Genomic DNA, 113476 nt, shown 5'->3' with positions numbered 1-113476 from the left:
GCGGAGCTGCTGGCTCGCTCCGCGATCGGCCGGGTGGTCGTGCTGGGCTCGTCCGGTGCGCCCCCGCCGGGGCAGTCCGTGGTGACGCGGGATCACGTACGCCCGCAGTGGCAGGACGGCGAGCTGGTCCTGACCCTGATGCCGGCGGTGGGGGGTGTCCTGGTCCCGTTCGAGGTCCCGGACCCTACGCCGTGCTGCGCGGACCACTGAGGTCGAGAACGAAGTCCGCCCAGGCGGTGGGGGAGAGGGCGAGCTGCGGGCCGCGGGTGTTCTTGGAGTCACGGACATGGACGGCGCCGGGGCAGGCGGCGACCTCGACGCAGTCGCCCTCACTGCCGCTGCTGTACGTCGACTTGCGCCAGGCGAGGGCCACTTCGACGCAGTCGTCGCCCTCCGAGCCGCTGTAGCTGCTCTTGAACCAGGTGAGTTCGGTCGTGTTGCTGTTCATAGTGCCCCTCGCATCTGCTGGAGCAGGCTCACCGTGTCCTCTGGGGTGAGTGCCTGTGAGCGCATCTTGGCATAGCGCTGCTGGAGCACGCTGATCGCTTGGCGGTCACTGATCAGGTGACCGGTCTTCTGGCCCTCCGCGTAGGCCAACCACTCGTGCTCGGCGGTTTCGAGCAAGTGCATGGGACCGTCGAGGCCCGCGTGCACGGGCTGGCGGAGCGGCATCAGCTGGATCTCGACGTTCCAGTGCCGGTCGTTCACGTCGAGCAGATGGCCGATCAGCTCTCTCGTCACGTCCTCGCCGCCCGTGTGCCGCTCCAGGACGGCCTGTTCGACGATGAAGCTGAATGCCGTGGGTCGCTCCCGGCTCGTGCTGAGCAGTTCCTGTCGGGCGAAGCGCGCGGCCACGCGCTGTTCGACCAGCTCGTCGGTCGGCCGTAGGGGCACGCTCCACATCACCGCTCGCGCGTACGCCTCCGTCTGCAACAAGCCTGGAATCACCCGGCACTCGTACGTGCAGAGGGCGATCGCCTGCTCCTCCAGGTCCGCCCATCTCCGGAACCAGGACGCCAGGCCCGGCTGCCGCGTCGCGTACTTCGCCGCCGCCCGCAGTACCCCGAACGCGTCCAGCACCTCCTCCGCCCGCTCCACGTACACCCGTGGCGGCAGGCGTCGGCCCTGCTCGATCGAGGCGACCGTCGCCGGCTGGTACCGCACCAGCGGTGCGAACTCCTCCTGCGTCAGCCCCGCCCGCTTGCGGAACGCCTTGTGGACGAGGCCGAACGTCTTCAGACTGTCCGACGGTTCGGGCTCGTTCGCCGTGCTGTTGGTCATGAGGCAATCGTCACGGAAAGTCACTCCGACTGTCCACGGAGTGAACTCGTACGGGGTGGGACGTACGGGTGTCGGACCTGGTCGACGACCCCGCCACCCGGGACCTTTGACCCATGCAAGGAGAAACCGGGGTCCAAGTACCCGTCACCGTACGTACGTTCACCCAGCTCTTCAGCTGCACCCCGCGAGGGGCCCGTCTGGCGAGGCGTCTGGCCGCGAACAGGATGGACCTGTGGGGGTACGCGTACGACAGCGGGGCGAGTGAGTCGGTGGCCCTGGTCGTCGCCGAACTCGCGGCCAACGCGGTGCGGCACGGCCGGGTCAGGGGCCGTGACTTCCGCGTACGGCTGCTGATGCGGGCCGGCGAGGACACCGTACGGGTGGAGGTGGCCGACGGGGTGACCGAGCGCCTGCCCGCACCGAGGGAGTCGCCCGGCGCGGACGACGAGGGCGGCCGGGGCCTGTTGCTCGTCACCGCGCTGGCCGACCGGTGGGGAACGGACCTCTGTACGGGAGGCACGCACAAGGTCGTGTGGGCGGAGATCCGGGTGCCGGGCCGCTGAGGAAAGCCGACTGGTGGCCTGCGGTCTCAAGTCCCACTTCCGGTCAGGCCGTCTCCCGTTCCGCCGCCGAAGGCTCGGGCGCGGGCGGCAGCTCTGTGGCCAGGGCAAGGCTCCGGACCTGCGGTGACAGCAGCGCCCCGGCCGCCGCCAGCACGACCAGGGCCGCGCAGCACGCCAGCGCCTCGCGGATGCCCAGCGCGCCGGCGACCGGACCGGCCGCGAGCAGCCCCAGCGGGGCGAAGCCCAGGGCGCCGAACCAGCCGTACGAACTGACGCGGGACAGGGCCTCCTCGGGGATCTCCCGCTGGAGTGCGGTGGACCAGAGCACCGCGCCGACCGCCGTGGTGACGCCCGAGCAGCACATCGCGGCGGCGGTCGCCCAGGGCGGGGCGGACGCGGCGAGCAGCGCGATCGGCAGCGCGGCCGGGAACGTGGCCAGCACCGCCAGCCGTACGGGCCGCTCCACCCGGACCCGTACCGCGAGACCCGCGCCGGCGACGGTGCCCAGGGCCTGGGCCGCCACGATCAGCGACCAGGCCCGCGCGCCGCCCAGGTGCTCCTGCGCCACCAGCGGGCCCAGGACGCCGATGGTCGCGTTGAGGCCGGCGACCACCACGGCGGAGTGGGCGACGACGACCCACAGCCACTGCCGGGAGGTGAACTCCCGCCAGCCCTCCTTCAGGTCCTCCCACCCCGACGACGCCTTCGCCCGGCGTCGCGCGGAGACCCGCAGCCGGGCGGTGAGGACCGCGCTGACGACGAAGGACGCGGCGTTGACGGCCAGCGCCCAGCCGGCCCCGAGCCATGCCACGACGACGCCGGAGAGGGACAGGCCGAGCAGGAGGGAGGTGTTGGTGCAGACCCGCAGCAGCCCGTTGGCCCGCTGGAGCCTGTCCGGCGGGACGACCAGCGGCACCAGCCCGTCCATCGCCGGTGAGAACAGCGCGGTCGCGGTGCCCGCCACCACCGCCAGTGCGCACAGGGCGGTCAGCGGGGCGTGCCCGGACAGCACCAGAGCGGCCAGCCCGGCGTAGGCGGCGGCGCCGACGGCGTCGGCGGTCACCATCAGCCGCGCCCGGGGCAGCCGGTCCGCGATCACCCCGCCCAGCAGGACGAACACCAGCTGGGGCAGCGCCTGGCAGGCCAGCACCAGCGACAGCCGGCCCGGGGTCGCGCCGGGCAGCGCCAGCACGGCGAAACCGAGGGCCACGCGGGCGAAGCCGTTGCCCAGGACGGAGACGGTCCGGGCGGAGGCGAGCAGCAGGAACCGCGGTTCGTTCCGGAGGGCGCGCTGAGGCGACGGGGCACGGTGAGGCGATACGGCAGACACGGCGCCGCACTCTACGCGGCACGGCGCGCGGCACGCACGGAGCAGGCAGCGCCGGGCCGGGCCGGCCGGGGCAGGGCCCGGCCGGTGAACAGCCGATCGGCAGCGATCAGCCCGGCGACCCGGTCGTCGCGCGTCGGCCCTCCCGGGTCCCGGGTCCGGGCCGCCGGTCCACGGGACCCGGTCCACGGGCGGCGGGGACGCCCGGCCCGCCCACCAGACGGTGCCACCGCCGTCAGACGCTCTGCGCGGTCGAGGTCGAGGTCAAGGCCGAGGTCGAGGTCGTGGCCGTGGCCGCAGGACGGCGTCGTACGGCTGCCGCCGCCCAGCACAGGAGCAGCCACACCCCCGCCACGGCGCACACCGCGCCCCAGCCCCCACGGCTGTAGGCGGGTCCGGCCACAGCGGAGACGAGGGCGCCGCCGGCGAAGGCGGAGACGACGTACGCGGTGTTCGCGGTCGCCGGGACCGAGGTGGTGGTCAGGACCAGCGTCTGGTTGGCGATCTGGGAGGCCACCAGAGCGGCATGGACCATGACGGCGGCCGCGCACAGCGCCACCATCGTGTGCCCGCCCAGCCAGAACAACAGCACGGACACGGCCGCGAGCAGGTACGAGACGGTGACGACCTTGGCCGCGCCGAAGCGGTCCACCAGCCCGCCCGCGAGCGGGGCCATCGCGCTCGCCGTCAGGCCGAACAGGCCGAACAGACCGGCCGTCGCGGTGGACAGACCGTACGAGGAGTTCGTCAGCAGGAGGGCGAGGGAGGTCCACACGGCGCTCCAGGCTCCGTACATGCCGGCCTGCCGGACACAGGCGCGCCACAGATCGGGGGAGCGGCGCACCAGGCCGGGCATCGCGGCGAGTCCCGCGAACAGCGGACCCTTGCGGCGGCGCCGTTCGACGGGCAGCACGAACGAGGTGATGACACCCATCAGCGCCGTCAGCGCCGCCGCGCCCGCGAACACCGCCCGCCAGCCGAAGGCCTGGCCGAGCACGCCGCCCAGGACCCGGGCCGCGACGATGCCCATGAACAGGCCCGCGACCACGGCGGCGACGTGCCGGGCCCGGTGGTGGGCAGGGGCGCGCTCGGCCACGAGCGGCACGAGCAGCTGCGGTACGACGGTGACCGCCGAGGCGACGAGCACCGCCGCGGCGAGCATGTGCGTTCCGCCGGACACGGCGCCCACGAGCAGCGCGGCGGCGGTGACCAGCGACAGGACGCCCACCATCCGGCGCCGGCTGAAGCTGTCGCCGAGGGGTGCGAAGAAGAGGAGGCCGAGCGCGTAGCCGAGCTGGGCGACGGAGGCGATCCACGCGACACCCGAGGCCGTGGAGCCGAAGTCCCGGGCGATGAGGGGAAGCAGCGACGCCGCGAGGTAGACGTTGGCGACGGTGACGGCGGTGCACAGGGCGATCAGGGGCAGGAACAGACGCGAGACAGGGCCGGCCGTCTCCCGGCTGACGGCCCGAGTCTCCTGTACGGGGGCGGCTGACGGCATCACTGAGGTGGCTCCTTGTGTATCAACTAACCAGTTGGTTGCAATGGCGAGTATGGAGTCACCTGCGGAAACATGTCAACCAACTAGTTGGTTGTGAGATGTGGGGCTAGTCTGTCCCCATGGCAGCAAAGGACCCCGAGGCCACCAAGGCCCGGATCTTCGAGGCGGCGACCGCCGAATTCGCCGACTACGGCATCGCGGGCGCCCGGGTGGACCGGATCGCGGCATCGGCCAAGGCCAACAAGCAGTTGATCTACGCGTACTTCGGCAACAAGGCCGAACTGTTCGCGCACGTTCTGGAGCGGTCCATGGTCGACCTCGCGGCCTCCGTCCCCGTCGACCCCGACGACATCGAGGGCTGGATGGACCGGCTGATGGACTACCACGCCGCGCACCCCGAACTGCTGCGCCTGCTCTTCTGGGAGGGCCTGGAGTACGGCACCTCCGAGCTGCCCCACGAGGAGCAGCGCCAGGAGCACTACTCCCGCAAGGTCGCCGCGCTGCGCGACGGCCAGGAGCGGGGCGTGGTCGGCAGCGCGATCCCGGCCCCCGACCTGCTGTTCCTGCTGGTCGCGATGGCCAACTGGGCGTCCTTCGTGCCGCAGATGGCCCGCATCCTCGTCGGAGGCGAGGACGCCGACGCCCAGCGGTTGCGCGACTCCATGAAGGAAGCGGCACGCAGGCTCATCGCCCGCTGAAGTCCTGAAGCGCCTGCGGTCCCGCGGCGGACGGGCCATGTCGTTCAGCCGCAGGCGTTCCCGACGTGTTCGTGCCGGTCGTGCCGGTCGTGCCGGTTGCCGCGGCGAGCAGGACGGCGATCGGCAGGACCAGGGTCCAGGGCGCGGGCCGGCCGGTGGCGAAGGCTGTCACCGGCTCGACCGCCGACGGTCCGGCCGAACTCACCCGGCGCCGCGTCGGGCACGTCCACCTGGAGGGACCGGCCGTCACCGTTGTACGGGTGGACGCTCACCTCGTCGACGATCGAGCCGACCGACCGGCCGGGGTCCGGGCAGACGCCGGGCGGGCACGGCGGCCGTCCTCTCCGGCTGGACGGGGATCGTGGTGCGGGTGGACGACTTCCGACCCCCGCCCGGCCGGTGGCGGTGTCAGCCGCCGCTCTCCGAGAACGCGGTCTCCGAGAACACGAAGGAGAACTCCGCCGGTCGCGCCCGCAGTTGGTACTGCGGCAGCGCGCCCGGGCCGCAGGACTGTGAGCCGATGCCCTGCTGGCCGTGGTCGAGGTTGACCCAGACCGTGTCGCCGGGCGTCAGGTCCGTCAGATGGTCCGCCGCGTCCAGCTGCTCGCTCGTCCAGCGGCGGGCCGTGAACCAGAACGCACCCCCGCCCTCGGCGCGCAGCGCAGGGAAGCCCGGCCCCCGGCCGATCTCCGCCCAGCGGACGCCGGAGCGGGCGCCGTTCTCCTGCGGGCGGACGTACGGCGTCTGCAGGTCGTCCACCGTGGACTCCCAACGGCCCAGCATCGCGGCCGTGCCGGTGTCCGGGTACGCCTCGCCCGGACCACCGCCGTGCCACCTCACCCGGTCGCCGTCGAACAGCCCCAGGCGGACGCCGAGCCGGGGCAGCGGCACCTGCCAGTCGCCCTCCGGCGTCACCGACACGGCCAGCTTCAGCCTCGTCCCGTCGGAGGTCCACCGGTAGACCGTGCGCAGAGCCAGGTCCGACGCGGCCGGCGCCACCCGGGTGCGTACCGTCAGGGCGTCCTCGGACAACTCCACGGCTTCCAGGCGGTGTTGCATCCGGTGCAGGCCGAGCTTGCGCCACAGCACGCCGTAGCGGATGTCGGGCTGCCAGGCCGCGCCGAAGTCGTTGTCGGTCGGGGCCCGCCACACGTCCAGCTTCAGGCCGGTGACGTCGATCCCCCCGACGGTCGCCAACTCACCCGTGCGGGCGGTGAACACGGCCGGTCCGAGCGCAATGCCTCCCCGGCCGTCGGGAACGGGACGACGGCGGGCCGTGACACCGATCAACTGACGTGGCGCACGCCATAGTTGGATCCATGCCACCACATGCCCCTTCGGTCCCCAGGGCGTGTCCCCGGCGAGTACCGCCCGGACCGTCCACCTGGTCTCCGTCTCGTGCACGTCCACCGGGGGCTCGGGCAGCTCCACGTCGGCGGAGTCGCCCGGCGCGAGCGCGGGCACGGTCAGGGTGCCGGTTCCCACCTTCTCGCCGTCGACGTCGTACGACCACTCGAAGGCCAGCGCCGACAGGTCCGCGAAGTCGTACCGGTTGGTGATCCGGACCACGCCGTCGACGCCGTCGCCCTCCATGCGGACCGGCTCGACGACCTTCTTGTACTCCAGGAGTCCGGGGGAGGGCGTGCGGTCCGGGAAGACCAGTCCGTCGCAGACGAAGTTCCCGTCGTGCAGCTCCTCGCCGAAGTCACCGCCGTACGCGAAGCCGTACCGCTCGTCCTCGATGCCGTGGTCGATCCACTCCCAGACGAAGCCGCCCTGGATCCGGTCGTGCGTCTCGAAGAGCCTCTGATAGTCGGCGAGTCCGCCCGGTCCGTTGCCCATGGCGTGCGCGTACTCGCACTGGATGAAGGGGAGTTCGCGCCGTTTGAGCGGGCCGCCGTCCTGGCCTCGGCCGATCCGGTCGACCTCCGCGTGGTCCGCGTACATCCGCGAGTACACGTCCGTGTCACGGCAGTTCCGGTCGCCCTCGTAGTGGATGAGCCGCGAGCCGTCCCGGCCGCGGATCCACTCGGCCATGGCGGTGAGGCCGCGGCCGGTGCCCGCCTCGTTGCCCAGCGACCAGATGACGATCGAGGGATGGTTCTTGTCGCGCTCGACCATCCGGGCCGCCCGGTCCAGGAGCGCCGGGGTCCAGCGGTCGTCGTCCACCGGGTTGTCGCGCCAGTCCTGCTCGGTGAAGCCGTGGGTCTCCAGGTCGCACTCGTCGACGACCCACAGCCCGTACTCGTCGCACAGGTCGAGGAAGGCCGGGTGCGGCGGGTAGTGCGAGGTGCGCACCGCGTTCACGTTGTGCCGCTTCATCAGCAGCACGTCCTCGCGCATGGTCTCCAGGTCCAGCGCGCGGCCGTGCTCGGGGTGCCACTCGTGCCGGTTGACGCCCTTGAAGAGGACCGCCCGGCCGTTGACCTTGATCAGGCCGTCCTCCAGCACGACCGTACGGAACCCGATGCGCAGCGGGACCCGCTCGCCGGGCGTGACCAGCACGGCGTCGTACAGGTACGGCGTCTCGGCGGTCCAGGGCCGCACCGGCACGGTGATGACCTGTCCGGTCTCGACATCGATGTCCAGGCCCGGCACGAGGACGCGGCCGTCGACGTCGGAGTCGACGCGCAGGCTCCCGGTGCCCTCGCGGTGGTCGTAGGAGGCGTGCACGAAGAAGTCGAGCGCACTGCCCGCGGGCCGGTGCAGCAGCGTGACGTCCCGGAAGATGCCGGGCAGCCACCACTGGTCCTGGTCCTCCAGGTACGAGCCCGCCGACCACTGGTGGACCCGCACGGCCAGCACGTTCCCGGTGGGCCGCAGCAGGTGCCCGACCGCGAACTCGTGCGGCAGCCGCGAGCCCTTGAACTCCCCGATGTCCGTGCCGTTCAGCCACACCCGGGCGCAGGACTCGACCCCGTCGAAGCGCAGGACGGCGCCCCCGGCCCCCTTGGCATCCGAGACATCGGGCCAGTCGTCCGGCAGGTCGAAGTACCGCAGATGGTCTCCGGTCGGGTTCTCCGTAGGCACCCTCGGCGGGTCCACCGGGAAGGGATAGAGATGGTTGGTGTAGATCGGCGCACCGAACTCCCTGTCACCGTTGCCCTGGAGGACCCAGTGCCCGGGCACCGCCACCTCCGCCCAGTCCCCGCAGTCGTACCCCCGCTCGGCGAAGGAGTCGTCCTCGGCGTCGGCCGTCGCCGACAACCGGAACCGCCAACTGCCGTTCAGGGAGAGGGAGGCGGCGTCGGAGGACGCGTACCACGCCCGGGGCGGCAACACGCCGCTCCCGGGCGAGACGTCCTCGACGTACGCGACGGACGGGGACGGGTACGCGACGGCCGGGGACGTGAAATCGGGCGGGGTGGTGCGGAAAGACATCGTTCTCCTAGATCAGCCCTTGATGCCGGTCTGCGCGACCCCCTGCACCAGCCAGCGCTGGAGGAACAGGAACACGAGCACCAGGGGCAGGATGGAAATGGCGGTGGCCATGAAGATCAGATGGAAGTTGACCGTCTGGTTCGTCATGTACGAGGAGAGCGCGACCTGCACGGTCCACGCCTCCTGGTCCTGGCCGATGACCAGGGGCCACAGGAAGGCGTTCCAGCCGCTGATGAAGGTGATGGTCGCGATGGCGGCGAAGAAGTTCAGCGAGTTGGGCACGACGATGCGCCAGTACGCACCCCAGTACCCGAGCCCGTCCACCCGCGCCGCCTCCTCCAGTTCTTTGGGGAACCCCAGGAAGTACTGCCGGAACAGGAAGCAGGTGAAACCACTGAAGAGGCCCGGAACGATGAGACCTTGCATACTCGACACCCAGCCGAGCGACGAGACCAGCACGAAGCTCGGTACGAAGGTGACGGCGGCCGGCACCATCAGGGTCACCAGGACCGCGTAGAAGATCCTGTCGGCGTGCTTGTACGGGATGCGGGCCAGGCCGTAGCCCGCGAGCGAACAGACCAGCAGGGTGCCGAGGGTGTGCAGGACCCCGACGACCGCCGAGTTCGCGAGGGACCGGCCGAACGGCACGGTCGTGTCGTCGAACAGCTCGGTGAGATTTCCCCACTGGATGTCGGCGGGGAACCACTGCCAGTCCTCGCCGGTGATCTCGGCGTCCGTGGACAGGGCGTTGCGGACGATCAGGTAGAAGGGGACGAGGAAGAGCAGCGCGCAGACGGCGGTGGCGAAGTAGAGGCCGGCGGAGCCGAGCACACCACGCCGGGTACGGGGCGGGTTCACGGTCGTCATCCGGAGTCGTCCCTCCTGCCGAAGCCCAGGAACCTGCCCTGGAGCAGGGTCACCATGCAGATCAGCAGCGTCAGGACGACCGCGCCCGCGCTGCCCGCTCCGTAGTCCTGGTCGTCGCCCAGAGCCGTGTAGTACAGCTCGACGAGCGGCGGGCGGCCCCAGGTCGTCTTCGCGAGCAGGTTGAAGAACTCGTCGAAGGCCTGGTAGGCGGCCACGAGCAGCAGCAGGACCACGGCGGTCGAGGTGGCCCGCAACTGGGGCAGGGTGATGTGGCGGAAGGTCTGCCAGCCGGGCCTGGCACCGTCGATGGCGGCGGCCTCGTAGAGCTCCGGCGGGATGTTCTGCAGGGCCGCCAGGAACAGGATCATGTAGAAGCCGGCCTGCAGCCACAGCCGGACGGACACGACGACCAGCCAGTACCAGGGCGGGTTCGGGTCGGCCAGCCAGGCGGTGTTCGCGACGCCGAACCAGCCGAGGACGGTGTTCATCAGACCGAAGCGGACCCCGCTGAAGACGGACATCTTCCAGATCAGCGAGGCGGCGACGAAGCTGCACGCCGTCGGGAGGAAGAAGACCGACCGGAAGAACGCCTTCAGGAAGCGCAGCCGGTGCACCATCAGGGCGAGGCCCAGCGACAGCGCCCAGGTGACCGGCACGATGATCGCGGCGAAGACGGTGAAGGTGACGAGCGAACCGGTGAAGTCGCCGTTCGTCAGCATCAGCCGGTAGTTGTCGAAGCCGACGAACGTGTCGGGGGTGACCGTGTAGCGCGCCTCGAAGAAGCTGAGCCACAGACTCCAGCCGATGGGGACGTAGACGAAGATCACCAGGCCGGCGAGAAACGGCCCGGTGAAGATCCAGAAGCTGAGCGTGCTGCCCCGTACGCCCTTGCGCGGCCCGGCCTCGGCGGCCTCGGCCGGCGAGGGGCGGGTGGCGTCACGTGTCGTGGTGGTCGACATGGCGCTGCCTGTCCGCCGGCTTATCCGAACAGCTTCTTGAGTTCGCGGTCGACCTTCACGTCCGCCGCGTCGAGGGCCTTCTCCGGATCCATGCCCTTGCGGACCGCGTTGGCGACCACTTCCTCCAGCGCCGTGATCATCGCCTGCGTCCAGGAGATGTTGTCGAAGCGTCCGTAGTCGGTGAAGAGCTTGACGCCCTCGGCGGGCAGACCCGACTTGAGCTTGGTGGCGGACGCGGCGATCGAGGTGCGCGGGGGTATGTGGAAGCCGTAACCGAGCGCCCAGTCCTCCTGGTACTTCTTCCGGTCGATCCACAGCCACTTCACGTATTCCTTGGCCAGATCCACGTTCTTGCCCTTGGCGTTGACGAACATCGACCAACCGCCGTTGTAGACAGCGGGTCTGGCGCCGGAGGCCGCCGGGGGGAAGGGGAAGACGCCGAGGTCGTCGCCGAGGGCCTTCTGCATCACGGGCATGGCCCACATGCCGCACCACTGGATCGCGGTGAGTCCCTGGACCAGGGCCGAGGGGTCCCAGTAGTCGGCGGGGGCGTCCAGGAGCAGGTGGCCGCTGGTGAACATCTTGCGGTACGTCTTCAGCGCCGCCGCCACGTCGTCGGTGTGGTACGCGATCTCGTTCCTGTCGTTCAGCTGGTCGGCGCCGGCCGCCCAGACCAGGGCGTAGTTCGTCGACACCATGTTGTTGCCGAGGAACAGGCCCTTCACCTTGTCGGTGGTGAGCTTGTCCGCCGCCTCGGCCAGCTCGTCGAGGGTCTGCGGTACCCCGAGACCGGCCTTCTCCAGCAGCGACCTGCGGTAGAAGAAGAACTGCGGGTCGTCGATCATGCGGACGCCGTAGACCTTGCCGTCGACGGTGTGGGACGTGATGTCCGCCGGATTGAAGTCGTCCTTGACCGGGGCGAGGATGTCGTCCAGCGGCGCCACCTGGCCGCTCCTGATCAACTGGAGCTGGGGGTGGAACTCGAAGACGTCCGGGGCGTTGTCGGTGAGCAGCGACGAGAACAGCTTGCTCTCGAAGTTGGTGCCGGTGATCCACTGGGTGCTCACGCGGGCCCCGTCGTAGGCCTTGGCGTACCGCTTGACGGCCTCCTGGGTGCCGGCCTCCCCGTACGCGTGGAAGTACTGCACGAGCCCCTTGCCGGAACTGCCGCCGCCCTCACGGCCGGTGTTGCCGCCGCAGGCGGCCAGCGGGCCGAGGGCGGCGAGGCCCGCGGTGGCCCGCAGTACGGAGCGACGATCCCAGTTGCTGCTGCTCGGTGCCGACATCCTGACGTCCTTGTCTCGAAGGTGGCTGCGGCTCGACATCCCTGTGCGGTGCGGGACGTTAACCTTCGGGTAATGCTTCGGCAAGGGGTTGGACGAAGCCTGCGCGAAGCGTTGCGCGCCGTTAGGAATGCCGGACGCAAAGGTGTGCGGGCCATGCATCAAGGGGCCGGACGCCTTTGATCCACAAGGTTCGGATCAAGCGTGGCGTGGTGCGTCGTTGCGGATGCACATGGTTGTTCCGCCGGCCTGTCACCGGCCTGTCGCCGGGCCGCTCCGGCGCCCGTCGTCACGAAGACGGTGCTGTACGGCCTCTCGCCGGGACGGGGCGCCGCGTGGCGGCGGTCCTGCCGCCCGGGAGTCTCGGGCCCACCGAGTCGAGGGCCCCTTCGAGCGCGAACGTCGCCGCGCCCAGGCAGACCGGGTCCGTGGGAATGGGGGACAGGACGATGTCGGTGCCGGCCAGTGGCCGCTTGAGCGCACGCCGGGCCACGGCCTCGCGCACCTCGTGCAGCAGCGGCTCGCCGAGCGTGGCCGCGACCCAGCTGCTGAGCACGATCACCTCGGGGTCGAGGAGGTTCACCAGGTCGGCGACGGCGGCGCCGAGACAGCGCGCGGTGTCCCGGAGCACCTTCATGGCCACCGGGTCCTGTGCGGCGACCGCCCGTGCGAGGGCGTCGATCGTCGCCGTCTGGTCCTCGGGGTGCAGCAGCGGACTGCCGGGATCCGACTCCCGCAGGTTCAGCATGATTCCGGGCGCGCCGACGTACGTCTCCACGCATCCGCGGTTGCCGCAGTGGCAGGGCCGCCCGTCCAGCACGAGTGTGGTGTGCCCCCACTCGCCGGCGCTGTTGCTGACCCCCCGGTGCAGCCCGCCGCCCAGGACGAGCCCGGCGCCGACCCCCGTGCCGAGGTTCACCACCACGGCGTCCCCGCGCCCGCGCGCGGCCCCGAACCACAGCTCGGCGACCGCGCAGGCGCGCAGCGGGTTGTCCAGGTACAGCGGAAACGCGATGTGCTCGGCGAGGAGGCCGAGCAACGGCACGTCGTGCCAGTCCCAGTTGGGCGCGTACTCCGAGACCCCGGCCTCCCGGTCCACCTGCCCCGGCACGCTGACGCCGACCCCGAGCACCCGTGCGGCCTCGACCCCGGCCTGCGCGACCACCGACCCGACGGCCGAGGCGACCTGGCCGACGACCTGTTCCGGGCGGATCTCACCGGGGCGCATGTCCTCGTCGGCCCGGGCCAGCACGGTCAGCGCGAGGTCGAACAGCTCGACGCGCACGTACGTCTCCGCGATGTCGACGCCGATCAGGGCGCCCCCCGACGTGTCGACGGCCACGAGTCCCCGCGGGCGCCCGCCCGCGGAGTCCTCGAAGCCGACCTCCGTCAGCATCCCGAGGCCGAGCAGCTCACCGACGAGCGTGGCGACCGTGGCGAGACTCAGCCCGGTCGCGGCGGCCAGCTCCTGCCGGGACGTGGGCGAGCGGGCGATGATCTGGCGCAGCACCCCGTAGCGGTTCGCGGTACGGATGTCGCGCGATGTGCGCTTCACCAGAGCGTGCCCCCTCGATCCTCCGGGCCGGTCCAGGTCGCTCCGGGCCGGTCCGGGCAAGTCCGGGCCGTGGCGGAGCCGACGACGACCCCGGCGCGGCGCCAGGCTATGACCGCGGTGCGCTTTCGACAAGGGCTTGGGAAAAGGGTTGCGCGAAGCCCTCCCCGTACGCCGAGGCGGGGGTGGCCGCGCACCGCGGAGGCGGGGATCACGGCTGCGACGGCCGCCCCAGCACCTCGCTCACGAACGTGTTCCGGAACGTGCCCGTCGGGTCGAGTTCCTCCGCGAGAGCCGTGAACGCGCCGATCCGCGGATAGCGGGCACGCAGCGCCCCCGTCGGCACCGCGAACACCTTCCCCCAGTGCGGCCGCGCGTCGAAGGGCGCCAGTGCCTCCTCGATCCGCCGCACCACCGGCAGCACGGCTCCCGCGTCGTCCACCCAGGTGAAGTGGAACGCCACGGTGTCCCGCCCGTACGACGGGCTCAGCCACTGACGGTCGGCGGCCACCGTGCGCACCTCGCAGATCTGCAGCACCGGCGCGATCGTCTCCCGTATCGCGTCGAGAGCCGCCAGGGCGTCGACGGCGTACGGGCGCGGGAGCAGGTACTCCGACTGGATCTCGGAGCCGCTGCTCGGGGTGAACTCGGGACGGAAGTGCGGCAGCCGCTCGTGCCAGGGCCCCGGCACCCCGAACTGCTGGGTGCAGTTCACGGCGGGCATCCCCGGTACCGGATGCACCGCCTCGGTGGCGGGCTCGGCCCACGGGAAGCCGTCCCACGGCGCGTCGGTACGCCGCTTGACCCACGCGTGCACGAACTCCGACCGCCGCCAGTCGGTGAACAGGCTGACGCTGTACGCCGATGCCGAGACCCTCCCGAAGTCCAGGCCGGCGAACGGCAGCCGGCCGAACACCTGCTGGGCGACCTCGAAGGCCGGCTCCAGGTCGAGGGTGAGCGCGGTGACCACACCGAGCGCGCCCAGCGAGGTCACGGCCCCGTCGAAGCGGGCGTCGTCACGGCCGACCGTCAGGGCCGACCCGTCGGCGAGGACCAGCTCGACCTCCCGTACGGGGGACGCCAGCGAGCCGTTCGCGTTGCCGGAGCCGTGGGTACCGGTCGCCACCGAGCCCGCGACGGAGATGTGCGGCAGCGAGGCCATGTTGGGCAGCGCGAGCCCTCGCGCGTGCACCGCCCGCGCCAGCTCCGCGTACCGCACCCCGCCCGCCACCCGGACCGTACGGGCCGCCGTGTCCACCTCGACCGACGGCGGCAGCGCGGTCAGCGAGAGCAGCACGCCCCCGTCGCCCGGGTCGGCCATCAGGTTGAACGAGTGCCCGCTGCCGAGCACCCGCACGCGCCGGCTGCGTGCGATCAGCGCCTGGAGCGCGCCGGGCGAGTCCGGCCGCTCCAGCTCCTTCACGGAGTACGTGACGTTCCCCGCCCAGTTCGTCAGTCCCTCGGCCATCCCTCGCCCCTCCCGTCGGTGCCGTGCCCAGGAAGGACGGCCACAGCTGGAACCTACCCGGACCTGATCAGGGGCCCCGGCCCCGCCCCCGGCGGAGGCGGGGCATACCGTGAGGAGTCGAACACGGTCGCCGGGAGCGAGGAGGACGGGATGGGCAGCCGAACCGCGCTGGTCGAGGATCTGATGGAAAGGTTCCCGCACGTACCGCGGGAGGCCGTCCTCAAGGAGGACCTCCTCCGCGGGGGCGTGGCCTTCGACGACTCCGCGCTCAGCGACAACGAGGGCGGCGACGTCAAGCCGAAGTCGTACTTCATCTTCTCCTTCGACCACGGCACCCTGCCCGAGCTGGGCGAGGCCGCCCTGCGCCGCCCGCCCGAGGAGATCATCCTCACCGGCGGCCCGTACGACCTGCGGCGGACCGTGGTCTCCGTACGCGTCAACCCGTCCTCGCCGTACCGGGTCGCCGCGGGCCCGGACGGCCTGCTCGGGCTGTACCTCGACGGGAGGCGGATCTCGGACGTCGGGGTGCCGCCGATGCCGGAGTACTACCGGCACAAGCTCTCCAACGGGAAGTCCGTCATGGAGGTGGCCCCGACGATCCAGTGGGGCTACCTGATCTACCTCACGGTCTTCCGGGTCTGCCAGTACTTCGGCGCCAAGGAGGAGTGCCAGTACTGCGACATCAACCACAACTGGCGCCAGCACAAGGCGGCCGGCCGGCCGTACACCGGAGTGAAGGACGTCGACGAGGTCCTGGAAGCGCTGGAGATCATCGACCGGTACGACACGGCGAAGACGTCCACCGCGTACACGCTGACCGGCGGCGCGATCACCTCCAAGCTGCAGGGCCGCGACGAGGCCGACTTCTACGGCATGTACGCCAAGGCCATCGAGGAGCACTTCCCGGGCCGGTGGATCGGCAAGGTCGTCGCCCAGGCGCTGCCCCGCGACGACGTGCAGCGGTTCAAGGACTACGGCGTGCAGATCTACCACCCCAACTACGAGGTGTGGGACCGCCGGCTCTTCGAGCTGTACTGCCCCGGCAAGGAGCGCTACGTGGGCCGCGAAGAGTGGCACAGGCGCATCCTCGACTCCGCGGAGGTCTTCGGCGCGCGCAACGTCATCCCCAACTTCGTCGCGGGGGTCGAGATGGCCGAGCCCTTCGGATTCACCACGGTCGACGAGGCGATCGCGTCCACGACGGAAGGGCTGCGGTTCTTCATGTCGCAGGGCATCACGCCCCGCTTCACCACCTGGTGCCCCGAGCCGACGACTCCGCTGGGCAAGGCCAACCCGCAGGGCGCGCCGCTGGAGTACCACATCCGGCTGCTGGAGGCCTACCGGTCGACGATGGAGGACTTCGGGCTCTCCTCGCCGCCCGGGTACGGCCCGCCCGGACCGGGCAACGCGGTCTTCTCGGTGAGCTCGTTCATGGACAGCCTCCCGGCGAACGAGGAGCCGGGGAAGGAAGAGGAGGGCACGGGGAAGGTCTCCGTGGGCTGAGGGACCCGGCGGGCCTGGTGGGCTCGGTGGGTCCGGCGGGGCACGCGACAGGCGGTAACCGGATTTGGCGGTGCCGCTTGTCAGTTGTGCGGAGCTCGTGAAAAGCTCGCCCCGTCGCGAGACATCCCCCGCAACTCCCGTACTCAAAAGGTGAGTTGACCCCCCTTGTGGATGCAGGTGAAGCTCCCGCCCATGCCAGACCTGCCGACCCCTCAGGACGCCGCCGAAGCCAGTTTGTTCTCGGAGTGCTGGGACGCGGTTCTTTCCTACGCCGACCTCTGCACCGCCGGCTCCGCCGACGCACGCCCGCTGGCCTCCCAGGCCTTCTCCCGCGGCATACGCGAAGCGCGTGCCGCGGAGGCCGGGACGGGTGGCAAGCACTTCGGCCGCCGGGCGCGCGCGCCCCGGCTGCCCCGGATACCGCTCCTGCTGACCGCCGTGCGCCGGACGGCCGCCGACTGGGAGGCCCAGGGGCAGGGCGGCCGCCTCGACCCCGACCTGCGCCTGTGGCTCAACTCCGACCACGCCGAACGCTTCTGCGGTCCGCCCCTGCACCGGCCGCTGGCGCTGCGTGGACTGCGGGACATGCAGGAACCGGACGCCGCGCTGCTCTGGCTGGCCGAGGTCGAGGCCATGCCGGCGCCCGCCGTGGCCCGCCGGCTCGGCCTCGATCCGGCGGGCGTCGCCGAGGAGCTGCAGCAGGTGCGCGGGGTGTTCCGCGACCGCTGCCACCGCAACCACCTCGACACCCCGCTCTCCGAGGAGTGCCGCAGCTACGCGCGGCTGCTCGACGCGGTCACCCGGTCGCCCGCCGCCGACGTGCCCGAGGACCTGTCGCGGCATCTGGCGCGCTGTGTCGAGTGCGCGGAGGCCGCCGCCTGTCTCAAGCACGCCGGGGGCGGGCTGCCCGGGGCGCTCGCGGGCGGGGTGATCGGCTGGGGCGGGCTCGCCTACCTGGAGCGCCGGCGCCGGGCCGTCGAGTCGGGGCTCAGCCGCAGCGCCGCCGACGACCCGGACGACCCGGCCGGCCGGCCGGAGGAGGGCGGCGGCCGGGCCCGTGTCGGGCGCGCCGGACTGCTGGCCGCCGCGGCCGGGGTCTCGCTGCTGGCGCTCGCCGTCACGCTGGTGCCCTTCGGCCCGGACGACGGCTCCGAGGGCTCCGACGTCACCACGGAGGCGGGACGGCAGCCCGTGGGGCAACAGGTGCCCTCGTTCGACGCCCTGCCGTCCGGGTCCGGGCCCAAGGCCGGGTCGGTGGGCGGATCGACCTCGTCCACGTCGAGCCCGCGGACCCCCGCATCCGGTGCGGACACCGGCTCCCGGTCGCAGAAGGAGGCCCAGGGCGACGCCTCGTCCTCCGCCGAGCAGGACGGGGCGCCCCGGCCCGACCCCAGCGAACCCGCCGTCTGCCACGCCAGGTACGACCTGGTCAGCGAGTGGCCCGACGGGTTCCAGGCCACCGTCACCGTCAGGTCCGACTACGCCCTCGACACCTGGCTCGTCGGCTGGACCTTCCGCGACGGCCAGAAGGTGACCCAGATGTGGGACGGGGACTTCGCCCAGAAGGGCTCCCGCCTGACCGCGAGCGCCGCCGACTACAACAAGTCCGTCGCCGCGGGCGGCTCACTCGCCGTGGGCTTCCTGGCCTCGTGGCGCGACGCGAACTCGACACCGGTGGACTTCACGCTCAACGGACGCAGCTGTACGCATTCGGGCTGAGCCGCCGAGGCGGGCCCGGAAAACTGGTTGGCCCGGGCGGGGCGGCGGGCTAGGGTCTGGTTGTCCGCGCGGTGGGTCCGCCCCGCCGCCGATGCCGTGCCGACGCGATCAGGAGGTGTGAACGATGACTGTCTCTGTGGTGGGCGCTGCCCGCATCCGGAAGTTCATCAAATCCACCTCCGTGGTCTCCGGCTGACCTCTCCTTTCCTCCCGCGCCAGTGAGCGCGGTGCCGGGGCCACCCTTCGAAGGGTCACCCCTTGTCTTTCTCACCCTCTCTCTCTTCTCCGGCTTCTTCGGCTCATCCGCTCGCGCCCTACGGCTGGGACGATGCGTGGGCCGCCGCGTTCGCCCCGCACCTCGAGCGCGGGCTCGTGCCGGGACGGGTCGTACGGGTCGACCGCGGGCAGTGCGATGTCGTCACCGTCGACGGGCCCGTGCGGGTCGACACCGAGTTCGTCACGCCGAACGACCCGCTCCGGGTCATCTGCACCGGTGACTGGGCCGTCGTCGACCCGGGCGGGGACCCCCGCTATGTGCGGGAGTACCTGCCGCGCCGTACCGCCTTCGTGCGGTCGACCTCGTCCAAGAGGTCGGAGGGGCAGATCCTCGCCGCCAACGTGGACTTCGCGATCATCGCGGTGTCCCTGGCGGTGGAACTCGAACTCGGCCGCATCGAGCGGTTCCTGGCACTGGCCTGGGAGTCCGGGGCGCAGCCCCTGGTCGTACTGACCAAGGCCGACCTGGTGCCGGACGCGACGGGCCTCGGCCATCTCGTGCAGGACGTGGAGACCGCGGCGCCGGGCGTCCAGGTGCTGCCGGTCAGCGCCACGGACGGAGCCGGTCTCGACGTGCTCGGCGCCCTCGTGTCGGGCGGTACGTCCGTGCTGCTCGGTCAGTCGGGCGCGGGCAAGTCGACGCTCGCGAACGCGCTGCTCGGCGAGGACGTGATGGCCGTGCAGGCGGCACGCGACGTCGACGGCAAGGGCCGGCACACGACCACGACCCGCAACCTGCTCGTGCTGCCCGGCGGCGGCGTCCTGATCGACACCCCCGGCCTGCGCGGTGTCGGGCTCTTCGACGCCGGCAGCGGAGTCGGACAGGTGTTCGCGGAGATCGAGGAACTGGCCCGCGGGTGCCGGTTCCTGGACTGCGCGCACGTGGCCGAACCGGGCTGCGCGGTGCTGGCCGCGCTGGACTCGGGCGTGCTTGCGGAGCGGCGGCTCGAGAGCTACCGCAAGCTCCTGCGCGAGAACCAGCGGATCATGGCCAAGACCGACGCGCGCGCCCGCTCCGAGCTGCGCAAGGAGTGGAAGCGCCGGGGAGCCGAGGGGCGGGCCGCGATGGAGGCCAAGCGCGGTACCCGGGCCTGGCGCTGAGTTCCCGGGGGTGGGGGTGGGCCGACCGGCTCCGCCCTCCCCCCCCGGCTCCGTTCCCGCCCCCGCCCGGTCGCAGGCGCCGGCAGCGCCGCGTCCGAAATCCGCCAGCCCGCCGGCCGGTGGCGGCGCAGACTGGAGGGGTGATCGACGAGGAGACCGGATACGGAGCCGTACGCAGCCGGGACGCCCGGTTCGACGGGGCGTTCTTCTTCGCCGTGCGGACGACCGGGATCTACTGCCGGCCGAGCTGCCCCGCGGTGACCCCGAAACGCGAGAACGTGCGGTACTACGCCACCGCGGCGGCCGCGCAGGGCTCCGGCTTCCGGGCCTGCCGCAGGTGCCGCCCGGACGCCGCGCCGGGGTCCGCCGAATGGAACGTGCGCGCCGACGTCGTGGGGCGCGCGATGCGGATGATCGGCGACGGCGTCGTGGACCGCGAGGGTGTCGCCGGACTCGCCGTCCGGCTCGGCTACAGCGCCCGCCAGGTGCAGCGGCAGCTCACCGCCGAACTGGGCGCAGGACCGGTGGCCCTCGCCCGCGCCCAGCGCGCCCACACCGCACGCGTCCTGCTGCAGACCACCGCGCTGCCGGTCACCGAGATCGCGTTCGCGGCCGGATTCGCGAGCGTGCGGCAGTTCAACGACACGATCCGGACCGTGTACGCGACCACGCCGACCGGGCTGCGCGCCACCGCGCACCGCAGTGGCGCGCACCGCAGTGGCGCGCACCGGGGAGGTGCGACGCGTGGCCGTGCCGACCGGGGTGACGCGTGCCCCTCGGCCACCCCGTCGGCGGGCATCACGCTGCGCCTCGCCCATCGCGGCCCCTACCAGGCCGCCGCCGTCTTCGACCTGCTCGGCGCCGGGGCCGTCCCGGGCGTCGAGGAGGTGACGGGCGCCCCCGGGTCCCGTACCTACCGCCGGACCCTGCGGCTGCCGTACGGCACGGGGACCGCCGCCGTCGGGGAGCGGCCGGCGGGCGCGTCCGCGCACGGCAGCGGCTGGCTCGACGCCCGCCTGCACCTCACCGACCTGCGGGACCTGACCACCGCCGTGCAGCGGCTGCGCCGCCTCTTCGACCTCGACGCCGATCCGTACGCGGTGGACGAGCGGCTCGGCGCGGACCCGCGGCTCGCCCCACTGGTCCGCGCCAGGCCGGGGCTGCGTTCGCCCGGTGCCGCCGATCCGGAGGAGCTGGCCGTCCGCGCACTCGTCGGACGGGACGGGGCGGCGCGGCTCGCGCGGACGTACGGGAAGGCGCTGGACCGGCCCAGCGGGACGCTCACGCACGTCTTTCCCGCACCGGTCCTGCTCGCGGAGTCCCTCGCGGAGTCCGGTGGCCCGGTGGGCGCCCTCGCCGCCGCCCTCGCGGACGGGAGTCTGCGGCTCGACCCCGGTGCCGACCGGGAGGTGGCGCGGGCCGCGTTGCTCGCCCTGCCCGGCCTGGACGCAGGTGCCGTGGCCGTCATCCGCACCCGCGCGCTCGGCGACCCCGATGTGGCCCCGCCCGGCGCACCCGTTCCCGACGCCTGGCGTCCGTGGCGTTCCTACGCCGTACAGCACCTGGCAGCGGCCCGGCCGAAGCCATGACCACAGCCATGACCGGAACCACGATCAGAGCCACAGCCGGAAGGCGAGGACAAGTGACCACGTACTACACCTCCTTCGACAGTCCCGTCGGTGAACTCCTCCTCACCGCCGACGGGACGGGGACGCTCGACTCCCTCTCCGTGCCCGGCCAGAAGGGCGGGCGCACGGTCGGGCCCGGGTGGCGGTGCGCGCCGGAACTCTTCAAGGAGGCCGAACGACAGCTGGCCGCCTATTTCGCGAACGAACTCAAGGAGTTCGACCTGGAGTTGCGGACGAACGGCACCGAGTTCCGGGAGCGGGTCTGGAACGCCCTCGACGCCGTTCCCTACGGGACGACCACCACGTACGGCGAGATCGCCGCGCGGATCGGCGCCTCGCGCGTCGCCGTGCGGGCCGTCGGCGGGGCGATCGGCGCCAATCCGCTGCTGATCGTCCGCCCGTGCCACCGCGTGATCGGCGCGGACGGATCCCTCACCGGGTACGCGGGCGGACTGGAACGCAAGATCCGGCTCCTCGCCCTCGAAGGCCGGGCCCCGTCTACTCCTCCAGCCCCCAGCTGTGGATCCGCCGGGGATGGACGCGGATCAGTTCCTCGCTGAAGAGCGGACCCAACTCGTGCGGTCCGGTCAGCAGTTCGGCCTCCCCGCGGATGTCCACCCCGCGCACCCTCCAGGGACGGACGCTGACGATGTCGTCGATCACGAGGGCGACCTTCGGGTTCTTCTGGAGGTTCCGCCACTTCTTGGTGGTCCCCATGGCATAGCCGCCGATGAGGAGCGTCCCGTCGTCCTGCGGATGGAAGCCGACGGGGTTCGCCTGCGGCTGGCCGTGCTGGTCGACGGTGGCGAGGCGCCCCAGCCGCTGGGATTTTAGGTACGCCCGTTCGACTTCACTGAATGCGGTCATGACTGCAGCCAAACACGGTTCTCACGCCCTCCGCACCGGATCCTGACCCCAGGTCCCAGGACCTGCCCCCAGGATCGTTCGGCGGAAGGCGGCAACACATGGTCGAGGTCGGACGAAGAGACGCCGGCCGGGTCCTGGCCGGCGTGGCCGGTGCCCCGGCCCTCACCCTCACGGGCACGGCCGCGACCCACGCAGGGCCCGAGCGCCCAGGCCCACGGGCCGCCCCCGCGTACTGGACCGGCACCCGGGAGGCCGCCGCCTCCGGCACCGCCGCCCTGCTCCCCGACGCGTCGATCCGCGACGCCGTGCACACGAGCGCCGGCGGTACGGCCGTCCGCGTACGGGTCTCCAACCGGCTCGGCACCCTGCCGCCGGTGCTCGGCGCGGCCACCGTGGCCAGGCAGGAGCCGAACGCGCCCAGGAGCCCGAACGCCCTGTCCGGCACGATGCGCACGCTCGCCTTCGGCGGCCGTAGGAAGATCACCGTGCCGGCCGGCGAGGACGTCGTCAGCGACGCCGTCCCCCTGCGCGTCCCCGCCGCCGCGAACCTCCTCGTCACCCTCCGCACCCCCGGCGGCTCCGGGCCCGCGACCTGTCACCGCGACGCGCTGCAGACCGGTTTCGTCGCCCTGGACGGCCGTCGTGCCGCGGAGCCGAGCGGCGGGGCGTACAGGGCCACGACCGGTTCCTGGTACTACGTGACCGGTGTCGACGTACGCCGTCCGGCGGCCGAGAGGGGCGCGGGCGCCGGTGTCCGAACGCCGCGGGCGCCTGGTCAGCCCCGGATCACCGCGCCCAGCCACGCGCCCGCGATCAGCAGGCAGGCGAACAGCTCCACCAGCACGCTCGTGCCGCCCAGGCGCATCACCGACCGCACCGACGCCACCGCCTCCCCGTGCCCGCCGAGCCGCAGCCGCTCGGCGAGGTAGGCGCCACCGAGGTACCCGGGTATCGCGCCGAGCACCGGAACGACGAAGAAGCCGAGCAGCGCCCCGACCCCCGCGCACACCGCCGTCCGGGGGGTGGCGCCGCTCGAACGCAGTCTGCGCGGCGGCAGCCGCCAGCGGATCACCCGGGCGACGAGGAGGGTGGCGGTGGCGGCCACCAGCACGCCCCAGGAGAGCGGGCGGGGCTCCTCGAACGCCCACCACAGGACCGCGGCCCACACGAGCCACGAGCCCGGCGCGCCGGGCACCAGCACTCCGGCCAGGCCGAGCAGCAGCACCACGCCGACCAGCAGGAGTTCCCACGCTCCCATCTGTCCAGGGTGCCGGAGGACGGGCCCGACCGCAGATCAGTCCCGCGGGCCGCGGGCCACCCAGCCCTTCTCGTACGTGTGCCAGCCGAGCTGGAGCCGGGTCGTCACGCCCGTCAGCTCCATCAGCCGCTTCACCCGGCGCTGCACGGTCCGCAGGCCCAGGTCGAGCTGTTTGGCGACGCTCGCGTCGGTCAGTCCGGCGAGGAGCAGGGAGAGGATCTCGAGGTCGGTGCCGTCGGGTCCGTCCCGCTCCTCCTCGACGACCGCGTCCGGGCCACCCGGCGTGCCGAGGCGCAGCGGCAGGGCGTCCCGCCACACCGACTCGAACAGGCCCGACAGCGATTCGAGCAGGCCGCTCGCGTGCACGACGAGGGCGGCGGGCTCCAGGGTCCGCGAGGTCGTCAGCGGCACCATGGCGAGCGTCCGGTCGGCGACGACCAGCTTGGTCGGCACGGTGTCCACGACCCGTACCCGCTCGTCACGGCCGAGCGCCGCGGAGAGTTCGCTGATGCCGCCCGGCAGGTCCAGGACCGGGCGTTCGACCACCACGCGGTAGCGGACGCCCCGGCCGGCGGCCTGCTCCTCCGCCTCGTTGTCCGTCCCGGACACGACGACGGGATCGCCGGTGACCAGGGCGCACACCTCCTCGCTCGCCCCGAGCTGGAGCTGCAGGAACCGCTGGGCCACCGCGGCGGCGCCGGTCACCACCTCGACCAGGTCGTGCGCGGCGGGCTCGACGGCCTGCGCGCGGTACTCCTCGGCGAGCAGCGCGGCCGTCAGCTCCGCCTGGTCCAGTTCGTGGCGCCGCTGGGTCAGGAGCGCGCCGAGCGCGACCCCGGGCGGGGCGGCGACCCACCGGCCGGGCCGTGCCGACGACTGCGCCGCGAGTCCGTGCCGCTCCAGTCCGCGCAGGGCCCGCTCGGTGTCGTGCTCGCCGAGTGCGAGCCGCCGCGCGAGATCGGGCACGTCGGCGGCGCCCACGGACACCAGTGCCCGGTACGCCGACTCGTGCGTGTCGTCCAGCCCCAGCGCTGTCAGACCTGTCGCTGCCAGCATGCGGCGACCCCCTCCCCGGAAGACCGGCCGTGGCGGAAAACGGCCACGGCGTAAAACCGCCTCGGCACATCATCGCCGTTCGGTCCGGGTCTCTGCCAAGGTGGCGCCGGGGCGTGCGACGTCGCGGGGCCGGCGGGGACCGGTCAGGACCGGCCAATCCGCCTTGTTCGCCCGCCCGCGCGGATGAACGGGGCGACGGGTGGAACCCGCCCCGTGAACCGGCCGGGACGCCGTAGGGCCGGCCGGCCAGAGCGTGACGTGGGCCCGTGCGTACGCCGGAGCCCCGTCGCACCGGCGCCGCCGGGCGGTTCTCCCGTGGGGGGTGGGATCGCCCGGCGGTCCTGTCCGGCCGGTTTTTCCCGATGCCCCGTTTCCGGCGGCCTTCAACGGTGACAATCAGGGACATGAGCCAGCAGGGGGAGAGGCCGACCGGTCATCAGGACGACTGGTGGGGACAGCTGTACGACGACTCCACGGGAGACACGGGCCCCGCACCGGCCCCCGACTCCCTGGACGACCGCTTCGTCTCGGCGACGCACACACTGGACACACCCCAGGACCCCACCACGGTCCCCCCACCCCGTCAGGTGCGCGACCAGCCCTCACGGCCCGCACGGGACGTGCATCCCGCCGGGTCGCCCGCGCCGGAGCCGGGCTCCGGGTCCGGGTCCCGTCAGGGGCGCGGGGAACTGCGCGGGCAACCCCCACGGCCCGCACCGGACGTACATCCCCCCGGGCCCCCGTCCGACCTCCCGCCCTGGTGGCCCCCGACCGGCCCCCCGCCGACGGCGGTGCCCCCGCAGCCACGGGCCGCCGACCCCCGGGGCCCGGCGCCTGCGGACCCGCCCTCCGACCCCCTGCGCCGCAGCGGACTCCAACGGCAGCGCGCCCCCTGGGAGCCCCCGCTCCCCGGGCCCCCCGCGGACACCACGCTCACCGACCGCCCCGCGGCGGGCCCCGCGGCCGGGCTCGCGATCAGCCCCGCCGACGGGCCCGCCCAGGACGGGCCCGCCCAGGACGGGCCCGCCCAGGACGGGCCCCGTGTCCCCACACCCCTCGACCACGTCGGCTCGGGCCCGCCCACCTACGCCCCCGAGCCCACCGCCCTGCCCCCGGCGGACCCGGACGCCCTCGACGACCTCGTCGCCGACACCGTGCTGGACGGGGCCTCGTACGGCACGAGCACCCTCCGAGCCGTCTCGGTACGCGGCGACTCGGCCCGCTACCGGGGCGAACCCCGCAGGGACTCCCTCCTCACCGCCCGCTTCGGCTCCGGCGACACCGCCCTCGTCCTGGTCGCCATGGCGACCGGCGCCCGCGCCACCCCCGACGCCCACCGCGCCGCGGCCGAGGCGTGCCGGTGGATCGGCCGCGCCGTCGGCCGCAGCCACGCCCGGCTGGCCGAGGACATCAGGGCCGCCCGCCGCGGCGACCTGAAGTCGGGCCTGCACCGCCTCACCGACCGCAGCCTCGGCAGACTGCGGGCCGGCGCCGCCGAACAGGGCGTGGAACCGGAGGAGTACACCGCGAGCCTGCGCTGCCTCCTGCTCCCCGCCGACCCCGAGTGCCGTACGCGCGTCTTCTTCGGCGTCGGCGCGGGCGGCCTGTTCCGGCTGCGGGACGGCGAGTGGCAGGACATCGAGCCGCGTGTCGCCGAGACCACCGGCGAGGCCGTCGTCGGCTTCGGATCGCTGCCGCACGAGACCCCCGACGGCGACCGGCTCACCATGGACCTGAACATCACCACGCCCCCCAGCCCGTACGAGCCCGCCCCCGAGCCGTCGCCCCGCGACCCCTTCCGCTTCCGGGCCTCCGTCGCCCGCCCGGGTGACGCGCTCCTCCTGTGCAGCAGCGGACTCGCCGAACCCCTGCGCGGCGAGCCACGTCTGGTCGAACACCTCACCGCACGCTGGTCGGCGGGACCGGCGGGCGGCCCGCCCGGCCTCGCCGCCTTCCTCGCGGACACCACGGTCCGGGTCAAGGGTTACGCCGACGACCGGACCGCCGCCGTCGTCTGGGAGGCGTAACCGCGTCCGCTGTGAGCAGATGGGACCTGAGGGAATCCCGTGACAGCGAACGACGGGGAACGACAGCGAACGACAGCAAGGGGCGCGTGACTCATGGCCAAGCAGAACGTCGCCGAGCAGTTCGTCGACATCCTCGTCCGCGCGGGCGTCGAGCGCATGTACGGGGTGGTCGGCGACAGCCTCAACCCGGTGGTCGACGCCATCCGCCGCAGCCCCGCCATCGACTGGATCCACGTCCGGCACGAGGAGACGGCGGCCTTCGCGGCGGGCGCCGAGGCCCAGATCACCGGCAGGCTCGGCTCCTGCGCGGGCTCCTGCGGCCCGGGCAACCTGCACCTCATCAACGGCCTGTACGACGCCCACCGCTCCATGGCCCCCGTGCTCGCCCTCGCCTCGCACATCCCGTCCAGCGAGATCGGCCTCGGGTTCTTCCAGGAGACCCATCCCGAGCAGCTGTTCCGCGAGTGCAGCCACTACAGCGAGATGATCTCCAGCCCGAAGCAGATGCCCCGGCTGCTGCAGACCGCCATCCAGCACGCGGTCGGCCAGGGCGGCGTGAGCGTGGTGACGCTGCCGGGCGACATCGCCGACGAGCCCGCCCCGGACAAGGCCGCCGAGACCGCGCTCGTCACCTCCCGCCCCACCGTGCGCCCGGGCGACACCGAGATCGACCGGCTCGCCGCGATGATCGACGAGGCCGACAAGGTCACCCTCTTCTGCGGCAGCGGCACCGCGGGCGCGCACGCCGAGGTCATGGCGTTCGCCGAGAAGATCAAGTCCCCGGTCGGGCACGCCCTGCGCGGCAAGGAGTGGATCCAGTACGACAACCCGTACGACGTCGGCATGAGCGGACTCCTCGGGTACGGCGCCGCCTACGAGGCCACCCACGAGTGCGACCTGCTGATCCTGCTCGGCACCGACTTCCCGTACAACGCCTTCCTCCCCGACGACGTCAAGATCGCACAGGTCGACGTGCGGCCCGAACGCCTCGGCCGGCGCTCCAGGCTGGACCTCGCGGTGTGGGGCGACGTGAAGGAGACCCTGCGCTGTCTCACCCCGAAGGTGAGCCCCAAGAGCAACCGCCGCTTCCTGGACAAGATGCTCAAGAAGCACGCCGACGCGCTCGAAGGCGTGGTCAAGGCCTATACGCGCAAGGTCGACAAGCACGTCCCGATCCACCCGGAGTACGTCGCCTCCGTGCTCGACGAACTCGCCGACGACGACGCCGTGTTCACGGTCGACACCGGTATGTGCAACGTGTGGGCGGCCCGCTACATCTCACCGAACGGCCGCCGCCGCATCATCGGTTCCTTCTCCCACGGCTCCATGGCGAACGCCCTGCCGCAGGCCATCGGCGCCCAGTTCACCGACCGCGGCCGGCAGGTCGTCTCGATGTCGGGCGACGGCGGATTCTCCATGCTGATGGGCGACTTCCTCACCCTCGTCCAGTACGACCTGCCGGTGAAGGTCGTCCTCTTCAACAACTCCTCGCTCGGCATGGTCGAACTGGAGATGCTGGTCGCGGGGCTGCCCTCGTACGGGACGGGCAACAAGAACCCCGACTTCGCCGCCGTCGCCCGAGCCTGCGGTGCCTACGGCGTACGCGTGGAGAAGCCCAAGCAGCTCGCGGGCGCCCTCAAGGACGCCTTCCGGCACAAGGGCCCGGCGCTCGTCGACGTCGTCACCGACCCGAACGCCCTGTCCATCCCGCCGAAGATCAGCAAGGAGATGGTCACCGGCTTCGCCCTGTCGGCGTCGAAGATCGTCCTCGACGGGGGAGTGGGCCGCATGGTCCAGATGGCCCGCTCCAACATCCGGAACGTGCCCCGGCCGTAGACCGGTGCGGGGCCGTCAGTCGGCGGGCACCCAGCGGCGCTCGGAGCCCTCCGAGCCGTACCAGTAGCGCGGCAGGCCCTTGATGGAGCTCGTGCGGAACGGGCTGCCGTGGTCGTCGATGCGGACCGTGCCGGTGCGGCCCTCGGAGGACCAGTCGAGTTCGAGGTACCAGGAGCAGTCGCAGGTCTCCGTCCGCGCGGTGACCAGCAGCATCTCCGGGTCCGCGGCGGACACCCGGTAGGGCATGCGGACCGCCGGGATCGGCGTGCCGCTGTCGTTGCCGGGGACCGAGTGGGCGATCGGACGGTCCTTGTCCAGGTCGACGGCGAAGGAACGCGGCGTCATCGAGCCGCCGCAGCCCTGTTCCATGGCGTAGACGGTGCCGACGACGGGCGCGGCGCGGCCGGCCACCCGGACCCGCAGCGCGGTCAGGACGACGGCGGTGGAGGTCCGGCCCTGCACCGAGATCTCCACGTTGGTGTCCCGCCCGTGCACGGCACCCTGGGTCGCGGCCCAGGTCCCGGCGTCCTGCGGGGCGGGCGGCGGCGGAACCTGCGTGGGCTCCTTGCGGATGACGTAGTCGTGGCCGCAGCCGGACTGCCAGGCCTGCGAGTTCGCCGTCCAGGTGAGCGGTACGCCGACGGATCCGCCGCCGTTCGCCTTCGCGTTCTTCGAACTCCCGGAGTTCCCCTCGGTCCCCCTGTTCGTCGTGCCCTTCGAGGGCGCGCCGCCCGCGCCGGGGGACCCGGACACCCCGCCGGCGGCGTCACCGGCCGAGGACGAGGGGCCGGTCCGGCCGGGGGACGGGCTCGTCGACGGGCGGTGCCGTGTGTCCGGCGCCCCCGTCGTCGGGGACGGGCCGACGCTCCGGGAGGCGTCGTCGGACGACCCGCCGGCGGAGAGGGCCGACAGGCCGCCCAGGGTGATGATCAGCGCGGAGGCCGCGGCGACGGTGACGGTCAGCCGCCGGCGGTACCAGGTGGGCCGGCCGACTCCCGAACCGGCGTCGGACACGAGCCCGGCCGGAGGGCTCGGAACGGACGGGACCGCGGGGCCCGGTGCGGACGCGGCCCCGGCTGTCTCACCGTCGGGCTCCGCCTCGTCCGGTGCGGCCATCTCGGCCGTGGCGGGCGCCGGGTTGTCCGGCGGGGCCGCCGCCTGTGTACGAGGCCGCTGACGGGCCGCGACCGCCAGGATCCAGCGGCGGTGGAGTTCGAGCCGCTCGGCCGGTGTCGCCCCGCACAGCACGGCGAACCGTTCCACGGGGGCGAAGTCGACCGGTACCGCGTCACCGGCGCAGTAGCGGTGCAGCGTCGAGGTGTTCATGTTCACCCGGCGTGCCAGCGCGCCGTAACTGCGGTCCGTCCGTGCCTTCAGACGTCTCAGCAGTTCCGCGAACTCCTCGACGTCGTCGTCCCGAGTCGACACCGTTCCCCCGTACCCGTCGTCGCCCAGCCTCCTGGGCCGTGTCCCGTCCTGGAAGAGCATCCCAGGCACTCCATGTACCTGCACGTCAGGAGGGATGGGATGGTTCCACCGTCGTGGAAACGCCGCCGTCTGTTGCGCAGGGGCCGAGTGACGGCTGATGCTTCTGGTGTCGCACCGACCGCCGCCGGACCGACCAGCCGGCGGCAGCCCACGACGGGCCCTCGCGGCGGCACCCGACCACCCACGCACATGCGCCCGGCTTCGCCGTGCACGCAGTACGCACAACAGGGGGACGACATTCCGATGACCGATCCAACGACCAGCCGCACCCGGACCGTGGCGCTCACCGCACTCGCCGCCTCGGCCCTCGCCGTGGGTACGGCGCTCGCCGGCCCGGCCGGCGCCTCGGTGAGTACTTCGGCGAACACCTCGGTGAGCACTTCGGCGAACACCTCGGCGAAGGCCACGACCACCGTCACGGCGAAAGCTCCGGCGCCCAGGTTCCTGTCGGCCTCCCAGCTGCCCCCGCACGCCACGTCCGCCTGGACCGCGGGGAAGGTCACGCCCGGGGTCCCCGACGAACTGGTGTTCTGCCTGCAGGACGCGCTGCCCGGCTACGACTCCTCGTACCGGGATTTCCGGACCGACCTGGAGACCAACGCCCAGCAGCTCACCGTCGTCGTCGGCAGTAACGCCAAGGCCGGCGCCCTCGCCGCGCGGCTGAACAAGGAGATCAAGGCCTGCGCGGCCAGGGCCGAGCAGGGCGACCCCGAGATCGAGGCCACGTACAAGGACTACGGCGCGCTGCCCGTCGAGGAGGGTGCCCGGGTCCACGGGCTGCACACCAGTGCCTCCTGGGGAGCCACCGACATCAGCCTCTACTCGGTCGGCCGGGACGGCCGCACCGTGACCGTCGTCAGGTGGGCGCAGATGGGCGGCTTCTCCGACGCGCCCGTGAAGGCCTTCAAGAAGACGACGACCACCGCGGTCGGCAAACTCCGCTGACTGCCCCACAGAGCCGGGGCCGCCCTCACGCCACGGGGGTCGAGAGGGCGGTTCCCACCATGCCCAGCAGCACGACCAGCACCACGACCAGTACGACAACGGGGAGTACGAAGCAATGACCAGCACCACCATCACGCGCACGCCGGGCCGCCGCGCCGCTCTTGTCGCCGGCCTCGTCGCCGTGACCGCCCTGCCGCTCGCGATCACGGCCTCGGCCTCGGCCGAGGCCACGGGGGGTTCCGCCAAGGCCACCGTGTCCCGGTCGGTCAGCGGGCAGCCGACGGACTCGGTGACCCGGATCGCCGACTTCTACGGGGCGTACATCGACGCGCAGAGCGACCCGGACACCGGCGGGAAGCTGGTGACCGAGCTCCGTAAGTACTACGTGCGGGCCGACTACCTCGAAAAGCTCGAGGCCTGGGAGGAGAAGAACCACGCGGACGGTGTCCTGCGGGCCCAGAACGTGCCGCAGAAGTGGACGGTCAGGGACAACGGCACGACGGACTACACGGAGGCGGTCGTGACGCAGACCTGGGGAGACGGGACCACGACGAAACTCGTCGTCGACATGACCCGTGACCACAAGATCATCCACATCGGCGCCAAGGGAATCGCCGGCAAGGGGATCGGCGGCAAGTAAGCGCTTCAGGCGCGCGGTTGCCGTTGTCCGGGTCGGCGGGTCGGCCCTGCGACCGGCGGATCAGGTCTGCGGCCGGTCGGATCAACCCCGCGGCCGGTTCTCGACCGGCTTGTGTACGACCGGCTTGTGTACGGCCGGTGCGGCAGGCGGGTGTCGGCGGACGGGGCGAGCGCCGGCACTCGCCCCGCCGACCGGGCACCGCGGGCTCCGGGGGGTGCGCCACGGCCGGTTCGCCGCCGCCCCGCGGGGCGGTTGTCCCGGGCCCGCATCCGTGGTCGCGGGGCGCGGAGGGGGGAACCGGCCGGGGTCGCACCGGCCGTTCCCGACGGTCCGCCGCGCGGCACCGGTCCGCCGACGTACGCCGCGCCGGTCCCGCACACCGGAGGCCGCACACCGGAGGCCGCCGCCCGCGAGGCCTTCCGTGCGGTCGCGCAGAGGTGTACCCGTCCCTGGACGGACCGCCTCCGGCACAGGCCACCGGCACATCCATGACCCACGCTTGAGGATCCGGCATGACTGCCGCCGTCAAGGGCGGGGCATGCATCCCCGTGAACGTGTTCGAGCAGGAGGGGTACCGACAGCACGGCGGGGGCCATGAACAGGTATGCGCGAGGGGGCGGTCCCGCTTTATCCGGGGCCTCCTCGGCGGAAACGACGAAGAAGGCCACGGCCGTGGAGGCCACGGCGAGGACCATGCCCGACCAGCAGGACTCCTCGCACCTGAGGCGCCGGCTGCGGCGCTGCGACCTGCGGGCGGTGCCCGAGGTCCGCAGGGCGGTGCGGGACCTGCTCGCCCAGTGGGGGCGGCCCGGCAGGTCCGAGACCGCGGAACTGCTGACGAGCGAGATCGTGACCAACGCGCTCGTCCACACCGATCAGGAAGCGCTGGTGACGGCGACCGTGGGCCCGCGCGGACTGCGCGTGGAGGTACGGGACTTCGAGGCCCGCAAGCCGCGGCTGCGGGTGCCCGACGTACGGGACGGCACGCACGGCAGGGGTCTGGTCCTGGTGCAGTCGCTGGCGGACGCCTGGGGCGTCCGCGTGCACGGTGTGGGGAAGGCGGTGTGGTTCGAACTGGACGGGGGCACGGCATGAATCGCCGCGCCCCCGTCCACAGCCGGGCCGTCGTGCGGCCCGGGTCCCGCTCAGCCGAACTGCTGCTCCAGGTCCTTCAGCTTGCGCTCGAGCGAGTCGAGCCGCGGAAGGGCCATTGTGTCGTCCTCCGCGGTGAGGTCGACCGTCGCCGGCTCACCGCTGCGGCGGACGGGCTGCAACGAGGGTCGGGCGGCGCGCTGGGGCAGTTCCGGCGTTGATATGGCAGGCTCCGCGGCGGACTGCGGGGCCGCCTGGGCCGCCTGGAGTTCCGCCTGACGGCCACCGCGGCCGATCATGCCGCGGTGGCCGCGGGTGATCGCCTTGATGCGGGCACGGTCGAGCTTCTCCTGGTCGCGGCGACGCAGCCGGTTCTGCTCCTTGTCCCGCTTGTCCTCGCGGACTTCCTCGACCGCCTCGTCCAGGCTGCGCACGTTCTCGAGGAGCATCAGCGACCAGGCGGCGTACGTCTCACGCGGGGCACGCAGCCACCGTACGATCCGGATCTGCGGCAGCGGGCGGGGCACCAGGCCCTGCTCGCGCAGCGCGGCACGGCGGGTCTGCTTCAGCGCGCGGTCGAACAGGACTGCGGCCGACAGGGACATGCCGGCGAAGAAGTGCGGAGCGCCCGCGTGGCCCATGCCCCGGGGAGCGTGCACCCAGTTGAACCAGGCGGCGGCCGCCGCGAACGTCCACACGAGTATCCGGGAGCCGAGCGCGGCGTCACCGTGGCTGGCCTCGCGCACCGCGAGGACGGAGCAGAACATGGCCGCGCCGTCCAGGCCGAACGGCACCAGGTACTGCCAGCCGCCGGACAGGTTCAGATTCTGCTCGCCGAAGCCGACCAGGCCGTGGAAGGAGAGGGCGGCGGCGACCGCGGCGCAGCAGAACAGCAGTACGTAGGAGGCGGTGCCGTAGACGGCCTCCTTGCGCCTGCGGCGCTCTTCCGTGCGCTCCCACGAGTCTTCGGCGTGGGTCTTCTCCCCGGCGCGCTTGCCACGCGCGAGCACCGCAACCGCCGCCAGCAGGCCCAGGAGCAGCACGGCGCCGGGTAGCAGCCAGTTCAGCGATATGTCGGTCAGTCTCATCTGGGGTCCCTTGCATTGGGATAGGGCGTAACGCCCGTCATAGTGGCCCAATCCCGTGGGTCCTCAGGGGGTTTCGGAGCAAGAGGCCGCCAAGAGAGTGCAAGGGGATGCGAGTGGGCGGCATTCTCCTCGAACTGCCGCTTGAGGAGCGAGAGTTGAGTGCGATTTACATTACCCTTACGGGTGGTTCCACGGAAAGTTCTTGCGGCGGGTGAGGGTTTTGTGAAGCAGTCGTAACCTGGGCGGCCGCTTCCGTGGTCAAGGCGCCCGGTCCGACATCGAGTTGATCTTACGTGATGTTCGCAGGACGCCTGGAGCGGGGCTCAGGCCGCCGAGGGCCGGGCCGCCGCCGAGGCCGCCTCGGCCGTCAGCTTCGCGATGCGGGTGGCCTCGGAGTTGCGGGGGCAGTTGGCGCAGGTGTCCTCGGCGTCGAGGGTGTAGTAGAAGCAGCAGCTGGCCCGGTCGCGGGTCGGCAGGCACTCGCCGTTCGAACCGGTCACCTCGCGGAAGCCGGCCGTGCCGACGTACGGACGGGTGGCGCCGGGGAACAGCCGTTCCAGTTCGGCCGTGGCGCGCTCCTGCTCACCCATGAGACCGGCTACGTGGTGGAGGCTCTCGACGACCTCGTCGGTCACCATGGCCCACAGGGCACGGCCCCGGCGCCGCGTCCGCGGACCGAATCCGTCCAGGACCGGTTCGAGGTGCTCGGCCACGGCGGCCCGTACCTCCGCGCGCAGGGCCTCTTCGTCCGGGACGACGCGGGCGCCGGGCAGTACGGCCGCCGGGTCGTCGGGCAGGCAGGCGAACTCGCCCACCCGTACCGCGATACGGCCGGGCATGCGTTCGAAGGTCACGTTCCGCACGGGGAAGCGGGGGACGCGGCGCAGCACGAACCACGGCACCGTGATCAGCAGACAGGCCGGCCAGGCGTACCGGTGCAGTCCGAAGCCGGCGATCACGTCCGGGCGGCCACGGCGGCCGTGGTCGGCCAGCACCTGCTCGTCGTCCCAGGCGAGGAAGGCGTCGAGGTCGGCCCCCGCCTCCGCGAGCCTCGCGACCGCGAACCGCCCGTCGCCCGTCGGGGCCGGTTCGCCCGGGGCGAGCTCCGTCACTCCCAGGGCCGGGAACACCGCGGTCATCCGCGTGTACGCCTCGGTGAGGGGTGAGTACGGAGCCGCGTGCGCGAGGGTACGGGGCGCGGTCGCGGCCGGGGCGGGAGCGGACATGCGGGACCCCGTTTCGTGATCATCGACCAGGTAAGGCTTACCTTACCGGATAGGGTCGAGGTTTACCCTGTTCTGTCGGCCCCCGCCGAACACCATTCGAATTTCCCCCACCAGTACCGCCCACCCCGCCAGGAGGCTCCCGTGAGGCACCCCGATGCACACGAGGACGCACACGAGACGCATGCCCCGGCCGGGGCCGCGGCGCGGTCGTACCAGCAGTCGTACCAAGGGGAGGCGCGTCCCGAGGCCGCTCGTCCCGAGGCTGCTCGCCGCGCGGAGGCCGGTCCGGGGACGGGCGCTCCGCGGGTGCCCGCGCAGGCGCGGTCCGGCTCCGAGGCCGGCGGCCGGGCGGCCGGGGCGGGACGTACCGGGGCCCCGCGTGACGGCGACGTCCCCGAGACCGCGACCTCCTCGGTCCCTGTTCCCGCCGCCCCCGCCCCTCCCGCCGTGCCCGCGGCCCGTGGCGAGCACACCCATGGCGAGACGCCGATTCCCCGGCCGCGGGTGACGCGGGAAGGGGTACGGGAGCAGCGGACGCCCGGTGCCTCCGAAGGTCCCGGCGGTTCCGGCGGCCTCGGTGATCCTGGTGGCACCGGCGGTCCTGGTGACACCGGCGGTCCCGACGTTTCCGGTGGACGGGCGGCGCCGTACGGGCTGCGGGTGTCCGAAGCCCGTACTCCGCACCCCGCCACCCCCGCCTCCCTGTCCGGATCGGCCTTCGCCGCCGCGGCCCCCCGGCCCGTGATCCAGCGGGCCTCCGTGCGCGGCCAGGTCCTCGACGCCCTCCGGTCCGCCCTCGTCGCGGGCGACCTCGCCCCCGGTGAGGTCTACTCCGCCCCGGCACTCGGCGAACGTTTCGGCGTCTCGGCGACCCCCGTGCGCGAGGCCATGCAGCAACTCGCGATCGAGGGCGCGGTGGAGGTCGTGCCCAACCGCGGCTTCCGGGTCATACGGCGCGGGGCCCGCGAACTGGCCGAGCTCGCCGAGATCCGGGGCCTCGTGGAGATGCCGGTGATGCTGCGGCTGACCCGTACGGTGGCCGCCCCCTGCTGGGCGGAACTGCGCCCGCTCGCCGAGGCGACCGTGGCGGCGGCGTCCACCGGCGACCACGCGCGCTACGCCGAGTCGGACCGCGTCTTCCACGCCGCGGTCCTCGCCCTCTCGGGCAACCGCCAGCTGGTGCAGCTCGCGGACGACCTGCACCGCCGGGCCCAGTGGCCCCTGGCCGGCGCCCCCACCCGCCGCCCCCGCGCCGACCTCGTGGCGGACGCCGCCCAGCACGCGGCCCTCCTCGACGCCCTGGCCGCCGAGGACGTCGCCACCGCCCAGTCGGTCGTGCGGAAACACTTCGCAACCGGCTGACCGGTCCCGCACCGCCTGACCGTCCCGCACGGGCCGGCCACCGCCCCGCTTCCGGCGGCCGGCCGCGTCTCCGAGGTGCAAGCCGCTTCCGTGAACCTCAAGGCGTCTCTCAAGCCGCTTCCGTGAACCTCAAGGCGTCCCTCAAGCCGTCGCCGCCGGCGGGACCAGCTGGTCCGCCAGCCAGGTCGGTACGCCGCCGAGGAGCCGGAACAGGCGTCCCGCTTCCGCCCGGAGGCGGGACGCCTCCGGTTCCGTCTCCGCGTCGGCCAGGGACGCCAGCGCCGGGGCCGTACCGACCAGGTAGCCCAACTCCTCCCGGATCCGCAGGGATTCGGCGAAGCCGTGCCGGGCCTCCGCCAACTCGCCCTCCCGCAGCGCGAGCCCGGCCAGATGGCGCCACGTGAAGGAGAGGAGCAGCGGATCGTCGTGCGCGGTGGCGCCGGCGTGGGCGCGGCGGTAGGCGGCACGCGCCGACTGCGGGGAGTGCGCCAGGTTCTCCGCGAGCAGCCCCCGCCGGAAGTCGAGCAGCGCCCGTCCCCGCGCACCCGGCGCGATCAGGGCCGCGGCCCGCCCGAGCGCGGCCCGCGCCTCGTCGGCGCGGTCCCGCACCGCGAGCAGCGTGGACGCGTACGCGAGCTGCCCCCGCTCGCACGCGGCCGCCCCCCGCTCGTCGTCGCTCCGGGCCAGTGCCTCCGCCGTGCGCAGCGCGTCCTCCGCCTCCGCCCACCCCTGCTCGGTGTAGAGGCACCGCTCGACGAGGAGCGAGGCCCGCTGCAGGGCGGCGGCCGCCGTGCGCGGTTCGAGGAGCGCCGCCGCGTCGGCCCAGCAGGCGCGTGAGCGCAACCGCCATACCGCGGTCTGGAGGGGATCGTCTCCTGAAGTCGTTCCGTGACCAGACATGGCGGAATGCGCCACGTTGCCCTCCCCGAGCACGCCATTGAGCTGTTGAGTGGTGGCGGCATCTCAGCACGAATCATCGCGCCCGGCCAAGGGGGTAGGTGAAGGATTTCACAAAGTCGTGGGAGAGATCATGGGACAGATCGTGGGATAGGTCGTGGGACAGGTAGGGGAATAGGTAGTGGGGCGGATCGTGGGACAGAGGCGTCACCCGGTGCCGGTCCGGGCGGCCGGCCGCACCTGGACACCAGGGACGACGTCCCGCGCGGGCCCGTGACCTCAGCTCATCCGCAGCGCCAGGAAGAAGTCCAGCTTGTCCTCGAGCCGGGACAGATCCCGGCCCGTCAACTGCTCGATGCGCCCGATCCGATAGCGCAGCGTGTTGACGTGCAGGTGCAGCCGGGCCGCGCAACGGGTCCAGGAGCCGTCGCAGTCGAGGAACGCCTCCAGCGTCGGGATCAGCTCGGCGCGGTGCCGGCGGTCGTACTCGCGGAGCGGGTCCAGGAGCCGGGCCGTGAAGGCGCGGCGCACGTCGTCCGGCACGAACGGCAGCAGCAGTACGTGGGACGCCAGCTCCTGGTGGCCTGCCGCGCACACCCGCCCGGGCCGGGCCGCGGCCACCCGGCGTGCGTGCCGGGCCTCCTCCAGCGCACCGCGCAGCCCCTCCGCCGAGTGCACGGCCGCGCTGACGCCGAGCGTGAGCCGCCCGTCGCCGTCGAGCCCCGCCGACAGCGGCTCGCGCACGGCCTCCAGGATCACGTCGGCGAGCAGCCCGGTCTCCGAACCGTCGTGCTCGGAGGAGACGGCGGGCAGGGGGACGAGCGCGACGGCCTCGTCACCGATGTGGGCGACCGCGATCCGGTCGGACGGTTCGGGTCCCGACGACAGCGGGTCGATCAGGATCTCCTCCAGCACCGCCTGCGCCACCGGACCCCCCGCGAGTCCTCCCGCGCCTGCCCCGGTCCCTGCTCCCGCCGGCCCTCCCGCAGGTCCCGCGGACCCCTCGGACCGTCTCGCGCCGCTGCCCGTCCCGGCCCGGGCGGCGGAAGGCCCACCTCCCGTCTCGTCCCATTCGACGCGGGCGACCACGACCTGCCAGTGCGGGGCCGCGCCGAGCCCCGGCAGCAGCACGGGCGCCGCGACCCGCAGCCGCGCCGCGATCTCGGTGGGCGCGGCCCCGGCCTGCACCAGTTCCAGGACCTCCTGTGCGACCCTGCGCCGCACGGTGCGCGCCGCGTCCCGGCGCTCCCGCTCCACGGCGATCAACTGCGTCACGCCCTCCAGCAGGTCCAGCCGTTCCGACGGCCAGTCCCCGGCGTCCGCCTCGACCGCCAGCAGCCACTCCGACAGCACGGTCTCGCGCACATCGCGCGCGCCCGCCGCACCGCCGCGGCCGCCGCCGCGCACCGGGAAGAGCGAGTACGTCGTCGGGCCGACCGCCACCCGGTACGGTCCGCGGCGGCCCGAGCGGACCCCCGCCAGGTGCTCGCCGGCCAGCGCCGCGCGGACCCCCGCGGGCAGCGGCGCCTCCGTGAGGTGCGAGCCCGCGATGAGGCGTCCGGCGGGGGAGAGTACCCAGGCGCGCAGGTCCAGGTCGGAGCCGAGCAGGTCCAGGACCACGTCCGGGCCGCCGCCCGCGGGCCCCGAGGTCATCATCCGGCGGTGCCGGTCCACCACGGCCGCCAGGTCCCCGGCCCGCTCGCCGGAGACCTGCCGTACGACGTGCTCGGTGATCGTCGCGAAGGCCACCGACTCGTTGACGGCGAACAGCGGCAGCCGGTGCCTGGCGCAGGCCGTCACCAGGTCGTCGGGGATCGCGCCCAGCTCGGCCTCACCCGCGGCCAGCGCCGTGACCCCGGCGCCCGCGAGGATCCGTACGAACGGTTCGGAGTCGCCCGCGCCGCGGCGCCAGGCGAGGCCCGTGAGCACCAGCTCGCCGCCCGAGAGGTACCGGCTCGGGTCCCGCAGGTCCGTGGTCATCACACCCCGCACGGTGCGGTCCAGCTCGTCCTGGCCGCCGAGCAGCCGCAGGCCCAGCGCGTCCGTGTCCAGCAGTGCGCGCAGCCGCATCTCGTCGCCGCCGTTCTGTCTCGAAATCCGTGGTGGATGGGGAACCGATGGAGGGGGTGGAACCGATGAAGGGGAGAAGGGGGAACCGATGGAGGAGAGAGGGAAGGAACCGATGAAGAGGAGGAACCGATGAAGGGGGGAGGCCGATTCCGGCCGGTGGCCGGCGCGCAGCGGACTGCGTCCGGCGTTTCCGAGGGAAAGCCAAGAGGTTACTGATGGCCTCCGTTCATACGAATCTACAAGATGCGCGCCCTGGCCAGCCAACTCCTTCATGGTTTCGGTGACTGACTCCATTGGCGGAACGCGCTGTGTACTGGCTCCCATCCACGTGAACACCTCATGAACGAGCCGGGCCCGCCGCACACGATCTGGCTTGATCAGCATGCTCCACGAGACGAAGAAGAGAGCCGGTCATGGACTTCCTTCGCCCCGCCAGCTGGGAGGAGGCGCTCGCCGCGAAGGCAGCGCATCCCACCGCTGTGCCGATTGCGGGCGGCACCGACGTGATGGTCGAGATCAACTTCGACCACCGCCGCCCCGAGTACCTGCTGGACCTGAACCGGATCGGCGAGCTGGGCGACTGGGAGGTCGGCGAGGAGTCGGTCCGTCTGGGCGCCTCGGTCCCGTACACGGCGATCATGGACAACCTGCGCGGCGAACTGCCCGGTCTGGCCCTGGCCTCCCACACCGTGGCCTCCCCGCAGATCCGCAACCGCGGCGGGGTCGGCGGCAATCTCGGCACCGCCTCCCCGGCCGGCGACGCCCACCCCGCCCTGCTCGCGGCGGGTGCCGAGGTCGAGGCCGAGTCCGTCCGGGGCTCACGGCTCATCCCGATCGACGACTTCTACACCGGGGTGAAGCGCAACGCGCTCGCCCCCGACGAGCTGATCCGCGCCGTCCACATCAAGAAGGCGGACGGCCCGCAGCAGTACTCGAAGGTCGGCACCCGCAACGCCATGGTGATCGCGGTGTGCGCCTTCGGCCTGGCCCTGCACCCCGGCACCCGTACGGTCCGCACCGGCATCGGTTCCGCCGCGCCCACACCCGTACGGGCCAGGGCGGCCGAGGAGTTCCTGAACGCGGCGCTCGAAGAGGGCGGCTTCTGGGACAACCGCAAGATCATCACGCCGTCGGTGGCCAAGCAGTTCGCCGAGCTGTGCTCCGGTGCCTGCAACCCCATCGACGACGTCCGGGGCACGGCGAGCTACCGCCGCCACGCGGTCGGCGTCATGGCCCGCCGCACGCTGACCTGGACCTGGGAGTCGTACCGCGGCCCCGACAGCACCGCACAGCAGAAGGGCAGGGCCGCGTAATGCGTGTCAGTTTCACGGTCAACGGCCGTCCGCAGGAGGCCGACGACGTATGGGAGGGCGAGTCCCTGCTGTACGTGCTGCGGGAACGCATGGGCCTGCCGGGCTCGAAGAACGCCTGCGAACAGGGGGAGTGCGGTTCCTGCACGGTCCGCCTCGACGACGTGCCGGTCTGTTCGTGTCTGGTCGCCGCCGGCCAGGTCGAAGGGCGTGACGTCGTCACGGTCGAGGGCCTCGCGGACTTCGCCAAGCAGCGCGCGGAGCACGGGGGTTGCGCCTCCGCGGCTCCCGGTTCCTGCGGTACGCCCTTGGACGCGGCCAGACAGTGGGAGGCCCGTCCCGCGGACTCGCGGACCGGCGAGGGCACCGAACTCGCCCCCGTCCAGCAGGCGTTCATCGACGCCGGAGCCGTCCAGTGCGGCTTCTGCACCCCGGGCCTGCTGGTCGCGGCCGACGAGATGCTGGAACGCAACCCGACCCCGACCGACGCGGACATCCGCGAGGCGCTCTCGGGCAACCTCTGCCGCTGCACCGGCTACGAGAAGATCATGGACGCGGTCCGCCTGGCGGCCGCCCGGCAGGGAGAGGCGGTCCGACGATGACCACCCGCACCGCTCCCCTCGGCACCCCCACCAAGGTCACCCAGGGTTCGGGGGCCAGGGGCGGCATCGGCGAGTCCACCCTCCGTCCGGACGGCACCCTCAAGGTCACCGGTGAGTTCGCGTACTCGTCCGACATGTGGCACGAGGACATGCTGTGGGGCCAGATCCTGCGCTCCACGGTCGCGCACGCGCAGATCCTCTCCATCGACACCGGCGAGGCCCTCGCGACGCCCGGTGTGTACGCCGTCCTGACGTACGACGACCTGCCGACCGCCGTGAGGAACTACGGCCTGGAGATCCAGGACACCCCGGTACTCGCCCACGGCCGCGTACGCCACCACGGCGAGCCCGTCGCGATCGTGGCCGCCGACCACCCGGAGACCGCCCGCCGGGCCGCCGCCAAGATCAAGGTGGAGTACCGGGAACTGCCCGTCGTCACGGACGAGGCCTCGGCGACCGCGCCGGACGCCCCGCTGATCCACGAGGACCGGGACGACCACCACATCGGTCACGTCGCGCACCCGAACATCGTCCACCGCCAGCCGATCGTCCGCGGTGACGTGGAGGCGGCCCGTCGGCGCGCCGACCACATCGTCGAGGGCGAGTACACCTTCGGCATGCAGGACCAGGCGTTCCTGGGCCCCGAGTCGGGTCTCGCCGTGCCCGCGGAGGACGGCGGCGTCGACCTGTACGTCGCCACCCAGTGGCTGCACTCCGACCTGCGCCAGATCGCCCCGGTGCTCGGCCTGCCCGAGGACAAGGTCCGGATGACGCTCTCCGGGGTCGGCGGCGCGTTCGGCGGCCGCGAGGACCTGTCGATGCAGATCCACGCCTGTCTGCTGGCGCTGCGCACGGGCAAGCCCGTCAAGATCGTCTACAACAGGTTCGAGTCCTTCTTCGGCCATGTCCACCGCCACCCCGCGAAGCTGCACTACGAGCACGGGGCGACGAAGGACGGCAGGCTGACCCATCTGAAGTGCCGGATCGTCCTCGACGGCGGCGCGTACGCCTCCGCGTCCCCGGCGGTCGTCGGCAACGCGGCGTCCCTGGCAGTCGGCCCGTACGTGCTCGACGACGTCGACATCGAGGCCGTCGCGCTCTATTCCAACAACCCGCCCTGCGGGGCGATGCGCGGCTTCGGCGCGGTCCAGGCGTGCTTCGCCTACGAGGCGCAGATGGACAAGCTCGCCGACGCGGTGGGCATGGACCGGGTCGAGTTCCGGCAGCTCAACGCCATGTCGCAGGGCACGGTCATGCCGACCGGCCAGAGCGTCGACTCGCCCGCCCCGGTCGCCGAACTCCTGCGCCGCGTCAAGGCGATGCCGATGCCGCCGCAGCAGCAGTGGCTCGCGGCCGGTGAGCAGGCGGACGTCCGCCAGCTGCCCGGCGGTCTCTCCAACACCACCCACGGCGAAGGCGTCGTACGCGGTGTCGGCTACGCGGTCGGCATCAAGAACGTCGGCTTCTCCGAGGGCTTCGACGACTACTCGACCGCCAAGGTCCGCATGGAGGTCGTCGGCGGCGAACCCGTCGCGACCGTCCACACCGCGATGGCCGAGGTCGGCCAGGGCGGTGTCACCGTCCACGCGCAGATCGCCCGCACCGAGCTGGGCGTCGCCCAGGTGACGATCCAGCCGGCCGACACGCAGGTGGGGTCGGCCGGTTCGACCTCCGCGTCCCGTCAGACGTACGTCACCGGCGGCGCCGTGAAGAACGCGTGCGAGCTGGTGCGCGAGAAGGTCCTGGAGATCGGCCGCCGCAGGTTCGGCACGTACCACCCGGCCTGGGCCACCGCCGAACTGCTCCTGGAGGGCGGCAAGGTCGTCACCGACGCCGGCGAGGTGCTGGCCGACCTGGTGGACGTGCTGGAGGACGAGGCCGTCGAGGTCGAGGAGGAGTGGCGGCACCGGCCGACCGAGGCCTTCGACCTGCGCACCGGACAGGGCGACGGCCACGTCCAGTACTCGTTCGCCGCCCACCGCGCGGTCGTCGAGGTGGACACCGAACTGGGTCTGGTGAAGGTCGTCGAACTGGCCTGCGCGCAGGACGTCGGCAAGGCGCTCAACCCGCTGTCCGTCATCGGCCAGATCCAGGGCGGTACGACCCAGGGACTCGGCATCGCGGTCATGGAGGAGATCATCGTCGACCCGAAGACGGCGAAGGTCAGGAACCCCTCCTTCACCGACTACCTCATCCCCACGATCCTCGACACGCCGACCATCCCCGTCGACGTGCTCGAACTCGCCGACGACCACGCGCCGTACGGGCTCCGCGGTGTCGGCGAGGCCCCGACCCTGTCGTCGACCCCGGCCGTCCTCGCGGCGATCCGTGCCGCGACGGGCCTGGAACTCAACCGGACACCGGTCCGTCCGGAGCACCTGACCGGTACGGCGTAGGCAGGCCGCCGCCACTGTGCCCGCCTGTCCGCAGGGCGGAACGGGTGGGCACAGTGGCGGCACCCCGGCACCGGGCACCCGTGCATCACGGCACCCGCAGCCGGTTCAAGCACAGCACCGCGTCTCGCCTCGGGCCGTCCCCCGGGTCGTGCACCTTCCCAAAACCCGCGCCGCCACGGCGGTACCCGCGGGTGCCCCTATGAACCTTGGGAGAAGGCACCATGGCCCAGCAGTCACTGGAGCCCAGGACCACCGCCGACGACGCGGGTGAAGGAACCCGCGTCCCGGCCGGCCGGTCCTGGCTCGACCGCTACTTCCACATATCCCTCCGAGGCAGCACGGTCGCGCGTGAGGTGCGCGGCGGCATCACCACCTTCATGGCGATGGCGTACATCCTCCTCCTCAACCCCCTCATCCTGTCCGGCAAGGACGCGGCGGGGAACACCCTCGGCCAGCAGGCGCTGATCACCGCGACGGCGTTCGCGGCGGCCTTCACCACGCTCCTGATGGGCTTCTTCGGCAAGGTGCCGCTCGCCCTCGCCGCGGGACTGTCCGTCTCGGGAGTCCTCGCCTCGCAGGTCGCGCCCCAGATGACCTGGCCGCAGGCCATGGGCATGTGCGTGATGTACGGCGTGGTCATCATGCTCCTGGTCGTCACCGGGCTACGCGAGATGATCATGAACGCGATCCCGCTGGCGCTGAAGCACGCGATCACCATGGGCATCGGCCTGTTCGTCGCCCTCATCGGGCTGGTGAAAGCGGGCTTCGTCCACCAGGGCGAGGCGACCCCGGTCTCCCTCGGCGCGACGGGCGAGCTGGCCGGCTGGCCGGTGCTGCTCTTCGCCGTCACGCTGCTCGCCATCTTCATGCTCCAGGCACGCGGCGTCCCCGGCGCGATCCTGATCGGCATCGTCGGCGGCACCGTACTCGCCGTCGTCCTCAACGCGACCGGCGTCATCGACCCCGGGCAGTGGGCCGCCGGCGCACCCGAGTGGCACGGCAGCGCGGTGTCGATGCCGGACTTCTCGGTCTTCGGGGCTGTCGAGTTCGGCGGCTGGGGCGAGGTCGGCGCGATGACGGTCGGCATGATCGTCTTCACGCTCGTCCTCGCCGGGTTCTTCGACGCGATGGCCACCATCATCGGCGTCGGCACCGAGGCCGGGCTGGCCGACGACAAGGGCCGGATGCCGGGCCTGTCCAGGGCGCTGTTCATCGACGGCGCGGGCGGGGCGATCGGCGGCGTCTCGGGCGCCTCCGGCCAGACGGTGTTCGTGGAGTCCGCGACCGGGGTCGGGGAGGGCGCCCGGACGGGCCTGTCCTCGGTCGTCACCGGTCTGTTCTTCGCGGCCTGCCTCTTCTTCACCCCGCTGACGGCGCTCGTCCCCGGCGAGGTGGCGGCGGCGGCGCTGGTCGTCATCGGCGCCATGATGATGACGAACGCCCGCCATGTGGACTGGGCCGACCGCGCCACCGCGATCCCGGTCTTCCTGACCGCCGTGATCATGCCGTTCACGTACTCCATCACGGCGGGGGTCGCGGCCGGGGTTGTCAGCTACGTCGCCATCAAGATCGCGCAGGGCCGGGCGCGGGAGATCGGGCCGTTCATGTGGGTCCTGACGGCGGTCTTCCTCGTCTTCTTCGCCCTGAACCCGATAGAGAGCTGGCTGGGCATCCACTAGCCGCACCTCGGCACAGGCGCCCCGTCAGGGGCGCGGGGAACTGCGCGAGCAACCACGACGCACCCGCACATGCATCCGCAGAGGAGACCGAACGATGCTGGACATCGCCGAAGACCTGCAGCACTGGGTCGCGGAGGGCCGCGACTTCGCCGTGGCCACCGTGGTGGCGGTCGGCGGCAGCGCCCCCCGCCGCCCGGGCGCCGCCCTGGCCGTGGACGCCGCCGGCACGGCGATCGGCTCGGTCTCCGGCGGCTGCGTGGAAGGCGCGGTCTACGACCTGTGCCGACAGGCGCTGGAGGACGGGGAGCCGGTCCTCGAACGCTTCGGGTACAGCGACGAGGACGCCTTCGCGGTGGGCCTGACGTGCGGCGGGATCATCGACATCCTGGTGACCCCGGTGCACGCCTCCTCACCCGTCCGCGAGGTGTTCGCGTCGGCACTGTCCGCCGCCGCGCGCGGGGAGGCGGCGGCCCTGGCGCGCGTCGTCTCCGGACCGGCGGACCTGCTCGGCCGCGCCCTCCTCGTACGCCCGGCCGGCTCCGGCGGACCTGGCGGACCCGGTGGTCCGGGCGGCCCCGACCGCCCCGGCGGCCCGTACGAGGGCGGGTTCGGGGCGCATCCCGAGCTGGACCGTACGGTGGTGGAGGAGGCGCGGGCCTTCCTGGACGCGGGGCGCACCGGCACCCTGGAGATCGGGGAGCGGGGCTCCCGTTGCGGAGCACCGCTCACGGTGCTGGTCGAGTCCTCGGTTCCGCCGCCCCGGATGATCGTCTTCGGCGCGATCGACTTCGCCTCCGCCCTGGTCCGCGTCGGCACGTTCCTGAACTACCGCGTGACGGTGTGCGACGCGCGTCCCGTCTTCGCGACGGCCGCGCGCTTCCCGGAGGCGGACGAGATCGTCGTCGAGTGGCCGCACACCTACCTGGAGCGCACGGAGGTCGACGCCCGCACGGTCCTATGCGTGCTGACGCACGACGCCAAGTTCGACGTGCCGCTCCTCGGACTCGCACTGCGGCTGCCGGTCGCCTACGTCGGGGCGATGGGCTCCCGCCGCACACACCTCGACCGCAACGAACGCCTGCGGGCCGTGGGCGTCACCGACAGGGAGCTGGCGCGGCTGCGGTCGCCCATCGGCCTCGACCTCGGTGCCCGTACGCCTGAGGAGACGGCCCTGTCCATCGCCGCGGAGATCGTCGCGAACCGGCGGGGTGGCAGCGGGGTGTCGCTGACCGGGGCGCACACGCCGATCCACCACGACGCGTCGCCGGTGCCGACGCGCCGCATCGGATCAGTGGCCTGACGCCGGCCGGCCTCCTGGTTCCTCTGGTCCGGCGCACGGTGCACGGCGTATGGCGCACGGGGAGGGGCGAGGGGCGTCAGAGGTGGGCGAGGAGCCGTTCCAGCGGGCGTGGTGTCCGGTCGAGGTCCAGGCCGGCGACGAGCTCGCGGGCGTACTGGGCCTTGCGGCCGGCGTGGGTGCCCATGAAGCGGTGCAGGTGCTGCTCCACGGTCCACCCCCGCTGAGCGGGCTGGTTCTGGAAGGTACGGAACGCGCGCAACTCACCCTGTTCCTCCACCACTTGCTGGATGACGTCGGCGCCCAGCGACCTGATCAGCTCGTCCTCCAGGTCCGCGTCGCACAGGTAGAACCCGAGCGACTCCAGCTTGTCGGCGGTGAGGTCGGAGCCGACCCCGGCCCGTTCCAGCGCACGCCGGAAGAACCTCTCCTCGCCGACGTCGCACAGGCCGGCCAGCCGGGCGTCGAGCCCCTGGGGGCCGCACAGATCGACGAACCGCCCGATGCTCATCGCGCCCCCGAGCGGCACCACCGCGACGCCTTCCCCGTCGAGGTCCCGGCCGTGCCGGGCGGCCAGTGCCTCGACGGCCACCTGGTCGCTGCCGCCCTCGACGAGCACGACCGTACGCAGTCCGGCGCCGTCCGCCAGTTTCCGGGCCCTGATGCCCGCCGCCGACGCCCCCGCACCGCCGGCCGCCCACTCGACGACTGCCTGACGAAACCGCCCCATGTCGTTCATGGGCCCCAGTCTCGCAACCACGGGCGGCCCCGATCCACAGACTTTTCGCCTTCAAGTACCTCTGCCACGGCGCGATCGGCCCGTACCGGACGGCGGTGCACGAGGCGGCAGCGGCCGGGGAGTTCACCCCGGACCCGGCGGAGATCGCCTGGTGCGGCCGGCTGACCGAGGCGGAGTTCCGGCGGGCGCTGTGGCAGTGGCCGTTCGTCCCGGACAGCCGGGAGGCGTTCACGAAGTACACGGAGCTGCCGGGGGTCTTCGCACGCGGCCACGACGGAGGCTCCTCGAGCCGGGGGCCTTCTGGCCGGGTGCGGCCTTTCGGCCGGACGCGGGCCAAAGGGCACACCTCCTCATGGACGTGCCCTGCCGGTCATGGGCGTGCCCTGCCAGCCATCGGCGTGCTGCCCTGCCGGGGAGGCAGGCGTCCTCTCAAGGACGCGCCAGCAGCCGGTTCACGGCTCGGCCGAACATCAGCCGGCCCGCCCGGCCCAGCAGCGGGTCGACGATCCGCGGCAGTCCCCGCACCCGCACCTCCTCCCGCCACATCACCTGCGAACCGTCCCCCCGCGCCGTCCGCACCTCGATCTCGGCCCACCCGAGGACGAGGTGTCCGCGTTTGACGAGACGGCACAGGCCGGGGGCGCCGTCCCGGGGCGGCCGCCAGACGACGACCTCCATACGGTCGTCGAACGCCAGCCGGCCCACCCCGGTCCGGGCCACGAAGACGGTGCCGGCCCCGCGCGGCGGCGGCGTGAGGACCCGGATCCGCGTCAGCGGCACCACGTCCGCGTGCCGCTCCCACACGGTGAGCCGCCGCCACGCCTCGTCGGCACGCAGCGCGGTGTCCCGGAACACAAGAAAGAGAGCCACCCCGGAATCGTAGGCACACGGCGGCGGCGACGCCCCGCAGCCCCGCGCTCCCGGACGGCCCGGACCTGGGTCCCCCGGTATGCCACATTTATCATTTATCCGTTTTAGTAGGTTTCGTACACTCTTATGGCGGTGACTCGGGCAGCACACCGGACTCAGAAGGAGGGTGCTGAAGGATGATCACGCAGGAGCAGATCCCGGCCGTACTGGAACACCCCGTGTTCGATGCCGAGGGCAGCAAGATCGGAGATGCGAACCACGTCTTCTTCGACGACGCGACCGGCCGCCCGGAATGGGTCAGCATCAAGACCGGCTTCTTCGGCACCAGCGAGTCGTTCGTGCCGATCCGCGACGCGGTCATGGTCGAGGACCATCTGGAGGTGCCCTACTCCAAGGGCAAGGTCAAGGACGCGCCGAACGTCGACGTCGACAGCGGCGGCCACCTGTCCGAGTCGGAGGAGGTCCGGCTGTACGAGTACTACGGCATGGCCTGGGACGACGCCTGGCAGCAGGCCAATCAGCCCGGTGAGAAGGGGTGGGCCCGGTCCGAGACCGGCACCACGGGGGTGGCCGGGACCAGAAGCATGGAAGCCGGCACGGCCGCCATGGGGACGGGTACGGACCGGGGCGCGGACATGCGGGGAACCGAGGACGGGGCGATGACCCGGTCCGAGGAGCACATGCACGTCGGCGCCGAGCGGTACGAGACGGGGCGGGCGCGGCTGCGCAAGTACGTGGTGACGGAGGAGGTCCAGCAGACGGTCCCGCTGCGCCACGAAGAGGTACGCCTCGAACGGGAGCCGATCACCGACGCGAACCGCGGCGACGCCATGGCCGGCCCGGAGATCTCCGAGGCCGAACACGAGGTCACCCTGCACGCCGAACGCCCGGTGGTGCAGACCGAGACGGTTCCGGTGGAACGGGTGCGGCTGAGCACCGAGGAGGTCGCGGAGGAGGAGACCGTCACCGGCGAGGTCCGCAAGGAACGGATCGCGGCGGAGGGCGTGGAGGACGACGAAGGTGGCCGCCCTCGCCCGTGACCGTGCGGTACCGCGGCAACGCGGCAATCCGGCATGCGACGGCCCGCCCCGAACGGGGCGGGCCGTCGCATGCCGGATTGCCGGAGAGCGATGAGTTCGGCGCGGGGGCGGAGTCACCACCCGCGAACCATCCGCCGTGCTCTCCGGAGGAACACATGACAGCCAAGGCATTGCCGCCCGTCGTCGACACCGGGGCGTGGCAGCGCCATCTCGACGACCTGCGCGCCAGGGAGAAGGCCGCGACCCGGGAACTGGACGCGATCGCCGCCCAGCGCCGCCGACTGCCGATGACCGAGATGCCCGACTACACCCTTGAGGGTGAGGAGGGGCAGGTCCGGCTGGCCGACGTCTTCGGCGGCAACTCCCAGCTGATCGTCTACAACCACATGTGGTTCCCCGGCAAGGAGTGGCAGTGCCCGGGCTGCACGGGGTTCACGGCGCAGTTCACCCGCCTGGAGTTCCTGGAGGACTACGACGCCAGGTTCGTCGTCGTCACCCAGGGCCCGATCGACCAGGCCTTCGCGTACAAGCGGCGGACCGGGAACAGGATGGCCTGGTACTCCACCGCGAACAGCCCGTTCGGCACCGACGTGGGTGCGCCGCCCGGCGGCGGATTCGCGGTCAACGTCTTCCTCCGCGACGGCGACACCGTCTACCGCACCTGGCACACCGACGGCCGGGGCACCGAGCAGCTCAGCCACACCTTCGCGCTCATCGATCTCCTGCCGTACGGACGGCAGGAGGACTGGCAGGACTCGCCCGAGGGCTGGCCCCGGTCACCCACCTACAGCCGATGGATCAGCTCCGAGGCCGTCGCGGCACGCTACGGCCCCGGTCCGGACGCCTGACCTTCCGGGGCACGGGGCTGGATGACGCGGCAGGTACGGGCGGAAGGGCTGCCGCGGCGCTGCGACGGTGAGGTTTCGGCCCGACCCGGGTCCGGGTGGGGGCACCGCTTCCGGCGGTGCCCCCACCTCGCGGTCGTCCCGCGGCGTCGGACGGTGCAGCGGACATTCGCACGCATCACCTCGTCAGGCGACGCAGATCCCTGGCACGGCCTGCTTGCGAAACAGGTGCGGGGTGGCGACGAGGCCGGCCGGGTAGAGCTCGCGCGTGCGGCGCACCGCGGGTGCGCAGGCGGTCGGCGTCTTCGTCACCGACCCGGCGGACAACGACCAGGGACGCGAGCGGACAGGGGCCGTGGAGCATGCCGCGACGCTGAACATGCCGGGAGCCCGGGAGCCCGGGAGCCCGGGAGCCCGGGAGCCTGGAAGGCCGCCTCTCCCGGCCGGGCCGCGCCGGGCTGCTCCTGCGCCTGTCAGGTGGCGTTTCCCGCCGGGGTCCGGGCGGCATCGGGGGCCGGGACGGTGCCTGCGTCCTCGGCGACCGCGGTCTTCGCCGGTGTCCCGATCCCCAGCTTCTCCAGGATCTTCTTCTCGATCTCGTTGGCGAGGTCGGGGTTGTCCTTGAGGAAGTTGCGCGCGTTCTCCTTGCCCTGGCCGAGCTGGTCGCCCTCGTACGTGTACCAGGCGCCGGCCTTGCGCACGAAGCCGTTCTCCACGCCCATGTCGATCAGGCCGCCCTCGCGGCTGATGCCCTGGCCGTAGAGGATGTCGAACTCGGCCTGCTTGAAGGGCGGGGCCACCTTGTTCTTGACGACCTTGACGCGGGTGCGGTTGCCGACCGCGTCGGTGCCGTCCTTCAGGGTCTCGATGCGGCGGATGTCCAGGCGCACCGAGGCGTAGAACTTCAGCGCCCGGCCACCGGTCGTGGTCTCCGGCGAGCCGAACATCACGCCGATCTTCTCGCGGAGCTGGTTGATGAAGATCGCGGTGGTCTTCGACTGGCTGAGCGCGCCCGTGATCTTGCGGAGCGCCTGGCTCATCAGACGGGCCTGCAGACCCATGTGGGAGTCGCCCATCTCGCCCTCGATCTCCGCGCGCGGCACCAGGGCCGCGACGGAGTCGATCACGATCAAATCGATCGCGCCGGAGCGGATCAGGATGTCCACGATCTCCAGTGCCTGCTCACCGTTGTCCGGCTGGGACAGGATGAGGTTGTCGGTATCGACGCCGAGCTTCTTGGCGTACTCGGGGTCGAGGGCGTGCTCGGCATCGACGAAGGCCACCTGGCCGCCGGCCTTCTGCGCGTTCGCCACCGCGTGCAGGGTCAGGGTCGTCTTGCCGGAGGACTCCGGACCGTACACCTCCACCACCCGGCCGCGCGGCAGACCGCCGACGCCGAGGGCGACGTCCAGGGCGGTCGATCCGGTGGGGATCACCTCGATGGGCTCGTTCGGCCGCTCACCCAGACGCATCACCGCGCCCCTGCCGAATTTCCGCTCGATCTGTGCGAGCGCGGTGTCCAGCGCCTTTTCGCGGTCGGTACCTGCCATGAGCTTTCACCCGGTCCGATTGAGTGGCGCGCCGCACGTCGGAGGACGTGAGCGTCTACTGCCGACAACGGACGTCTCGGAGATCCCAGTAAACGAACATCCGATCGATTTTCGTGTCCGGTGAAAGGTACCAAACGGAGGGAAGCGGGGCGGGCCGCACACCGGACCGCTCCGAACGCGGACCGCTCCGCCGCCCGATTCCCCTCACTGAACCGCGCCGCCGTCGAACGGCGTACGCATCACGTGGAGTGCGTGGCCAGCCTTGAACCGGCCATGGAAGGGCCTGACCCGGCAGCAGTTCCACGCCTCCATCGTCGCGGCCTGGAGGAAGTGCCCAACAAGATCAGGTTCGGCAATGCCGTCGCATGGGCCCTGAACATCGGCCGGATCGAACTCGGCCGGGTCACCGGCTGGTGCCGTGACCGCGAACGTTCGCGGTGTCGGCGGCCGTGCCGTCGGCCCGCCGGTGTGGCGGTGGGAGTTCAGCCCACCTCGTCGCGGACGGCGGAGTCGAGGTCGGTGGCGGTCAGGTGGAAGGTGTCGGCCGTCTCCGTCGCGTCCATGTGGAACGGCGCGTACCGCTGGTAGTCCATCTCGGCCATCTCGCGGGCGATCGGCACGATCAGCCCGGCCGTACGCGTCACGGAGCGCGGTATCCGGATTAGTTTGACCGGTGGCCGGCCCGCCGCGACGGCGTAGCGCCGCGCCAGCTCGCGAATGGTGACGGCCGGCGGGGACGGCACGTGCCAGGGTCGGCCCCACGCGCGTTCCTCCGAGGCCAGCGTGATGAGGGCCTGTGCCATGTCGCCGTTGAAGGTGAAGGTGTGCGGCATGTCCAGATGGCCGGTGATCCAGGCCGCTTTTCCCTTCTGCAGGGCCGACTTGATGAGCAGGGAGTAGATGCCGTTGGCGTCCTTGCCGATGTAGTCGGAGCCGCGGACCTCGACGGTGCGGATCCCTCCGGCGAGGGCCTGTTCCCACATGCGTCTGCGCAAGCGGCCCTTGTGCCCGGTGGCGGCCATGGGGGTGTGTTCGTTCATCCGGCCACCGGGCTGCGGACCGTAGGCGTAAAGGCTGCCGGTCAGCGCGAGGACGGCGTCGTTCGCCTTGGCGGCGGTGACGGCCGCCGTCTGCAGGGGCGGCAACAGGCGCTCCCACGCCGTGTACGAGGGTGGATTGGCGCAGTGGTAGATCACTTCCGCGCCGCGGGACAGCTCGGTCAGGCGGGACGGGTCGGACGCGTCTGCGGCGACCCGGTCGACCAGCCGGTGCTCGGGGCCGGAGCCGCTGCGGGTGACGATCCGGACGCTCTCGCCGCGCTCGGCGAGCAGGCGGGCGACGTTGGTACCGATGGAACCGGCACCGATGACGACGTGCTTGGCCATGACGGTTTCTCCTTCTTCGGGGTGTCGGTCAGCCGTCCACGCCGGAGCCGGTGCAGGTGGGCACGTCGGCGAGCATGCCGGCGGTCTGCGGGCTGAGCTCGTTGCGGCGCCGGCGCAGTTCCTGGACTTTGGCGTTCAGGTCGAGATCCTCGACGACACCCTATTGATGTGGTAAATCATGACTTACTGCCCGTTCCTAACCTTGTTAGATTTCCTAACGCTGTTAACTATGGCGTGCGTCGTCGGCGCGGTCAAGGCGGTGACTAGGGTTCGAGGACACCATCGAGGCGAAGTGACGGACCATGCCGACCAGCACGAGACGGGCCCGCGAACGGGCGAACACCCGGGAGCGGATCATCGAGGCCGCGCTGCACGTCCTCGAGACCGAGGGCATCGCGGCCCTGACGATCCGGCGCATCGCCACCGACGTCGAATACTCCGCGCCCGTCGTCTACCAGCACTTCGCCAACAAGGACGCGCTCGTACTGGAGCTGGTCGCGCACGGTCACCGCCTCATGCTGACCGAGTTCCACCAAGCCGCGCAGGAGCCCGACACGGACCGGCGCATGACGCGCATCGCGTCGGAGTACGTCCGGTTCGCCGGTGAGCACCCCCACCTCTTCCAGGTCATGAACGACCCGGTGGTCGACGCGGACGAACGCCGGCGCGTCGCGGAACCGGCCATCGACGTCCTCAGGGAGCTGCTCGCCACCTGGTCGGCTGCACACGACGTGGTCCTGGCCGATTTCGACCAGGCCTGCGAGATCCTCTGGGGCACGCTGTACGGCATCGCGTCGCTCGGTCACCTCGGCGACGTAGGCAGCGATCGCGCCCGCCGCCTCGCCGAACAGGCGCTTCGCGCGATCCTTCTCGGCTGGCAGACCGAGGCGCCGGCGAACGGCTAGGTGCTCCGACCGCTGTGGTTCGCCGGGTTCGGGGGGAGGACCGGAGTGTTCGTCGAGAGCGCCTTCCTGATGAGGTGTCAGGTGTGTTGCTGAGCCGGTCGGACCCGGTCGGGCGGCGTATACCGAGTCGGGCGGCGGGCCGAGGCGACCGGCGCCGGGGGTGCACACCACCGGTGTGCACCCCCGGCAGCAGTGCGGTCAGCTGACCCTGGTGATGCTGTACGGGGTCAGCGTGACCGGCCCGACGAGACCGTTGGCCTGTGCGGCGCGGATGGACAGTGCGTCGGAGAGGGTGCGCAGTCGGTTGATGAGGGTGGTCGAGACGTGGACGGTGAGGGTGTTCCTGCCGGCATGCAGGTAGGCGCCGATGTCCGCTGTCGCGTTCAGCTGGTTGACGGTGGGAACCTCGGTGCCGTTGACACCGAGAGTGTGGGAGGTGGTGTAGGTGCCGGTCCCGGAGGTGTTCTTCAGCTTCGGGATGTCGGTCCAGGGCCGGAGCCGGTCGACGTCGACGTGGACCGGCTCCTTGAGCTCGCCGGGTGTCACCGGGTGTCACCGGGTGACACCGGGTGCGGGGAAAGTTTCGGCCCCGCTCAGCCGCTCACCACACCGAGCAGGACCCGGACCGTCTCCGCCATCGTCTCCCGGCCCCTGGCGACGTAGGGGCGGGGGTCGGTCAGGTCGGGGCGCTCCGCCAGCGCCTCGCGGACCGCGCCGGTGAACGCGACGTTGAGAGCGGTACCGATGTTGATCTTCACGATGCCCGCCTGAACGGCTTGTCGCAGATCGTCGTCGCCGACGCCCGACGAACCGTGCAGCACCAGAGGTACGGGCACGGCCTCCCGCAGGCGTTCGATGAGCGCGTGGTCCAGAGTCGCGGAGCGTTCGGTCATCGCGTGGCTACTGCCGACGGCGACGGCCAGGGCGTCCACGCCGGTGTCCGCGACATAGCGCGCCGCCTCCTGCGGGTCGGTGCGCACCCCGGCTGCGTGGGCGCTCGCGGGGGCGTCGGGCTTGCCGCCCACATAGCCGAGTTCGGCCTCCAGCCACAGGCCCGCACCGTGGGCCCACCGGACCGCGGCGCGGGTGGCGGCGAGGTTCTCGGCGTACGGCTGCGCCCCGGCGTCGAACATCGCGGAGGAGAACCCCGCGTCGGCCGCCGTGCGCAGCAGCCGCATGTCCGTCACATGGTCCATGTGCAGTGCCACGTCGACGTCACAGGCCTTGCCGACCTCGGCCGCTGCCCGCGCGATCGGCTCGACCCGGCCGCCGTGGAACCGTACGGCGTTCTCGCTGATCTGCAGGATCACCCCCGGGGCGCCCGCCGCGGCTGCGCCGGCGGTGATCGCCTCGGCGTGCTCCAACGTGATCACGTTGAACGCGGCGACGGCCCGGCCTGCGGCGGCGGCCTTCGAGACGAGTTCGCGCGTGGGAACCAGGGGCATAAGGGTGTCCCCTCGCTTTCATGTCGGTTCGGTGGGTACGGGCCGGTGCCGGCCCGTACCGCTATGTGGTTCGGGCCGGTACGGATCTGCGGGCGATCAGGACTTCTGCGCAGCCGGACTCACGTCCGCGCCGTCGTCCGCCGCCCCCGGGGCCACGGAACTCTCGCCGCTCTTCTCGTCGCTGTAGACCATGAGGGTCGAGCCGGCGAGGGCCAGCACGATGCCGAGGGTGCCCCACACGTTGGGGAGCCTCTGGTAGACCGCCAGGGACAGCACGATGGTCAACACCGGCGCCAGTGCGTTGGTGACGGGAGCGACCACCGTGGCCTTGCCCCGGCTGAACGCCATGACCAGGAACAGCGCGCCGACCGCGTTGAGGACCTGCGTCACCGCGGTGAGCGCGGGCGCCTGCCACGGGGCATCGGAGGGGAAATCACCCATCATCACGAACGCCACCGGCACCAGCAGCAGTCCGCTGATGGTCATCCAGCCGAAGGTCGTCGCGTCGTTGACCCCGACAAGCGCGGCCTTGCGCATGCAGAACGCCTGCACGCCCCAGGCGACGCAGATCAGGATGGCCATCAGCAGCCACGGGCCGTGCGAGTTCGAGTCGTCCTTGCTGCTGGGAATGCTGAAAAGCACGATCGCGGCCAGCGCCGCGACGACACCTATGAGGGCGAGCCGGTTGATCCGCTCACGCAGCAGCGCCATCGCCATGAGGACGGTGATCACCGGGGAGAGCGAGACCAGGGGGAAGATCAGGTACGCCGGACCGTTGGCGAGCGCCTGGAAAAGCAGCAGCTGTCCGCCGGCGCCGGTCAGTCCCGCGATCAGTCCGTACCCCGCGGCGACCGGCCGGCGGTCGAACGTGTTGCCGCGCATCGCGAAGTACGCGGGGATGAGCATCGTGCAGGCCCAGATGATGTAGATCATCTCGTTGGGATAGCCGTACCTGCTGTTCGGTTCGCTCGAGAAGGCGCCCCACACACCCCAGAACAGGACCAGCAGCGACGCGTACACGATCCAGCTCTTCGTACCTCTGTTCATCGGTTGTCCTCTCCTGAGGCAGGGGGCCCGGGGGTCATGCGCAGCGCGTCGAGCGCGGGCCGGTCGAGCGAGGTTCCGGCGAGTTTTGCGGCGTACAGGGCAGCACCTACGACAGGCTCGTAGAGAGGGTGTCGCAGCTCGTAGTGGGTAGAACGATTTTTCAGCCCGGAGGTGAACGCCTCCAGAACCAGGTGGGCGCCGAAGGTGCCGCCGGAGTAGGAGACCGGTACGGTCTCGTCCGGGCCGAACTCCAGCCGTTCGCGGGTGACGTCGACGAGCAGGGCGAGTTCCCGGCCCGCGCCGGTGAGGATCTCCGTGGCGACCGCGTCGCCCAGAGCGGCCGCCTCGGCCACCGAGCGGCTGAGCGCGGCGATCCGGCTCCGGTCGCCCTGCCACCGGTTGTGGACGACGTCGATCACGTCGAGGTCGGAGGCGAGATGCAGGTGGCGCCGGAACACCTCGGCCAGGGGGCCCTCGGGGAGCCGCCCGTCACCCATCCGCGAGAAGGCGTTGAGACCCCGGATCGCGATCCAGTGCGCCGATCCCTCGTCGCCGAACATCTCGCTCCAGCCACCGATGCGCACGCCCCGGCCCAGCCGCTCGCCGTAGGTCATCGAACCGGTGCCGCTGATGACGTTGATGCCGTCGACCGCGCCCAGCGAACCCGCCCAGCCGCAGACCATGTCGTTGTCGCAGGTGTAGCGGTCGTGCCCGAGCACCGCTCGCGGGGTCGCGTTCAGGACGGGCAGATCGCGGGCCGCCTCCCCGTAGCCGGGCAGCCCGAAAAAGGCGTACTCGATGTCGGCGGGGGCCAGCCCGGCCGCCGTGCAGACAGCTTCGACGCCTTCCTTCAGCACACGTCCGACAAGCTCGATGCCGTGGGAGAAGTAGTACGAACTTGCCGCCTGTGCTCGCGCCACGACCTGTCCGGACCGGTCGACCATGCAGAATGCGGTTTTCGTACCGCCACCGTCGACACCTAGGAACATCGTTGTACCTCCGTCCGGCGCCCTCGATCCGCGCCGTTGATGCCTTTGATCAGTGGTGCAAGGAGTGCAGGGTCACGCCCTGCACCACGCGGTTGATCTCACCCGAGGGGAACGGGTTGTCGGGCCGCAGACCCCGGGCCAGGGAGGCGCGCAGAGCGATGAGCTGGGCGTACACCACGGCGGACAGCGCCAGGGCGACATCCTCGACGCCGTCGAGGCCCGGCAGCGGCCAGACGTCGGCGCCTGTGCCCCCCGTTCCCGCGCCGGAGTCCGCGGAGACCGTGACGATGCTGCCGGCGGGCAGATGTGCGCGCAGCTCCGCATGGATGTCCTGGTCGTACTTGCGGGTGTACGGGTCGTTCGACATGTACACCACCACGACCGAACGATCGTTGAGCACCGCCTTGGGACCGTGCCGGAATCCCAGCGCGGACTCCGCGACGGCCATGAGCGTCCCACCGGTGAGCTCGAGCACCTTCAGCGCCGACTCCTCGGCGAGGCCCTTGAGCGGGCCGCTGCCGAGGAAGACGATCCGCTCGGGCGCGCTCTCCAGGAGGGCGCCGACGGTGCGGTCGACAGCGCTGCTCCCGGTGATCGACTCGGCTGCCCGGGCCAGGCGTTCGGCGACGCCGTCGTAGGCGCTGCCGCCCAGGACGAGCAGCGCCGCGAGCGTCATGCACGTAAAGCTCGACGTCATGGCGAAGCCGCGGTCGTTGGACCCGGGCGGCATCAGCAGCACGTGTGACTTCGGCAGCTCCGCGTGTTCGCGCGCCAGGCGGCCCTGCTCGTTGCAGGTGATCACGAGGTGGTGCACCTCGGAGAGAACCTGGTCGGCCAGAACGGTGGCGGCCACGGACTCGGGGCTGTCACCCGACCGCGCGAAGGAGACCAGCAGCGTGGGCACGTCCTCGGCGAGACAACCGCGGGGGTCGGCGACGAGGTCCGTGGTGGGGACCGCGTCGACGCGCCGTCCCAGCCGCCGGGCCAGGGCGGGCCGGAGCACCTGGCCGGCGAAAGCGGAGGTGCCGGCGCCGGTGAGTACCACGCGCAGGTCGCCGCGGGCGACGAGCGGACGCAGGAAGGCGTCCAGCGAGTCCCGGGAGGCCGCGACGGTCTTGTCGACCTCGCGCCACAGCGCGGGCTGCTGGGCGATCTCGCGGACGGTGTGGGCAGCGCCGTCGTCCGAGGACAGCGTGCCGGAGGGCGTGGTCATACGTGCTCCTTCTGGTTCGGGTGGGAGGCGCGGTCGTAGTCGCGCAGAACATCGCGGACGTGGTCCACGGCCAGGTCGCGCGGCCGGGCGGCGAGCTCGCCGTGGCGGACACGGGCGTACTGGAGCGGAAGATGTGCGCTGAGCAGCGGCAGGGGGATGTCCACGGCCGAGAGGTTGTCCAGCAGCCGGGCCTGGGCCTTTTCGATCTCGGGGTCGGGCCAGTAGTAGCGCATCCGGTCGCTGTAGCTGTAGCGGCGCGCGAGGCGCTGCTCGGCGGCGCCGCCCTGGTAGTAGCCCTCCCATGTGGCCGGTTCGGCGAGCATCCGCTGCTCGACGACCTCGGCAAGCCCTGACCGCTCGGCGGCCGGCACCAGCTCATTCTCGATCGCGGCGAGGGCGAACAGCGCCTCGCGCAGGGCGAAGGTCAGCCCGGGGCCCACCTTGAGGACCGCCCAGTGGTCCTCGACCAGCGCGGCGAGCGCCTCTGCGGTCTGGTAGTCGGTCGAGTGGGCCTCGTAGACCATGGTGGGCTCGTCGTCGAGGACCTTGCGCAGTTCCTCGGTCAGCTCCCGCCGGTAGTCGACGACCTGAAGGTGGTCGAATTCCACGGCCGGCTGGACGACGAGGGCCATGACACGTGGCCAGACCTCGTCGATGCCGTGTCGGACGAACGCCTTGCGGTGCTGCTCCAGAGTGGTGCGCGCTGCCTCGGGCGTGGTCGGGACGAGAGCGTCGAGCGTCTCGTGCGCGCCGCCGGGCGTGGGCACCTCGGTACCGATCACGTACCGGATCCGCTCTGCCCGCTCGGGGCCGGCCGTCTCCTCGGCCACCCGGATCAGCCGCGCGGCGCGTTCGGCGACCACGTCGTCGGTCAGCGGTGCGGGGTCACCGGCACACGCGAAGCTGCAGTCCAGGTGGATCTTGGTGAAGTCCGCCGCCACGTAGGCGGCGACCAGGGCGTCGGCCCGCTCCATCGCCTCGTCGGGCGTCAGGGACCGCCACCGGTTCGGTCCGAGGTGGTCGCCGCCGAGGATCACACGGTCCAGTGGCAGACCACTTTCGGCGGCGATGCCGTACACGAGGTCGCGGAAGTCCGCGGGCCGCATGCCCGTGTAACCGCCGTACTGATCGACCTGGTTCGAGGTCGCCTCCACCAGTACATGACCGCCGGTCTCCCGTGCCTGCACCACGGCTGCCTCGATGACCAGCGGATGAGCCGAACACACCGAGGTGATGCCCTGCGGCTGTCCGGCCTTCTGGCGCCGGACCACCTCGCTCAATGGGCTCTGCATCGCCAACCCCTCACTCAACGCGCATCTCAAGCCAATGTGCCGTCATGGCCTGCGGCTCATTTCGGACAGTACTGGTCTTGTTTGGGCTCGTCAACAGTCTTATTCTGGTATGCATCTGGTCTTGAACAGTCGGTCATCGATCCGGGGCGATCGTCCAAGATCGGTTGGTGAACGTCTAAGCCGGGTTGGTGATGGAGGCCCGGAACCGGTAGCGGTCCCCCCGGTAGACCTGGACGGTCAGTTCGATCGGGCGTGATTCCTGGTTCGACGTCAGCTGGGTCGCGACCAGCATCGGCATGGTCTCCTCGATCTCGAACAGCTCGATCTCCCGTGGCGTCGGGTGGCGGGCCTCGACCGAATAGTCGGCGACGCGGGGCAGCTGCGGCGGGTCTGCGGCGCGCAGGGTGGCGTAGAGCGAGGCCGTGCTGAAGTCGGTGTCGGCCAGGGCCGGGCAGGCCGCCAGGGGAAGCCGGTTGTGCTCGAGCACGACCAGCAGACCGTCCAGGAAGCGCAGCCGGTGGAGGTCGAAGAGGTCGGCGCCCGGAGCGATCCGGAGCTGCTCGGCCTCGTGCACCGTGGCCGGGCGGACGGTGGCGGAGAGCACCTTGCCGGCCGTCGTCAAGCCGTTGGCCTGGGCGTAATCGGCGAACCCCTGGACCTGCGGGGCCGCCGAGGCGGACGTCATGGTCGCCTCGGGGAGCAGACCGAGTTCGGCGACGAACCACCCGCGCGACGACGACGGCCGCACGATGCCCCGCGACTGCAATTGCGCGAGGGCCGCTCGCAGCGTCACACGCGATACGGCGTACCGGTCGACCAGAACCCGTTCGGAGGGCAGCCGGTCACCGGGGCGGGCGGCGGCGGCGCGCAGGTCGTCGAGCAACTGCGCGGCTGTGCGCTCGTACAACGGGAGGACGTCGTCCCCGAACAGGCCTCTGGGCATCGGCGTTCTCGCATCCGTCATACCAGAAACATACCAATCCGGTCGACGGCGCGAACCCTCGGCCAAGCGGCCCACCCGTTGACATGCCACTCGAATACCACTTACGTTCTCGACGCAGGCCACCCGATGATGAGGAAGTCGCCCCTGAGCGACCCTCCGTTTCGCCGCGCCCCGGGCACCCTCCGGTGATCGAGGCAACGTTGTCGCAGCTCACCGAGGATGGCTGCGCACTGCCGCCGGAGGCGACCTCGCACCGGGGTGCCCGTTCGGACGGCACATGTCCCCCCGACCTCAACCGACCCACCGCGAAAACCGGTAGCAGACCAGGTGTTGACCAGCGCTACGGACGGTCGCTTCGTCGCAAGCACGCTGCTCGACTCCGACGATCCACCACTCCGACGCTCCACCACTCCGACGATCCACAACGACGGACCAGAGGCGGCTGCCCCAGGCGGGCACGCACGACCGAAAGAGAGTTCGACATGACGGACATGAACCGGCGAAGCGTACTGAAGGTGGCGCTGGGGGGTGCCGGCCTGGCCGCCTTCCCCGCCGTGGCCATGGGCGCCTCACCCGCGGCCGCCGCACCGAACTCGGACCCTGACCTCGTCGGAGTCGGCGACACCTCCATCACCCTGGAGTTCGACGACCAACTGCGCAGCCGAGTGGCGCTGAAGGGCATCGACCTCACTCGCTTCGACGCCGGCGAAGCCCTGCTGGTGGGCGATACGACCATCGGGAAGTTCGCCTACCGCGGACACCGGACCCGCACCACCCGGCACACCCGCCACGGCGCGGGCGTCCGGGTGACGATCGAGGGCACGTCCGAGGAAGGCGTACACAAGACGCTCGAGCTGACCTCCTTCGAGCGTCTGGCCGGCATGATCGTGATGAAGGCGACCTACACCAACAGGTCCTCCACCGCACTGAAGGTCACCGGGTGGCGCAACGCGGCCCACGAACTCCTGGAGATTCCCGGCGGCTTCCACACCTTCTCCGGCACCACGCACACGGACCGCCGCGACTGGGTGACGCCGGTGAAGGACGGCTACGTCCAGGAGAACTCGCTGGGGATGGACTCCTCCGACTACGGCGGCGGCACCCCGCTGGCGACCGTCTGGCGCCGGGGCGCGGGCCTTTCCGTCGGACACGTCGAGCCCGTGGCGACGATCCTGCGCATGCCGGTCCGCAAAACGGCCGCCGGAGCGAGCATCGCCATCCAGGACGACACCGCCCGCACCCTGAAGCCGGGCCGTCGGCTCAGCACCAGCACCACGTTCTTGACCGCCCTCCCGGGCGACCACTTCGTGCCGCTCCAGCGGTACCGCGACTACATGAGCGACATCGGCCAGCGCGCCCCCAAGGCCCCCGCCTCGGCCTTCGAGCCCATCTGGTGTGCCTGGGGCTACGAGCGCGACTTCGCCACCGAGCAGATCACCGCAGCGCTGCCGAAGGTGCACGAGGTCGGCCTGCGCTGGGCCGCGCTCGACGACGGCTGGCAGACCAATGAGGGCGACTGGGACATCGACACGGCGAAGTTCCCGCGCGGCGAAGCGGACATGCGGGCCTTCACCAAGGAGATACGGGACGCCGGCCTGCGACCGCGCCTGTGGTGGGCCCCGCTCGCGGCGGACCCCGACAGCAACCTGATCCGGGACCGCTCCGACATGCTGTTGCTGGACCGCGACGGCAACAAGCAGGACGTCACCTGGTGGGACGCCTACACGCTCTGCCCGGCCTACCAGCCGACCGTGGACTACTTCGTCGAGCAGGCGAAGAGGTTCATCGGCGACTGGGGGTACGAGGGGCTCAAGATCGACGGCCAGCACCTCAACAGCGTCGCGCCCTGCTACAACCCCGAGCACCGGCACGCCCGCCCCGAGGAATCCACCGAGGGCGTGGCCCGGTTCTGGAAGGCGATCCACGAAGCCGTGCACGCGGCGAACCCCGACGCCCTCGTCGAACTCTGCCCCTGCGGCACCGCCTTCGCCTTCCACAACCTGCCCTACGTCGACCAGTACCCCAGCTCGGACCCGGAGTCCTCCTACCAGGTCCGCAGCAAGGGCAAGTCGATGAAGGCGCTGATGGGCGCGGGCAGCAGCTACGCCGGCGACCACGTCGAACTGAGCGACGACGGCGACGACTTCGCGTCCTCCTACGGGGTCGGAGCCGTCCTGTCGACCAAGTTCACCCTCCCCGGAACCGGAGCCCCGGACAAGGCGACCGACCTCACCCCGGAGAAGGAGGTCCTCTGGCGCAAGTGGGTGTCGCTGTACGAGAAGAACATGCTGTCCACCGGCGAGTACCGCGGTGAGCTGTACGACATCGGTTTCGACAAGCCCGAGGCACATGTCGTGACCAAGAAGCGGACCCTCCACTACGCCTTCTACGCCGACCAGTGGGACGGGACGGTCGAGCTGCGCGGTCTGGGCCGCACGCGGTACCGCCTGACCGACCCGTTCACCGGCACGTCACTCGGAACTGCCACCGCTCAGCACAACACCGTGAAGCTGTCCTTCGAGAGGTTCCAGCTCATCGTGGCCGAGCCCATCGGCTGATCAACCGGGCGGCCGGGCACCACTCTTCGACAAGACGGGGGCTGTAGGAGGCTGTTGTCCGAGCGCCGTCGCGAACCGTCGTCCGGCGGCCCCCCCGAGCCCCGCACTCGGACTCCCGCTTCGTCTACTTCGTCACCTTGATCCCCTCGTACGCGGTGGACTTCGGCGCCAGGCAGACGAACCAGTCGTAGGGCGAGTGCTCGGGGCTGTGGATGACCGGAACGGCGGCGTTCGCCTCGGTGGCCGCGGACGCACGGCCGACCTTGGTGGACGTGCCGTCCTTCCAGGTGCAGGTGACCTCCCGGGCGGTCCCGGCGACCTGGCCGACCACCAGGCGCGGGGCCGTGTCGTTCTCGGGGAGCAGCGGGAGCGTGACGGCCCCGTACTCGCCGCCGGACAGGACGTCGTCCTCAGGCAGCACCATGTCCGCGATCTGAGTGGTCCTCGCCTCCTCACCGGTGACCCGGTGCACGAAGTGCGCGGCCTTGCCCACCAGTTCGGAGGCCGTGGAGACGTCCTCCGGGTGCTCGCCGAACTCGGCCATCGCCGCCAGGGCGGCCCGTGCCTCCGCCGTGTCCGCCGGAGCCTTCCACACGTCGATGTACACCCTCCACGGCACTCCCGCGTCGGTGCCACTCGCCAGGGTCGTCCGCATGTGCGGTTCGGGTGCCTCCGTGCCGGCGACCGACCGGCTCGCCGGCGGCACCCCCCGGTCGCCGTCACCGGACAGCCCCGTCAGGGCCAGAGCCCCCGTGGAGCCGGCCACGACCAGGGTGGTGGTCGCCACGACCGCCCAGCGACGGGCCCTGCGGCGGCGGCCGCCGCGAATCAGCGCCTGGGCGGGGGCTACGCCGATCTTCACCTCGTCGGCTGCGTCGGCCAGCAGGAGTGCGATGTCGTGCTGTGTCATGTCGGGGCTCGTCTCCCGGTCCGCGCTTTTCACGTTCGTCCTCCCTGCGTCACTGTCTCCGCCAGTCCCGACAGGGCGCGCAGCTTCGCGATCCCCTTGGCCGCGTTGCTCTTCACCGTGCCGACCGAACAGCCCATCGCCTCGGCCGTCTGTACCTCGGTGAGGTCCTCCCAGTAGCGCAGGACCACTGCTTCCCGCTGCCGTGCCGGCAGTTTGGCCAGTGCCTCCAGCAGCGTGTGGCGGTCGTCGGCCTGGGCGATCCGGTCACCGGTGTCGGCCACCTCGTGTGCCAGGCCCGCGTCCTCGCTCCTGGGCGCCAGGAACTCCCGCAGTTTCCTGCGGTACCTGCGGGCATGCGCGTTGATCATCACTCGTCGTACATACGCCTCCGGGGCGTTGGCCGAGGCGACCCTGTGCCAGGCCACATAGACCTGTTCCAGTGTCGACTGGACCAGATCCTCCGCGGCGTGCTGCTCCCCCGTGAGCAGGAATGCCGTGCGCATCAGTCGCGGCCAGCGGCCGACGACGAAGGCCTGGAACTCTCTGTCCTCGGCCTGTTTTCGAACCCCCATGAGCACCTCCTAGATGGTCGGAAGAGGCCATGGGAGGCCGAGACCGTTGCCTCACCGCGGAATCCTTTTCCGCGCTCTCGTGGGAGCGGGGCGTGAACCGGGGAGCCGGACAGCCGTGGGTTCTTCCTGGTGTCAGGCGGCTGTGTCCGGTTGCGGTTCGGTGGTGGGCGGGGTGGTCAGCCGGGCGAGCAGGGTCGGGGTGACGCTGCGGTAGGCCGAGGGATCGACGGGTTTGATCCAGTGGGTGGCCCGTATCCGTGCGGGTATCTGCGCGTCGAGGTCTTCCAGCATCTCGTCGACGTTGTGCATCGAGAAGGGGATGATCTTCGCGCCCCGGCAGTGGTGGCGGTTCGTGGCGGTGTCCATGAAGGCCAGTTGGTCGACGACCGTCCGGCGCATCTCGGCCGGCTCGGGCAGCGGTACGGCGCCTGCCAGGTCGGCGGCGATCCACAGTGCTGCGATCTCGGCGTTCAGCGGGCTCATGAACGAGGAGTTGTAGCCGTTGAAATAGAGTCCGGGGGCGTCGAGGGGGCGGATCTGGCGGTAGAGCATGAAGTTGCCGTGTGTGTCCGTCAGTCCTTGCCGGGTGTCCTTGTCGAGGAAGGGCAGGTCCTGGCGGAAACCGGTGGCGCAGACGATCAGGTCGGCGGGGAGTACGGTGCCGTCGGCCAGGTGTGCGAGCGGTCCGGTCGGGCCTGCGGCGAGGCGGGTGATGGTGGTGTCCGGATGCACGGTGATGCTGCCGTCGGTGACGTTCTCGAAGAAGCCTTCGGTGGCCAGTCCGACGGCTGTGGTGATGATGTGCTCCATCCGGCCGGACGGGACCAGCTTCAGCTGTCGCAGGCGGAACTGGCGCATCGAGACCGAGCCGAGCGAGTTGAGCAGCGCGCGGCGCAGTCCGTCACCCGGTCCGTGCAGGAAACGTTCGAACCCCCGCAGCCGGACGTAACGGAACAACGCTTCACCCAAACGGGTCAGCATCAGCATCTTGAAGTTGAGTACACCGGCGATCCTGCGCGGGATCTTCCACAGCAACCGGCGGGCGATGACGTGGGTGCCGGCAGCCGTGCCGCTGACCGCGACGGCCAGGTCGCACGCCGACTTGCCGTATCCCACGACCAGCACCTGACGGCCCCGCGCCTCGAGCGTGTCGTGGAACTCGGTCCCGGCACACAGCCGGCCGCCGGCCGCGGTGAACTCCTCCAGCCCCGGGTAGTCCGGTACGGCAGGCTCGCAGAAGATGCCGTTGGCGACGACGACCCGGTCGTACTCCGTCTCCGCGTGTTCTCCGGCCGCGTCGCGAGTGCGGACCGTCCACCTGCCCTCCGCCGCCGGACGGAGGGCGACCACCTCCGTGTTCAGCCGCAGGAGGGGATCGAGACCGCTGGCGGTGGCGTAGCCGGCGAAATACTCCTGCACCTGGGCGCCGGTAGGCCACTCCGGGCAGTCGCGTGGGTAGGGATGGTCGGAGAAGGAGTACTGCCCTTTCGGGCTCTGTGTGGTCAGACCGGGGTAACGGCGCGTGCGGCTCCACACTCCGCCGACGTCGGGGGTCCGGTCGAAGACCTCGACCTCGTGACCCGCCCGGAAGAGCACCTTCGCAGTGACGAGGCCGGCGGCTCCGGCGCCGATGACGGCGATCCGCATCGTCATCCCACCTCCGGCGGCAGCTGCAGTTCGATGCCGAAGTCGCTCATGATCTGCTTGAGCAGGCCCAGATCCTTCGGACCCGGCGGCATATCGGCGAGCGCTCGGTAATACTTCTCCAGACCCGCCGGCGACACCACGGACATGACCCGGGCCTCGTCGCCGTACGGGTTGCGGAAGGCATGGACGACGTCGCGCGGCAGGAACAGGTAGTCGCCGTGCTGCAGAACGAAGTCCCGGCCGCCGAGGTGGACGTCGAGCCGGCCCGCCAGACAGACGAAGGACTCGTCCTCCCGGGTGTGCACATGGGGCGGCGGACCGTCGGTCTCCGGAGGAATGGCGTACTCGAACAACGAATAGGCGTCGCGGGTGGCTGCGCCGTCCGCCTTCATGGTGATCCCGAGCCCGATCGCCGGGATGTCGTGCCCGTCGCGGGACGGGAGCATGTAGCCGCCACCGAGGGTCATCGTCATCTCCTCCGAGACATGTCGGCGCCGACACCGCCACCGGGCGGCGGGGTTCGGCGTGATGTGAGGAAACAGCATGGAGGCGACAGGACCGGCGGGCCAAACACTTGTCCCGCTCACCGGGACCCGGTTCCCCGCGGGGTCAGCGGCGCCGCAAGGAGGCCCGGGAGGCGGCGGCCGCGGCGAGCCGGACGGCGGGCCCCACCCGATCGGCACGTACCACGGTTGTCGGGCCGGTGACGGACAGGGCGGCGACGACGTCTCCGAACGGGCCGAACACGGGCGCCGCCACGCAGCTCACTCCGATGTTGCCCTCCTCGCGGTCCAGCGCCCAGCCGCGCTGGGGGATCGCGGCCAACTCGCGCAGCACCGCGACCCGGCTCGTCAGCGTGCGCGGGGTGCGTGCGGTGAGGCCGGCATCCAGGACCGCCTCGACCGTGGCGGCGTCGCTGTGGGCGAGAATCGCCCGGCCCAGCCCCGAGCAGTACGCCGGGATCATGCCACCGACCTGGCTGAGCATGGGCATCGGCCGGTGGCCGGTGATCTTCTCCACGATGAGCACCCGGGTGTCGTCCAGCACTCCGAGCTGGACGGTGTTACGGGTGGCGTGGTGCAGGTCCTGGAGGAACGGCAGCACGGCCTCCCGCAGCTCGTGCCGGACGGGGGCCAGCCCGGAGATCTCGAACAGCCGGTTGCCGATCCGGTAGCGGTCCCGCGGTTTGTCCAGCCAGCCCAGCCGGATCATCCGCTCGGCAGTGCGGTGGGTGGTCGACCGTGGCATCCCGCACCGGGCGACCAGCGAGGCCAGAGTCAGCTCCCGATGAGTGTCGTCGAAGGCGCCCAGGATGACCGCAGCACGTTCCAGACCACCGGCCGGGACACACGTGGGATCCCGCTCAGTGGGACTCATCGTTGGCTTCCCTTCGTCATGCCGCACACACTAACGGCGTCGCGATCGGCGGCACAGGGCCGGCAACGAGGAGGACGCCATTCATACGCGCAACGCATTGGTGGGCGGGGGCGGCTCGGGAATCGGGTACGCCGTCGCCGCGCACCTTTCCCGCGCCGGACACCAGGTGGTCGTCACCGGCCGCCGGGCCGACGCCCTGGGGGAGGCGGCGCGGCGTCTGTCGGAGGGTACCGCCGCCCCGGTGCACCCCCTGGCGGGGGACATCGCCGACCCGGGCCACCCGGCCGCGGTGGCGGACGCCGAGGAGCGGTACGGCCCGTTCGATGTCCTCGTACTCAACGCGGGAGGGCCACCGCCCGGACGTGTTCTGGAAGTGACCGACGAACAGTGGTGCGACGCCTTCGGCCTGCTGGTGACCGGACCACTGCGGCTGGCCCGGCTGCTCCTGCCGGGGATGGCCCGGCGTGGCTTCGGCCGTGTGGTGTTCGTGACCTCCACCGCGGTGCGTCAGCCCCAGCCCGACCTCGCGACCTCGGTGGCGTTGCGCTCGGCGGCGACCGCGGTGGCCAAACTGCTGTCGCGGGAGTTCGCGGCCAACGGCGTGACGGTCAACTGTGTGGCGCCCGGCCCCATCGCGACCGACCGGCGCCGGGAGATCCTGTCCGCCCGCGCCGACGCCACCGGTGAACCGCCGGCGACGCTGGACGCCCAGGACACCGCGACCGTCCCCGCGGGACGCCCCGGTCTTCCCGAAGAGGTCGCCGCCGCGGTGGCCTTCCTGGCCTCACCGCAGGCCGCCTACATCAACGGGACCGTGCTGACGGTCGACGGCGGACGAACGGAGACGATCTGATGGACCAGCCGGCACCCGGATTCTCCATGGCGGGATTCCTCGCCTCGATCTCGGACACCGTCCGACCCGGTACCGCCCGGCCGGTCGTGGTACGCGCCGACGAACTCGAACCGCTGCCCGCCGACCAGGTGCACAACCCCACACAGCTGTCCATCGCCGGACAGCTGCCCACCACGACATTCGAGATCTTCCGCCAGACCATCCCGCCGGGCCTCAGCTCCGACATGCAGCGCCACCACCACGAGACGGTCCACTACGTCATCACCGGCGACGGCCACAGCGAGATCGAGGACGACAGCGTGTCCTGGTCCACCGGCGACTTCGTCTACACCCCGCCGTGGACCTGGCACCGGCACTACAACGACTCGGAGGAACATCCCGTGGAATTCCTGACGATCGAGAACTCGCGTCTGCTGGGCCTGCTGGGTCTCGGCCGCCGGCAGAGCGCCGGGCTGGCCACCGTCGACGAGGCACGGGCCCGGTTCGAGGGGGACACACGATGAGCGGTGCACCACCGGAGCACATCAGCATCTGGGGCGAACTCGCCGACGTCGACCACGAGGTGCTGCATGTCGACGCGGCCGGAGTGCGTACCCGGGTCCTGCGGGCCGGGGCCGGTCCCGACCTCGTCCTGCTGCACGGGACCGGTGGTCATCTCGAGGCGTACGCCCGGGACATCGCGGGCCTGGCCGCCGACTTCCGCGTCACCGCCTACGACATGATCGGCCACGGGTGGTCGGACCTGCCGGACCACCCGTACACCACCGATGTACTCGCCGCCCACCTCCTCGCGGTGATGGACGCCCTCGGCATCCGACGGGCGCACCTGTCCGGTGAGTCACTCGGTGGCTGGGTGGCCGCCTGGGCGGCCGCTCACCACCCCGACCGGGTGGCGCGGATGGTGCTCAACACCCCGGGCAACATCACGAACAAGCCCGAGGTGATGGCCCGGGTGCGTGACAGCACCCTCGCCGCCGTCAAGGACCCCAGCGACGCCACGGTCCGCTCCCGTGTCGAGTTCCTTTTCCACCACAAGGAGATGGTGACCGACGAACTGGTCAACCTGCGTCGCGCGGTCTACACCCGTCCCGGATTCCTGCGGGCCGTCTCCCACACTCTGGTGCTGCAAGACCCGTTGATCCGCCAGGACTTCGCCTGGGATCCCTCCTGGGTGGGCCGGATCGCCGCCCCCACGCTGCTGCTGTGGACCGAGCACGACCCGACCGGTGGACTCGACGAGGCCGGCCTGCTGCTGGATTGGCTGCCCGACGCCCAGCTGCACGTGATCGCGGACGCCGGTCACTGGCCGCAGTGGGAGAAGCCCGCCGCCTTCCTCGAAGCCCACCGTCGCTTCCTCCTCGGTGGTCTCGGTGCTCTCGGTGGTCTCGGTGGTCTCGGTGATGAGGACCTGCCATGAGTGACATCGTCGGGTTCGTCGGCATGTCCCACTCGCCGTTCGCGACCTTGCTTCCGCCCACCGGCCCGGCGACGCCCGGAGCGCTCTTCCTCGACGGTGTCGCCCGAGTGGCGACCGCGGTCGAGCGGCTGGCACCGGACGCCGTCGTGGTCATCGGCCCCGACCACTTCCACACCAACTTCTACGACCTGATGCCCCCGTTCGCGCTGGGGGTCGAGGAAGTGACCGGGTTCGGGGACTTCGGCAGCCGGGCCGGTGAGCTGCCGGTCGCCCGCGACCTGGCGTGGGCGGTGCGTGACACGCTGGCCCACGCCGGCTTCGACCTGTCGCTGTCGTACGCGCTGACGGTGGACCACGGAGTGGTGCAGAGCTGGGAGATGGTGACCGGTAAGCGCCCGCTTCCACTGGTGCCTCTGGTCGTCAACACAGCGGCGCCACCGCTGCCGGACCTGGGACGCTGCGTACGACTGGGACGCACCCTGGGCGCGGCGATCCGCGGCTCGGCGTTCCCCGGACGGGTGCTGGTCATCGCCAGTGGCGGTCTGTCGCACTGGCTGCCGTCCAACGACCCGCGTGATCCCTCGATCGACGGAGCCCGGCGCGAGTCGGTGATCCACGGGCGCCGGGACGTCCACGCGGTCGCCGTGTCACGCGAAGCACGGGTGCGTGCCATGGGCGGGGACCCCGCGGCCCGGGTGAACGCCGACTGGGACCGGTGGTTCCTGGAGAGGATCGCCACCGGTGAGCTGGACGACGTGGCGGCCCTGGGGGACGAGTGTCTGGAGGAGCGGGCGGGCAGTGGTGGCCACGAGGTGCGCACCTGGCTGATCGGAAGGGCCGCGGTCGACCTGCCGCTGGTGTGGACGTGTTACGAACCCGTCCCGGAGTGGATCACCGGAATGGGCATCGGCTCGACCTTCGAGGTGGAGCAGGCGCCCGGGAAGCAGACCCTCCGGCCGGAGTGAACCGTTTCCGGCGGACTTGCCGCGTCACACCGTACCCCCCGCCTGCCCGCTGCTGTGCAGGTCCGCGAAGGCCACGACGTCGAGGGGGGACGGACGGGCGTGGGCGAGGAGACGTCCTCCCCGCTACCGGTCGTGATCCGGGACGAGCCGGTCGACGTGCACATTCTCAACCCACTTCATGAGTACGCGCGCAGTCGGGCGGAACGGTACGGCGGCGGCCGCTCCCCGGTCCCCACCCGTACTTTCCGTCCGACCTGCATGGGCGTGCTTGCTGTTGCTCACCGTCAAGACACCGTCACTCCTTTCCGGAGGTACCTCGCATGCCCGTTCCCCACCACCGCACCACTGCGCCAGGGAGGTCGGTATGAGCGGTGACGAGTCCGCCGACGCCGTGATGAAGGCGGCTACCGCCCTCGACGAGGCCGTCCGCACGGGAGTGCCCTGTCCGCCGGTGCGCTCGCTCCTGCCCGAGCAGGACATCGAGGCTGCCTACGCGGTGCAGCGGCTGTCCATCGACCGTGCCGTAGCCGAAGGGCGGCGCCTGGCCGGCCGCAAGATCGGCCTGACCTCCCCTGCCGTGCAGCGGCAGCTCGGTGTGGACCAGCCGGATTTCGGCGCGCTGTTCGTCGACATGGCGGTCCCGGAGGGACAGCCGATCGCCCCCGGACGGTTGCTCCAGCCGAAGGTCGAGGCCGAGGTCGCCCTGATGCTGGGCACGGACCTGCCGTACCGGGACCCGACCGTCGCCGACCTGCTGCGGGCCACGGTGTTCGCGCTACCCGCGCTGGAGATCGTCGACAGCCGCATCGCCGACTGGGACATCGGCATCGTCGACACGGTCGCCGACAATGCCTCCTGCGGCCTGTACGTCCTCGGCGCCACCCCCGTCCGCCTGGACCGTGTCGACCTGCGCGCCGTGACGATGACCCTGACGAAGAACGGCGAGACCGTCTCCGAGGGCACTGGCGCCGACTGCCTGGGCAGTCCGCTCCTCGCGGCCCTCTGGCTGGCCTCCACCCTCGCCGGCCTCGGTGACCCGCTGCGGGCCGGCGACATCGTCCTCACCGGCGCGCTCGGCCCGATGGTGGTCGCCGCCGAGGGCGACGAGTTCACCGCGCGCATCGAAGGACTCGGAACGGTCACGACGAGCTTCGCGGAAGGAGCGGCAGCATGAGCACGAAGGTCGCCGTCATCGGGTCGGGCAACATCGGCACCGACCTGATGATCAAGATCCTGCGGCTCTCCGACTCCCTGGAGATCGCCGCCATGGCCGGCATCGACCCCGACTCCGACGGTCTGGCCCGCGCCCGCCGCCTGAAGGTCGCCACCACCCACCAGGGCGTCGACGGTCTGGTGGAGCTGGACGAGTTCGCGGAGGTGTCGGTGGTCTTCGACGCCACCTCCGCCGGCGCGCACCGCCGTCACGACGAGGTGCTGCGCTCGCTGGGGCGCAAGGTCGTGGACCTCACTCCGGCCGCGCTGGGCCCGTACGTCGTCCCGCCGGTCAACGGCGACGAGCACCTCGACGCGCTGAACGTCAACATGGTCACCTGCGGCGGCCAGGCCACCATCCCGGTCGTCGCCGCCGTGGCCGTCGTGACCCCCGTGCACTACGGCGAGATCGTCGCCTCGATCTCCTCCCGCTCGGCCGGCCCGGGCACCCGGGCCAACATCGACGAGTTCACCGGGACCACCTCGTCGGCCATCGAGAAGGTGGGCGGCGCCGCCCGGGGCAAGGCAATCATCGTCCTCAACCCGGCCGAACCCCCGTTGATCATGCGGGACACCGTGTACTGCCTGGTCGGCGAGTGCGACGACACGGCCGTCACCGCTTCGGTGCAGGAGATGGTCGCCCGCGTACAGACCTACGTGCCCGGCTACCGCCTCAAGCAGAAGGTGCAGTTCGAGCGGGTCGCGCCCGATGACCCGCTGCGCGCCCTCGCCCCCGGCGGGTCCGGCGCCGTCAAGGTGTCCGTCTTCCTCGAAGTGGAGGGCGCTGCCCACTACCTGCCCGCCTACGCCGGCAACCTCGACATCATGACCTCGGCCGCCCTGAGCACCGCCGAACGCATGGCTGCCCACCGTGCCGCGGAGGTGGCCCCCCGATGACCTCTCTGTACGTCCAGGACGTGACCCTCAGGGACGGCATGCACGCCGTCCGCCACCGTTACACCGTCGAGCAGGCCTGCATCATCGCCACCGCCCTCGACGCCGCCGGGGTGGCCGCCATCGAGGTCGCCCACGGCGACGGCCTGTCCGGTTCCAGCATCACCTACGGTGTCGGCGCCCACACCGACTGGGAGTGGATCGAGGCCGTCGTCGGCGCCGTCACCCAGGCCATCCCCACCACCCTCCTCCTCCCCGGCATCGGCACCCTGCACGACCTCAAGCAGGCCCACGCCCTCGGTATCCGCTCGGTGCGCGTCGCCACCCACTGCACCGAGGCCGACATCTCCGCCCAGCACATCACCGCCGCCCGCGAGATGGGCATGGACGTGGCCGGGTTCCTGATGATGTCCCACATGGCCGAATCCGCCGAACTCGCCCGCCAGGCCAAGCTGATGGAGTCCTACGGGGCCCAGTGCGTGTACGTCACCGACTCCGGCGGCCGGCTCACCATGGACGGCGTCCGCAACCGCGTCCGCGCCTACCGGGACACCCTCGACGCGGCCACCGGCATCGGCATCCACGCCCACCACAACCTCGGCCTCGGCGTCGCCAACTCCGTCGTCGCCGTCGAGAACGGCGTCACCCGTGTCGACGCCTCCCTCGCCGGCCAGGGCGCCGGGGCCGGCAACTGCCCCGTCGAAGCCTTCGTCGCCGTCGCCGACCTGATGGGCTGGGAGCACGGTTGTGACCTGTTCCCCCTGATGGACGTCGCCGACGACGTCGTACGCCCCCTCCAGGACCGCGAGGTCCGCGTCGACCGCGAGACCCTCACCCTCGGCTACGCCGGCGTGTACTCCAGCTTCCTGCGTCACGCCGAAGCCGCCTCCCGCCGCTACCGCGTCGATACCCGGGCCATCCTTGTGGAAGCCGGTCGGCGCGGCATGGTCGGCGGCCAGGAGGACATGATCACCGACATCGCGCTGGATCTGGCAGCGGACCGTACTGCTGTCTGAACTGCTATCCGACTCCGAGCACGTAGCTGCCACTTGGACGGACACCGACAGGCCGCTCACCTGATCGAGGTGCGGCACAGGGTCGTGACCACCGGGGACGGGAACATCTTCGGTTACCGGGTGGGGAAGCAGGCGCAGGACGCCGTCCCGGTCCTCACCGGCCCGGGACTCGGCTCCGAGCCCGTCGGGCCGACCGCGGTGCAACTCAAGCAGTCCGGTGTGGCCGCCGCCTCCTCCGGCGACGTCGAGGTGTACCACATACCGGGTGTCAGACCGCGTCGAGGAGGCCGAGGTGCGCCGGCAAGCAGCCCCGTGACACGCTACCGGGCCGGGGAATCGACAGCGTCGTAGCTCTGCCGGGCGGCCTGCGGCGCCGGGGTGTTGGCGCTGAACCAGTTCAGCAGCGCGCACAGCTGCTGCGCCAGGCTCCGCCCGAGTGGCGTCAGGCTGTAGGTGACCTGTGGCGGGACGGTCGGCTCCACCAGGCGTTCGACCAGCCCGTACCGCACCACCGACTTGAGGTACTGCGACAGCATTTTCTGGCTGATGCCGCCGATGTGCCGGTGAAGGCCGGAGAAGCGCATCGGTCCAGGAACCAGCGCAGCGATGATCAACGCACCCCACCGGCCGGTCACTTGGGCCATCACCGGCCGCGTCGGGCAGTCCTTGTCGAAAGAGTCTGCCGGAAGCTGGGCGAAAACATCCCTGAACTGCTCACTCACCGCCATGCCACCAGCTCACAAAAAGGTACATACTTACGAAAGGTGACCGACAGTCCTGGAGTCGGCCCACGGAACCGGCGGTCAGACAAGACGAATGGATTCAAAGTGTTCACAAGCCGTGTATCCCCGGCCTTCCTGGGCTGGGACCTCGGAGGCATCGTCGTGCGCCGAGTCGACGAAATCGACATGTCGCCGGCAACCAGTCGATGGCTGCTGCCCGATGCCACACCGGAACACTTGCACCACACCTGGCTGCAACCCCACTTCACCGACGGCACAGCCTTTGCGATGCACGTTCACATCTTCGCGATCGAGGTGAACGGCAAGCGCATCCTGGTCGACACCGGCATCGGCAACGACAAGCCCGGCAGATACCCGACGCCGACAACCTGCAGACCCCGCTGCTGCGCCGGCTGACCGCCGCGGGTTTCGCCCCGGACACCGTCGACCTGGTGATCACCACGCACATGCACGTCGACCACGTCGGCTGGAACACCCACCTGGTCGACAGCCGCTGGACACCGACCTTCCCGAACGCCCGCTACCTCACCGACCGCAGGGAAAATGGGACTACTGGACCGCCGCCGCCGAAAGCGACGAGGAAGTCGCTCAGGTGCACCGCGACTCCCTGCAGCCCATCCGTGACAACGGTCTGTACGACCTGCTCGACATCCCCGCCTCAGGCCTTGAGGTGGCCGACGGCGTCCGCCTGGTACCGACACACGGCCACACGCCCGGCCACTTGTCGGTCAGGCTGACAGGCACCGTCCGCAATGCGCTGATCAGCGGCGACAGCTTGCATCATCCCGTGCAACTGGCGTACCCCGACATGGGTGGCGTCGGCGACGTCGATCCCGCCGAGGCGCGAACCACCCGCCACCACTTGCTCACCGAGCTGGCCGGTACCGATGACCTGCTGCTGGGCACGAATTGGCACGTCGAAAACCTTAGGAAATCGGGTAACCATATGTGTAGAGGACGGGAACGAATTGATCTCGTTCCCGAGAGCTATTCCGGCTGCTCCATGGTGATCACCAAAATGCGCTGTTCGTCTGTATATGGATAAGTGGCAGCTATGCCGGCATGAAATCCATCAGCTGTGGCACGGCGGACAGCAGCAGGCGGCGGGTGTTCTTCCTCATGCGCTCATCAATTGGGGAATTCCTTTCGCCCTGCAACGTCCGACATGTCGAAGCATGCGCAATACAACCGAATCCCCGATCAAAGCGGTGTGCGTTACACCGTCCGTGGCCCGTTGAAGGGTCGGGAGGGGCATCGAGGCTTCCGGTTCGGCGGGCCGGCCCCGCCGGTCAGAGGCTGCTCAGCCTCGTGCGGAGCCGAGTACGTGGTCCGGCCAAGCTCACCGTGTTGCTCTCATGGCGCGCAGGATGATCTGCGTGACTCCGCGTTGTCCGCGAGCGTTGGGGTGTACCGGTGCCGCCGGGCTGATGGGGATCAACGGCTCGATCCATCGTGTGTCCTGGGCTGAGCAGGCGCTGTGCTTCCGGGATTCGGTTTCGGTGTCCACATAGGTGGCGCCGGCCGTGTGGGCCTGTTGCCGCAGCACCCTGTTGAGCCGGCCTTCCCTCTCCCGCAGGTAGGCGATATCACCGGGAGCAAGGGGAAGGGCGCGTCCGCATCCCGTGTCGCCGGGCGGCAGGATCGCGGGGTAGCCGACGATGTAGAGATGCGCCCTGGGCGCACGCCGCCTGATCTCTTGCATCAGGTCGGACAGTACTGCTCTTAGCGCTGTCATCCGCTGCTGCGTACTGTCGGTGCCGTCCTTGACGTAGCGCTCTCGGCAGGGAGCGTCGACCGAAACGTCCTTGTGGCGAGTGATGAGCTTGTACGCCGCTCCCATGGTGAGGCAGCGGGTCAGCATGCTGCTGAAGCCGATGTCATTGCCGCCTATGCCGACGGTCACGAGCCGGGTTCGGCTGGAAAGGGCGGAGAGCTGTGCGGGATTGCGGCCGTTGTCGGTGGACTGAGGCGAGGCGAAGTCCGCTGTCGTTGCGCCGCTGCAGCTCATGTCGCGGAACATGCCCGGTCTGATCTTGAGCCGAGCGGCGAGCAGCGCCGGGTAGTTGTGGTCGGAGCGGTCACAGCCAGCGGGTTTGCCACTCTGCGCCGGTATGCGTGGACCGGAGGTGTAGGAGTCCCCGAGAGCGACATAGGGGCCCTGCAGGTCGCTGCGCCCAGCAGCGTCGTTGTCCATCCGGGTCTCGGCGACGGCGACGGTCAGGGCCACCACGGACAGGAGGATTCCGGTCAGGACGAAGCGTAGGTGAGTCATGATGCCGTGTGTCCCGTCTTCTGAGTGAGGCTTGGACGTCGGTCAGGACAGGGCACGTCCGGGTTGTCGGTCACCTCGGCGGTTGTACAAGGCCCGCCTGGTAGGCGAAGGCGACGAGTTGTGCGCGATCGCGGGCCTCTGTCTTGGTTTTGGCCCGTTGGACGTGGGTGCGGACGGTCAGAGGGCTGAGGAACAGTGCGTCGGCGATCTCGTCATTGGATCTGCCTTCCGCAACCAGGGTCAGCACCTCGCGCTCTCGCGGAGTAAGGCTGTCGAATTGCTCGAGGTCGGGGGCGCCGGAGTTGGGGGCGGGGGTGGCGAGGAAGCGGGTGATCAGTGAGCGGGTGGCCAGAGGTGACAGCAAGGCGTCACCGGAAGCGACCGTGCGGATGCCGTCGAGGAAGGCGTCGGCGGTGGTGTTCTTGCCAAGGAAGCCGCTCGCGCCGAGGCGCAGGGCCTGGGCGACGTGCTCGTTGGTCTGGAACGTGGTGAGGATGAGGACGCGGGTGGCCTGCAGTTCGGGTTGTGCGCAGACGGCGGCGGTCGCGGCGAGCCCGTCGGTTCCGGGCATGCGGATGTCCATGAGGACGACGTCCGGGCGGTGGAGGCCGGCCAGCGTGATGGCCTGCTGCCCGTCGGCGGCCTCGGCGACAACCTCCATGTCGTCACAGGAGTCGATCAGCACCCGGAAGGTCGCTCGCAGCAGGGCCTGGTCGTCGGCAATCAGTACGCGGATCGTCATGGAACCCACTCTCTGGTCTGGCGTTGATGGGAAGTTCGGCCGTGACGGCGAAGCCGCCTTCCGGGCGGTGCCCCGCTCGGAAGCGTCCTCCGACGGACTGAGCGCGTTCTCGCATGCTGATGAGCCCGAACCCTCCGCCGGGTGCGCGCGGGGGAGTGTTCGGACTTCTGTTATTGCTCACGGTGATCGTCAACTGTTCCCGGGCGTAGGCGAGATGGACATGTGCCGTGTTCACACCAGCGTGCTTGGCGACGTTGGTCAGTGCTTCCTGCACAATGCGGAAGGCGTTCAGGTCCACCCCGGCCGCCAGCGGCTTCACGGGGCCGTCGACAGCGATCGTGATGTGCAGTGCGGCGGCGGCGAAGGCAGCGACCAGGTCAGGCAGCCGGTCAAGCCCAGGTGCGGGATTCAGCGATTCCTCGGCGGTCTCAGGCTGGCGCAACAGGCCCACTGTGGCCTCGAGTTCGTGCAGCGCTGCCGTGGTCGTGCCGGTGAGCTCGGTGAGGATCTGGCCGGTTTGTGCGGGATGAGTGGGGAACAGGTGGGCGGCAGTCACGGCTTGGGCGTTGGCGAGGGCCATGTGGTGGGCCACGACGTCATGCAGTTCCCGGGCGATGCGGACGCGTTCTTCGGTGACCCGGCGTTGTGCTTCCTCATGGCGGGTGCGTTCGGCGTCCTCGGCGCGGGTGCGGACGGTGTCCATGTACGCGCGACGTGCTCGCACGGCCAGTCCGTGCAGGATGGGCAGCAGGATCCAGAAGGCCAGGCTCACCGCTTCGTTCGCCCAGGGCTCGTCCTCGACATCCCAGCGCAGGGCAGAGGGCACGAGGACGACAGCAACCAGGAGACCGTAGGTACGGATGGTTTGCTGAGAAGCTCGGAGAGCCAGTTCGTACAGTGCGACGATAACCGGGAGCAGCAGAAGAGGGCCGAAGGTGCTGCCCTGGGAGCCTGCGACGGCGGTGCCGAGAGTGGTGAGGGCGACAACGGCGCCGGGCCGGCGACGGCGCGCCAGCAGGCTCGTACAGGTGACTGCCGCGAGGGCGAAGCCCGGCCACCACAGAATGTCGTTGCCGACCCGGCGGTACTGGTTGCTGGTGGCCGCGTAGACCAGCAGGAGGAAGGCCGCTTCGACGAGGCGGGGGTGCCGATCGATGCGACGTCGCAGGCGGGTGACCATGGTTTCTCCGCAATGCCGTGACCGAGGGCAGAAGAAGTGGACAGAGTGGAGGCAGGACCGGGCCGCTCTGGGGCCGAGTGGAGCGGCCCGGTCGGCTGGTGCGTCAGACCGTCATGGAGGCCTGTGGATCGTCGGCATGCAGATCACGCGGCACGCCGACCTGTTGGGTGAGTGCTTCGCCCTCGACGTCGACGCGAGGCAGCACCCGGTCCAGCCAGTGCGGCAGCCACCAGGCACGCTTGCCGAGGAGCGCCAGGACCGCGGGCACGAATGCCATGCGGACGACGAAGGCGTCGAAGAAGACGGCACTGGCCAGCCCGAAGCCGACCATCTTGACCATGGATTCGCCGCCTGTCATGAAACCGCCGAACACCGCCATCATGATCAGTGCTGCTGCTCCCACAACCTGGGCGCTGTGCCGGAAGCCGGTGACGACGGCCTGGCCGGGCTGCTCTCCGTGGATGTGTGCCTCGCGGATCCGGGAGACCAGGAAGACCTGATAGTCCATGGCGAGGCCGAAGACGATGCCCACCAGGAAGATGGGCATGGTGCTCATGATCGGGCCGGTCTCGTCGACGCCGAAGAAGCCGGCTCCGTGGCCCTGCTGGAAGACCGTGACGATCGCGCCGAGGGCCGCACCGACGGACAGCAGGAAGCCGAGTGCGGCCTTGAGCGGTACCAGGATCGACCGGAAGACCAGCATCAGCAGGAGGAAGGCGAGACCGACGACGACCGCGAGGTAGGGGATGAGGGCGTCCTGCATCTTCTGGCCCACGTCGATGTTCAGGGCGGTGGTGCCGGTGACCTTGAAGTCGGCTCCGGTGGCCGACTCCACCGCACTGCGCTCGCTGCGGATGTTGTGCACCAGGTCCTGCGTTTGCCGGCTGGTGGGTGCGGTTGAGGGGACAGCGGCGATCACCGCTGTGTCTTTGGCCTCGTTGAACCGTGCCGGGGAGACGGAGACGACTCCCTTGGTGCCGGTGAGCTTGTCGGAGACCGCGGTCACGGCCGCCTGCGGGTCCTTGGCCTTCTTGACGTCGACCACCACGGTCAGCGGGCCGTTGAAGCCCGGGCCGAAGCCCTCGGCGAGCGCGTCGTAGGCGCGGCGCTCGGTGGTCGCGGTCGACTTGGCCTCATCGCCAGGCATACCCATCCGCAGGTCGAGCGACGGCACCGCGAGCGCCCCGAGGCCGATCACCGACAGGAGCAGGACGGGCAGCGGGCGGCGCACCACGAACTGCGCCCAGCGAACACCCCGGGAGGCCTTCGTGGTGATGCCGGCCGTCCTGGTCCTGCCGACGAGGCTGAGGATCTTGGTGCGGGAGCGGCGTTCGCCCTTGCGGTCGCGGCGCGAGAGCACTGCATTGGGCCAAAAGCCCAGGAGTGCCGGCACGGCGGTCAGGGCGATGAGGACTCCAACCATGACGGCGCCTGCCGAGCCGATACCCATCTTGCTGAGCATCGGGACGCCGATGACGGACAGACCCAGCAGGGCGATCACGACGGTGAGCCCGGCGAAGACGACCGCGCTCCCGGCCGTGCCCACGGCCAGGGCCGTCGCCTCCTGCGGCTGGTGTCCCTTGGCGCGCTCTTCCCGGTAGCGGGAGACCACGAACAGGGAGTAGTCGATGCCGACGGCGAGGCCCAGCATCATCGCCAGTTCACCGACCGTCGAGGAAAATCCGAAGACACTGCTCACGGCGGTGATTGCGGCGAGGCTGATGCCGACGCCGAGGATGGCGGTGAGCAGGGGGAGACCGGCGGCGGCGAGTGAGCCGAAGGTGATCAGCAGCACCACTGCGGCGACGAGAACGCCGAGTACCTCACCCACGCCCTGCGCGGCTTCGGTCTCCAGCGCGGAGCCGCCGACCTCGACGGTCAGGCCCGCGTCCCGGGCCTGCTCGACTGCCTTGGTCAGGTCCGTCTTGCTGGCGTCGGTGAGATCGTCGCTGGCGACCTTGTAGGTGACGGTGGCGTACGCCGTCGACTTGTCCTTGCTGACCGCGTTCGTGTCGAAAGGGCTGGCCGCGTCGGCGACCTGCGGCCCGTCGGCCACCGCCGTGACGAGTTCACCGACGGCCGAGCGGCCGGCGGCGGAGGTGACCTGCCGGCCGTGTTCCGCGACGAACACGATGCGGGCCTCCGCACCGTCCGCCTCGGCACCCGGGAACCGCTCATTGATCAGGTCGAATGCCTGCTGGGACTCGATGCCGGGCAGGGAGGACGAGTCCTCCGATGCCTCGGATGCGCTGGAGGCCCCGAGGAATACTGCAGCCAGTACGGCTACCCAGGCCAGCACCACGGTGCGGCGCCTTCGGAAGGCCCAGCGGCCCAGCCGATGCAAGAAAGTAGCCATGAAAGACATCTCCATATCTGGTTATTGGGAACGTCATTAACCCTGCCGGGCCGGCCCCAGGCGTGTCGTCGGCCGTATCGACGACCCCCTGTACTCAAAAACAAGTAGGACTCGGCGGGTGTCTCATCTCCCGCCGGTAGTCCCCAGCCGCGAACGGCAGCGGGCGCGCGAACAGAAAGGCGCCATACCTGGGTGGAGCACGCCATCGGTGGTTCTTGGATTCGGGTATGCGTCGGCTACGTCCGGCCGTTCGCGTCGGCCGGCCGAGGGGTTACCGCGCTGTCCTCAGGAATCGCTGGCGGAGCTGTCGGGATGCAGCGGCAGCAGGACGCGGAACGTGGCGCCCTCCCCCGGCACTGAGCGGACCTCAACGCGGCCGCGGTGAGCGGTCACCAGGGAGCGGACGATGGACAGTCCGAGACCGGCACCGCCAGTCTGTGTGCGGCCGCGAGCGGTGTCGGCACGGTAGAAACGGTCGAAGATGTGGCCGGTCTGCTCGGCCGCGATTCCTGGCCCCTCATCGCTCAGCTCCAGGACTGCCTGATCGTCCAGCGTGCCGACACCGATGCGTACCGGCGTGCCGGGAGGAGTGTGGGCGATGGCGTTGCCGACGAGATTGGAGGTGACCTGTCGCAGTCGGGACTCGTCGCCCAGAACAGGGGCGCCACCGGGCGGACCGCCGCCCGGGCCGGTCAGGGTGATGGGACGTTCGGGGGCCAAGGCCCGTAGGTCGTGCAGGGCGTCGGCGGCCAGGGTGCGCAGGTCCATGGGGGTGAGACGAAGGGTCGGATGCACATCACCGGTGGCATCTTCGTCGAGCCTGGCAAGGAGCAGCAGGTCCTCGACAATGCGGGCGAGGCGGGCTGCTTCGCGTTCGATACGGCTCATGGCGGCATCGACATCGGCGCGCTCGGGCATGCCACCCATCCGATACAGCTCGGTGAAGCCTTTGATCCCGAACAGCGGGGTGCGCAGTTCGTGGCTGGCGTCCGCGACAAAGGTGCGCATACGCTCGTTGGTGGCGGCGCGGGCGGCGTCGCCGGCTTCGATGCGGTCCAGCATGCCGTTGAGCGCGGCGGACAGCCGGCCCAGTTCGGTGCGCGTCGTGGCCGGCTGCGGGACCCGGCTCGACAGATCTCCGCCCGCGATGGCCGCTGCCGTCGTCTCGATGCGCCGCAGCGGCCGCAGACCGGCTCGCACGGCGAACCAGGCGATGATGCCCAAGCAGACGAGCACCAGGGAATCGATCACCAGCATCCGCACGCCCAGCTGCCGAATCGTCGTGTGGACCGGAGACAGGGAACCGGCCACGACGACGCTGCCGCCCTCGTCCACCTGGGTGTCGTGGCCGGCGGCCAACGGGGCAGCGATGACACGCCACTCATCGCCGTCATCCTTGCCCAGGACCTGGAAGGGGTGCTGGTCTCGGGCCGTGATCGCTGCGGTGCCGAGGACCGGAAGTCGGGGGGTGCCATGGGCGGCCGGACGCAGCGTATGCCGCAGATGCCCTTCGGCATCGAGGTAGGCGACGTAGACGTCGCCCGCCAGGTCGCCCTCCACGGCATCGCGCGTCTCCGGTGCCGACTCGCCGGACGTGTCTTCCATGTTCGACAGCCGCGCCGCCGTCGTGACAGCGGTGCGCAGCCGGTCATCCAGTTGCTGCACCAGTTGCCGTTGCAGCAGGGTGACGAGTAGGGCGTTACTGGCCAACAGGGCGGCGATGACTAGCAGCAACGTGATGGCCACGACCCGCCCGCGCAGCGACAGACGGCTGACTGGCCCACGTGTGGCAGCCGCACTCATCCGCGGGGCCTGCGCAGGACATAGCCGGTGCCACGCACCGTATGGATCAGCTTCCGTTCGCCGGTGTCGATTTTGCGGCGCAGGTAGCTGATGTAGGAGGCGACGATGGAGTCGTCGCCGTCAAAGTCGTAGTGCCAGACCTGGTCCAGCAGCTGATCCCTGGACAAGACCTGGCCGGCGTTTTCCATCAGCACGCGCAGGAGGTTGAATTCGGTCGGAGACAGCTGCACCGGCTCGCCGCCTCGCGTCACCTGGTGGCTGTCGAGATCGAGTTCCAGGTCGTCGACGACCACGAGCCCATCGAGCCGGCGGCCGCTGGTGCGACGCAGCACGGCCTGGATGCGCAGGATGAGTTCCTCGAGGTTGAAGGGCTTGGTCACGTAGTCGTCCCCGCCGGCCCGCAGACCGCTGATGCGGTCCTCGGCTGCGTCCCGGGCCGTCAGGAAGAGGATCGGCGGGTGCCCGCTTCCGGAACCGGACGGATGCTCGCGCAGGCGGCGTGCGACCTCGAAGCCGTCGAAGTCGGGCAGCATCACGTCCAGGACGATCAGATCGGGGCGCCTGTCGCGGACCGCTTCCAGGGCCTGGCCGCCGGCTTCGGCCGGAATCACTTCGAAGCCGGCCAGCCGCAAGCTGGCAGACAGCAGCTCACGCAGCGTGGGCTCGTCCTCCACCAGTAGCAGTCGTTGTGTCGTCGTCATGGCACCCGTTCCCGGCTGGCGAATCCTTGTCTTCACTGTCCCGCCTTGCTAGGCGTCACGCTTGCGGAAGACGACGAACGCCGCCGTCATCAGGGCGGCCACGCATCCGGCCATGACGCCCACGCCCGCCCAGGGACTCAGCAACATGGGGTCCTGATAGCTGGTGATGATCTGCCCGCCGGCGATCGGCGGCCAGTACTTCGACACCCAGTCGCCGAGTCCTGCGGGCAGGGCCGGGGCGAAGGCCTGAACGATCAGCATGACGCCGAACAGTGTGGTCACTGTTGCCGTGGTGGAGCGGATCACCGTGCCCAGAGCCAGTCCGAAGAGCCCGGCCAGTGCCAGATAAAGACCACCACCTGCGATGCCACGCAGTGCCACGCCGTCGGAGAGTGCCAGGTGCGGGGCGCCCGCCCCGGACAGCGACGCCTGCCCCACGAGAAACCCGGCCAGTGACACCGCGATCCCGACCGGGAGCGCCACGCCCGTCAGCACCACAGCCTTGGACACCAGCACCTGCAGCCGGTGCGGAACAGCGATCAGGGTGGGGACGATCGTGCGCGCACCGTATTCCGAGGTGATGACCAGGCCGCCCAACAGGCCGAGCGCGATCTGCGCAAGCAGGTAGCCGCGCAGGCTGGTCGCCAACGGGTCGAACGAGGCCTGGTCCGCGGGACTCAGGTCCGCGAACTCACTGCCTGCGGACGAGGCGTTCAGCGCAGCAAGACCGATGCAGAATGCCAGAGTGCCCAGGATCACGTACACCGTCGAGCGCATCGTGCGGATCTTGATCCACTCGGCGTGCAGGCAGTGCCAGAAGGTCACCCTCCCACTCCGCGCACGATCCGGGTCCGACTGAAGGCGGGACACGAGCAAGTGCCGACGGGCTTTTGTCGACCTGGTAGGGAGTTGCGTAGGGGCGTGCGTCATCGGCTCGTCCCCTTCTCCGACTGGTACTCCACCGCATCGCGCGTCAGGTCCATGAATGCCTTTTCCAGCGACACTTGGCGCGGAGCAAGCTCGTGCAGCTCCACTCCGCCGAGCGACGCCAGGGCCCCGATCTCGGCGGCTTCCAGACCTGTCACCACCAAAGCGTCACCGCCCTCGCTCCGCACCTGAACGGTCGCGGTGAGCATGCTGTGCAGGGCCTCGGCCTGAGGGGTGCGAACAAAGACCTCGCGCTCGGAATGTGCCTCGATGAAGTCCTTCATCGTCATGTCAGCGATCAACTTTCCGCGACCGATGACGATGAGATGGTCGGCGGTCAACTCCATCTCACTCATCAGATGGCTGGACATCAGAACCGCGCGTCCTTCGGCCGCCATCCTCCGCATCAGCGAGCGAATCCATACGATGCCCTCCGGGTCCAGCCCGTTGAGCGGCTCGTCGAGGACCAGCATCGGAGGATCACCCAACAGGGCCGCGGCGATGCCCAGCCGCTGACGCATTCCGAGGGAGAACGTCCCCGCACGTCGGCGACTCACCTTCTCCAAGCCGACTTCCGCCAGTACCTCGTCCACCCGGCGGCGCGGAATCCCGTTGCTGGCCGCCAACGCCGACAAATGATGATAGGCGGTGCGACTGGGCAGCACCGCGCCCGGATCCAGGAGCGCCCCGACCACCTTCAGTGGTGCGGGCTGCGCAGCGTACGGCCGACCGGCCACTGTCGCAGTCCCGGAACTGGCGGCGTCCAGGCCCAGAATCATGCGCATCGTGGTCGACTTGCCGGCTCCATTGGGTCCCAGGAACCCGGTCACTTCCCCGGGGCGGACAGCGAATGTCAGATCGTCCACTGCCGCAACCTCGCCATAGCGTTTCGACAGGCCGCATACTTCGATCATCGAGACTCCAGACCGGCAGTGGTGCACGCGACCGTCGCGTGCACCACTCACTGTCCGCTACCGACGTGGGCCCGATCTGCACGAACATGAACGTTTCATGGCAACGGCAAGTCTCTGACCTGGGAAGACCTCATAGACAGCACCCGATGCCCCTGGGACTCACATGAAACTCACATGATGAGGGCCGGCCGGCAGTCGTCGGTGGCCATACCTCAACGGCAGGTCAGAAACCGTGCAGGAAGCGACCGACCGGGCCGCCCCATCCCTGCGCGGCCCGTTGGGACCACAAACCGTCGGATGCGTGGTGACACCATCGCACGCACGTCCAAGAAGAACGCCCGGGACTTCCACGAGGAGATCCAGGTCGGGCACAGCGTGACCGTTTCCAGCCCCACTGTCCTGCTCGTAAGGGGAGTCGTCCGACACGAGGTACGAGGACAGTGCCGCGGCACTGCAGGCCCGATACCTAGTGTCCTGAGTCAGGAATTCGTTTCATGAGTAGGGTCTGTTCATGGCGCGGATGGGGCGGCCGAAGGCTGCGTTGGTGTTGACTGCTCAGGAACGTGACCGGTTGGAGGAGTTGGTTCGTCGGCGGTCGACGTCGCAGGCGTTGGCTCTGCGGTGCCGGATCGTCCTTGCGTGTGCATCGGGTGCTGCCAACCGGGAGGCGGCGCGCCAGGTCGGAGTCGAGGAGCACACGGTCGGCAAGTGGCGTGCGCGTTTCGTCCGCGACCGCTTGCAGGGGCTCGGTGACCTGCCACGTCCAGGCGGTCCTTGGTCGGTGTCCGACGAGCAGGTCGCCGCGGTGGTGAAACGGACGCTGGAAAGCACGCCGAGGAACGCGACGCACTGGTCGACGCGGGCGATGGCCACGGAGCTGGGTCTGTCGCAGTCGACCGTCTCCCGGATCTGGCGGGCCTTCGGCCTGCAGCCCCACCGCACCGAGACGTTCAAACTCTCGACGGACATGTACTTCGTGGACAAAGTGCACGACGTCGTCGGGCTCTACCTGGATCCGCCGGAGCGGGCTCTGGTGTTCTGTGTTGACGAGAAGTCGCAGATTCAGGCCCTGGACCGCTCGCAGCCGGTCCTTCCGATGATGCCCGGCATCCCGCAGCGGACCACACACGATTACGTTCGCGCTGGCACCACAACGCTCTTCGCGGCGCTCGATGTGACCACCGGCGCCGTGATCGGTTCTCTCCACCGCCGACACCGGGCCGAGGAGTTCAAGAAGTTCCTGACCAAACTGGACCGGGAGATCCCGCCGGGCCTCGACGTGCACCTGGTTCTCGACAACTACGCCCCCCACAAGACTCAGGCGATCAAGACCTGGCTGATTGCACACCCCCGCTTCCACCTGCACTTCACACCCACCGGGTCGTCCTGGCTCAACCTGGTGGAACGCTGGTTCGCAGAACTCACAAACAAACAGATACGGCGAGGCGTCCACAAGAGCGTGCAGGCCCTGGAGAAGGACATCCGGACCTGGATCGCCGACTGGAACACCAACCCCAGGCCATACACCTGGACGAAGACCGCCGACGACATCCTCGAACGCCTCGCCAGCTATCTGAAACGAATTCCTGACTCAGGACACTAGGGCATGGGTGGAGGCGGTGCGCTGGGTGGCGCATTCGCGCACCAGGCCAGCCTCCTTGAGGCGGGCCGACGCGAGGTCGAGGAGACGGTCGGCGCGATCTCCCTCGGCGAGACGGTCGCGGAAGTCGGCCGGCACGCTGTGGTGAAAGCCGGGATCGGCCGGCTCCATGGCCGTGGCGTACGTACTTGAAGTCGATGCGGCAGCGGACCGTCTCGGCAGCCCTTCTGTACGAATAGCCACAAAATACATAAAAAACAGATTTTCATCAGGAATGCCGTGTATGGGCTACATTCATCCGGATACCCGGACGGCATGGTACGGACACTGAGACGGCATGGAAGGCATGACGGGCACGCCGCGGCCGGCCAGAAGGTCGAGGCCGGGCGGGGGACGGGTGCCGGACCGGATGAGCAGGTGGAGCGGCAGGCGCCGGACACTCCGGCGGACCTGCCCAAGGGCTCCCGGGGGGCGGCGCTGAAAGGCACTCTGAAGGAGTTCAAGAAGGATGAGCTGGCCGACCGGGCCGCGGCGCTGACCTACTACGGGATCCTGGCGCTGTTCCCGGCCCTGCTGGCGCTGGTCTCGCTGCTGGGGATCGTCGGCCAGAACGTGACGAAGCAGGTGCTGGACAACATCCAGAAGCTCGCCCCGGGCGCGGCGCGCGACGTCCTGAGCAATGCGGTGAAGCAGATGCAGGGCAACGGCGGGCTCGGCTCGATCATGGCGATCGTCGGTCTGGCGCTCGCCGTGTGGTCAGCCTCCGGCTATGTCGCGGCGTTCATCCGCAGCGCGAACGCCATCTACGACATTCCCGAGGGCCGTCCGATATGGAAGGTGATACCGGTCCGGGTCGGTGTGACCGTTGTGCTGATGATCCTGGCAGTTGTCAGTGCGCTGATCGTCGTCTTCACCGGCGGCCTGGCCCGGCAGGTCGGCACCGCGCTAGGCATAGGGGACACGTTCCTGACGGTGTGGTCGATCGCCAAGTGGCCGGTGCTCGTCGTCCTGGTCACGGTCATGATCGCGATCTTGTACTGGGCGACGCCGAACGCGAAGGTCCGAGGCTTCCGCTGGATCACACCGGGCAGCTTCCTGGCCCTGGTGATCTGGATGATCGCCTCCGCCGGGTTCGCGCTGTACGTGGCGAACTTCGCCTCCTACAACAAGACCTACGGCGCCCTCGCCGGCGTGATCATTTTCCTGGTGTGGCTGTGGATCACGAACCTGGCGGTCCTCCTGGGCCTGGAGTTCGACGCCGAGATGCACCGGCAGCGCGCCGCCGCGGGCGGCCACCCGTCCGGCGAGGAGCCCTACGTCCAGCCCCGCGACACCCGAAAATGGGACGAAGAGGACCGCCGCCGCCTTGAATCCTGAACGGCGAGACCACCGTCGCCGGGTCCGCTCCCGGGCCTTGACCGGCGGAGGCGTCGACTCGATCACGGAATCGCAGTGGGACGGCCCGGGACGGGAAATCGCAGATCTGCTCGCCGCAGATCGCCGGCCGGCCAGGCGGTCGATCGCATGGGGACCGGCCCTGGGGGCAGCGGCTCGCGTCCGCGGTGGAGGAAGCGGCCAAGCACACCAAGCTGTGGTGGGCGACGACCTGCGTGATGGGCGCCGTCGGCGGATGGCGCAGCCACACGGCCGCTGCTGCTGGGGTGACGTCCATGGCGTTGGCGCAGGTGCCGTCGAACGCGGTCGCCAAGCAGATGTACCGTCGGTGGCACCCACCACAGGAGTGTGGGTGCCGCCGGAAGACCTTCAGGGCCGTCCGGACAGCTCCTCCTCCCCCTCCGGGCACACGACTGCCGCCTTCACTTTCGCCAGTGCCGTCACGCCGGTGTGGCCGACCGCCGGTGCCGCTTGCGCGGTGTCGACGGTGACCGTCCCCGCACAACGAGTGCACAGCGAAGCGCGCTACCCCTCCAACGTGGCCGCCGGCGGCACGCTCGGGATGATGCGGCCGTCGAAGTCCTGGGATGCCCCGCGGGCGATATGGGCTCCACCGCCCTCGGGACGGCCTGCTCGAGGGCTCCGCACGCGATGGCGGTGAACGAGACCATCATCGCCGTCACCCGCAGCACCCTCGAACCCACTCGACCGGTACGCCGCACCACCACCAATGCCATCGCCGGCGCCCGGCCGCGGAGATGGCCACCGTCGCCGTCCCTACCGCCTGGACGGCCGGGATGGGCGCGGTCAGCTCCTGGCAGCCCGCAAGCCTTGTGTGGCCGGTGCGATGCAGGGTGTGAGCTGGGAGGTGTCGTCGTGCGGGGGTGTGCGTCCGTGCGCCTACTGTGCTGCGCTCGGAGCGGTCCGTTCTCTGGCGATGACCGTCAGAGCCTGTCTACGGTTCGGGCAGAAGCCGGTGACTGTGCTGACAACCCGCACAGTCACCGTGCCGCCAGGCTCCCGGACCCCGGGCCACACAGCAACAGCCGGCCGCACGACGGCCGGGACTCCCTGACATCCTCGCAGCGGACACAAAAGGGAGCCCCGGCGCCTGGTTCCTGCCTGCCGGCCTGGGATAGCTTCCGCGCCCCCAGGCCGGCAGAGAGGAACAGTCCGGTGCAGGGACGCCTGCGGATATATGCAGGGGGAGCCACGGGTGTCCCCGCCCGGGCGCAGCCGCCGCCGGTCGACACTCCGGCGGCGGCCGCCCGCACTACCTGTCGCACCACCCGGTTCTCGTGCAAGGACCGCGGGCCACCCCCTGTAATGGGCGGTCGCCGAAAGCGCCAAGCAAATACTGCAGCTACAGCCGCTGCTCCACAGCGGCATCCTCATTGAGGGCTCCACGTAGAGCAGCCAGGGCGGCCAGATCCGCGTCCCGCACGAACCTCTCCATCAAGACGCCCGCCCGCCAGTAATCCACGTTCCGCACCGCCGCCACGATCTCCACGATCACGGCGCCCTGCTCTGCCGAAGATGCCTGCACCAGCCAGCCTCCTTCCCCCTGGGGACCGGAACCGAAGAGCGGCTCCAGCTTCCACTCTCCTCCCTTACGGGGTACAAATCCGCAATTGCCCGTAACAGTTGCCTTGTTGGCATGCCAGGCTCACGAACTGGTTCCTGCAAGAAGGAAGAGGCTGGCTGCGGAACATCGCCCACAGCGCCGCCCGGCTGGACGATGCCGAGCCCGACCTCGGTCACGGTCAGCCCGTGCCCGATCTTCAGCCGCACCGCAGTCCGGTCATCGGCGTACCGGCGCGCTGAGAGACCCCGTAACTCCGGCCAGGTGGCCGCGATCCGCGCCCCGTACCCGGTGGCGAACCACACCTGCATCCGCCCCGCCTGCGCCAGCGTGATGCGGTCCACCAGACCTTCCCCGCGCAGCTTCGCGAGCCGGCGCCGCGTCTGCTCGATCCGCACCCCCGGAGCGGTCAGCAGATGCACCTGCTCGGTCGTCGCCATCCGCTACTGCGCCAGCACCGCCAACGCCAACCAGTCCCCGCCGCCCGCGTCCACATTCACCATCGATCACTGCCTCCGTGACACGGCAGCGCCCTCGGCGCGGACGCCGCGCTCCTCCTGCCACGGCAGCAGCCGACCCCGACCGGTTCTCTTACCAAAAGGGCCGGCCACGGTCACGATCCGACAACACTGCCCCGACTGGGCTGACAACCCCACCGCTGACCGGTCTGACAATCCCGCCGACAACCGTCCCCACCCGGCCCGGCGGCAGAGGGTGAAACTGTAGGTGACCAGGCGTGGCAGGCCGTGGTCGCCAGCCCGACATCCTCCTGTGCACTCCTCTCCACCCCGCCCGGACCAAGAAGAAGGAAGACGGGAAGGCCGGGGCGGGGCGGCGTGCCCGGGGGATCGGGGCTCGCACTGTTCTCGTTGCGCGTCGGCTTGCGCCTGCGCGCTGCACACGCCTGCCGCCCGCGGCTTTCCCGGCTGGCGCCAAGATCTCAACCGCGACCCGGGCATCCTGCCGCCGCTGTTCGAGAACTGGCAGACCCACACCATGGGTGCCCACGGCTGAGCCGCGCCCGCTTGGGGTAAGACGCCGGCGTCTGCTCCCCGTGACGCGTCGGTTCGGGGGAGCAGGATGCTGCGGCGGTGTCCTCAACGATCCCACTCAGCTACCGGGGTCCTGGCAGGGCTTTCCGGAATGGGGTCCCGGGGTCGTGGGCGATGGCTATGGTGCCTTCCATGCCACCGGAGCTGACTGCGGACCAGGTCATGCGCGTGATTGCGGCGTTGGAAGCGGCATGGGCCGATGACAGCGACGCGCTGGCCGCTCTGGTGCGTGGTGAGCAGTCGCTGGCGGTGCTGGTGGCTCAGTACGGTGCCAGCAGGGTGCAGAGCATGCTGCTGGTCGTCACCGATATCACAGGCCTTGAGGGGGCCGACCAGCAGAAGACGCTGGCCGAGTTGTGGCAAGGCCTCGTTTCTCACATGACCACCGTGGCATTGAGCATGAGGTCCGGCTGGGCCCGTAGCGCGGGCGACGACGTTCGAGCCACCGGTGACCTTGCCCGCCACATTCTGCAGGCGATCTTGTCCTTCACCACGGACAGCGACGACCCGCAGCAGGTACGGGCGCTGTTCGCCCACCTGCGGGCAGACGCACTGGCCCACTCGTGACCTGAGTCCTGCGATCTGCCTGCCTGATACCGCATCCCGTAACAGAACTGCACCATGAGGTGCACTTCTATGACATCCAGGCGGGCAGCCAGGACAGCCCACTGCGTGCAGCGCGCTGGCGAGAGTGTCCCGCACCCGCACCCTCACGAGACCGCGAGTACGGGACACCGCCTGACCCCGATCAGTGCGGGGCGAAGGTATCGACCGTCAGGGCGCCGGTGTCGTCCATACGCACGCGGTCGGCGAGCTGGGCCAGGGCCTGCTCAGGACTCACACCGGCACGGGCGGCCATCACGCGCAGCCGGCAGCCGGCATCAGTGTTCAGCCACACCTGCGTCTTCAGCTCATCACGCCCATCCTGCTGTTCAGCAGACTCGCTGCAACCGTTGCGTTCTGTCCCTTGTCTTGGTCGTCATGACGATCCGTCGAAAGCCACGACCTGCGAATGAACGGGAGCTACGATTGTGGGGGGTTCGCCGGGCGTTGGCCCTCACTTTCGCCGCCGCGGTCCTGGCCGCGGGCAGCATCTTCTACACCCTGGTCGTGCTCCTCGACTTCCAGGAGATCGACACCACCGCCGAGCTCGACGCGAAGACACTCTTCGACCTGGTAAAACTCTCCTTCGGAGTGGTCGCCGGGGCCGGCGCGCTCGTCGCCCTGGTCGTCGCCTACCGCCGCCAGCGCGTCGACGAAGCCGGCGCCCACCGCGAAACCACCCGCCTGCACACCGAACGCTTCACGACCGCCGTCTCCCAGCTCGGCAACGACTCCCCGGCCGTCCGCCTCGGCGGCGTCCACGCCCTGGCCGGACTCGCCGACGACGCCCCCACCCAGGACCTGCGCCAGACCTGCATCGACGTCCTGTGCGCCTACCTCCGCCTGCCTTCCACCCCCGACCCCGGCGATCTGCCTGATTCCCTGCCCGACGGCACCCCACCCACCGACGAACGGCGCGACGCCCACCAGGACAAGAAAGACCGACACCGCGCCCTGCGCGAGGTCCGGCACACGATCTTGCGCCTTGTCGGAGACCACTACCGCATCCCCAAGGACACTCACCGCTCCTGGCAGGACTGCGACCTGGACCTCCGCGACGTCACCATCGACGGAGTCATGGACTTCGACGGCGCGGAGTTCTCCGGCGGTATGGTCAACTTCAGTGGAGCGAAGCTCTCCGACGGATCCGCAATGAATTTCAACAACGTGATCTTCTCCGGAGGCAGGGTGCTCTTCGATTACGTGATTTTCTCGGGCGGCGTGGTGAGCTTTATCAACGCGACCTTCTCCGGCGGCACGGTGAACCTCAAACAGGCTGAGTTCTCCGGAAGTGTGCTGCTCTTTCATAGCGTGGTGTTCTCCGGAGCCACAGTGAACTTCGACCGCGCGGCGTTCACAGGCGGCACGGTGCTCTTCGACGAAGTGGTGTTCAACGCAGGCACGGTGAACTTCGCCCGCGCAAGCGGCAACCCTCCCACCGGGCTTCGGGACGCAGCCGGTCCTTCTGCTTCTGCGACGCTCACTCTGCCCCCCGCCTGGCTGTCCTGACCGCTATGGACGAGGGAAAGCCGAATCGGTCACCTGTGCCTCCCACAGCCCTCCGCTACACGCATTCCCGGAGCGGGAAGCTCGCAGATGTGCACCGGGCTCTACCAGTGCATGCCGAGTCCATCGAGTGCAGCCCGCCGCTGCGCACTCAGCTTCCCCACCCGGCGACGGGTGTTGTCGAGCCATGCCCTAAGCTTCACCGCTTCCCGCTCGCTCTCTCCGCCTCCGTGCACGTCGATTATTTCGACGTGCTTGCGGGCAGGGCGCAGGTGACCTTTGCGGGTGTGGAACTGGCGGGCGGCAGCAAGGTTGGTGTTCCAGCGTTCGTCCTGCGACCGCCGCACCGGCACCACCGCCTCACCCTCCGCGGACGCCTCGATGCCGAGCATTTCCAGCAGGTACTGCTACCCGGGCATCAGCCGATCCCAGCCGGCTGCAGGCTGATGTCGCGGCACTGGTTGCGGCGGGTCATGCACTGCTTGTCGTTTTTGGGCTGCTGGTAGTTCTGGCGACCAGGCCTGCGTGTGGCTCGCTGAGGTGGTCCGGACGTTCGAAGGCGCCGCAAGGAGCGGGCGGCGACCGATGAGTTTCTCCATGATCCACAGTCATAGATCATGATTGGTGCACCGCAGCCACGAGCGTGGTCGAAGCGCGCACGGACCGGAACCTGCCGAGAACCAGATACGAGATACCGAGGAACCCCAGATGCGCACCCTGATCAGCTCTGCCTTCATATCCCTCGACGGCGTCGTGGAGGGCCCCGGTGGCGACCCCGGATACCGGAATGCGGGCTGGACGTTCAAGGATGTCGAGTTCCTCCCCGAGGCGTTCGAGATCAAGGGCCGGGAACAGGAGGAAGCCACCGCGATACTGATGGGCCGCACCAGCTACGAGGCGTTCAGCCCTGTATGGCCCGACATGGAGGACTTCGCCGGCTACAAGGTGATGCCGAAGTATGTCGTCTCCACCACTGTCACCGAGGACGACCTGGTCTCGAACTGGGGCAAGACCACGATCTTGCGCTCGCTCGAGGAGGTCGCCGCGCTGAAGGAGACCGAAGGCGGGCCGATCATCGTTCACGGCAGTGCCGCCCTGAACCAGGCCCTTTCGGACGCCGGACTGATCGACCGCTACCACCTGCTCGTTTTTCCGCTGCTGCTCGGCGCGGGCAAGCGGCTCTTCAGCGCCACCGACAAGGACACCCAGAAGCTGAAGCTCGTCGAGCACGAGGCCTACGCCAACGGCCTGCAGAAGAACGTCTTCGACGTCGTGCGCTGACAAGGCTCTTGCGTTCACCCTGCCGTCGCGTCCCCAAACGTGGCACTCGTCGGGACTTGTGCCGTCCGGAAATTCGTCGCCGCTGGTCAGGCCGCGCATCTGTACTCGTTGATCACGCTGCCAAGTATTCGGGTGCGTAGAAGCCGGTGAGTGGACGGGGTGACCACGGGCGTCGGGTGCACCTGGGCAAGGGGAGACCTTGGAGCAACTGCGGCAGGGGGCATTCGTCTTGACGTCAAACGCTCCGCCCAGGAGAGGCCGCGGCGCACCATGCCTGAGAGAGACCATGCTGCGTATTCATTTCACCCACCAGGACCTGCAGAACATTCGGATCGCTCCGCGGCCCGACCCACTTTGGGAACTGATCTGTAGCGTCTGCCGGTTACAGACGCGTCAGGGGCCGCTCGACTTTGGCTCCTGGCGCCGTTGCGCCTATGCCCAACTTCGCAGCGACCCCGACCTGCGTGGCGTCGTGTCTCTGCTGCGGACGGTGATCCCCGACGCCGGCTACATCCCGGACTTCCTCACACCGCCGGTTATCGGCGGCAGCCTGGCTGACGGTCTCGATCAGATACTCCGCACGCCTCGTGGGCAGTTAGTCCATGAGCTGACCCGGCTGGCAAAGTTCCGCCCGGGTTTCTCCCGGACTGAGTCGCTGGCGAGAGCGGGGTCCGGCGGGCTCAAGTCCCTGACAGGCGCACTGCACACCTACCACGGCGCACTGCTGGGGCCGTTCTGGGACGACATCCGCACCCAGGTCGGCTCCGACGTCGCCCTACGGACTCGTTCCCTGCTGGAAGGCGGCACGCAGTCGCTGCTCAATGGCCTGCGTCCGCTGGCGCAGTGGAACCCACCGGTGCTGGAAGTGGATTACCCAGTCGACAGGGATCTCCACCTGGGCGGGCGCGGCCTGCTTCTCCTCCCCTCATACTTCTGCTGGCGCCGACCGACCGCCCTTGCGGACCCGTCGCTGACACCAGTACTGGTCTATCCGGTCAAGAAGACTCTGCTCAGTGATGCTTACGGCACGCGTCAAAAACTGGTGCATCTGCTCGGCCGTACCCGCGCGGCGCTCCTCGCCGAGGCGGCCGACCAAATGTCCCGCACCACTTCAGAACTCGCCGACGCCGTTCGGGTGTCCCTGCCCAGCGCCAGTGCGCAACTCAGCATCCTGCGTGATACAGGCTTGGTGGTCAGCCGCCGCGAAGGCAAATACGTTCTGCACTCAGTAACTCCGTTGGGCCTGCAACTTCTCGGCGCGCGGACTCCGGGTCCGAGTCCGGGTCTGGGCAAGGAAAGCCGGGGCTGAACCCGCGATTCACTTCGGCTGAGGCCTAAAGCAAGTGTGGCAACGGGAGCCCGGAGCACAGACTCAGGACCACCGAATGCCAAACCGTCCGAGAGGGGTGGGAGATGCCCAGCGACTCGCCGAGCATCACAGCCAGGGGTGGGGCCGTGGCGATGCTGGCCGTCGCTGCAGCCGCGGTCGTGGCGACCGGCTGCTCCGGCACTGCGGCCTCGCAGGACGCGACGCGCGTCCCGGTCGGCGCGCTTCAGCCGTTGACCGATACCGAACAGTTGCGGGTCGCGGATGCCGAACAGCGGCTGATCAAACAGTGTTTGAACCGGCACGGCTTCACATACTGGGAGGCGGAGCGGCTAAGTCTGGAGGAAAGCCGCACGCTCGGCTATGTGGCGGATGACGTCGCCTGGGCCCGTAAACACGGGTACGGCAGCCGCATCGCGGCCAAGGAGGACCGCGCACGGCTCAACAACCCAAACCTCGTCTACCGCAAAGGCCTTTCGGAAGAACGGCGGAAGGCGTACGACGAGGCTATGGACGGGGGGATCGACGCGCAGGTGATCACGGCCGAGGTCCCTGGGGGTAGAACGGTCAACCGGCAGATGGGCGGTTGCGTGGCCGAGGCGGAGAAGAAGCTGTACGGCGACACTCGTGCGTGGTTCAGGGCTGACAAGATCTCCATGAACCTTCAGCAACTTTACGTCTCTGACGTAATGAGGGACAAACAGTTCACTACAGCCCTCAACGCCTGGTCACGATGCATGCGACGAGTCGGCCACCCCTACGGGAATCCCGGGGAAGCACGTCAGGCGGCGAAGGGACAGTCTGTGAACAGTGCCTCGGCCAAGACCTTCGCAGCCGAGCGGCGGCTCGCCGTCGCCGACGCCACCTGCGCCAGGGACGCGTCCCTGAGGTCGATCGGCACCAACCGGGAGACGCACTACCTGAACAAGCTGCGCGACAAGTACGGCGAAGCAATCGATACCAGCCGCCGCATCCAGCGCGAGGCACTCACACGCGCGCAGCGAATCGTCGGCCCCCGGGCCTGACCCACCAGCTTCCACGCCCGTCGGGCAGTGGACCACCACTATGCCTCCAACGAGGCAGACGAGCAGGGAGAATCATGCGCAAAATCGGTACAGTCGCCGCAGTCCTCGGACTGACCGCCCTCGGCCTCGCAGTCCCGGCCGCCTCCGCGCAAGCAACCGCTCAGGGGCCGGGCTGCATGTCCAAATGGCCGGGACGGGACGGATACGTCAGGGCCTGGGACGGATACGACTGCTCAGGTGCTCTCCTTGGCGCGACACAAGGCAACGACCCCAACTGGGATGACGGCGTCGGCCCGTTCGCCAACGACTTGAACGTAGCCTCGTCCGTCATGAACAGCGGAACCATCGGTGGGAAGGACGTCGTCGCCTTCTACTGGAACGCGAACTACAACTCCCAATCATACGGCTGCCTCGCACCGGGCGAGAAGTATGCGGACAGCCTCGCAGACAACACGTACTCCGGTGGTTCGTACAGTATGGACGACTCCATCGCCTCTCACGCCTGGGTGACCGCCTCCGCCTGCGCGCCAGGCACCTGGATCGCCTGAGGGATTGGATCATCCCAGGCCCAGGCCCAGGCCCGCCTGACAGGTAGGAGGGACCGGCCCACACGGCGAGCATCGACGGGCCGGTCCGTCGCATCGCCAGGATCGACGCCACTGCGTACGACCCCACGTCCAACATTCCCTGGGGGAGCCCCGGGCCATCGGCCTTCCGTATGCGTTCGCCGTCGGGGTCCGGGCTGCAACCCGGTAAGGGATCGCAGAGAATCAAGGTGTTGCTTCCTGTCGACGTGAGGGATGACGCGTCCGTGGCCGCCGCGGCCACGAATGTCGCCGGACACGAGGGCAGGATCGACGTTTTGATCAACAACGCCGGTGTGCACGGTGCCGCCGGCGATCCCGGGGACCTCACCGCCGCCGATGCCCTCGCCGTTTTCGACGTCAACGTCATCGGTGTCATTCGTGCCACCACCGCGTTCCTGCCGCTGCTGCGCCGTTCGGACGCCCCTGTGATCGTCAACGTCAGCAGCGGCATAGGTTCCCTTGCCGTCACCCACGACCCCGACCGGTCCGAGTCGCATGCCCTGTCGCCGCTGTACACGTCCTCGAAGGCGGCGCTGACGATGCTGACCACGCAGTACGCCAGGGAACTGAAGGGCATCCGCGTCAACGCCGCCGGTCCCGGCTACACCGCAACCGACCTCAACGGTCACAGCGGTCCCCAGACCGTCACCGAGGGCACGGACGCGATCGTGGCCCTCACCACCGAGGGGTCCGGCGCCGGAACCGGGCGCTTCATCTCCCGCCACGGCGAGATGGCCTGGTCCTGAGCCTGTCCGGGCTGGACCAGCCGTTCAAGGCGACCAGATCGCGGTCGACGTGGTCTAGGAAGAAGAACGGCTTCAACCCGAGGCGGGTTGGCTCCTCAGCGAACTTCCCGTACGTCTCGGCCTGCTCATCAGTCAGGAACTCCACCGGCACGAGCGGACCGTGGCCAGCCCCGGCACCGGCCCGGCGATCTCTCCGCAAACCCCGGCGGAGCCCTCAGCTGGTATGCCAGCCAACCATGATCGCTCTCAGTACCAACGGCTGTACTGAGTTCTCCGAGGCCGGGGTTCTACCGGCCGATGTAGGCGGTGGCTCTACCAGCGGGGGAAATAGTCATATCTGGCGCATCCGGCCCACGGCGGGTCCCGGAACGAGAGCAGAGGCGACTCTTGCTGCACCCTCTGAGAGTCGCGTCGTCCACACGCAGCCCTTTCCGCTGCGCATACCTGTCGGAAGATGTCCTCCTCCCTGTCGGCGGCGACCTCGGCGACTCACCGCGCTGTCGTTTCTGTGTGTGGGTATACGGACCAAGTGACCGAACCCATAGAGGTGATGTCCCTGGATCGCTGCGCACCGGCGTTCTCATGGGCTTTTCCGAGAACGCACCGGCCCGGTTCCCCCCCCCCATGACCTCATGGACAAGGGTGATCTCGTGGACACCAACAGGAATGGAATGTTCCGGCACGGTGACTCGTCGAAGCGTACGGAGAAGTGAAACGGCGAATGGGCGAGGAGGGCGACAGCCGTCGAGGGAGGCGATCCGCCACGGCGGGTGCGGCGGACGTGACGTCGAAGAACGACGAGAGCTGTACTGCATGCCATGACTGCATCTGTCCGAACTGTTTCCATGCCGATGCCCCTGTCGGCGCGTGCGCATGGAACGGAGCCGAGGACGAGATGGTGTTCCACGATGTTTCATCCGCCTTGCGCAAGGTCCTGGCCCCTGCTGTCGGCGCCGGAGAAAAGGCTGTCGTTGCCGCGCGCGCAGTGGACGAACACGTTGCCCGGCCTGTGACCTGGCGAGAAGGGCGTGTGGCCGGGCTGTACACCCGGCGCTTCGGTCCCTGGCCCTCGAGAGGCGCCGTGGTTGTCCTAGTTCACGGACTCGGCCTGTCGGGGCGCTACTTCACCCCTTTGGCCCGATCACTGGCGGCTGCCGGACGCACCGTGCTGGTGCCCGACCTGCCAGGCAGCGCACGCTCCCGGCGGGCCGTCCGACGAACTCCCGCTGTCGAGGAGGCCGCGGAAACGCTACTGCGCTGGCAGACCGCCGCGGCGATCGGCCCCTGTGTCTGGGTTGCCAACTCAGTCGGCTGCCAGACGACTGCGGCCCTCGCCGCCGATCACCCACACCTGGTGCAACGCATGGTGTTCATCGGCCCCGCCCTCGACGCGACGGCATTGTCGCCGGCGCGGCAGTTGCTGCGCCTGCTGGCCGACGCACCCAGGGAACCGCCGTCGCTCCTCGCCCTGGCCGCTGCGGACTATCTGGTCACCGGAGCAGGTCGCTTCCTTGCGATGTTCCACCAGGCGCAGCAGGACGCGGCAGGCCCCTTCGTCGTGCGTCTGGGCCAGATCGAGGTGCCGACACTGGTGTTGAGGGGCTCGAAGGATCGTGTTGCCCCGCAGCCTTGGGCCGAGCATGTGTGCACCGGCCTGCTCGACGGCCGACTGGCCGTGGTGTCCGGCGCAGCCCACGCGGTGCACTTCAGCCGTCCCGACACCACTGCGCGACAGATCCTGCAGTTCCTGCAATGAGGAAGCGACCGACGTCGTATCGCGGAATCTCCCCGGATCGAGCGACGGCGGCTGTCCGGCATCGGTCCCCGCAGGCAACAGTCGGCCTCGGCCCGGCCCGTTGGTCCTCGCTCGGCGCCGACGCGAACACGTCAGCCGCGTACAGCGCCGACTTCGCCCGGACACGAACGCGGACGCGGGCACGCTGGGAACAGGGCCATGAGAGAGCGGAGCAGCACCGAGTGTCTGCCGGAAGCCGAATTCGGGGGTCGGCACATGGTCGGCATCGATTCGGCGTGCTCGCCGTACACCGCGTGCACGCGCCCTCGGCCGGCCGCGCACCGATCAGGAGAACCGCGGCCACCGCAGCGGACGTCCGCTGCGGTGGCCGCGGCGCGGTGGAGCACGAGGGCATCCGCAATCGGCAGGTCTCGCGGTATCACTGACCACGCGTTTCAACATGGTGCGCACCCAACAGATTTCGCCACTGCTGTTCATGATGTCCCATGCGATACGATCCCGAAAAGATCGATGCGCGGCTACGCAGAGTATCCCAATAAGGAGCTGCAAGAAAAAGGAAACCGAGTACCCCTTGTTTTATGGGGCAAACAGCCTGGCTGCGCTCTGGGGTGCTACGCCGCCGGTGTGCACATGGCGATGACTGCTTGAAGAGCAGCTCAAAAGGACTTCGCATTTTGCGTGAAGACTCCGTGAAACATCCTTCGGGCCGTTCGGATGGGGTAACAATCGCAGTGATCATCGATAGCGGACCGGGTGCACCGACGTAAATGAATACGCTCGTTTTGACCTACGAAACAGTGGGTCAAAATCTTCATTGCGGTCCCAAGAGGGCGGTTCCCAGTGTTTGTTGCGCCTCCGGGGACACCAGTTGTCCCTCTCGACTCCTGTTTTTTTGCGTGAGCCGCATGACATCCCCATGGGTGCGCGTCCTGCAACTCGTCGCCGACGGCACCGACTGAATCCTTGGTGCCCTCTTCCCGGCGCGCGGATACCCAGCGCACCTGAGCACTGCACCAGCCGAGACCCGGGAGACGTATGCGATTGCCGTCCGACATCGCCGTACCCGCCCACTCGCGTCCTGTCGTCGACAGGGAAGACTTTCTCGACGAACCATCCGTCTCGTCACTGACCGCCTTCACGGGCTGCCACGTCGGCTCGGAGACCAGCCGGCTGCGCCGGGTCCTCGTGCACCGGCCCGGCGCGGAACTGGAACGCCTGGTGCCGGACAACCACCGCGGCTTCCTCTTCGATGAAATCCCCTGGCTGCCCGAGGCACAACGGGAACATGACGTGTTCACCGCGGCCCTGCGTCACCAAGAAGTGAACGCAGGCCCCGCCAAAGTTCTCGACGTCTCACCGCTTGCCGTGCACGAGCTCGTAGGCGTGCCGGGGTCCGGTGAAGGCCACGAGTTCACCCTTGTAGAGGACCACCAGCGCGTCACAGGTACACCGGCAGTACTCGACTGCACCTGCGGACGCCGAGTGACTGGACAGCAGCTGCCACGAAGGCTGTCGCTGAGTGGCCAGGCAGCTCCAGTCACTCAGGGCGTACATATCCTGCGACAACGTGCTTGACAAGCTGTTCACGGCGTCCGCCCGCTTGGCTGTCCGTCCGCCGGATGTGCAGGTTGGTCAGCGGTGACGCGAGTGGGTGAGAGTTCGGCGTCTGTGTCGCTCCGGTCTGCCGCCGTCGTGGCCTTTGGTGCGGTGGGTTCGGGCAGGGTGCGGAACAGCAACCAGCTCAGGGCGGGCATCAGGATCAATGGTGTCAGGGCGGTACGCAGGGAGGTCGCGTCAGCAACGCTGCCGATGAGAGGGCTGGTCAGGCCGCCGACGCTGACGGTCAGCCCGAGGGTGATGCCGCTGGCAGTGCCAATGCGCGTGGGTAGATAGTCTTGTCCGAGAGTGACCTGCAGTGAGAAAGGGACGTACAGGCCGGCGGAGGTCACCGCCACGAACAGGTAGATCGCCGGGCCAGGTATGAACACGATCCCCGCGACGGCGGCGACCGTGAGGAGAAACGACCAGCGGGAGACAACCACCCGGTCCCAGCGGCTGGCCAGGCTGCCGCCGAGCACGGAGCCCACCGCGCCGCCGAGGTAGAGCACGAACAGCGCAGCAGTGCCCGCTGCCGTATTGCCTCCCAGACGCTGCTTGGCGTAGACCGAGATGAATGTGCTCAGGCCGACGAAGACGATGGACCGGCAGACCACAGCCAGCGACAGCTTCATGAACGAGACCGTGTCGTCGGCGCCCGTCGCAACCACGCTGCCGCTGCCGCCCTGGCTTGTCTTCTCCAGTGCGCGCAGAACGGGCAGGCACAGCACGCTCCCGGCGAGAGCTGGCAGCACGAGCAGTGGCGACAGGCGCAGACCGCCGGAAGTGACGACGGCGGTGACCATGAGCGGCGCGGCGACGAAGCCGAGGTTGCCGCCGAGGGAGAACCAGCTCATCGCGCTGTGGCTGCCCCTGCTGACCAGCCGCGCAACGCGGGCGGACTCGGGATGGTAGGCAGCGACTCCGACACCTGACACTGCCACGAACGTCAGTGTTAGGGCGTAGGAACCACTCAGGCCACTCAGAGCAATCCCCAGTCCGCCGAGGACCGTACTCACCGGCAGGAGCCAGGGCATCGCCCAGTGGTCGGTGAGAACACCGAACACTGGTTGGACCACCGAGGACAGCAAAGACGCGGCGAGCACGATGCCCGAGACCGCAGCGTAGCTGTAGGCGCGCTCAGCGACGAAGAACGGGACCAGCGACGCGACGGCACCTTGGTAGAAGTCCACGCAGGCATGGCCGACCGACAGCATAATGATCGATTTATTCCTTGGCACATCGCCATGGTCATCGCAGCGCACCATGTCGTGCTTCCGATAACCTGCCAATCAATGACAGAAATCCGCCACGATCCTGTAGCACCGACCCGTACCCAGTGCCTGGCGTCCGGAGCCGCCATCGACGCCCACCGCCACGACGACCACCAGATCGTCTATGCGGGCCAAGGGGTGCTGGCCGTGACGACCAGCACGGGCTCGTGGATCGCGCCGGGCACTCGCGCCATCTGGGTACCGGCGGACACCGTGCACGCCCACCAGGCCCACGGCGAACTCGAATTGCACCTGATCGGCCTGCCCGCGAGCGAAAACCCGCTCGGCTTGGACGAGCCGACTGTGCTGACAGTCGGACTCCTCCTCCGGGAACTGATCCTCGCCTACACGCACACCCCGCATGACGACAGCCCCGAACGCAGGCGGCTACGAGCCGTGCTACTCGACCAGCTGCGAGCCTCACCCCAGCAGCCCCTGCACCTGCCCACCCCAACCACCCCTCAACTACAGGCAGTGTGCGAGATCTTGCGTACGAATCCGGCCGACGACCGCACCCTGGCCGCATTTGGCAGGCAGGTCGGCGCCAGCGACCGTACTCTCTCTCGCCTCTTCAAGGCCGATCTCCGCATGACCTTCCCGCAGTGGCGCACCCAACTGCGCCTGTACCACGCCTTGGTCCTTCTGGCCGAGAACGTCCCGGTGACCACCGTGGCGCACATGTGCGGCTGGTCGTCCGCAAGCGCGTTCATCGATGTCTTCCGCCGTACCTTCGGACACACTCCGGGAACACATCAGCCCCGCTAGGCGCTGTTTCTCGGGTCATGTGTGGAGCCAGACGACGAGTGCAGCTGGTCCGGACTTCCCACAGCACGGTGACGTAGTGTAGTGGTTTGGCCTGGTGGTCATGCTTGCTCCTCCTAACTCCGAACAGCATCGTTGTGCGTCGTTCACGACTCGACGCTGAGCCCCAGGCAGCGTCGGCGGAAGCTACGGAGCTTCGTGGTACAGCGCGTACCACCCATCGGGGCGGTGTGTGCGGGAGGATGGTGTGCATGGATCAACTCGGTGCCGCGCTGCGGGCGTGGCGGGACCGGCTGGATCCCGCGACGGTGGGCTTCGCACACGGCTCACCCCGTCGGGTCCCCGGTCTGCGACGCGCGGAGCTGGCGACGCTGGCCGGCATCTCGGTCGAGTACGTGGTCCGGCTGGAGCAGGGACGGGTGGCGACGCCCTCGGCGCAGGTCTGCTCGGCCCTGGCTCGCGCCCTGCACCTGTCCGACGACGAGCATGCTCACCTTTTGCGTATGGCCGGTCATGCAGCGGGTCCGACCCGGGTTCCGCGAATGATCCCAGGGAGCCTGTACCGGATCGTGGATCAGCTCGCCGGCAACCCATTGGCGATCTACGACGCCACCTGGCAGTTGCTGCACTGGAATCCGCTGTTCGCGGCCACGTTCGGCGATCCCACGGTCCGCGGTGTGGGGGACCGCAACGTCCTGGTCTGGCAGTTCCTGGGTGAGCTGCCCCGGGTCCGGCAGACGGCGGCCGAGCGGGCGGCGTTCGAGGAGTCCCTCGTCGCCGACCTGCGTGCGACGACGAGCCGGTATCCCGACGATCCTGACCTCGAGGCGTTGGTATCGAGGCTGAACCTCAGCCCAAGGTTCTGCGAGTTGTGGAGCCGCCGAGCGGTGGGCGGTCACCAGAGTGCGCACAAACTCGTCCAGCACCCGGATGTCGGAGACATCGCCATGAACTCCGACATCCTCAATACCCAGGACACGAACCTCCGCCTCGTGGTGTACACGCCGCAGCCAGGCACCGACGCCCGCAGCAAACTCGAATTCCTTGCGGCCATTGGGGTCCAGAGGATCTCTCCTCAGGGATGAAGTCCTGCGTTCTGCCCCGTCCGGTGGACCAAGCTGCTGGGTGGTACGCGCCGTACCAGGAAGTTTCGTAGCTCCCGCCAACCCTCCCGGGACCCCAGCATCGAGTGCGTGAACAGCGCACGACCGTGCTGTTCGGACCAGGAGGAGCCAGCATGACCACCACATTCATCACCGGGGCCAACAAGTCCCTCGGTTTTGAAACCGCTCGTCGCCTCGTCGAGGCGGGGCACACCGTCCTCCTCGGTGCCCGCCACCGTGAGCGCGGTCGGGCCGCGGCCGAGTCGCTCGGCGCCCGGTTCGTGTCGATCGACGTGACCGACGACGCCTCGGTCCAGGCCGCGGCCGCGGATGTCGCCGCGCATGAGGGAACGATCGACGTCCTGGTCAACAACGCCGGCGTCCTCGGCAAGGTCGGCCCCGTCGAGGAGTACACCGCGGCCGACGTGAGCGCCGTGCTCGACGTGAATGTCGTCGGGATCGTGCGCGTCACGCACGCCTTCCTCCCGCTGCTGCGCAAGTCGCCGAACCCCGTCATCGTCAACGTGTCCAGCGGAATGGGCTCCTTCAGCATGACCCAGGACCCGGCGCGGATCGAGTCGCGATATGCCCTGCCCCTCTACTGCGCCTCGAAAGCCGCGGTCACGATGCTCACGACGCAGTACGCCAAGGAACTGAAGGACGTGAAGGTCAACGCCGCAGACCCCGGGCAGACCGCGACCGACTTCACCGGCGGCCTCGGACACAGCGTCGCCGACGGCGCAGAGTCCATCGTGACCCTCGCGATGATCGGTCCGGACGGGCCGACGGGACAGTTCATCGACCGATCCGGGAACCTCCCGTGGTGAACCTGCCCTGAACTCAGGGTCGGTCGACCCGCCGCCCTGCGCGTACCTCATGCTCATAATCTCTACGCTCAGTGATCATGAAGGACGACCGTGCCCTCGCTGCCAGCTTGCCTGCTCGAACCCCTGCGGGACCAGTTCGTCGCGCTCCTCCCCGTCCGGGAGGAGTTCGTCGTCGATCACCTGCTGGGCTGTCACCGCCGCCGGATCCCCGATCGAACCGTCTTCGAGCACGTCGTGCTCGCGCTGGTCCATGGTTCCGGCTACGAGCGGATCTCCACGCCCGGATGCTCGGACCGGACCATCCGCCGGCGCCTCAAAGAGTGGTCCCGGCAGGGGATTTCCAAAGCGCTGCACGCTCTCGCCCTGGACGCCTACGACCGGATGATCGGCCTCGACCTTGGCGAGATCTCGGTGGACGGCTGCATCACCAAGGCCCCGTCCGGCCGGGAGAAGGCCGGCCGCTCGCCGGTCGACCGGGGCAAGCAGGGGCTGAAGCGCTCCGCTGCCTGTGACGCCCGCGGCGTCCCGCTGGGGATCGTCTCCGAAGGGGCCAACAGTAGGACTCCGTTAGGTCTGTCTCGATCTTGGTGTTGTGCGTGGTCTGCTGAGCAGGGGGTGTTGGCAGGTGGTGCAGGTGCCGGTCCAGCACCTCAGGAGGTCCTGGAGGGCGTCGAGGATCTGGTAGAGGGTGAGGACGTTCCTGGTGCTTTGGGGCCAGCCGCTGTTCGGTAAGAAACGCGTGGGCGGCGGTGACGAGGGTGACGTGGTGGTGCCAGCCGGGCCAGGACCGGCCTTCGAAGTAGTCCAGGCCCAGGCCGTGCTTGAGTTCGCGGTAGTCGTGCTCGATGCGCCAGCGGACCTTGGGCAGACGGACCAGGTCGGCGATCAGGGTGTCGTACGGCAGGCTGGACAGCCAGTAATCAGTGGGCGCCTCGGCGCCTTCGGGCCATTCGGCCAGCAGCCGGCAGTCGGGCAGCACCTCGTCCCATCAGTCCTGCCCGGCCGGGGCGGCGGCCCGGATCGGAGGCTCGACGGCCTTGCCGGCCGGGCGGACACGCACGGCGGCGGAGCGGGACCATAACTCTCCTCGCGAGCCGTGCCGCCAGGTGAGGGGGTGAACGCCTCCTGCCCGAGCCCGGCCGCCAGGGCCGCAACCGAGGGTGCGGGCCTGCGGTAACGGGGCTGGGGCCGGCAGCCGACGGGGCCCCTGCGATCCGGGGCCACCTGCTTCACGTTGAACGGATGGGCACTCACGTCGCCGCGGATGGCCAGCACGTAGTCAATCCCCCGCTCTGCGAGGCCGGCCCGCATGTGGGCATTGACGCCGTAGGCGGCATCGGCCACCACGACCGGCGGGCTCATGCTCCAGTTGGCCAGGGTGTCGAGCATGTCCAGGGCCAGCCGCCACTTCTCGCGGTGCCCGGCCTCGGGCGGGATACGGGTGGCGGTGCGGTGTTCGGTGTCCGCGGCCTACTTCTGGGGCAGGAAACAGCCAGGTCCTGCCCGGCATCCACACCCGCCTGCGGCGTCGCGGCTTACTGCCGACCGAGCACCTGGTCGACGCCGGCTACACCTGCCTGCCTCAGCTGGAACAAGCCGCACGTGAACACCAGGTCACCGTCACCGGACCACTGCCGGCCAATCCCACCCGTCAGCACCGCCAAGGTGAGGGTTTCGCCCGGGACGACTTCCACATCGACTACGACCGCCAGCAGGTCACCTGCCCCCAGGGCCAGGTCAGCCAGGGCTGGCACGGCCCCTACCCGACCTCCTCACCCACCGCGGCCCCGCTGATCGTGGCCAAGTTCACCAAGCGTCAGTGCCAGCCCTGCCCGGCCCGCACCCAGTGCACCGCCTCCCGCGAAAGCACCCGCACCGTCGGCTTTCCCCACGAGAACTCCGCGACCTGCAACTTCGTCTCCGCACCGCGCAACAGACACCCGAGTGGAAGACCCGCTACGCAGCCCGTTCCGGAGTCGAGGGCACGATCAACGAGTTCGCCCATGGACACGGCATGCGCCGTCGCTACCGAGGCCGGAGAAAGGTCCACATCCAGCACGTCCTGACCGCCATCGCCGTCAACATCGAGCGTCTCCGCTCACTGCCGCCAACCGAAGAGGCACCCACGGCCCGCCGCCCGACTGCGTTCCAGAATTACCTCGACCAGCGCGAGATAACCCGACCGAAGTCCTGGCGAACACCGGGCATCTGACCTCGGCATCTCCAAGATTCCCGACAGAGTCTGGGTCGCCGACCTGGCCGGGCAGCTTGCCGCAGGTATCAACGACACCGGCCGCTGACACCCTCCAGCCGTTGTTCGGGGTGGGGAACATTCGCGAGCGCGTACTGGTTGGAAGGAGTGTGGTTGTGGAGGGGACAGTGTCCCCGGGCCTCACCTATTGCCCATGAGGACGATCGTTCGGCTGAAGCCTCATGGAGCCTTTCGCCGCGTAGGCGACCGCCCTCCACGACCACACTCTTCATCACGGCCGCTGCCCGGGACTTCGTTCCCGGGCAGCGGCCGTTCGGGTACTGCTGCGCAGCCGGCTCTCCGATGTGGGCCTTGGCCAGGACGCGTACAACGACGAGATGGTCTGACGGGGGTTCTGCGGAAGCGGTACACGTCCCACCGCCTGAAAGCGTGTGGCTTTGTAGGTGACAACCGGCTCCGGCCCACTTCTTGGATCCTGCCGGTGATTTCACGCAAGGGAGCCTCGAACATCAGGGGCCTGGGCAAACTCCGGTACGTGGCGGAGCAGACCTTCGCTCTGCTCCGCCAGTTCAAGCGCCTTGCCGTCTGCGGGGAGCGCTGAACCGAACTCCACGGCGCCTTCGTCTCATCGGCTTGCAGTCTCATCTGCTGAAGGCGACCGGAGAAGCACCAATTATGATCGTGTTACGAGTTCTATGCGCCTCGTTCTCGCAGCTCGTATACGCCCCTGAATGCGCCGAGCACACCCCGTCATCATCCCCAGTTCGGCTGACAGGCGAGTACGGCACGTATCAGGGCGGAACCGATGGGACATCCCCAGGGGAACTACCTGGAGGTGTATGCGCGTAGGAAACTTCTCCTTGCCGTCGTGATGGGGCTGTTCACGGCCATGGTGACGGGCCCGGCCACCGCTGCCGCCGAGGCACGCTCCCGGGGGGTACCCAACTGCGGGTACGAACGGATGTGCATGTGGACCGCACTGTTCTTTGACGGCGGCAGGACCGAGATGAGTCTCCCCCGCTGGGAGACTGTCGCTGGGGCTCGTACATCGAGGGCCAGTCGTTCCACAACAACTTCTCCTCGCACGTGGTCGTCGTCTGGGAAGAGGGAGACTGCAGCGGAGCTCACACGCGCTTCGGGCCCGGGCAATCGGACAGCGCTCGCACCTTCGTGTTCCGCGGCATCACCAATGTCGGCCTGGGCTAGGGCCCGCCTTCAAACGGATCTTGCCCAGCGCAGGAACGATGCGAGAGGGAGCGCCGCTTCGTAGGAAGTGGCGCTCTTCTCGTATCCCGTGGCGCGGCTGACGCCTGCCGCCGGCCGACGTGGCTGCAACGGTGAGCACGGCCATTTTGAAACATCGGGTGCAAAAAGGGCGAGGCCCGTCGTCCGTCACCGGTCTTCCGCGCACCGGCGGTGGGTGCCAGAATCTTTCGCAGGTGCTGATGCTGTGTACGTATCCCCGTGACGGCATCAGCGCCCCCTCTGTGACCCGCAAGGCTACAGCCAGTTCTTGGAGCCGCCGGACGGCAAGCCGGCCTCCTTGCATACCGTCAGTTCGCCGTTCGAGGCCGTCAGCTCCGGCAGCTGCCCGGCGCCGGTCACGACTTTTGAAAACCCGCCGTCGCGACGGTGTCCCATCTGACAAGCCGAAGACTGATGCGGGCGGCCGCCATGCGTGGTGTCAGTGACGGGCGCTGTCCGGCGAGCCCGCGCCGGGGCCTGTCCCGGGATGCTCCTGAGCGGGAGACCGCAAGCGGTGCGGGGCGGCGTCGATGGGGAGGCGTTTCTCGAGGGCGTGGTGGTGGACGGCGGTCAGGACGGTGGGGCTGGCGGCGGTGATGGTGACGGTGATGCCGGTCAGGTCGAGGGCCTGGCAGATGCCGAGCAGGGTGTAGAGGCTGGCGTTGTCGCAGTGGGTGACGCCGGTCAGATCCAGGCACAGACGGACGGGGCGGGCGGGCTGTGCCGCGAGGAGTGAGACCGTCTCGCGCAGGTCGCTGGAGGTGGAGACGTCCAGTTCGCCGGTGAGGGCGACCGTGGCGACAGCCCTGGCCGGCTGATGCTGGGTGATCAGCAGGCGGGGCTCGCGGGATTCGGGCATGACCTTCCTCGTGTCTGACGATCCGCCTCACTGCCGAAGCGGATACCGACATGTGAAAGATAGCCAGGAGCGGCCGGGAGGAAAGTCGGCGGCGGGCAGGGATTGGCATGGGCTGTGCCGCAGCGGTCCCGCAACGGGCACCGCATCGCAGCGGCCCCGTTTATGTCTGGCTGAGGACGTCACGGCCGAGGTGGTGCCGCGGGCGATGAACCCGGCCCGGTGAGTACTTCAAGGTGCAGGACATCGGTAAATCGCAGTACTGTTCGGGCCCTGCCCTGCCCTGCCCTGCCCTGCCCGGGCCGGTGGCGGTGGTGTGTGGTGCCGGCCGTAAACGGGGGTATGCGCAGGCGTAACTGCACGCTCAGGAAGAGGGCGGTCGTTGGCATGGACGAGGCTGCCCGAAAGCAGGACTCGCGACCGGGGGACAGCGAGCTGGTGGCGGTGTCCGCCGCGTACGAGGGCGATTCCGCCGACATCGCCCAGGGCCGCGCCCTGGCCCGTGACTTCCTCGAGCGCCTCCAGGCCGTCCACGGCCTGCCGGTCTCGGCCCGCGCGCTGGGCACGGTGCAGCTGGTGGTCAGCGAGCTGCTGACCAACGCGATCAGACACGCTCCCGGACCGTGCCTGCTCGATCTGGCCCTGCTGCGCGGCAGCATCACCGTCACGGTCTGGGACAGCGCCTCGGTGCTCTTCGTGGGCCGCAACGCGGATCCGGGCCGGGTGGGCCAGCACGGGCTGGAGATCGTCATGGCCGTGTCCCAGAGCTTCGAGGTGCACCGCGAACCGGTCGGCAAACGCACCACCGCCTCGGTCATGCTCGCCGACGACCCCGGCGGCGACGTCACCGGCCGCCACCCCTGACCTCCCGCCCACCCGCCGCGCGGGCCGGCAGTACCGCCTCGCCGCACCTGCCGTCTCGCTGGTGTCCAGCACATGCCGGCCGGGTGCGGGATGGCGCCCAGGGCCCGTCGGCCGGCCAGTGGTCAGTGGAGGACCGGAGAGCGAGCTGCCTGTCCGGCGCTGCTCTCCCGCGCCGGAAACGGCGTCTTTGCCCGGGGTCCGTTCGTTCTGATGCGCAGTAGGTTGGTGGGCGTCAGGCCGTGTCCGGGTGGTGTTCCACCCAGTCCCCGTAGCGTGCTGCCGGTTCCGGTCCAGGATCCTCATCCCGCCGGAGGCCGCCTCATGTCACCGTCGACGCTGCCCGAGCACAACGGTGCGGACGGACCCTCGCGCGAGGCGAGGGTCACCGCCGCGTTCATCGACCTCGCCGACACCCTGGCGGCCGACTTCGTCCCCGACGACTTCCTCTACCGTGTCGCCGGACACTGCACGGACCTCCTGGCCATCGACGACGTCGGCGTGATGCTCTCCGCCCATGCCGGATCCCTGCGCCTGGTCGCCTCGACGTCCGAGGCCGTGCGCCTGGTGGAGCTCTTCGAACTCGACGCCAGCGAAGGTCCCTGCTTCACCGCCTTCCACACCGCCACTGCTGTCGACCACCCCCTCGCCGCCGCCCCGACACCGCGCTGGCCACGCTTCAGCACCCGCGCCCGCCGCTCCGGCTACACCTCCGTACACGCCGCGCCCATCCTCCTGCGCGGCCGGACCATCGGCGTACTGAACCTCTTCCGCCGCACCCCGGGCAGCCTGCCTGAACCCGACCGGGCCCTGGCCGACGCGACCGCCATCTCCCTGCTCCAGCAGACCACCCTCGACCAGCACCGTGCCGTGCACGACCAGCTCCAGCAGGCCCTGGACACCCGCGTCTTCATCGAACGGGCCAAAGGATTCCTCATCGCCCGCCACCGCATCGGCCCCGACGCCGCCTTCCAGCAGCTGCGCGCCCATGCCCGCCGGCACCACATCCGCATCGCGGTCCTGGCCCGCGACGTCGTCGAAGAAACCGTGACCCTCCCCCCACCGCCCAACAACACCGATGACGCCAAGACCTGACGGTGAAGGGCTGAAGTGCCTCGGCTTGACAACGACATTGGGAAGTTCCTGAACCCACGGAGCGAGGGGGCTCGGTAGCCTGGTAGCAGGTGGCCCACGGACCAAGTTGGTCGCGGCCAACTTGAGATTGATCAAGCTGTGGGAGTTCCCGGTGCCTCTGGGCGGCGCTGCTGATGAGCAGGGCCAGGGCGTACGCCGCATCTCCTGCTCGCGTCACGTGAGCCCGCCGGCTTCCGTTCGGGGAACGGTCGCCGTGACCGTTCCCCGAACGCTTGCGCAAAGTTCCCATCTCGGGCTGATGGCCCTTGACCTGCTTGTTCAGGGTTCAGAGCCGGTACTCAGTACAGCTTGTTCACCGCCGTGACGGTCGTGGCCTTGAAGTCGGCCACCTGGGCGTGCTGGAAGGTGCCCATCTGGCCCCACCGCACGACCGTCACGGTGGCGCCGTCGCGGCCGACCGAGAAGAGGCCGATGTCGGAGGAGCCCCAGGCGGAGGCTGTGTGGATGCCGTAGACGTCGGCGCCCTCCTCGACGTTCAGCCGGCCGTAGTACTTCTGCGTCGCCGTGATGTCCGGGTCCTGCTGCATGAGCTTCTTCGCGCAGCCGGCCAGGTCCTTGCGCAGCAGCGCCGCGAAGTCCTTCGCCCACTGTTCGCTGCGCCCTTCGACCGTGAGCTGTTGGGCGTTCGTGTCGTACTCCGTCCAGTACTCCCGGTGCGTCGTGGTGGACGGCAGCGCGTCGCCCACGCACATCGGCAGCGGGTCGGGCTGGCCGACCGTGACGGCTCCGGCGTACCACGGCGAGGACGGGTGGGGCGGCAGGTCGGCCGGCTCCAGGAACCGGGGTGTGTCGGAGGCCGGCGTGGCGGCGGCGGCCGGGACAGCGGCTGCGGCGACACCGGCCACGGCCGCCAGCGCGGCCACGGTGGTACGGATGCCTCGGGTACGGATTTGCATGGTCTCCCCCATTGTTTCCCGCGTCGAATGCGCGGGCTTGTGCCCTTGCCCCCCGTACGACCCACCACCACCCGTGACGGTTGCCCTGTACGTCCGCTACGGATCCGTCCCGATTGTCACCGTCCTGCCACTGGGTTCGAGGCCGGTGATCTCTCACTCCCGCCCGTGGTCGGCTCAGGTTCGGCGGTTGATCTGAACCCACGGACCAAGTTGGTCGCGGCCAACTTGAGATTGATCAAGCTGTGGGAGTCCCCGGGGCCTCTGGGTGGCGCTGCTGATGAGCAGCGCCACGGCGTACGCCACATCTCCCGCTCGCATCCGTGAGCCCACCGGCTTCCGTTCGGGGAACGGCCACTGTGACCGTTCCCCGAACGCTTGCGCAAAGTTCCTATCTCGGGCTGATGGCCCTTGACCTGCTTGTTCAGGGTGCAGAAACAGACACCGAGCACGTACGGCGGCGCGAGGGCTGGCCGGTCGGGGTTGAGGCTGCGCTCAGCCGTTGAGGGCGTCTTCGAGGGTGGGGTGGCAGGTGATGACGGTGTCGAGGCCGACCAGGTTCAGGACGCGTTCGACGGCGGGTACGGCGGCGATGCGCAGCCATCCGCCGGCGGCGTTGAGCATCTGGTAGGTGTTGGCGAAGAGGTTGACGCCGCTGGAGTCCATG

At 70.1% G+C, this 113476-nt stretch carries 103 protein-coding genes and 4 pseudogenes (2 of these 107 running past the window's edge); 52 read left to right on the top strand and 55 right to left on the bottom strand.

Annotation, left to right across the window (positions count from 1 at the left end; all coding sequences use genetic code 11):
• A protein-coding gene (locus tag QFZ75_RS09310) for a hypothetical protein (RefSeq protein ID WP_307535451.1) crosses the window boundary here: on the top strand, window positions 1-210 show its final stretch. The gene continues 297 nt to the left of window position 1, outside the view; the window shows 210 of its 507 coding nt (coding positions 298-507); its start codon lies beyond the left edge, outside the window; the stop codon is at window positions 208-210.
• Here QFZ75_RS09310 and QFZ75_RS09305 read toward each other — a convergent pair.
• Both QFZ75_RS09305 and QFZ75_RS09300 read right to left on the bottom strand, forming a co-directional pair.
• Window positions 185-448, bottom strand: a complete 264-nt coding sequence (locus QFZ75_RS09305; protein WP_307535448.1) for a DUF397 domain-containing protein — start codon at window positions 446-448, stop codon at window positions 185-187. The two genes, QFZ75_RS09310 and QFZ75_RS09305, sit on opposite strands and share 26 nt — an antisense overlap.
• Window positions 445-1281 (bottom strand): helix-turn-helix transcriptional regulator, encoded by an 837-nt coding sequence (locus QFZ75_RS09300; protein ID WP_307535446.1) that lies wholly within the window; start codon window positions 1279-1281, stop codon window positions 445-447. Before QFZ75_RS09300 ends, QFZ75_RS09305 begins: the two co-directional genes overlap by 4 nt.
• A 113-nt stretch (window positions 1282-1394) precedes the next feature.
• Here QFZ75_RS09300 and QFZ75_RS09295 point away from each other — a divergent pair, with 113 nt between their 5' ends.
• A complete protein-coding gene (locus QFZ75_RS09295) occupies window positions 1395-1844 on the top strand; it encodes an ATP-binding protein (protein ID WP_307535444.1) in 450 nt (149 codons plus the stop codon).
• Between the two features lie 43 nt (window positions 1845-1887).
• On the opposite strand, the gene QFZ75_RS09290 is transcribed toward QFZ75_RS09295, so the two are convergent.
• Window positions 1888-3174, bottom strand: a complete 1287-nt coding sequence (locus QFZ75_RS09290; protein ID WP_307535442.1) for an MFS transporter — start codon at window positions 3172-3174, stop codon at window positions 1888-1890.
• Window positions 3175-3406: 232 nt separating this feature from the next.
• Window positions 3407-4672, bottom strand: a complete 1266-nt coding sequence (locus tag QFZ75_RS09285; RefSeq protein WP_307535440.1) for an MFS transporter — start codon at window positions 4670-4672, stop codon at window positions 3407-3409.
• Window positions 4673-4791: 119 nt separating this feature from the next.
• Here QFZ75_RS09285 and QFZ75_RS09280 point away from each other — a divergent pair, with 119 nt between their 5' ends.
• Window positions 4792-5370 carry a TetR family transcriptional regulator gene (locus QFZ75_RS09280; protein WP_307535439.1) on the top strand — a complete coding sequence of 193 codons (579 nt, stop codon included), beginning with the start codon at window positions 4792-4794 and terminating at the stop codon, window positions 5368-5370.
• A 44-nt stretch (window positions 5371-5414) separates the two neighbouring features.
• Here QFZ75_RS09280 and QFZ75_RS09275 read toward each other — a convergent pair whose 3' ends face one another.
• From QFZ75_RS09275 to QFZ75_RS09245, 7 genes are all read right to left on the bottom strand, one after another.
• Window positions 5415-5642 (bottom strand): hypothetical protein, encoded by a 228-nt coding sequence (locus QFZ75_RS09275; protein WP_307535437.1) that lies wholly within the window; start codon window positions 5640-5642, stop codon window positions 5415-5417.
• Between the two features lie 136 nt (window positions 5643-5778).
• Entirely contained in the window at window positions 5779-8751 is a 2973-nt protein-coding gene (locus QFZ75_RS09270; RefSeq protein WP_307535435.1) for a glycoside hydrolase family 2 TIM barrel-domain containing protein, read from the bottom strand.
• A gap of 12 nt (window positions 8752-8763) precedes the next feature.
• Window positions 8764-9618: a carbohydrate ABC transporter permease gene (locus QFZ75_RS09265; protein WP_307535433.1), complete on the bottom strand. Its 855-nt coding sequence runs from the start codon at window positions 9616-9618 to the stop codon at window positions 8764-8766.
• Window positions 9615-10577 carry a carbohydrate ABC transporter permease gene (locus tag QFZ75_RS09260; protein WP_307535431.1) on the bottom strand — a complete coding sequence of 321 codons (963 nt, stop codon included), beginning with the start codon at window positions 10575-10577 and terminating at the stop codon, window positions 9615-9617. The genes QFZ75_RS09265 and QFZ75_RS09260 overlap by 4 nt, the downstream gene beginning before the upstream one ends.
• Before the next feature lie 20 nt (window positions 10578-10597).
• Entirely contained in the window at window positions 10598-11863 is a 1266-nt protein-coding gene (locus QFZ75_RS09255) for an ABC transporter substrate-binding protein (RefSeq protein WP_307535429.1), read from the bottom strand.
• A 286-nt stretch (window positions 11864-12149) separates the two neighbouring features.
• Window positions 12150-13415, bottom strand: a complete 1266-nt coding sequence (locus tag QFZ75_RS09250; RefSeq protein WP_307535427.1) for an ROK family transcriptional regulator — start codon at window positions 13413-13415, stop codon at window positions 12150-12152.
• 208 nt (window positions 13416-13623) lie between these two features.
• The gene (locus tag QFZ75_RS09245; RefSeq protein WP_307535425.1) at window positions 13624-14880 is read right to left on the bottom strand and encodes an FAD-binding protein; all 1257 of its coding nucleotides are present in this window, start codon (window positions 14878-14880) and stop codon (window positions 13624-13626) included.
• 150 nt (window positions 14881-15030) lie between these two features.
• On the opposite strand from QFZ75_RS09245, the gene QFZ75_RS09240 reads away from it, so the two are divergent.
• The 5 genes from QFZ75_RS09240 to QFZ75_RS09220 all read left to right on the top strand — a co-directional run bounded on the left by QFZ75_RS09240 (window position 15031) and on the right by QFZ75_RS09220 (window position 21667).
• The gene (locus QFZ75_RS09240) at window positions 15031-16383 is read left to right on the top strand and encodes a radical SAM protein (protein WP_307535424.1); all 1353 of its coding nucleotides are present in this window, start codon (window positions 15031-15033) and stop codon (window positions 16381-16383) included.
• A 192-nt stretch (window positions 16384-16575) separates the two neighbouring features.
• Window positions 16576-18102: a cellulose-binding domain-containing protein gene (locus QFZ75_RS09235; RefSeq protein WP_307535422.1), complete on the top strand. Its 1527-nt coding sequence runs from the start codon at window positions 16576-16578 to the stop codon at window positions 18100-18102.
• Window positions 18103-18360: 258 nt separating this feature from the next.
• A complete protein-coding gene (gene rsgA / locus QFZ75_RS09230; protein WP_307535420.1) occupies window positions 18361-19479 on the top strand; it encodes a ribosome small subunit-dependent GTPase A in 1119 nt (372 codons plus the stop codon).
• Between the two features lie 143 nt (window positions 19480-19622).
• Window positions 19623-21068, top strand: coding sequence for a DNA-3-methyladenine glycosylase 2 family protein (locus tag QFZ75_RS09225; protein ID WP_373466033.1), 1446 nt, complete (start codon window positions 19623-19625; stop codon window positions 21066-21068).
• Complete coding sequence (locus QFZ75_RS09220; RefSeq protein WP_373465830.1) at window positions 21065-21667, top strand: methylated-DNA--[protein]-cysteine S-methyltransferase; 603 nt, start codon at window positions 21065-21067, stop codon at window positions 21665-21667. Before QFZ75_RS09225 ends, QFZ75_RS09220 begins: the two co-directional genes overlap by 4 nt.
• On the opposite strand, the gene QFZ75_RS09215 is transcribed toward QFZ75_RS09220, so the two are convergent.
• From QFZ75_RS09215 to QFZ75_RS09205, 3 genes are all read right to left on the bottom strand, one after another.
• Window positions 21606-21974, bottom strand: coding sequence for a PPOX class F420-dependent oxidoreductase (locus tag QFZ75_RS09215; RefSeq protein ID WP_307535413.1), 369 nt, complete (start codon window positions 21972-21974; stop codon window positions 21606-21608). The genes QFZ75_RS09220 and QFZ75_RS09215 overlap by 62 nt on opposite strands.
• A 775-nt stretch (window positions 21975-22749) precedes the next feature.
• Window positions 22750-23232 (bottom strand): DUF456 domain-containing protein, encoded by a 483-nt coding sequence (locus QFZ75_RS09210; protein WP_307535411.1) that lies wholly within the window; start codon window positions 23230-23232, stop codon window positions 22750-22752.
• Window positions 23233-23268: 36 nt separating this feature from the next.
• Window positions 23269-24288, bottom strand: coding sequence for a LuxR family transcriptional regulator (locus QFZ75_RS09205; RefSeq protein ID WP_307535408.1), 1020 nt, complete (start codon window positions 24286-24288; stop codon window positions 23269-23271).
• 404 nt (window positions 24289-24692) lie between these two features.
• Here QFZ75_RS09205 and QFZ75_RS09200 point away from each other — a divergent pair, with 404 nt between their 5' ends.
• Together QFZ75_RS09200 and QFZ75_RS09195 are read left to right on the top strand one after the other, a co-directional pair.
• The gene (locus QFZ75_RS09200) at window positions 24693-26315 is read left to right on the top strand and encodes a protein phosphatase 2C domain-containing protein (RefSeq protein ID WP_307535406.1); all 1623 of its coding nucleotides are present in this window, start codon (window positions 24693-24695) and stop codon (window positions 26313-26315) included.
• 93 nt (window positions 26316-26408) lie between these two features.
• On the top strand, window positions 26409-28151 hold the full coding sequence (locus tag QFZ75_RS09195) for a pyruvate dehydrogenase (RefSeq protein ID WP_307535404.1): 1743 nt from the start codon (window positions 26409-26411) through the stop codon (window positions 28149-28151).
• A 15-nt stretch (window positions 28152-28166) separates the two neighbouring features.
• On the opposite strand, the gene QFZ75_RS09190 is transcribed toward QFZ75_RS09195, so the two are convergent.
• Window positions 28167-29639 carry a helix-turn-helix transcriptional regulator gene (locus QFZ75_RS09190; protein WP_307535402.1) on the bottom strand — a complete coding sequence of 491 codons (1473 nt, stop codon included), beginning with the start codon at window positions 29637-29639 and terminating at the stop codon, window positions 28167-28169.
• A 243-nt stretch (window positions 29640-29882) separates the two neighbouring features.
• On the opposite strand from QFZ75_RS09190, the gene QFZ75_RS09185 reads away from it, so the two are divergent.
• The 3 genes from QFZ75_RS09185 (at window position 29883) to QFZ75_RS09175 (ending at window position 32319) form a co-directional block, all read left to right on the top strand.
• Window positions 29883-30584: a hypothetical protein gene (locus tag QFZ75_RS09185; RefSeq protein WP_307535400.1), complete on the top strand. Its 702-nt coding sequence runs from the start codon at window positions 29883-29885 to the stop codon at window positions 30582-30584.
• A 115-nt stretch (window positions 30585-30699) separates the two neighbouring features.
• Window positions 30700-31224, top strand: a complete 525-nt coding sequence (locus QFZ75_RS09180) for a hypothetical protein (protein WP_307535398.1) — start codon at window positions 30700-30702, stop codon at window positions 31222-31224.
• Window positions 31225-31917: 693 nt separating this feature from the next.
• Window positions 31918-32319 (top strand): ATP-binding protein, encoded by a 402-nt coding sequence (locus QFZ75_RS09175; RefSeq protein ID WP_307544337.1) that lies wholly within the window; start codon window positions 31918-31920, stop codon window positions 32317-32319.
• A gap of 50 nt (window positions 32320-32369) precedes the next feature.
• Here QFZ75_RS09175 and QFZ75_RS09170 read toward each other — a convergent pair whose 3' ends face one another.
• Together QFZ75_RS09170 and QFZ75_RS09165 are read right to left on the bottom strand one after the other, a co-directional pair.
• The gene (locus tag QFZ75_RS09170; protein ID WP_307535396.1) at window positions 32370-33404 is read right to left on the bottom strand and encodes a DUF2637 domain-containing protein; all 1035 of its coding nucleotides are present in this window, start codon (window positions 33402-33404) and stop codon (window positions 32370-32372) included.
• 323 nt (window positions 33405-33727) lie between these two features.
• Entirely contained in the window at window positions 33728-34630 is a 903-nt protein-coding gene (locus QFZ75_RS09165) for a (2Fe-2S)-binding protein (RefSeq protein ID WP_307535394.1), read from the bottom strand.
• 489 nt (window positions 34631-35119) lie between these two features.
• Between QFZ75_RS09165 and QFZ75_RS09160 the strand changes: the two genes are divergently transcribed.
• Entirely contained in the window at window positions 35120-35992 is an 873-nt protein-coding gene (locus QFZ75_RS09160; RefSeq protein WP_373466032.1) for a GntR family transcriptional regulator, read from the top strand.
• Between the two features lie 141 nt (window positions 35993-36133).
• Here the strand turns inward: QFZ75_RS09160 and QFZ75_RS09155 are convergent, their stop codons facing one another.
• Window positions 36134-36907: a hypothetical protein gene (locus tag QFZ75_RS09155; protein WP_307535392.1), complete on the bottom strand. Its 774-nt coding sequence runs from the start codon at window positions 36905-36907 to the stop codon at window positions 36134-36136.
• Between the two features lie 261 nt (window positions 36908-37168).
• A complete protein-coding gene (locus QFZ75_RS09150; protein ID WP_307535390.1) occupies window positions 37169-38959 on the bottom strand; it encodes a PucR family transcriptional regulator in 1791 nt (596 codons plus the stop codon).
• A 413-nt stretch (window positions 38960-39372) separates the two neighbouring features.
• Here QFZ75_RS09150 and QFZ75_RS09145 point away from each other — a divergent pair, with 413 nt between their 5' ends.
• From QFZ75_RS09145 to QFZ75_RS09125, 5 genes are all read left to right on the top strand, one after another.
• Window positions 39373-40272, top strand: a complete 900-nt coding sequence (locus QFZ75_RS09145) for a xanthine dehydrogenase family protein subunit M (protein ID WP_307535388.1) — start codon at window positions 39373-39375, stop codon at window positions 40270-40272.
• Complete coding sequence (locus QFZ75_RS09140; protein WP_307535385.1) at window positions 40272-40871, top strand: (2Fe-2S)-binding protein; 600 nt, start codon at window positions 40272-40274, stop codon at window positions 40869-40871. Before QFZ75_RS09145 ends, QFZ75_RS09140 begins: the two co-directional genes overlap by 1 nt.
• Entirely contained in the window at window positions 40868-43267 is a 2400-nt protein-coding gene (locus tag QFZ75_RS09135; protein ID WP_307535383.1) for a xanthine dehydrogenase family protein molybdopterin-binding subunit, read from the top strand. Before QFZ75_RS09140 ends, QFZ75_RS09135 begins: the two co-directional genes overlap by 4 nt.
• A gap of 221 nt (window positions 43268-43488) precedes the next feature.
• Window positions 43489-44946: an NCS2 family permease gene (locus QFZ75_RS09130; RefSeq protein WP_307535381.1), complete on the top strand. Its 1458-nt coding sequence runs from the start codon at window positions 43489-43491 to the stop codon at window positions 44944-44946.
• A 94-nt stretch (window positions 44947-45040) separates the two neighbouring features.
• Window positions 45041-46246: an XdhC family protein gene (locus tag QFZ75_RS09125; RefSeq protein ID WP_307535379.1), complete on the top strand. Its 1206-nt coding sequence runs from the start codon at window positions 45041-45043 to the stop codon at window positions 46244-46246.
• A 76-nt stretch (window positions 46247-46322) separates the two neighbouring features.
• Here the strand turns inward: QFZ75_RS09125 and QFZ75_RS09120 are convergent, their stop codons facing one another.
• Both QFZ75_RS09120 and QFZ75_RS09115 read right to left on the bottom strand, forming a co-directional pair.
• The gene (locus tag QFZ75_RS09120; RefSeq protein WP_307535377.1) at window positions 46323-46982 is read right to left on the bottom strand and encodes an ATP-dependent endonuclease; all 660 of its coding nucleotides are present in this window, start codon (window positions 46980-46982) and stop codon (window positions 46323-46325) included.
• A 429-nt stretch (window positions 46983-47411) separates the two neighbouring features.
• Window positions 47412-47852: an SRPBCC family protein gene (locus tag QFZ75_RS09115; protein WP_307535375.1), complete on the bottom strand. Its 441-nt coding sequence runs from the start codon at window positions 47850-47852 to the stop codon at window positions 47412-47414.
• A gap of 176 nt (window positions 47853-48028) precedes the next feature.
• On the opposite strand from QFZ75_RS09115, the gene QFZ75_RS09110 reads away from it, so the two are divergent.
• The gene (locus tag QFZ75_RS09110) at window positions 48029-48892 is read left to right on the top strand and encodes a PRC and DUF2382 domain-containing protein (RefSeq protein WP_307535373.1); all 864 of its coding nucleotides are present in this window, start codon (window positions 48029-48031) and stop codon (window positions 48890-48892) included.
• Window positions 48893-49047: 155 nt separating this feature from the next.
• Window positions 49048-49740: a DUF899 family protein gene (locus tag QFZ75_RS09105; RefSeq protein ID WP_307535371.1), complete on the top strand. Its 693-nt coding sequence runs from the start codon at window positions 49048-49050 to the stop codon at window positions 49738-49740.
• A 470-nt stretch (window positions 49741-50210) separates the two neighbouring features.
• Here the strand turns inward: QFZ75_RS09105 and recA are convergent, their stop codons facing one another.
• Together recA and QFZ75_RS09095 are read right to left on the bottom strand one after the other, a co-directional pair.
• Window positions 50211-51287, bottom strand: coding sequence for a recombinase RecA (recA, locus tag QFZ75_RS09100; protein WP_307535369.1), 1077 nt, complete (start codon window positions 51285-51287; stop codon window positions 50211-50213).
• 482 nt (window positions 51288-51769) lie between these two features.
• Window positions 51770-52672: an NAD-dependent epimerase/dehydratase family protein gene (locus QFZ75_RS09095; protein ID WP_307535367.1), complete on the bottom strand. Its 903-nt coding sequence runs from the start codon at window positions 52670-52672 to the stop codon at window positions 51770-51772.
• A gap of 302 nt (window positions 52673-52974) precedes the next feature.
• Here QFZ75_RS09095 and QFZ75_RS09090 point away from each other — a divergent pair, with 302 nt between their 5' ends.
• Complete coding sequence (locus tag QFZ75_RS09090; RefSeq protein ID WP_307535365.1) at window positions 52975-53577, top strand: TetR/AcrR family transcriptional regulator; 603 nt, start codon at window positions 52975-52977, stop codon at window positions 53575-53577.
• A gap of 198 nt (window positions 53578-53775) precedes the next feature.
• Here the strand turns inward: QFZ75_RS09090 and QFZ75_RS09085 are convergent, their stop codons facing one another.
• The 7 genes from QFZ75_RS09085 to QFZ75_RS09055 form a co-directional block, all read right to left on the bottom strand.
• On the bottom strand, window positions 53776-54123 hold the full coding sequence (locus tag QFZ75_RS09085) for a hypothetical protein (RefSeq protein WP_307535363.1): 348 nt from the start codon (window positions 54121-54123) through the stop codon (window positions 53776-53778).
• A 47-nt stretch (window positions 54124-54170) separates the two neighbouring features.
• Entirely contained in the window at window positions 54171-55022 is an 852-nt protein-coding gene (locus QFZ75_RS09080; RefSeq protein ID WP_307535361.1) for a class II fructose-bisphosphate aldolase, read from the bottom strand.
• Between the two features lie 96 nt (window positions 55023-55118).
• Window positions 55119-56069, bottom strand: coding sequence for a DMT family transporter (locus QFZ75_RS09075; RefSeq protein WP_307535360.1), 951 nt, complete (start codon window positions 56067-56069; stop codon window positions 55119-55121).
• On the bottom strand, window positions 56066-57058 hold the full coding sequence (locus QFZ75_RS09070) for a BadF/BadG/BcrA/BcrD ATPase family protein (protein WP_307535359.1): 993 nt from the start codon (window positions 57056-57058) through the stop codon (window positions 56066-56068). Before QFZ75_RS09070 ends, QFZ75_RS09075 begins: the two co-directional genes overlap by 4 nt.
• Before the next feature lie 49 nt (window positions 57059-57107).
• The gene (locus QFZ75_RS09065; RefSeq protein WP_307535357.1) at window positions 57108-58271 is read right to left on the bottom strand and encodes an SIS domain-containing protein; all 1164 of its coding nucleotides are present in this window, start codon (window positions 58269-58271) and stop codon (window positions 57108-57110) included.
• Window positions 58268-59563, bottom strand: a complete 1296-nt coding sequence (locus QFZ75_RS09060) for a D-tagatose-bisphosphate aldolase, class II, non-catalytic subunit (protein WP_307535355.1) — start codon at window positions 59561-59563, stop codon at window positions 58268-58270. The genes QFZ75_RS09065 and QFZ75_RS09060 overlap by 4 nt, the downstream gene beginning before the upstream one ends.
• 175 nt (window positions 59564-59738) lie before the next feature.
• Window positions 59739-60527 (bottom strand): GntR family transcriptional regulator, encoded by a 789-nt coding sequence (locus QFZ75_RS09055; RefSeq protein WP_307535353.1) that lies wholly within the window; start codon window positions 60525-60527, stop codon window positions 59739-59741.
• A 461-nt stretch (window positions 60528-60988) separates the two neighbouring features.
• On the opposite strand from QFZ75_RS09055, the gene QFZ75_RS09050 reads away from it, so the two are divergent.
• Entirely contained in the window at window positions 60989-63064 is a 2076-nt protein-coding gene (locus QFZ75_RS09050) for a glycoside hydrolase family 36 protein (protein WP_307535352.1), read from the top strand.
• A 124-nt stretch (window positions 63065-63188) separates the two neighbouring features.
• On the opposite strand, the gene QFZ75_RS09045 is transcribed toward QFZ75_RS09050, so the two are convergent.
• The 5 genes from QFZ75_RS09045 to QFZ75_RS09025 form a co-directional block, all read right to left on the bottom strand.
• A complete protein-coding gene (locus tag QFZ75_RS09045) occupies window positions 63189-64007 on the bottom strand; it encodes a hypothetical protein (protein WP_307535350.1) in 819 nt (272 codons plus the stop codon).
• Window positions 64004-64546, bottom strand: a complete 543-nt coding sequence (locus QFZ75_RS09040; RefSeq protein ID WP_307535348.1) for a SigE family RNA polymerase sigma factor — start codon at window positions 64544-64546, stop codon at window positions 64004-64006. The genes QFZ75_RS09045 and QFZ75_RS09040 overlap by 4 nt, the downstream gene beginning before the upstream one ends.
• A 132-nt stretch (window positions 64547-64678) precedes the next feature.
• On the bottom strand, window positions 64679-66199 hold the full coding sequence (locus QFZ75_RS09035) for an NAD(P)/FAD-dependent oxidoreductase (RefSeq protein ID WP_307535346.1): 1521 nt from the start codon (window positions 66197-66199) through the stop codon (window positions 64679-64681).
• Entirely contained in the window at window positions 66196-66660 is a 465-nt protein-coding gene (locus QFZ75_RS09030) for a cupin domain-containing protein (RefSeq protein ID WP_307535344.1), read from the bottom strand. The genes QFZ75_RS09035 and QFZ75_RS09030 overlap by 4 nt, the downstream gene beginning before the upstream one ends.
• A gap of 142 nt (window positions 66661-66802) precedes the next feature.
• On the bottom strand, window positions 66803-67570 hold the full coding sequence (locus tag QFZ75_RS09025) for an IclR family transcriptional regulator (RefSeq protein ID WP_307535342.1): 768 nt from the start codon (window positions 67568-67570) through the stop codon (window positions 66803-66805).
• Window positions 67571-67670: 100 nt separating this feature from the next.
• Here QFZ75_RS09025 and QFZ75_RS09020 point away from each other — a divergent pair, with 100 nt between their 5' ends.
• The 8 genes from QFZ75_RS09020 to QFZ75_RS41090 all read left to right on the top strand — a co-directional run bounded on the left by QFZ75_RS09020 (window position 67671) and on the right by QFZ75_RS41090 (window position 74278).
• Window positions 67671-68423: an SDR family oxidoreductase gene (locus QFZ75_RS09020; RefSeq protein WP_307544333.1), complete on the top strand. Its 753-nt coding sequence runs from the start codon at window positions 67671-67673 to the stop codon at window positions 68421-68423.
• The gene (locus tag QFZ75_RS09015; protein ID WP_307535340.1) at window positions 68423-68926 is read left to right on the top strand and encodes a cupin domain-containing protein; all 504 of its coding nucleotides are present in this window, start codon (window positions 68423-68425) and stop codon (window positions 68924-68926) included. The genes QFZ75_RS09020 and QFZ75_RS09015 overlap by 1 nt, the downstream gene beginning before the upstream one ends.
• Entirely contained in the window at window positions 68923-69840 is a 918-nt protein-coding gene (locus QFZ75_RS09010; protein ID WP_307535338.1) for an alpha/beta fold hydrolase, read from the top strand. The genes QFZ75_RS09015 and QFZ75_RS09010 overlap by 4 nt, the downstream gene beginning before the upstream one ends.
• The gene (locus tag QFZ75_RS09005) at window positions 69837-70805 is read left to right on the top strand and encodes a 2,3-dihydroxyphenylpropionate 1,2-dioxygenase (protein ID WP_307535336.1); all 969 of its coding nucleotides are present in this window, start codon (window positions 69837-69839) and stop codon (window positions 70803-70805) included. Before QFZ75_RS09010 ends, QFZ75_RS09005 begins: the two co-directional genes overlap by 4 nt.
• A 364-nt stretch (window positions 70806-71169) precedes the next feature.
• Window positions 71170-71979: a 2-keto-4-pentenoate hydratase gene (locus tag QFZ75_RS09000; RefSeq protein WP_307535334.1), complete on the top strand. Its 810-nt coding sequence runs from the start codon at window positions 71170-71172 to the stop codon at window positions 71977-71979.
• Entirely contained in the window at window positions 71976-72914 is a 939-nt protein-coding gene (locus QFZ75_RS08995; RefSeq protein WP_307535331.1) for an acetaldehyde dehydrogenase (acetylating), read from the top strand. Before QFZ75_RS09000 ends, QFZ75_RS08995 begins: the two co-directional genes overlap by 4 nt.
• Window positions 72911-73927 (top strand): 4-hydroxy-2-oxovalerate aldolase, encoded by a 1017-nt coding sequence (gene dmpG, locus QFZ75_RS08990; protein WP_307535329.1) that lies wholly within the window; start codon window positions 72911-72913, stop codon window positions 73925-73927. The genes QFZ75_RS08995 and dmpG overlap by 4 nt, the downstream gene beginning before the upstream one ends.
• 33 nt (window positions 73928-73960) lie before the next feature.
• The gene (locus tag QFZ75_RS41090; protein ID WP_373465829.1) at window positions 73961-74278 is read left to right on the top strand and encodes an aconitase X; all 318 of its coding nucleotides are present in this window, start codon (window positions 73961-73963) and stop codon (window positions 74276-74278) included.
• Here QFZ75_RS41090 and QFZ75_RS08985 read toward each other — a convergent pair.
• Entirely contained in the window at window positions 74248-74655 is a 408-nt protein-coding gene (locus QFZ75_RS08985; protein WP_307535327.1) for a helix-turn-helix domain-containing protein, read from the bottom strand. The genes QFZ75_RS41090 and QFZ75_RS08985 overlap by 31 nt on opposite strands.
• Before the next feature lie 99 nt (window positions 74656-74754).
• On the opposite strand from QFZ75_RS08985, the gene QFZ75_RS08980 reads away from it, so the two are divergent.
• The 3 genes and pseudogenes from QFZ75_RS08980 (at window position 74755) to QFZ75_RS08970 (ending at window position 75715) form a co-directional block, all read left to right on the top strand.
• Window positions 74755-75066 (top strand): hypothetical protein, encoded by a 312-nt coding sequence (locus QFZ75_RS08980; RefSeq protein ID WP_307545102.1) that lies wholly within the window; start codon window positions 74755-74757, stop codon window positions 75064-75066.
• Between the two features lie 35 nt (window positions 75067-75101).
• Window positions 75102-75152: pseudogene (locus QFZ75_RS41085) on the top strand (hypothetical protein); the annotation flags it as partial.
• Between the two features lie 110 nt (window positions 75153-75262).
• Window positions 75263-75715 carry an MBL fold metallo-hydrolase gene (locus QFZ75_RS08970; protein ID WP_307545101.1) on the top strand — a complete coding sequence of 151 codons (453 nt, stop codon included), beginning with the start codon at window positions 75263-75265 and terminating at the stop codon, window positions 75713-75715.
• Window positions 75716-76009: 294 nt separating this feature from the next.
• On the opposite strand, the gene QFZ75_RS08965 is transcribed toward QFZ75_RS08970, so the two are convergent.
• The 8 genes from QFZ75_RS08965 to QFZ75_RS08930 all read right to left on the bottom strand — a co-directional run bounded on the left by QFZ75_RS08965 (window position 76010) and on the right by QFZ75_RS08930 (window position 85565).
• Window positions 76010-76942, bottom strand: a complete 933-nt coding sequence (locus QFZ75_RS08965; RefSeq protein ID WP_307535325.1) for an SGNH/GDSL hydrolase family protein — start codon at window positions 76940-76942, stop codon at window positions 76010-76012.
• 70 nt (window positions 76943-77012) lie between these two features.
• Window positions 77013-77684, bottom strand: coding sequence for a response regulator transcription factor (locus tag QFZ75_RS08960; protein ID WP_307535323.1), 672 nt, complete (start codon window positions 77682-77684; stop codon window positions 77013-77015).
• On the bottom strand, window positions 77608-78864 hold the full coding sequence (locus QFZ75_RS08955) for a sensor histidine kinase (protein WP_307535321.1): 1257 nt from the start codon (window positions 78862-78864) through the stop codon (window positions 77608-77610). Before QFZ75_RS08955 ends, QFZ75_RS08960 begins: the two co-directional genes overlap by 77 nt.
• A gap of 103 nt (window positions 78865-78967) precedes the next feature.
• A complete protein-coding gene (locus QFZ75_RS08950; protein WP_307535319.1) occupies window positions 78968-81220 on the bottom strand; it encodes an MMPL family transporter in 2253 nt (750 codons plus the stop codon).
• 285 nt (window positions 81221-81505) lie between these two features.
• Window positions 81506-82966, bottom strand: coding sequence for a sensor histidine kinase (locus tag QFZ75_RS08945; protein ID WP_373465828.1), 1461 nt, complete (start codon window positions 82964-82966; stop codon window positions 81506-81508).
• 53 nt (window positions 82967-83019) lie between these two features.
• Window positions 83020-83724, bottom strand: coding sequence for a response regulator transcription factor (locus QFZ75_RS08940; RefSeq protein WP_307535316.1), 705 nt, complete (start codon window positions 83722-83724; stop codon window positions 83020-83022).
• 48 nt (window positions 83725-83772) lie between these two features.
• Window positions 83773-84549 (bottom strand): ABC transporter permease, encoded by a 777-nt coding sequence (locus QFZ75_RS08935; protein WP_307535314.1) that lies wholly within the window; start codon window positions 84547-84549, stop codon window positions 83773-83775.
• Window positions 84550-84650: 101 nt separating this feature from the next.
• Window positions 84651-85565, bottom strand: a complete 915-nt coding sequence (locus QFZ75_RS08930; RefSeq protein ID WP_307535312.1) for an ABC transporter ATP-binding protein — start codon at window positions 85563-85565, stop codon at window positions 84651-84653.
• Between the two features lie 520 nt (window positions 85566-86085).
• On the opposite strand from QFZ75_RS08930, the gene QFZ75_RS08925 reads away from it, so the two are divergent.
• Window positions 86086-87168 (top strand): IS630 family transposase, encoded by a 1083-nt coding sequence (locus QFZ75_RS08925; RefSeq protein WP_307544331.1) that lies wholly within the window; start codon window positions 86086-86088, stop codon window positions 87166-87168.
• Here the strand turns inward: QFZ75_RS08925 and QFZ75_RS08920 are convergent.
• Complete coding sequence (locus QFZ75_RS08920; protein WP_307535311.1) at window positions 87157-87336, bottom strand: hypothetical protein; 180 nt, start codon at window positions 87334-87336, stop codon at window positions 87157-87159. The two genes, QFZ75_RS08925 and QFZ75_RS08920, sit on opposite strands and share 12 nt — an antisense overlap.
• 144 nt (window positions 87337-87480) lie before the next feature.
• Here QFZ75_RS08920 and QFZ75_RS08915 point away from each other — a divergent pair, with 144 nt between their 5' ends.
• Complete coding sequence (locus QFZ75_RS08915; protein ID WP_307535308.1) at window positions 87481-88542, top strand: YihY/virulence factor BrkB family protein; 1062 nt, start codon at window positions 87481-87483, stop codon at window positions 88540-88542.
• Between the two features lie 1381 nt (window positions 88543-89923).
• Here the strand turns inward: QFZ75_RS08915 and QFZ75_RS08910 are convergent.
• Both QFZ75_RS08910 and QFZ75_RS08905 read right to left on the bottom strand, forming a co-directional pair.
• Entirely contained in the window at window positions 89924-90076 is a 153-nt protein-coding gene (locus QFZ75_RS08910) for a hypothetical protein (RefSeq protein WP_307535306.1), read from the bottom strand.
• Window positions 90073-90582 carry a replication-relaxation family protein gene (locus QFZ75_RS08905; protein WP_307535305.1) on the bottom strand — a complete coding sequence of 170 codons (510 nt, stop codon included), beginning with the start codon at window positions 90580-90582 and terminating at the stop codon, window positions 90073-90075. Before QFZ75_RS08905 ends, QFZ75_RS08910 begins: the two co-directional genes overlap by 4 nt.
• A 744-nt stretch (window positions 90583-91326) precedes the next feature.
• Here QFZ75_RS08905 and QFZ75_RS08900 point away from each other — a divergent pair.
• Window positions 91327-91761, top strand: coding sequence for a hypothetical protein (locus QFZ75_RS08900; protein WP_307535303.1), 435 nt, complete (start codon window positions 91327-91329; stop codon window positions 91759-91761).
• Between the two features lie 181 nt (window positions 91762-91942).
• On the opposite strand, the gene QFZ75_RS08895 is transcribed toward QFZ75_RS08900, so the two are convergent.
• Window positions 91943-92092 carry a hypothetical protein gene (locus QFZ75_RS08895; protein WP_307535301.1) on the bottom strand — a complete coding sequence of 50 codons (150 nt, stop codon included), beginning with the start codon at window positions 92090-92092 and terminating at the stop codon, window positions 91943-91945.
• 83 nt (window positions 92093-92175) lie between these two features.
• On the opposite strand from QFZ75_RS08895, the gene QFZ75_RS08890 reads away from it, so the two are divergent.
• Entirely contained in the window at window positions 92176-93306 is a 1131-nt protein-coding gene (locus QFZ75_RS08890; protein WP_307535299.1) for a pentapeptide repeat-containing protein, read from the top strand.
• A gap of 101 nt (window positions 93307-93407) precedes the next feature.
• Here QFZ75_RS08890 and QFZ75_RS08885 read toward each other — a convergent pair whose 3' ends face one another.
• Window positions 93408-93695: a helicase associated domain-containing protein gene (locus QFZ75_RS08885; RefSeq protein WP_307535297.1), complete on the bottom strand. Its 288-nt coding sequence runs from the start codon at window positions 93693-93695 to the stop codon at window positions 93408-93410.
• A gap of 316 nt (window positions 93696-94011) precedes the next feature.
• Here QFZ75_RS08885 and QFZ75_RS08880 point away from each other — a divergent pair, with 316 nt between their 5' ends.
• The 7 genes and pseudogenes from QFZ75_RS08880 to QFZ75_RS08850 all read left to right on the top strand — a co-directional run bounded on the left by QFZ75_RS08880 (window position 94012) and on the right by QFZ75_RS08850 (window position 101600).
• Window positions 94012-94584, top strand: a complete 573-nt coding sequence (locus QFZ75_RS08880) for a dihydrofolate reductase family protein (protein WP_307535295.1) — start codon at window positions 94012-94014, stop codon at window positions 94582-94584.
• A 286-nt stretch (window positions 94585-94870) separates the two neighbouring features.
• A complete protein-coding gene (locus QFZ75_RS08875) occupies window positions 94871-95893 on the top strand; it encodes a helix-turn-helix transcriptional regulator (protein ID WP_307535293.1) in 1023 nt (340 codons plus the stop codon).
• A 152-nt stretch (window positions 95894-96045) separates the two neighbouring features.
• Window positions 96046-96936 (top strand): hypothetical protein, encoded by an 891-nt coding sequence (locus QFZ75_RS08870; protein ID WP_307544329.1) that lies wholly within the window; start codon window positions 96046-96048, stop codon window positions 96934-96936.
• A 329-nt stretch (window positions 96937-97265) separates the two neighbouring features.
• Window positions 97266-97484, top strand: a complete 219-nt coding sequence (locus QFZ75_RS08865) for a hypothetical protein (protein ID WP_307535291.1) — start codon at window positions 97266-97268, stop codon at window positions 97482-97484.
• 233 nt (window positions 97485-97717) lie between these two features.
• Window positions 97718-98269 (top strand): annotated as a pseudogene (locus QFZ75_RS08860) (SDR family NAD(P)-dependent oxidoreductase); the annotation flags it as partial.
• 781 nt (window positions 98270-99050) lie between these two features.
• Entirely contained in the window at window positions 99051-100025 is a 975-nt protein-coding gene (locus tag QFZ75_RS08855) for an alpha/beta fold hydrolase (protein ID WP_307535288.1), read from the top strand.
• A 1035-nt stretch (window positions 100026-101060) separates the two neighbouring features.
• Window positions 101061-101600, top strand: coding sequence for an arginine deiminase family protein (locus QFZ75_RS08850; protein ID WP_307535287.1), 540 nt, complete (start codon window positions 101061-101063; stop codon window positions 101598-101600).
• An 8-nt stretch (window positions 101601-101608) separates the two neighbouring features.
• Here the strand turns inward: QFZ75_RS08850 and QFZ75_RS08845 are convergent, their stop codons facing one another.
• On the bottom strand, window positions 101609-102862 hold the full coding sequence (locus tag QFZ75_RS08845) for an MFS transporter (protein ID WP_307544326.1): 1254 nt from the start codon (window positions 102860-102862) through the stop codon (window positions 101609-101611).
• A 54-nt stretch (window positions 102863-102916) separates the two neighbouring features.
• Between QFZ75_RS08845 and QFZ75_RS08840 the strand changes: the two genes are divergently transcribed.
• From QFZ75_RS08840 to QFZ75_RS08825, 4 genes and pseudogenes are all read left to right on the top strand, one after another.
• Window positions 102917-103660 (top strand): helix-turn-helix domain-containing protein, encoded by a 744-nt coding sequence (locus tag QFZ75_RS08840; protein WP_307535285.1) that lies wholly within the window; start codon window positions 102917-102919, stop codon window positions 103658-103660.
• Window positions 103661-103908: 248 nt separating this feature from the next.
• Window positions 103909-104742: a helix-turn-helix transcriptional regulator gene (locus tag QFZ75_RS08835; RefSeq protein ID WP_307535284.1), complete on the top strand. Its 834-nt coding sequence runs from the start codon at window positions 103909-103911 to the stop codon at window positions 104740-104742.
• A 152-nt stretch (window positions 104743-104894) separates the two neighbouring features.
• Complete coding sequence (locus tag QFZ75_RS08830) at window positions 104895-105587, top strand: SDR family NAD(P)-dependent oxidoreductase (protein WP_307535283.1); 693 nt, start codon at window positions 104895-104897, stop codon at window positions 105585-105587.
• A 90-nt stretch (window positions 105588-105677) separates the two neighbouring features.
• Window positions 105678-106142: pseudogene (locus QFZ75_RS08825) on the top strand (IS5/IS1182 family transposase); the annotation flags it as partial.
• Window positions 106143-106237: 95 nt separating this feature from the next.
• On the opposite strand, the pseudogene QFZ75_RS08820 reads toward QFZ75_RS08825, so the two are convergent.
• Together QFZ75_RS08820 and QFZ75_RS08815 are read right to left on the bottom strand one after the other, a co-directional pair.
• Window positions 106238-107057: pseudogene (locus QFZ75_RS08820) on the bottom strand (IS701 family transposase); the annotation flags it as partial.
• 65 nt (window positions 107058-107122) lie between these two features.
• Window positions 107123-107341: a hypothetical protein gene (locus QFZ75_RS08815; RefSeq protein ID WP_307545099.1), complete on the bottom strand. Its 219-nt coding sequence runs from the start codon at window positions 107339-107341 to the stop codon at window positions 107123-107125.
• A 65-nt stretch (window positions 107342-107406) separates the two neighbouring features.
• Between QFZ75_RS08815 and QFZ75_RS08805 the strand changes: the two genes are divergently transcribed.
• Entirely contained in the window at window positions 107407-107799 is a 393-nt protein-coding gene (locus QFZ75_RS08805; protein ID WP_307535281.1) for a transposase, read from the top strand.
• Between the two features lie 1684 nt (window positions 107800-109483).
• On the opposite strand, the gene QFZ75_RS08800 is transcribed toward QFZ75_RS08805, so the two are convergent.
• Complete coding sequence (locus QFZ75_RS08800) at window positions 109484-109903, bottom strand: STAS domain-containing protein (RefSeq protein ID WP_307535279.1); 420 nt, start codon at window positions 109901-109903, stop codon at window positions 109484-109486.
• 384 nt (window positions 109904-110287) lie between these two features.
• Here QFZ75_RS08800 and QFZ75_RS08795 point away from each other — a divergent pair, with 384 nt between their 5' ends.
• On the top strand, window positions 110288-110764 hold the full coding sequence (locus tag QFZ75_RS08795) for an ATP-binding protein (RefSeq protein WP_307535277.1): 477 nt from the start codon (window positions 110288-110290) through the stop codon (window positions 110762-110764).
• A gap of 321 nt (window positions 110765-111085) precedes the next feature.
• Window positions 111086-111856, top strand: coding sequence for a GAF and ANTAR domain-containing protein (locus tag QFZ75_RS08790; protein ID WP_307535276.1), 771 nt, complete (start codon window positions 111086-111088; stop codon window positions 111854-111856).
• Window positions 111857-112194: 338 nt separating this feature from the next.
• Here QFZ75_RS08790 and QFZ75_RS08785 read toward each other — a convergent pair whose 3' ends face one another.
• A complete protein-coding gene (locus QFZ75_RS08785; protein WP_307535274.1) occupies window positions 112195-112824 on the bottom strand; it encodes a hypothetical protein in 630 nt (209 codons plus the stop codon).
• Between the two features lie 480 nt (window positions 112825-113304).
• Window positions 113305-113476: the 3' portion of an STAS domain-containing protein gene (locus QFZ75_RS08780; protein ID WP_307544324.1), read on the bottom strand. It continues 125 nt past the right edge of the window; 172 of the gene's 297 nt are visible here — the last part of the coding sequence; the start codon falls outside the window, past its right edge; the stop codon is at window positions 113305-113307.

It is taken from the genome of Streptomyces sp. V3I8, assembly GCF_030817535.1.
Taxonomy (GTDB): domain Bacteria; phylum Actinomycetota; class Actinomycetes; order Streptomycetales; family Streptomycetaceae; genus Streptomyces.
The sequence above is the reverse complement of the archived record's forward strand: the minus strand, read 5'-3'. Positions and strand labels throughout refer to the sequence as shown.

Bases quoted from the DNA above. Each gene is read 5' to 3' on its own strand.
- QFZ75_RS09010 (WP_307535338.1), top strand. From the start codon at position 68,923: ATGAGCGGTGCACCACCGGAGCACATCAGCATCTGGGGCGAACTCGCC.
- QFZ75_RS09050 (WP_307535352.1), top strand. From the start codon at position 60,989: ATGACGGACATGAACCGGCGAAGCGTACTGAAGGTGGCGCTGGGGGGT.
- QFZ75_RS09150 (WP_307535390.1), bottom strand. From the start codon at position 38,959: ATGCGGCTGCGCGCACTGCTGGACACGGACGCGCTGGGCCTGCGGCTG.
- QFZ75_RS09125 (WP_307535379.1), top strand. From the start codon at position 45,041: ATGCTGGACATCGCCGAAGACCTGCAGCACTGGGTCGCGGAGGGCCGC.
- QFZ75_RS08965 (WP_307535325.1), bottom strand. From the start codon at position 76,942: ATGACTCACCTACGCTTCGTCCTGACCGGAATCCTCCTGTCCGTGGTG.
- QFZ75_RS09095 (WP_307535367.1), bottom strand. From the start codon at position 52,672: ATGGCCAAGCACGTCGTCATCGGTGCCGGTTCCATCGGTACCAACGTC.
- QFZ75_RS08865 (WP_307535291.1), top strand. From the start codon at position 97,266: ATGAACAGCGGAACCATCGGTGGGAAGGACGTCGTCGCCTTCTACTGG.
- QFZ75_RS09185 (WP_307535400.1), top strand. From the start codon at position 29,883: ATGACCGATCCAACGACCAGCCGCACCCGGACCGTGGCGCTCACCGCA.
- QFZ75_RS09110 (WP_307535373.1), top strand. From the start codon at position 48,029: ATGATCACGCAGGAGCAGATCCCGGCCGTACTGGAACACCCCGTGTTC.
- QFZ75_RS09165 (WP_307535394.1), bottom strand. From the start codon at position 34,630: ATGTCCGCTCCCGCCCCGGCCGCGACCGCGCCCCGTACCCTCGCGCAC.
- QFZ75_RS09295 (WP_307535444.1), top strand. From the start codon at position 1,395: ATGCAAGGAGAAACCGGGGTCCAAGTACCCGTCACCGTACGTACGTTC.
- QFZ75_RS09005 (WP_307535336.1), top strand. From the start codon at position 69,837: ATGAGTGACATCGTCGGGTTCGTCGGCATGTCCCACTCGCCGTTCGCG.
- QFZ75_RS08800 (WP_307535279.1), bottom strand. From the start codon at position 109,903: ATGCCCGAATCCCGCGAGCCCCGCCTGCTGATCACCCAGCATCAGCCG.
- recA (WP_307535369.1), bottom strand. From the start codon at position 51,287: ATGGCAGGTACCGACCGCGAAAAGGCGCTGGACACCGCGCTCGCACAG.
- QFZ75_RS08890 (WP_307535299.1), top strand. From the start codon at position 92,176: ATGACGATCCGTCGAAAGCCACGACCTGCGAATGAACGGGAGCTACGA.
- QFZ75_RS08840 (WP_307535285.1), top strand. From the start codon at position 102,917: ATGACAGAAATCCGCCACGATCCTGTAGCACCGACCCGTACCCAGTGC.
- QFZ75_RS09065 (WP_307535357.1), bottom strand. From the start codon at position 58,271: ATGACCACGCCCTCCGGCACGCTGTCCTCGGACGACGGCGCTGCCCAC.
- QFZ75_RS08835 (WP_307535284.1), top strand. From the start codon at position 103,909: ATGGATCAACTCGGTGCCGCGCTGCGGGCGTGGCGGGACCGGCTGGAT.
- QFZ75_RS09140 (WP_307535385.1), top strand. From the start codon at position 40,272: ATGCGTGTCAGTTTCACGGTCAACGGCCGTCCGCAGGAGGCCGACGAC.
- QFZ75_RS09255 (WP_307535429.1), bottom strand. From the start codon at position 11,863: ATGTCGGCACCGAGCAGCAGCAACTGGGATCGTCGCTCCGTACTGCGG.
- QFZ75_RS09175 (WP_307544337.1), top strand. From the start codon at position 31,918: ATGCCCGACCAGCAGGACTCCTCGCACCTGAGGCGCCGGCTGCGGCGC.
- QFZ75_RS09180 (WP_307535398.1), top strand. From the start codon at position 30,700: ATGACCAGCACCACCATCACGCGCACGCCGGGCCGCCGCGCCGCTCTT.
- QFZ75_RS08915 (WP_307535308.1), top strand. From the start codon at position 87,481: ATGGTACGGACACTGAGACGGCATGGAAGGCATGACGGGCACGCCGCG.
- QFZ75_RS08850 (WP_307535287.1), top strand. From the start codon at position 101,061: ATGCGATTGCCGTCCGACATCGCCGTACCCGCCCACTCGCGTCCTGTC.
- QFZ75_RS09075 (WP_307535360.1), bottom strand. From the start codon at position 56,069: ATGAACAGAGGTACGAAGAGCTGGATCGTGTACGCGTCGCTGCTGGTC.
- QFZ75_RS08995 (WP_307535331.1), top strand. From the start codon at position 71,976: ATGAGCACGAAGGTCGCCGTCATCGGGTCGGGCAACATCGGCACCGAC.
- QFZ75_RS09285 (WP_307535440.1), bottom strand. From the start codon at position 4,672: ATGCCGTCAGCCGCCCCCGTACAGGAGACTCGGGCCGTCAGCCGGGAG.
- QFZ75_RS09105 (WP_307535371.1), top strand. From the start codon at position 49,048: ATGACAGCCAAGGCATTGCCGCCCGTCGTCGACACCGGGGCGTGGCAG.
- QFZ75_RS09130 (WP_307535381.1), top strand. From the start codon at position 43,489: ATGGCCCAGCAGTCACTGGAGCCCAGGACCACCGCCGACGACGCGGGT.
- QFZ75_RS08900 (WP_307535303.1), top strand. From the start codon at position 91,327: ATGCCACCGGAGCTGACTGCGGACCAGGTCATGCGCGTGATTGCGGCG.
- QFZ75_RS09025 (WP_307535342.1), bottom strand. From the start codon at position 67,570: ATGAGTCCCACTGAGCGGGATCCCACGTGTGTCCCGGCCGGTGGTCTG.
- QFZ75_RS09240 (WP_307535424.1), top strand. From the start codon at position 15,031: ATGGGCAGCCGAACCGCGCTGGTCGAGGATCTGATGGAAAGGTTCCCG.
- QFZ75_RS09305 (WP_307535448.1), bottom strand. From the start codon at position 448: ATGAACAGCAACACGACCGAACTCACCTGGTTCAAGAGCAGCTACAGC.
- QFZ75_RS09210 (WP_307535411.1), bottom strand. From the start codon at position 23,232: ATGGGAGCGTGGGAACTCCTGCTGGTCGGCGTGGTGCTGCTGCTCGGC.
- QFZ75_RS08960 (WP_307535323.1), bottom strand. From the start codon at position 77,684: ATGACGATCCGCGTACTGATTGCCGACGACCAGGCCCTGCTGCGAGCG.
- QFZ75_RS08940 (WP_307535316.1), bottom strand. From the start codon at position 83,724: ATGACGACGACACAACGACTGCTACTGGTGGAGGACGAGCCCACGCTG.
- QFZ75_RS08790 (WP_307535276.1), top strand. From the start codon at position 111,086: ATGTCACCGTCGACGCTGCCCGAGCACAACGGTGCGGACGGACCCTCG.
- QFZ75_RS09060 (WP_307535355.1), bottom strand. From the start codon at position 59,563: ATGCAGAGCCCATTGAGCGAGGTGGTCCGGCGCCAGAAGGCCGGACAG.
- QFZ75_RS08885 (WP_307535297.1), bottom strand. From the start codon at position 93,695: ATGCTCGGCATCGAGGCGTCCGCGGAGGGTGAGGCGGTGGTGCCGGTG.
- QFZ75_RS09055 (WP_307535353.1), bottom strand. From the start codon at position 60,527: ATGACGGATGCGAGAACGCCGATGCCCAGAGGCCTGTTCGGGGACGAC.
- QFZ75_RS09145 (WP_307535388.1), top strand. From the start codon at position 39,373: ATGGACTTCCTTCGCCCCGCCAGCTGGGAGGAGGCGCTCGCCGCGAAG.
- QFZ75_RS09170 (WP_307535396.1), bottom strand. From the start codon at position 33,404: ATGAGACTGACCGACATATCGCTGAACTGGCTGCTACCCGGCGCCGTG.
- QFZ75_RS09280 (WP_307535439.1), top strand. From the start codon at position 4,792: ATGGCAGCAAAGGACCCCGAGGCCACCAAGGCCCGGATCTTCGAGGCG.
- QFZ75_RS08905 (WP_307535305.1), bottom strand. From the start codon at position 90,582: ATGGCGACGACCGAGCAGGTGCATCTGCTGACCGCTCCGGGGGTGCGG.
- QFZ75_RS08920 (WP_307535311.1), bottom strand. From the start codon at position 87,336: ATGGAGCCGGCCGATCCCGGCTTTCACCACAGCGTGCCGGCCGACTTC.
- QFZ75_RS09200 (WP_307535406.1), top strand. From the start codon at position 24,693: ATGAGCCAGCAGGGGGAGAGGCCGACCGGTCATCAGGACGACTGGTGG.
- QFZ75_RS08950 (WP_307535319.1), bottom strand. From the start codon at position 81,220: ATGGCTACTTTCTTGCATCGGCTGGGCCGCTGGGCCTTCCGAAGGCGC.
- QFZ75_RS08830 (WP_307535283.1), top strand. From the start codon at position 104,895: ATGACCACCACATTCATCACCGGGGCCAACAAGTCCCTCGGTTTTGAA.
- QFZ75_RS09300 (WP_307535446.1), bottom strand. From the start codon at position 1,281: ATGACCAACAGCACGGCGAACGAGCCCGAACCGTCGGACAGTCTGAAG.
- QFZ75_RS08795 (WP_307535277.1), top strand. From the start codon at position 110,288: ATGGACGAGGCTGCCCGAAAGCAGGACTCGCGACCGGGGGACAGCGAG.
- QFZ75_RS09260 (WP_307535431.1), bottom strand. From the start codon at position 10,577: ATGTCGACCACCACGACACGTGACGCCACCCGCCCCTCGCCGGCCGAG.
- QFZ75_RS09090 (WP_307535365.1), top strand. From the start codon at position 52,975: ATGCCGACCAGCACGAGACGGGCCCGCGAACGGGCGAACACCCGGGAG.
- QFZ75_RS08875 (WP_307535293.1), top strand. From the start codon at position 94,871: ATGCTGCGTATTCATTTCACCCACCAGGACCTGCAGAACATTCGGATC.
- QFZ75_RS09195 (WP_307535404.1), top strand. From the start codon at position 26,409: ATGGCCAAGCAGAACGTCGCCGAGCAGTTCGTCGACATCCTCGTCCGC.
- QFZ75_RS09035 (WP_307535346.1), bottom strand. From the start codon at position 66,199: ATGACGATGCGGATCGCCGTCATCGGCGCCGGAGCCGCCGGCCTCGTC.
- QFZ75_RS09270 (WP_307535435.1), bottom strand. From the start codon at position 8,751: ATGTCTTTCCGCACCACCCCGCCCGATTTCACGTCCCCGGCCGTCGCG.
- QFZ75_RS09245 (WP_307535425.1), bottom strand. From the start codon at position 14,880: ATGGCCGAGGGACTGACGAACTGGGCGGGGAACGTCACGTACTCCGTG.
- QFZ75_RS09000 (WP_307535334.1), top strand. From the start codon at position 71,170: ATGAGCGGTGACGAGTCCGCCGACGCCGTGATGAAGGCGGCTACCGCC.
- QFZ75_RS09265 (WP_307535433.1), bottom strand. From the start codon at position 9,618: ATGACGACCGTGAACCCGCCCCGTACCCGGCGTGGTGTGCTCGGCTCC.
- QFZ75_RS08930 (WP_307535312.1), bottom strand. From the start codon at position 85,565: ATGATCGAAGTATGCGGCCTGTCGAAACGCTATGGCGAGGTTGCGGCA.
- QFZ75_RS09015 (WP_307535340.1), top strand. From the start codon at position 68,423: ATGGACCAGCCGGCACCCGGATTCTCCATGGCGGGATTCCTCGCCTCG.
- QFZ75_RS09120 (WP_307535377.1), bottom strand. From the start codon at position 46,982: ATGAACGACATGGGGCGGTTTCGTCAGGCAGTCGTCGAGTGGGCGGCC.
- QFZ75_RS09215 (WP_307535413.1), bottom strand. From the start codon at position 21,974: ATGACCGCATTCAGTGAAGTCGAACGGGCGTACCTAAAATCCCAGCGG.
- QFZ75_RS09190 (WP_307535402.1), bottom strand. From the start codon at position 29,639: ATGCTCTTCCAGGACGGGACACGGCCCAGGAGGCTGGGCGACGACGGG.
- QFZ75_RS08985 (WP_307535327.1), bottom strand. From the start codon at position 74,655: ATGGCGGTGAGTGAGCAGTTCAGGGATGTTTTCGCCCAGCTTCCGGCA.
- QFZ75_RS09235 (WP_307535422.1), top strand. From the start codon at position 16,576: ATGCCAGACCTGCCGACCCCTCAGGACGCCGCCGAAGCCAGTTTGTTC.
- QFZ75_RS09040 (WP_307535348.1), bottom strand. From the start codon at position 64,546: ATGGGGGTTCGAAAACAGGCCGAGGACAGAGAGTTCCAGGCCTTCGTC.
- QFZ75_RS08870 (WP_307544329.1), top strand. From the start codon at position 96,046: ATGCTGGCCGTCGCTGCAGCCGCGGTCGTGGCGACCGGCTGCTCCGGC.
- QFZ75_RS08925 (WP_307544331.1), top strand. From the start codon at position 86,086: ATGGGGCGGCCGAAGGCTGCGTTGGTGTTGACTGCTCAGGAACGTGAC.
- QFZ75_RS09220 (WP_373465830.1), top strand. From the start codon at position 21,065: ATGACCACAGCCATGACCGGAACCACGATCAGAGCCACAGCCGGAAGG.
- QFZ75_RS09080 (WP_307535361.1), bottom strand. From the start codon at position 55,022: ATGCCCCTGGTTCCCACGCGCGAACTCGTCTCGAAGGCCGCCGCCGCA.
- QFZ75_RS08785 (WP_307535274.1), bottom strand. From the start codon at position 112,824: ATGGGGGAGACCATGCAAATCCGTACCCGAGGCATCCGTACCACCGTG.
- QFZ75_RS09205 (WP_307535408.1), bottom strand. From the start codon at position 24,288: ATGCTGGCAGCGACAGGTCTGACAGCGCTGGGGCTGGACGACACGCAC.
- QFZ75_RS08880 (WP_307535295.1), top strand. From the start codon at position 94,012: ATGCGCACCCTGATCAGCTCTGCCTTCATATCCCTCGACGGCGTCGTG.
- QFZ75_RS09070 (WP_307535359.1), bottom strand. From the start codon at position 57,058: ATGTTCCTAGGTGTCGACGGTGGCGGTACGAAAACCGCATTCTGCATG.
- QFZ75_RS09135 (WP_307535383.1), top strand. From the start codon at position 40,868: ATGACCACCCGCACCGCTCCCCTCGGCACCCCCACCAAGGTCACCCAG.
- QFZ75_RS08955 (WP_307535321.1), bottom strand. From the start codon at position 78,864: ATGGTCACCCGCCTGCGACGTCGCATCGATCGGCACCCCCGCCTCGTC.
- dmpG (WP_307535329.1), top strand. From the start codon at position 72,911: ATGACCTCTCTGTACGTCCAGGACGTGACCCTCAGGGACGGCATGCAC.
- QFZ75_RS09030 (WP_307535344.1), bottom strand. From the start codon at position 66,660: ATGACCCTCGGTGGCGGCTACATGCTCCCGTCCCGCGACGGGCACGAC.